Annotated in this window: 100 protein-coding genes and 1 tRNA gene (1 of these 101 only partly in view); 45 read left to right on the top strand and 56 right to left on the bottom strand. The window is 64.8% G+C overall.

Translation table 11 applies throughout. From position 1 onward, the window contains the following. The 8 genes from glnE to AC25MA_RS08030 all read left to right on the top strand — a co-directional run. Positions 1–2,115, top strand: the 3' portion of a protein-coding gene (gene glnE, locus AC25MA_RS08065) for a bifunctional [glutamate--ammonia ligase]-adenylyl-L-tyrosine phosphorylase/[glutamate--ammonia-ligase] adenylyltransferase (RefSeq protein WP_028689092.1). 819 nt of this gene lie to the left of the window's left edge; only the last 2,115 of its 2,934 coding nucleotides appear in the window; its start codon lies off the left edge, out of view; its stop codon occupies positions 2,113–2,115. Between the two features lie 141 nt (positions 2,116–2,256). Continuing rightward, positions 2,257–3,306: a lipopolysaccharide heptosyltransferase II gene (waaF, locus tag AC25MA_RS08060; RefSeq protein WP_028689091.1), complete on the top strand. Its 1,050-nt coding sequence runs from the start codon at positions 2,257–2,259 to the stop codon at positions 3,304–3,306. Beyond that, the gene (gene waaC / locus AC25MA_RS08055) at positions 3,307–4,365 is read left to right on the top strand and encodes a lipopolysaccharide heptosyltransferase I (protein ID WP_028689090.1); all 1,059 of its coding nucleotides are present in this window, start codon (positions 3,307–3,309) and stop codon (positions 4,363–4,365) included. Continuing rightward, positions 4,365–5,489, top strand: a complete 1,125-nt coding sequence (locus AC25MA_RS08050; protein WP_486971936.1) for a glycosyltransferase family 4 protein — start codon at positions 4,365–4,367, stop codon at positions 5,487–5,489. The genes waaC and AC25MA_RS08050 overlap by 1 nt, the downstream gene beginning before the upstream one ends. After that, the gene (rfaP, locus tag AC25MA_RS08045; RefSeq protein WP_050703461.1) at positions 5,486–6,292 is read left to right on the top strand and encodes a lipopolysaccharide core heptose(I) kinase RfaP; all 807 of its coding nucleotides are present in this window, start codon (positions 5,486–5,488) and stop codon (positions 6,290–6,292) included. The genes AC25MA_RS08050 and rfaP overlap by 4 nt, the downstream gene beginning before the upstream one ends. After that, positions 6,292–7,026, top strand: coding sequence for a lipopolysaccharide kinase InaA family protein (locus AC25MA_RS08040; RefSeq protein WP_486971935.1), 735 nt, complete (start codon positions 6,292–6,294; stop codon positions 7,024–7,026). The genes rfaP and AC25MA_RS08040 overlap by 1 nt, the downstream gene beginning before the upstream one ends. Continuing rightward, the gene (locus AC25MA_RS08035) at positions 7,023–7,775 is read left to right on the top strand and encodes a lipopolysaccharide kinase InaA family protein (RefSeq protein WP_069016548.1); all 753 of its coding nucleotides are present in this window, start codon (positions 7,023–7,025) and stop codon (positions 7,773–7,775) included. Before AC25MA_RS08040 ends, AC25MA_RS08035 begins: the two co-directional genes overlap by 4 nt. After that, positions 7,775–9,217 (top strand): lipopolysaccharide kinase InaA family protein, encoded by a 1,443-nt coding sequence (locus AC25MA_RS08030; RefSeq protein ID WP_486971934.1) that lies wholly within the window; start codon positions 7,775–7,777, stop codon positions 9,215–9,217. The genes AC25MA_RS08035 and AC25MA_RS08030 overlap by 1 nt, the downstream gene beginning before the upstream one ends. On the opposite strand, the gene AC25MA_RS08025 is transcribed toward AC25MA_RS08030, so the two are convergent. The 8 genes from AC25MA_RS08025 to AC25MA_RS07990 all read right to left on the bottom strand — a co-directional run bounded on the left by AC25MA_RS08025 (position 9,190) and on the right by AC25MA_RS07990 (position 20,262). Then, positions 9,190–11,976, bottom strand: a complete 2,787-nt coding sequence (locus AC25MA_RS08025; protein WP_069016550.1) for a dermonecrotic toxin domain-containing protein — start codon at positions 11,974–11,976, stop codon at positions 9,190–9,192. The two genes, AC25MA_RS08030 and AC25MA_RS08025, sit on opposite strands and share 28 nt — an antisense overlap. Positions 11,977–12,049: 73 nt before the next feature. After that, positions 12,050–12,226, bottom strand: a complete 177-nt coding sequence (locus AC25MA_RS08020; protein WP_139121049.1) for a DUF4175 domain-containing protein — start codon at positions 12,224–12,226, stop codon at positions 12,050–12,052. Further along, positions 12,223–13,335, bottom strand: coding sequence for a PepSY-associated TM helix domain-containing protein (locus AC25MA_RS08015; protein ID WP_207851484.1), 1,113 nt, complete (start codon positions 13,333–13,335; stop codon positions 12,223–12,225). The genes AC25MA_RS08020 and AC25MA_RS08015 overlap by 4 nt, the downstream gene beginning before the upstream one ends. A gap of 74 nt (positions 13,336–13,409) precedes the next feature. After that, positions 13,410–15,842: a TonB-dependent siderophore receptor gene (locus AC25MA_RS08010; protein ID WP_062362900.1), complete on the bottom strand. Its 2,433-nt coding sequence runs from the start codon at positions 15,840–15,842 to the stop codon at positions 13,410–13,412. 149 nt (positions 15,843–15,991) lie between these two features. Then, positions 15,992–16,936 (bottom strand): FecR domain-containing protein, encoded by a 945-nt coding sequence (locus AC25MA_RS08005; protein WP_486971933.1) that lies wholly within the window; start codon positions 16,934–16,936, stop codon positions 15,992–15,994. Then, positions 16,933–17,451 (bottom strand): RNA polymerase sigma factor, encoded by a 519-nt coding sequence (locus AC25MA_RS08000; RefSeq protein ID WP_028689080.1) that lies wholly within the window; start codon positions 17,449–17,451, stop codon positions 16,933–16,935. Before AC25MA_RS08000 ends, AC25MA_RS08005 begins: the two co-directional genes overlap by 4 nt. Positions 17,452–17,617: 166 nt before the next feature. Continuing rightward, a complete protein-coding gene (locus tag AC25MA_RS07995) occupies positions 17,618–18,328 on the bottom strand; it encodes a 3'-5' exonuclease (protein WP_279153167.1) in 711 nt (236 codons plus the stop codon). Beyond that, positions 18,325–20,262, bottom strand: coding sequence for a putative nucleotidyltransferase substrate binding domain-containing protein (locus AC25MA_RS07990; RefSeq protein ID WP_062362909.1), 1,938 nt, complete (start codon positions 20,260–20,262; stop codon positions 18,325–18,327). The genes AC25MA_RS07995 and AC25MA_RS07990 overlap by 4 nt, the downstream gene beginning before the upstream one ends. A gap of 225 nt (positions 20,263–20,487) precedes the next feature. Here AC25MA_RS07990 and AC25MA_RS07985 point away from each other — a divergent pair, with 225 nt between their 5' ends. Further along, a complete protein-coding gene (locus AC25MA_RS07985; RefSeq protein ID WP_028689077.1) occupies positions 20,488–20,937 on the top strand; it encodes a response regulator in 450 nt (149 codons plus the stop codon). Between the two features lie 78 nt (positions 20,938–21,015). Here the strand turns inward: AC25MA_RS07985 and AC25MA_RS07980 are convergent, their stop codons facing one another. Next, the gene (locus tag AC25MA_RS07980) at positions 21,016–23,193 is read right to left on the bottom strand and encodes a malate synthase G (RefSeq protein ID WP_486971932.1); all 2,178 of its coding nucleotides are present in this window, start codon (positions 23,191–23,193) and stop codon (positions 21,016–21,018) included. A gap of 460 nt (positions 23,194–23,653) precedes the next feature. Between AC25MA_RS07980 and AC25MA_RS07975 the strand changes: the two genes are divergently transcribed. Continuing rightward, on the top strand, positions 23,654–24,172 hold the full coding sequence (locus tag AC25MA_RS07975) for a glycine cleavage system transcriptional repressor (RefSeq protein WP_028689075.1): 519 nt from the start codon (positions 23,654–23,656) through the stop codon (positions 24,170–24,172). Between the two features lie 248 nt (positions 24,173–24,420). On the opposite strand, the gene rarD is transcribed toward AC25MA_RS07975, so the two are convergent. The 4 genes from rarD to AC25MA_RS07955 form a co-directional block, all read right to left on the bottom strand. Then, complete coding sequence (gene rarD / locus AC25MA_RS07970) at positions 24,421–25,308, bottom strand: EamA family transporter RarD (protein WP_028689074.1); 888 nt, start codon at positions 25,306–25,308, stop codon at positions 24,421–24,423. A gap of 64 nt (positions 25,309–25,372) precedes the next feature. After that, positions 25,373–26,347, bottom strand: coding sequence for a serine/threonine protein kinase (locus tag AC25MA_RS07965; RefSeq protein WP_028689073.1), 975 nt, complete (start codon positions 26,345–26,347; stop codon positions 25,373–25,375). Positions 26,348–26,427: 80 nt separating this feature from the next. Continuing rightward, positions 26,428–27,192 (bottom strand): TOBE domain-containing protein, encoded by a 765-nt coding sequence (locus AC25MA_RS07960; RefSeq protein ID WP_062362918.1) that lies wholly within the window; start codon positions 27,190–27,192, stop codon positions 26,428–26,430. Between the two features lie 57 nt (positions 27,193–27,249). Continuing rightward, a complete protein-coding gene (locus AC25MA_RS07955; protein WP_028689071.1) occupies positions 27,250–27,987 on the bottom strand; it encodes a ComFC family protein in 738 nt (245 codons plus the stop codon). 90 nt (positions 27,988–28,077) lie between these two features. On the opposite strand from AC25MA_RS07955, the gene bioB reads away from it, so the two are divergent. From bioB to AC25MA_RS07910, 9 genes are all read left to right on the top strand, one after another. Next, the gene (bioB, locus tag AC25MA_RS07950) at positions 28,078–29,136 is read left to right on the top strand and encodes a biotin synthase BioB (RefSeq protein ID WP_028689070.1); all 1,059 of its coding nucleotides are present in this window, start codon (positions 28,078–28,080) and stop codon (positions 29,134–29,136) included. A 2-nt stretch (positions 29,137–29,138) separates the two neighbouring features. Beyond that, positions 29,139–30,311: an 8-amino-7-oxononanoate synthase gene (gene bioF, locus AC25MA_RS07945; protein WP_207852260.1), complete on the top strand. Its 1,173-nt coding sequence runs from the start codon at positions 29,139–29,141 to the stop codon at positions 30,309–30,311. Beyond that, the gene (locus tag AC25MA_RS07940; RefSeq protein ID WP_028689068.1) at positions 30,304–31,035 is read left to right on the top strand and encodes an alpha/beta fold hydrolase; all 732 of its coding nucleotides are present in this window, start codon (positions 30,304–30,306) and stop codon (positions 31,033–31,035) included. Before bioF ends, AC25MA_RS07940 begins: the two co-directional genes overlap by 8 nt. Then, positions 31,028–31,852, top strand: a complete 825-nt coding sequence (gene bioC, locus AC25MA_RS07935; RefSeq protein ID WP_486971931.1) for a malonyl-ACP O-methyltransferase BioC — start codon at positions 31,028–31,030, stop codon at positions 31,850–31,852. Before AC25MA_RS07940 ends, bioC begins: the two co-directional genes overlap by 8 nt. A 1-nt stretch (position 31,853) precedes the next feature. After that, positions 31,854–32,534: a dethiobiotin synthase gene (gene bioD, locus AC25MA_RS07930; RefSeq protein WP_028689066.1), complete on the top strand. Its 681-nt coding sequence runs from the start codon at positions 31,854–31,856 to the stop codon at positions 32,532–32,534. 109 nt (positions 32,535–32,643) lie between these two features. Then, positions 32,644–32,940, top strand: coding sequence for a hypothetical protein (locus AC25MA_RS07925; protein ID WP_028689065.1), 297 nt, complete (start codon positions 32,644–32,646; stop codon positions 32,938–32,940). A 250-nt stretch (positions 32,941–33,190) separates the two neighbouring features. Beyond that, positions 33,191–34,996, top strand: a complete 1,806-nt coding sequence (locus AC25MA_RS07920) for a phenylacyl-CoA dehydrogenase (protein WP_028689064.1) — start codon at positions 33,191–33,193, stop codon at positions 34,994–34,996. Between the two features lie 378 nt (positions 34,997–35,374). Further along, a complete protein-coding gene (locus tag AC25MA_RS07915) occupies positions 35,375–36,658 on the top strand; it encodes a GGDEF domain-containing protein (protein ID WP_028689063.1) in 1,284 nt (427 codons plus the stop codon). Between the two features lie 135 nt (positions 36,659–36,793). Next, positions 36,794–38,572: an acyl-CoA dehydrogenase C-terminal domain-containing protein gene (locus AC25MA_RS07910; protein WP_486971930.1), complete on the top strand. Its 1,779-nt coding sequence runs from the start codon at positions 36,794–36,796 to the stop codon at positions 38,570–38,572. Between the two features lie 385 nt (positions 38,573–38,957). Here AC25MA_RS07910 and AC25MA_RS07905 read toward each other — a convergent pair whose 3' ends face one another. Beyond that, entirely contained in the window at positions 38,958–39,881 is a 924-nt protein-coding gene (locus AC25MA_RS07905; RefSeq protein ID WP_062362936.1) for a LysR family transcriptional regulator, read from the bottom strand. Positions 39,882–40,089: 208 nt separating this feature from the next. Here AC25MA_RS07905 and AC25MA_RS07900 point away from each other — a divergent pair, with 208 nt between their 5' ends. Together AC25MA_RS07900 and AC25MA_RS07895 are read left to right on the top strand one after the other, a co-directional pair. Continuing rightward, on the top strand, positions 40,090–41,367 hold the full coding sequence (locus tag AC25MA_RS07900) for an aspartate aminotransferase family protein (RefSeq protein ID WP_486971929.1): 1,278 nt from the start codon (positions 40,090–40,092) through the stop codon (positions 41,365–41,367). A gap of 157 nt (positions 41,368–41,524) precedes the next feature. After that, a complete protein-coding gene (locus AC25MA_RS07895) occupies positions 41,525–41,683 on the top strand; it encodes a YqaE/Pmp3 family membrane protein (protein ID WP_009681539.1) in 159 nt (52 codons plus the stop codon). 66 nt (positions 41,684–41,749) lie between these two features. On the opposite strand, the gene AC25MA_RS07890 is transcribed toward AC25MA_RS07895, so the two are convergent. The 9 genes from AC25MA_RS07890 to AC25MA_RS07850 form a co-directional block, all read right to left on the bottom strand. Next, on the bottom strand, positions 41,750–43,561 hold the full coding sequence (locus AC25MA_RS07890; protein ID WP_028689059.1) for a S9 family peptidase: 1,812 nt from the start codon (positions 43,559–43,561) through the stop codon (positions 41,750–41,752). Beyond that, positions 43,542–44,690, bottom strand: a complete 1,149-nt coding sequence (gene pqqE, locus AC25MA_RS07885; protein WP_028689058.1) for a pyrroloquinoline quinone biosynthesis protein PqqE — start codon at positions 44,688–44,690, stop codon at positions 43,542–43,544. Before pqqE ends, AC25MA_RS07890 begins: the two co-directional genes overlap by 20 nt. Further along, positions 44,662–44,937 (bottom strand): pyrroloquinoline quinone biosynthesis peptide chaperone PqqD, encoded by a 276-nt coding sequence (gene pqqD, locus AC25MA_RS07880; RefSeq protein ID WP_028689057.1) that lies wholly within the window; start codon positions 44,935–44,937, stop codon positions 44,662–44,664. Before pqqD ends, pqqE begins: the two co-directional genes overlap by 29 nt. Beyond that, entirely contained in the window at positions 44,934–45,671 is a 738-nt protein-coding gene (gene pqqC, locus AC25MA_RS07875; RefSeq protein ID WP_175406172.1) for a pyrroloquinoline-quinone synthase PqqC, read from the bottom strand. The genes pqqD and pqqC overlap by 4 nt, the downstream gene beginning before the upstream one ends. A 27-nt stretch (positions 45,672–45,698) precedes the next feature. Further along, positions 45,699–46,610 (bottom strand): pyrroloquinoline quinone biosynthesis protein PqqB, encoded by a 912-nt coding sequence (gene pqqB / locus AC25MA_RS07870; RefSeq protein ID WP_028689055.1) that lies wholly within the window; start codon positions 46,608–46,610, stop codon positions 45,699–45,701. A gap of 91 nt (positions 46,611–46,701) precedes the next feature. Then, positions 46,702–46,773 (bottom strand): pyrroloquinoline quinone precursor peptide PqqA, encoded by a 72-nt coding sequence (gene pqqA / locus AC25MA_RS07865; protein WP_003243383.1) that lies wholly within the window; start codon positions 46,771–46,773, stop codon positions 46,702–46,704. Between the two features lie 171 nt (positions 46,774–46,944). Next, positions 46,945–49,260, bottom strand: a complete 2,316-nt coding sequence (gene pqqF / locus AC25MA_RS07860) for a pyrroloquinoline quinone biosynthesis protein PqqF (protein ID WP_486971928.1) — start codon at positions 49,258–49,260, stop codon at positions 46,945–46,947. Between the two features lie 52 nt (positions 49,261–49,312). After that, entirely contained in the window at positions 49,313–50,095 is a 783-nt protein-coding gene (locus tag AC25MA_RS07855; RefSeq protein ID WP_062362948.1) for a carbon-nitrogen hydrolase family protein, read from the bottom strand. Positions 50,096–50,111: 16 nt separating this feature from the next. Next, positions 50,112–51,794, bottom strand: a complete 1,683-nt coding sequence (locus AC25MA_RS07850; protein ID WP_050703494.1) for a flavin monoamine oxidase family protein — start codon at positions 51,792–51,794, stop codon at positions 50,112–50,114. A 636-nt stretch (positions 51,795–52,430) separates the two neighbouring features. On the opposite strand from AC25MA_RS07850, the gene AC25MA_RS07845 reads away from it, so the two are divergent. Then, complete coding sequence (locus AC25MA_RS07845; protein ID WP_028689051.1) at positions 52,431–52,721, top strand: DUF3077 domain-containing protein; 291 nt, start codon at positions 52,431–52,433, stop codon at positions 52,719–52,721. Positions 52,722–52,736: 15 nt separating this feature from the next. Here the strand turns inward: AC25MA_RS07845 and AC25MA_RS07840 are convergent, their stop codons facing one another. From AC25MA_RS07840 to rpsU, 9 genes are all read right to left on the bottom strand, one after another. Next, positions 52,737–53,198 carry an Lrp/AsnC family transcriptional regulator gene (locus tag AC25MA_RS07840; RefSeq protein WP_028689050.1) on the bottom strand — a complete coding sequence of 154 codons (462 nt, stop codon included), beginning with the start codon at positions 53,196–53,198 and terminating at the stop codon, positions 52,737–52,739. A 127-nt stretch (positions 53,199–53,325) separates the two neighbouring features. After that, positions 53,326–53,958, bottom strand: coding sequence for a hypothetical protein (locus AC25MA_RS07835; protein ID WP_198742845.1), 633 nt, complete (start codon positions 53,956–53,958; stop codon positions 53,326–53,328). After that, positions 53,955–54,656, bottom strand: a complete 702-nt coding sequence (locus AC25MA_RS07830; RefSeq protein ID WP_028689048.1) for a hypothetical protein — start codon at positions 54,654–54,656, stop codon at positions 53,955–53,957. The genes AC25MA_RS07835 and AC25MA_RS07830 overlap by 4 nt, the downstream gene beginning before the upstream one ends. Positions 54,657–54,839: 183 nt before the next feature. Next, positions 54,840–55,214 (bottom strand): hypothetical protein, encoded by a 375-nt coding sequence (locus AC25MA_RS07825; protein ID WP_028689047.1) that lies wholly within the window; start codon positions 55,212–55,214, stop codon positions 54,840–54,842. Between the two features lie 226 nt (positions 55,215–55,440). Continuing rightward, positions 55,441–55,517 (bottom strand) — tRNA-Ile (locus AC25MA_RS07820). A 17-nt stretch (positions 55,518–55,534) separates the two neighbouring features. Then, entirely contained in the window at positions 55,535–59,278 is a 3,744-nt protein-coding gene (locus tag AC25MA_RS07815; RefSeq protein ID WP_486971927.1) for a bifunctional diguanylate cyclase/phosphodiesterase, read from the bottom strand. Between the two features lie 120 nt (positions 59,279–59,398). Further along, on the bottom strand, positions 59,399–61,249 hold the full coding sequence (gene rpoD / locus AC25MA_RS07810; protein WP_028689045.1) for an RNA polymerase sigma factor RpoD: 1,851 nt from the start codon (positions 61,247–61,249) through the stop codon (positions 59,399–59,401). Positions 61,250–61,316: 67 nt separating this feature from the next. Next, a complete protein-coding gene (gene dnaG, locus AC25MA_RS07805) occupies positions 61,317–63,305 on the bottom strand; it encodes a DNA primase (protein WP_028689044.1) in 1,989 nt (662 codons plus the stop codon). Positions 63,306–63,586: 281 nt separating this feature from the next. Then, a complete protein-coding gene (gene rpsU / locus AC25MA_RS07800) occupies positions 63,587–63,802 on the bottom strand; it encodes a 30S ribosomal protein S21 (RefSeq protein WP_003255575.1) in 216 nt (71 codons plus the stop codon). A 205-nt stretch (positions 63,803–64,007) separates the two neighbouring features. Here rpsU and tsaD point away from each other — a divergent pair, with 205 nt between their 5' ends. Continuing rightward, positions 64,008–65,033 (top strand): tRNA (adenosine(37)-N6)-threonylcarbamoyltransferase complex transferase subunit TsaD, encoded by a 1,026-nt coding sequence (tsaD, locus tag AC25MA_RS07795; RefSeq protein ID WP_486971926.1) that lies wholly within the window; start codon positions 64,008–64,010, stop codon positions 65,031–65,033. A gap of 24 nt (positions 65,034–65,057) precedes the next feature. On the opposite strand, the gene plsY is transcribed toward tsaD, so the two are convergent. After that, the gene (gene plsY, locus AC25MA_RS07790; protein WP_028689042.1) at positions 65,058–65,627 is read right to left on the bottom strand and encodes a glycerol-3-phosphate 1-O-acyltransferase PlsY; all 570 of its coding nucleotides are present in this window, start codon (positions 65,625–65,627) and stop codon (positions 65,058–65,060) included. A 74-nt stretch (positions 65,628–65,701) separates the two neighbouring features. Here plsY and folB point away from each other — a divergent pair, with 74 nt between their 5' ends. Both folB and folK read left to right on the top strand, forming a co-directional pair. Beyond that, positions 65,702–66,058, top strand: coding sequence for a dihydroneopterin aldolase (gene folB, locus AC25MA_RS07785; RefSeq protein WP_028689041.1), 357 nt, complete (start codon positions 65,702–65,704; stop codon positions 66,056–66,058). Continuing rightward, complete coding sequence (gene folK / locus AC25MA_RS07780) at positions 66,049–66,558, top strand: 2-amino-4-hydroxy-6-hydroxymethyldihydropteridine diphosphokinase (RefSeq protein ID WP_028689040.1); 510 nt, start codon at positions 66,049–66,051, stop codon at positions 66,556–66,558. The genes folB and folK overlap by 10 nt, the downstream gene beginning before the upstream one ends. Before the next feature lie 63 nt (positions 66,559–66,621). Here the strand turns inward: folK and AC25MA_RS07775 are convergent, their stop codons facing one another. The 11 genes from AC25MA_RS07775 to AC25MA_RS07725 form a co-directional block, all read right to left on the bottom strand. Further along, entirely contained in the window at positions 66,622–67,719 is a 1,098-nt protein-coding gene (locus AC25MA_RS07775; protein ID WP_241411518.1) for a tRNA nucleotidyltransferase/poly(A) polymerase-related protein, read from the bottom strand. 60 nt (positions 67,720–67,779) lie between these two features. Next, entirely contained in the window at positions 67,780–69,348 is a 1,569-nt protein-coding gene (locus AC25MA_RS07770) for a SpoVR family protein (protein ID WP_062362962.1), read from the bottom strand. Further along, complete coding sequence (locus AC25MA_RS07765; RefSeq protein WP_028689037.1) at positions 69,345–70,616, bottom strand: YeaH/YhbH family protein; 1,272 nt, start codon at positions 70,614–70,616, stop codon at positions 69,345–69,347. The genes AC25MA_RS07770 and AC25MA_RS07765 overlap by 4 nt, the downstream gene beginning before the upstream one ends. Before the next feature lie 119 nt (positions 70,617–70,735). Further along, a complete protein-coding gene (locus AC25MA_RS07760; protein WP_028689036.1) occupies positions 70,736–72,658 on the bottom strand; it encodes a PrkA family serine protein kinase in 1,923 nt (640 codons plus the stop codon). A 282-nt stretch (positions 72,659–72,940) separates the two neighbouring features. After that, complete coding sequence (glpE, locus tag AC25MA_RS07755; protein ID WP_028689035.1) at positions 72,941–73,270, bottom strand: thiosulfate sulfurtransferase GlpE; 330 nt, start codon at positions 73,268–73,270, stop codon at positions 72,941–72,943. Positions 73,271–73,283: 13 nt separating this feature from the next. Then, positions 73,284–74,141: a symmetrical bis(5'-nucleosyl)-tetraphosphatase gene (locus tag AC25MA_RS07750; RefSeq protein WP_486971925.1), complete on the bottom strand. Its 858-nt coding sequence runs from the start codon at positions 74,139–74,141 to the stop codon at positions 73,284–73,286. Next, a complete protein-coding gene (apaG, locus tag AC25MA_RS07745; RefSeq protein ID WP_028689033.1) occupies positions 74,141–74,521 on the bottom strand; it encodes a Co2+/Mg2+ efflux protein ApaG in 381 nt (126 codons plus the stop codon). The genes AC25MA_RS07750 and apaG overlap by 1 nt, the downstream gene beginning before the upstream one ends. A gap of 116 nt (positions 74,522–74,637) precedes the next feature. Further along, a complete protein-coding gene (gene rsmA / locus AC25MA_RS07740; protein WP_028689032.1) occupies positions 74,638–75,438 on the bottom strand; it encodes a 16S rRNA (adenine(1518)-N(6)/adenine(1519)-N(6))-dimethyltransferase RsmA in 801 nt (266 codons plus the stop codon). Next, a complete protein-coding gene (pdxA, locus tag AC25MA_RS07735) occupies positions 75,435–76,424 on the bottom strand; it encodes a 4-hydroxythreonine-4-phosphate dehydrogenase PdxA (RefSeq protein ID WP_486971924.1) in 990 nt (329 codons plus the stop codon). The genes rsmA and pdxA overlap by 4 nt, the downstream gene beginning before the upstream one ends. After that, positions 76,421–77,740, bottom strand: coding sequence for a peptidylprolyl isomerase (locus AC25MA_RS07730; RefSeq protein WP_028689030.1), 1,320 nt, complete (start codon positions 77,738–77,740; stop codon positions 76,421–76,423). Before AC25MA_RS07730 ends, pdxA begins: the two co-directional genes overlap by 4 nt. Then, positions 77,721–80,531 (bottom strand): LPS-assembly protein LptD, encoded by a 2,811-nt coding sequence (locus AC25MA_RS07725; protein WP_186594681.1) that lies wholly within the window; start codon positions 80,529–80,531, stop codon positions 77,721–77,723. The genes AC25MA_RS07730 and AC25MA_RS07725 overlap by 20 nt, the downstream gene beginning before the upstream one ends. Before the next feature lie 132 nt (positions 80,532–80,663). Here AC25MA_RS07725 and AC25MA_RS07720 point away from each other — a divergent pair, with 132 nt between their 5' ends. Genes AC25MA_RS07720 through AC25MA_RS07710 form a run of 3 tightly spaced genes read left to right on the top strand, consistent with a single transcriptional unit; the run spans position 80,664 to position 83,117 of the window. Next, complete coding sequence (locus tag AC25MA_RS07720; protein ID WP_486971923.1) at positions 80,664–81,683, top strand: aminoglycoside phosphotransferase family protein; 1,020 nt, start codon at positions 80,664–80,666, stop codon at positions 81,681–81,683. Continuing rightward, positions 81,680–82,351 (top strand): N-acetylmuramate alpha-1-phosphate uridylyltransferase MurU, encoded by a 672-nt coding sequence (murU, locus tag AC25MA_RS07715; RefSeq protein ID WP_486971922.1) that lies wholly within the window; start codon positions 81,680–81,682, stop codon positions 82,349–82,351. Before AC25MA_RS07720 ends, murU begins: the two co-directional genes overlap by 4 nt. A gap of 1 nt (position 82,352) precedes the next feature. Continuing rightward, entirely contained in the window at positions 82,353–83,117 is a 765-nt protein-coding gene (locus AC25MA_RS07710; RefSeq protein ID WP_028689026.1) for a TerB family tellurite resistance protein, read from the top strand. Between the two features lie 63 nt (positions 83,118–83,180). On the opposite strand, the gene AC25MA_RS07705 is transcribed toward AC25MA_RS07710, so the two are convergent. After that, positions 83,181–84,179: an alpha/beta hydrolase family protein gene (locus AC25MA_RS07705; RefSeq protein ID WP_279153232.1), complete on the bottom strand. Its 999-nt coding sequence runs from the start codon at positions 84,177–84,179 to the stop codon at positions 83,181–83,183. A 95-nt stretch (positions 84,180–84,274) separates the two neighbouring features. Here AC25MA_RS07705 and AC25MA_RS07700 point away from each other — a divergent pair, with 95 nt between their 5' ends. The 9 genes from AC25MA_RS07700 to trpE all read left to right on the top strand — a co-directional run bounded on the left by AC25MA_RS07700 (position 84,275) and on the right by trpE (position 95,204). Then, positions 84,275–86,662, top strand: coding sequence for a PAS domain-containing sensor histidine kinase (locus AC25MA_RS07700; RefSeq protein WP_280092410.1), 2,388 nt, complete (start codon positions 84,275–84,277; stop codon positions 86,660–86,662). A 9-nt stretch (positions 86,663–86,671) separates the two neighbouring features. Then, a complete protein-coding gene (locus AC25MA_RS07695; protein WP_175406173.1) occupies positions 86,672–87,304 on the top strand; it encodes a response regulator in 633 nt (210 codons plus the stop codon). Positions 87,305–87,608: 304 nt separating this feature from the next. Beyond that, positions 87,609–88,721 carry an ABC transporter ATP-binding protein gene (locus tag AC25MA_RS07690; protein WP_028689022.1) on the top strand — a complete coding sequence of 371 codons (1,113 nt, stop codon included), beginning with the start codon at positions 87,609–87,611 and terminating at the stop codon, positions 88,719–88,721. 40 nt (positions 88,722–88,761) lie between these two features. Beyond that, positions 88,762–89,796 carry an ABC transporter substrate-binding protein gene (locus AC25MA_RS07685; protein WP_028689021.1) on the top strand — a complete coding sequence of 345 codons (1,035 nt, stop codon included), beginning with the start codon at positions 88,762–88,764 and terminating at the stop codon, positions 89,794–89,796. A 164-nt stretch (positions 89,797–89,960) separates the two neighbouring features. Further along, complete coding sequence (locus AC25MA_RS07680; protein WP_182322223.1) at positions 89,961–91,208, top strand: ABC transporter permease; 1,248 nt, start codon at positions 89,961–89,963, stop codon at positions 91,206–91,208. Positions 91,209–91,219: 11 nt separating this feature from the next. Next, positions 91,220–92,047 carry an ABC transporter permease gene (locus AC25MA_RS07675; RefSeq protein WP_028689019.1) on the top strand — a complete coding sequence of 276 codons (828 nt, stop codon included), beginning with the start codon at positions 91,220–91,222 and terminating at the stop codon, positions 92,045–92,047. A gap of 118 nt (positions 92,048–92,165) precedes the next feature. Then, on the top strand, positions 92,166–92,840 hold the full coding sequence (gene rpe, locus AC25MA_RS07670; RefSeq protein WP_028689018.1) for a ribulose-phosphate 3-epimerase: 675 nt from the start codon (positions 92,166–92,168) through the stop codon (positions 92,838–92,840). Next, positions 92,837–93,655, top strand: a complete 819-nt coding sequence (locus AC25MA_RS07665; RefSeq protein ID WP_069016572.1) for a phosphoglycolate phosphatase — start codon at positions 92,837–92,839, stop codon at positions 93,653–93,655. The genes rpe and AC25MA_RS07665 overlap by 4 nt, the downstream gene beginning before the upstream one ends. Before the next feature lie 70 nt (positions 93,656–93,725). After that, complete coding sequence (gene trpE / locus AC25MA_RS07660; RefSeq protein ID WP_486971921.1) at positions 93,726–95,204, top strand: anthranilate synthase component I; 1,479 nt, start codon at positions 93,726–93,728, stop codon at positions 95,202–95,204. 32 nt (positions 95,205–95,236) lie between these two features. Here trpE and estP read toward each other — a convergent pair whose 3' ends face one another. Then, a complete protein-coding gene (gene estP / locus AC25MA_RS07655) occupies positions 95,237–97,141 on the bottom strand; it encodes an esterase EstP (RefSeq protein ID WP_486971920.1) in 1,905 nt (634 codons plus the stop codon). A 377-nt stretch (positions 97,142–97,518) separates the two neighbouring features. On the opposite strand from estP, the gene AC25MA_RS07650 reads away from it, so the two are divergent. The 4 genes from AC25MA_RS07650 (at position 97,519) to AC25MA_RS07635 (ending at position 100,833) form a co-directional block, all read left to right on the top strand. Further along, positions 97,519–98,112 (top strand): aminodeoxychorismate/anthranilate synthase component II, encoded by a 594-nt coding sequence (locus AC25MA_RS07650; RefSeq protein WP_186712698.1) that lies wholly within the window; start codon positions 97,519–97,521, stop codon positions 98,110–98,112. Between the two features lie 9 nt (positions 98,113–98,121). Beyond that, the gene (gene trpD, locus AC25MA_RS07645) at positions 98,122–99,171 is read left to right on the top strand and encodes an anthranilate phosphoribosyltransferase (RefSeq protein ID WP_028689013.1); all 1,050 of its coding nucleotides are present in this window, start codon (positions 98,122–98,124) and stop codon (positions 99,169–99,171) included. Beyond that, positions 99,168–100,001, top strand: a complete 834-nt coding sequence (trpC, locus tag AC25MA_RS07640) for an indole-3-glycerol phosphate synthase TrpC (RefSeq protein ID WP_050703531.1) — start codon at positions 99,168–99,170, stop codon at positions 99,999–100,001. Before trpD ends, trpC begins: the two co-directional genes overlap by 4 nt. Positions 100,002–100,128: 127 nt before the next feature. Next, entirely contained in the window at positions 100,129–100,833 is a 705-nt protein-coding gene (locus AC25MA_RS07635) for a lipoate--protein ligase family protein (RefSeq protein WP_069016574.1), read from the top strand. On the opposite strand, the gene crp is transcribed toward AC25MA_RS07635, so the two are convergent. Next, on the bottom strand, positions 100,830–101,474 hold the full coding sequence (gene crp, locus AC25MA_RS07630; protein WP_028689010.1) for a cAMP-activated global transcriptional regulator CRP: 645 nt from the start codon (positions 101,472–101,474) through the stop codon (positions 100,830–100,832). The two genes, AC25MA_RS07635 and crp, sit on opposite strands and share 4 nt — an antisense overlap. A 189-nt stretch (positions 101,475–101,663) precedes the next feature. Between crp and AC25MA_RS07625 the strand changes: the two genes are divergently transcribed. After that, complete coding sequence (locus AC25MA_RS07625; RefSeq protein WP_486971919.1) at positions 101,664–102,086, top strand: OsmC family protein; 423 nt, start codon at positions 101,664–101,666, stop codon at positions 102,084–102,086. A gap of 20 nt (positions 102,087–102,106) precedes the next feature. Here the strand turns inward: AC25MA_RS07625 and AC25MA_RS07620 are convergent, their stop codons facing one another. The 7 genes from AC25MA_RS07620 to hemJ form a co-directional block, all read right to left on the bottom strand. Beyond that, positions 102,107–102,532, bottom strand: a complete 426-nt coding sequence (locus AC25MA_RS07620; RefSeq protein ID WP_486971918.1) for a hypothetical protein — start codon at positions 102,530–102,532, stop codon at positions 102,107–102,109. A 2-nt stretch (positions 102,533–102,534) separates the two neighbouring features. Beyond that, the gene (locus tag AC25MA_RS07615) at positions 102,535–103,572 is read right to left on the bottom strand and encodes a DUF2157 domain-containing protein (RefSeq protein ID WP_486971917.1); all 1,038 of its coding nucleotides are present in this window, start codon (positions 103,570–103,572) and stop codon (positions 102,535–102,537) included. A 10-nt stretch (positions 103,573–103,582) separates the two neighbouring features. Then, positions 103,583–104,230 (bottom strand): 2-polyprenyl-3-methyl-6-methoxy-1,4-benzoquinone monooxygenase, encoded by a 648-nt coding sequence (coq7, locus tag AC25MA_RS07610; RefSeq protein WP_062363008.1) that lies wholly within the window; start codon positions 104,228–104,230, stop codon positions 103,583–103,585. A gap of 66 nt (positions 104,231–104,296) precedes the next feature. Continuing rightward, positions 104,297–104,635, bottom strand: a complete 339-nt coding sequence (locus AC25MA_RS07605; RefSeq protein ID WP_028689005.1) for a histidine triad nucleotide-binding protein — start codon at positions 104,633–104,635, stop codon at positions 104,297–104,299. A gap of 64 nt (positions 104,636–104,699) precedes the next feature. Next, on the bottom strand, positions 104,700–105,482 hold the full coding sequence (locus AC25MA_RS07600) for an SDR family NAD(P)-dependent oxidoreductase (protein ID WP_028689004.1): 783 nt from the start codon (positions 105,480–105,482) through the stop codon (positions 104,700–104,702). A gap of 51 nt (positions 105,483–105,533) precedes the next feature. Further along, complete coding sequence (locus AC25MA_RS07595; protein WP_028689003.1) at positions 105,534–106,490, bottom strand: NAD(P)H-dependent flavin oxidoreductase; 957 nt, start codon at positions 106,488–106,490, stop codon at positions 105,534–105,536. Positions 106,491–106,520: 30 nt separating this feature from the next. After that, complete coding sequence (gene hemJ / locus AC25MA_RS07590) at positions 106,521–106,946, bottom strand: protoporphyrinogen oxidase HemJ (protein WP_028689002.1); 426 nt, start codon at positions 106,944–106,946, stop codon at positions 106,521–106,523. A 140-nt stretch (positions 106,947–107,086) separates the two neighbouring features. Here hemJ and argC point away from each other — a divergent pair, with 140 nt between their 5' ends. Continuing rightward, entirely contained in the window at positions 107,087–108,121 is a 1,035-nt protein-coding gene (gene argC, locus AC25MA_RS07585) for an N-acetyl-gamma-glutamyl-phosphate reductase (RefSeq protein WP_028689001.1), read from the top strand. A 145-nt stretch (positions 108,122–108,266) separates the two neighbouring features. Continuing rightward, positions 108,267–108,617, top strand: coding sequence for an iron-sulfur cluster insertion protein ErpA (gene erpA / locus AC25MA_RS07580; RefSeq protein ID WP_028689000.1), 351 nt, complete (start codon positions 108,267–108,269; stop codon positions 108,615–108,617). A 60-nt stretch (positions 108,618–108,677) separates the two neighbouring features. On the opposite strand, the gene AC25MA_RS07575 is transcribed toward erpA, so the two are convergent. Continuing rightward, a complete protein-coding gene (locus AC25MA_RS07575; RefSeq protein ID WP_028688999.1) occupies positions 108,678–109,769 on the bottom strand; it encodes an anhydro-N-acetylmuramic acid kinase in 1,092 nt (363 codons plus the stop codon). 1 nt (position 109,770) lies between these two features. After that, positions 109,771–111,180 (bottom strand): peptidoglycan DD-metalloendopeptidase family protein, encoded by a 1,410-nt coding sequence (locus tag AC25MA_RS07570; RefSeq protein ID WP_028688998.1) that lies wholly within the window; start codon positions 111,178–111,180, stop codon positions 109,771–109,773. A 213-nt stretch (positions 111,181–111,393) separates the two neighbouring features. Here AC25MA_RS07570 and tyrS point away from each other — a divergent pair, with 213 nt between their 5' ends. Further along, complete coding sequence (gene tyrS, locus AC25MA_RS07565) at positions 111,394–112,593, top strand: tyrosine--tRNA ligase (protein WP_028688997.1); 1,200 nt, start codon at positions 111,394–111,396, stop codon at positions 112,591–112,593. The last annotated feature ends 360 nt before the right edge of the window (positions 112,594–112,953 follow it).

Below are 112,953 nucleotides of genomic sequence, written 5' to 3'. Positions count from 1 at the left end.
TACGCCATGATCAAGGCGCGAGTGGTCGCTGGCGATCAGGTGGCCGGCGCGCAGTTGCAGGAGATGCTGCGGCCGTTCGTCTACCGACGCTACCTGGACTTCTCCGCCATCGAGGCGCTGCGCACCATGAAGCAGCTGATCCAGCAGGAAGTGCGGCGCAAAGGCATGGCCGACAACATCAAGCTCGGTGCCGGTGGCATTCGCGAAGTGGAGTTCATCGCCCAGGCGTTCCAGCTGATTCACGGCGGTCGCGACCTGAGCCTGCAGCAGCGGCCGTTACTCAAGGTCCTGACCACCCTGGAAGGGCAGGGCTACCTGCCTACGGCCGTGGTCGCCGAGCTGCGCGACGGCTATGAATTCCTGCGCTACACCGAGCACGCGATCCAGGCCATCGCCGACCGCCAGACCCAGATGCTGCCGGACGACCCGACCGACCGCGCGCGCATCGCCTACATGCTCGGCTTCGCCGACTGGGACAGCTTCCACGGCCAATTGATGCACTGGCGTGGGCGTATCGACTGGCATTTCCGCCAGGTCATCGCCGACCCGGATGAAGATGAGGCCGAAGGCGAACTGGTGGTCGGCGGCGAGTGGTCGCCCCTGTGGGAGCAGGCCCAGGATGAAGACGCCGCCTCCCGCCAATTGGAGGAAGCGGGCTTCCGGCAGCCGGCCGAGGCCCTGCGCCGCCTGACCGCGTTGCGGGCCAGCCCGACCCTGCGCTCGATGCAGCGCATCGGTCGCGAGCGCCTGGACGCCTTCATTCCGCGGCTGCTGGCCCAGGCGGTCGAGCACGACAACCCCGACCTGGTGCTGGAGCGGGTGCTGCCATTGGTCGAGGCCGTGGCGCGGCGCTCGGCCTACCTGGTGCTGCTTACCGAAAACCCCGGCGCCCTGCGCCGCCTGCTGACCTTGTGCGCCGCCAGCCCGTGGATTGCCGAGCAGATGGCCCGCTACCCGCTGCTGCTCGACGAACTGCTCAATGAAGGCCGGTTGTTCAGCCCGCCGTTGGCGCCGGAGCTGGCCGCCGAGCTGCGCGAGCGCCTGACGCGCATTCCCGAGGATGACCTGGAACAGCAGATGGAGGCCCTGCGCCACTTCAAGCTGGCCCACAACCTGCGCGTGGCCGCCTCGGAAATCAGCGGCAACCTGCCCTTGATGAAGGTCAGCGACTACCTGACCTGGCTGGCCGAGGCGATTCTTGACCAGGTGTTGGCCCTGGCTTGGCGCCAGACCGTGGCGCGTCATGGTCAGCCCAAGCGCAGCGACGGCAGCCTGTGCGACCCGGGCTTCATCATCGTCGGCTACGGCAAGGTCGGCGGCCTGGAGTTGGGCCATGGTTCTGACCTGGACCTGGTGTTCATCCATGATGGCGACCCGAATGCCGAAACCGACGGCGCCAAGCCCATCGACAGCGCGCAGTTCTACACTCGCCTGGGCCAGCGCATCATCCACCTGCTGACCACCCAGACCAACTCCGGCCAGCTCTACGACGTGGACATGCGCCTGCGTCCCTCCGGCGCCTCGGGGCTGCTGGTCAGCTCGCTGGGCGCCTTCGAGCGCTACCAGCAGAACGAGGCCTGGACCTGGGAGCACCAGGCACTGGTGCGGGCCCGCGTATTGGTGGGTTGCAAGCAGGTGGCGACGGCCTTCGAGTCGGTGCGGGCGCAGGTCCTCGGCCAGCCACGCGACCTCGACAAGCTGCGCGTCGACGTCAGCGAGATGCGCGCCAAGATGCGCGACAACCTGGGCACCAAGCTCACTGCCGCCGGCACCGCGGGCAATGCCTTCGAGGCCGGTCAGCCGTTCGATATCAAGCAGGATGCCGGCGGTATCGTGGATATCGAATTTATGGTGCAATACGCCGCTTTGGCCTGGTCCCACGACCATCCGGCCATACTGCGCTGGACCGATAACATCCGTATCCTCGAAGAGCTGGAGCAGGCCGGGCTGATGCCCGCCGCCGACGCCGTGCTGCTGCGCGAGGTGTACAAGGCGTTCCGCTCGGCGTCGCACCGCCAGGCCCTGCAGAAGCAGGCAGGGGTGATCGATGCGGCGCAGTTTGTCGATGAGCGTCGTGAGGTAAGGCGGATCTGGAGTGAGCTGGGTCTGACTTGAGGTTGTTGGGGCCGCACAGCGGCCCCAAAGGTTCATGCCTCACCACCGGTGGTACACTGTCCGCCACATAGCCTGAATATAAAGAGGGGAGGCCAGGTTGTAGCGCAGCCTGCAGCCTCCCCGAATGTTTCTGGATAAAGCATGAGAATACTGATCATTGGCCCCAGCTGGGTCGGCGACATGGTGATGGCGCAGACCCTGTTCCAGTGCCTCAAACAGCAGCACCCCGACTGCGTGATCGACGTCCTGGCCCCTGAGTGGAGCCGACCGATCCTCGAACGCATGCCCGAGGTGCGCCAGGCCTTGAGCTTCCCGCTCGGCCACGGCGCGCTGGAGCTGGCTACGCGCCGGCGCATCGGCAAGTCGCTGGCAGGCCAGTACGACCAGGCGATCCTGCTGCCCAACTCGCTCAAGTCGGCGCTGGTGCCGTATTTCGCCGGTATCCCCAAGCGCACCGGCTGGCGCGGCGAGATGCGCTACCTGCTGCTCAACGACGTGCGCAAGCTGGACAAAGCCCGCTACCCGCTGATGATCGAGCGCTTCATGGCCCTGGCCTACGCGCCGGATGCCGAGTTGCCCAAGCCTTACCCGCGTCCGAGCCTGCAGATCGAAGCCGCGAGCCGCGAAGCGGCCCTGGCCAAGTTCGGCCTGGCGCTGGACCGCCCGGTGCTGGCGCTGTGCCCCGGCGCCGAATTCGGCGAGGCCAAGCGCTGGCCGGCCGAGCACTACGCCGAAGTGGCTGACGCGATGATTCGCCAGGGCTGGCAGGTGTGGCTGTTCGGCTCGAAGAACGATCATCCGGTGGGCGAGCAGATTCGCGACCGGTTGATCCCCGGGCTGCGCGAGGAATCCTGCAACCTGGCGGGGGAAACCTCCCTGGCCGAGGCCATCGACCTGATGTCCTGCGCCGATGCGGTGGTGTCCAACGATTCGGGCCTGATGCATGTGGCCGCCGCCCTCAACCGCCCGCTGGTGGCGGTGTACGGCTCGACCTCGCCGGGCTTCACTCCGCCGCTGGCCGACCAGGTGGAGGTGGTGCGCACCGGCATCGAGTGCAGCCCCTGCTTCGAACGCACCTGCCGCTTCGGCCACTACAACTGCCTGCGCCTGCTGGAGCCGGCCAAGGTGATCGCCGCGCTGCAGGGCCTGGGCGGGCCGAACCTGATCGATACCGTGGCCGAGGTCGACTGAGTGCGGGTACTGATCATCAAGACCTCGTCGCTGGGCGATGTCATCCACACCCTGCCGGCCCTCACCGACGCCGCCCACGCCATCCCAGGCATCCGTTTCGACTGGGTTGTGGAAGAAGGCTTCGCCGAGATCCCCAGCTGGCATCCGGCGGTCGACCGGGTGATCCCGGTGGCGATACGCCGCTGGCGCAAGAATCTCTGGCAGACGCTCAAGAGCGGCGAATGGAAGGCGTTCAAGCAACGCCTGCGCGAACACAAGTACGACCTGGTGATCGATGCCCAGGGCCTGGTCAAGTCGGCCTGGCTGACGCGCTATGTGAAAGCGCCGGTGGCCGGCCTGGACCGTTACTCGGCCCGCGAGGGCTGGGCCAGCCGCTTCTACGACCGGCGCCTGTCGGTCGCCGTCGGCCAGCACGCCGTGGAGCGCGTGCGCCAGCTGTTCGCCCTTGCCCTGGCCTACGACCTGCCGGAAGGGCTGGGCGACTACGGCCTGGACCTCAACCGCCTGCAACTGCCGCCGGCCGCGCCCTACGTGGTGTTCCTGCACGGCACCACCTGGGCCACCAAGCACTGGCCGGAGGCCTACTGGCGCGAGCTGGCCGAGCGCATGGGCCGGCGCAAGCTGCAGGTGATGCTGCCGTGGGGCAACCCGGCGGAAAAGGCCCGCGCCGAGCGCATTGCCCAAGGCTTGAACAACTGCCAGGTGCTCCCCAAGTTGAACCTGGCCGGCGTCGCCCGCGTGCTGGCGGCGGCCAAGGCCTGCGTGGCGGTGGACACCGGCCTCGGCCACCTGGCCGCCGCGCTGGATGTGCCGACCATCTCGCTGTTCGGCCCCACCAACCCTGGTCTGACTGGCGCCTACGGACGCGCCCAGATCCACCAGGCGAGCGACTTCCCCTGCGCCCCGTGCCTGCAGAAGAAGTGCACCTACAAACCGAGCGCCGAGGACCTGCGCCGGTTCGATCTCAAACGCGAGTGGCCGCTGTGCTTCACTCGCCTGAATCCCGAGCATGTGGCGGGCCGCTTGAGCGCGCTGCTGCTGGCTGAGGATGTTCGTTGATGCAACTGGCTTTTGTGCTCTACAAGTATTTCCCCTTTGGCGGACTGCAGCGCGACTTCATGCGCATCGCCCTCGAGTGCCAGAAGCGGGGTCACCAGATCCGCGTGTACACGCTGATCTGGGAAGGTGATATTCCGCCGGGCTTCGAGGTGCTGGTGGCGCCGGTCAAGGCGCTGTTCAACCACCGCCGCAACGAGAAGCTCAGCGCCTGGATGGAAGCCGACCTGGCCAAGCGTCCGGTCGATCGCCTGATCGGCTTCAACAAGATGCCCGGCCTGGACGTCTACTACGCCGCCGACGGCTGTTTCGAGGACAAGGCCCAGACCCTGCGCGGCGGCCTGTACCGCCGCTGGGGCCGTTACCGCCATTTCGCTGAATACGAGCGGGCGGTGTTCGCCAAGGATGCGCATACCGAGATCCTGATGATTTCCGAGGTGCAGCAGCCGCTATTCATCAAGCACTACGGCACCCCCGAGGCGCGCTTCCACCTGCTGCCGCCGGGTATCTCCCAGGACCGCCGCCGCCCGGCCGACGCCGCGACCATTCGCGCCGACTTCCGCCAGGAGTTCGGCCTGGCCGACGATGAATTGCTGCTGGTGCAGATCGGCTCGGGCTTCAAGACCAAGGGGGTGGACCGCAGCCTCAAGGCCCTGGCGGCGTTGCCGTCGGCCCTGCGCAAGCGTACCAAGCTGATGGTCATCGGCCAGGACGACCCCAAGCTGTTCCAGGTGCAAAGCGCGGCGCTCGGCCTGGGCGAGCAGGTGCAGTTCCTCAAGGGCCGCAGCGACATTCCGCGTTTTTTGCTCGGTGCCGACCTGCTGATCCACCCGGCCTACAACGAGAACACCGGGACCGTGCTGCTCGAAGCGCTGGTCGCCGGGTTGCCGGTGCTGGTGTCCAAGGTCTGTGGCTATGCCCATTACATCGCCGAGGCCGATAGCGGCCTGGTGCTGGACGAGCCGTTCGAGCAGGAGCAGTTGAACCGCTACCTGCAACGCATGCTCGAAGACGCCGAGGCCCGCGCGGCCTGGTCGGACCACGGTGTGGCCTTCGCCGAGACCGCCGACCTGTACAGCATGCCGCAGCATGCCGCCGATGTGATCCTCGGTCAGGAGACCGCATGAAGCTGATACTGGCCGAACCGTTCAAGCGCCTGTGGGCCGGGCGCGATCCCTTCGAGGCCGTCGAGGCCCTGCAGGGCGAGGTGTACCGCGAGCTGGAAGGCCGCCGCACCCTGCGCACCGAGGTCGATGGCGCGGGCTTCTTCGTCAAGATCCACCGCGGCATCGGCTGGGGCGAGATCTTCAAGAACCTGTTCAGCGCCAAGCTGCCGGTGCTCGGCGCCGGCCAGGAATGGCGGGCCATCCAGCGCCTGCATGAAGCCGGTGTGCCGACCATGACCGCGGTGGCCTACGGCGAGCGTGGCAGCAATCCGGCCACCCAGCACTCGTTCATCGTTACCGAAGAGCTGGCGCCCACTGTCAGCCTGGAAGACTTCAGCATCGACTGGGTCAAGCAGCCGCCAGCGCCGCGCCTGAAGCGCGCGCTGATCGCCGAAGTGGCGAAGATGACCGGCGGCATGCACCGCGCCGGGGTCAACCACCGCGACTGTTACATCTGCCACTTCCTGCTGCACACCGACCGCCCGGTGACGCCGGAAGACTTCAAACTGTCGGTGATCGACCTGCACCGCGCCCAGACCCGGGCGAAGATCACCCGTCGCTGGCGCGACAAGGACCTGGCCGCCCTGTATTTCTCGGCCCTGGACATCGGCCTGACCCGCCGCGACAAGCTGCGCTTCCTGCGCGGCTACTTCCAGCGCCCGTTGCGCCAGGTGCTCAAGGACGAAGCCGCGCTGCTCGCCTGGCTGGAGCGCAAGGCGCAGAAACTCTACGACCGCAAGCAACGTTACGGGGACGCACTCTGATGGCGAGCTGGAACCTGGCGCCCGAGTATGCGCACCTGGCGGCCGATTTCGGCAGTATCGACGCGGTGTTCGCCCTCCAGGGCGAGCGCCTGACCCGCGACCCGCTGAGCGAGGTCATCCGCATCGAGCGCGATGGCGTCAACTACTACGTCAAGCGCTACACCGGCGCCGGCAAGCACATGCGCCGCTACCTGGGCCGACCCAGGGTCAAGGCCGAATGGCAGAACCTCAAGCAGTTCGCCAAGTGGGGCATCCCCACCGCCGATGTGGTCGCCTGGGGGCTCGAGCGCCAGGGCCTGGCCTTTGGCCGCGGGGCGATGATCACCCGCGAGCTGCCGCGCACCGAAGACCTCTCGGCGTTGGCCGAACGCAATGATCCGCGCCTGCGCGACACCGCCTGGGTCGATCACGTCAGCCGCCAGCTGGCACGTCACACTCGGGTGATGCACGATCACCACTTCGCCCATAACGACCTTAAATGGCGCAACCTGCTGGTCGACGACCAGGGCACGCTATTCTTCATCGACTGCCCGACCGGCGATTTCTGGCGCGGCTTCATGCTGCGCCACCGGTTGATCAAGGACTTGGCGTGCCTGGACAAGGTGGCCAAGTACCACCTGTCGGCGACCCAGCGCCTGCGCTTCTACCTGCAGTACCGCGGACACGCGCGTCTGAACGCCCGTGACAAGAAGCGCATTCGCCAGGTGCTGGGCTTTTTCGAGGGAAGGGAATGACCGATTACCTGGCCAGTGCCGACCAGGCGCTGCTGCAACGCCACGGGCTGAGCGACTTCGAGGCGCTGTGGGCCCTGCAGCTGGATGCCGTGGACGAACCCAATACCGGCCGTGGCGGCTGGAGCAGCGTGTTCCGCCTGGAGCTCGAGGGCAAGGGTTTCTACCTCAAGCGCCAGAGCGACTACTTCACCCGCAGCCTGCAGCGGCCCTTTGGCGAGCCGACCTTCGCCCGGGAGTTTCGCAATATCAGCCGCTACCAGAAGCTCGAGATTCCCGCGCTGCAGGCGGTCTTCTATGGCGAGCGCAAGCAGGGTGGCGAGCACCGGGCGATCCTCATGACCCGGGCGCTGGACGAGTGGACCGACCTTGAGCAACTGCTCGGCCGCTGGGCGCAGATGGACGCGTCGCAGCGCCAGGCGATCCTCCAGGCCTGTGGACGGCTGGCCCGCACCCTGCACGCCGCCGGGCAGATGCACGGCTGCTTCTACCCCAAGCACATCTTCCTGCGTGAGCGCCGCGAGGGCTGGCAGGCCCAGCTGATCGACCTGGAAAAGACCCGTCCGTTGCTGTTTGGCATGCGTGACCGGGTCAAGGACCTCGAGCCGTTGCTGCGCCGCGCCCGGGCCTGGGACGAGGCCGATGTTCGCATGCTGCTGTCGGCTTATCTGGAGCAGCCGGCGGACAGCGCCCCGGTATCCACCTGGCTGCAACGCCTGACCCAACGCCGTCGTCACAAAGAGGCCCGCTGATGCGCCTGTCCGAATTGAAGGCGGCCGGGCGCAGCCCGAGCCTGCCGCTGACCGTCACCCTCGCCGACGCCGCGGGCAGCGCCGACCTGCAGTTGCTCAGCCTGTTGCGCGTGCTGCCGGGCCAGCGTTATGTCGGCGCGGGTATCTGGCGTGGCACCAAGGTGCTGGCCAAGTTGCTGGTCGGTGGCAATGCCGCCCGGCATTTCCAGCGTGAGCGCGATGGCGCCCAGCTGATGGCCGAGCAAGGCCTGACCACTCCACGCCTGCTGGCCGATGGCCTCAAGGAAGGCGAGGGCGGCTGGCTGTTGTTCGAATACCTCGACCATGCCGAAAGCCTGGGCGACGCCTGGGCCCGGGTGGAGCAACTGCCGATGCTGGCCGACGAGCAGCACCTGGTGCTGGGCGAGGCCCTCACCGCCGTGGCGCAGATGCACGCCAAGGGCCTGTGGCAGGAAGACCTGCACCTGGACAACTTGCTGCGCCAGGATGGCCAGCTGTACCTGATCGACGGCGCCGGCATCAAGGCCGAGACGCCCGGCCAGCAACTGTCGCGCCAGCGCGTGCTGGAGAACCTCGGGGTGTTCTTCGCCCAGTTGCCCAAGCGCCTGGAGCCGTTCATCGAGGAAGCGCTGGTGCACTACGTGCTGGCCAATGCCGAGCACGCGCTGCCGCTGGAAGCGCTGCACAAGCAGGTGGACAAGGTGCGCGCCTGGCGCCTGAAGGACTACCTGGACAAGGCCGGCCGCGAATGCACACTGTTCAGCGTCGAGCGCAACCTGTCCGGGCTGCGGGCGATTTGCCGCAACGAGCTCGAAGCGATGCGCCCGGTGCTGGAGCAGGCCGATGCGCTGATCGACCAGGGCCATCTGTACAAGACCGGTGGCGCGGCCAGCGTGGCGCGTATCGAGGTAGCCGGGCGCACGTTGGTGCTCAAGCGCTACAACATCAAGAACACCGCCCACTGGTTCAAGCGCTTCTGGCGCCCGAGCCGGGCTTGGCATTCGTGGATCGAAGGCCATCGCCTGACGTTTCTCGACATCGCCACGCCTCGCCCCCTGGCGGTGCTGGAGCAGCGGGTGATGGGGCTGCGCAGCACGGCCTACCTGGTGACCGAGTACGCCGATGGGCCGGACCTGATCGAATGCTTCGCACCCTACGTGGAAAGCGGCGAGGCGCCCGACGAGCAGGTCGAGGCCTTGATACGGGTGATGCAGCAGCTGATCCGCGAGCGTATCAGCCATGGCGACTTCAAGGGCCACAACCTGTTCTGGCAGGACGGCCAATGGTCGCTGATCGACCTCGACGCCATGTGCCAGCACGCCACCCAGCTCAGCTTCGCCCCGGCCTTCGCCCGGGACCGGGCGCGGCTGCTGCGCAACTGGCCGAGTGGCAGCGCGTTGCACCAGCGCCTCGATCAGTTGCTTCCAAGGCTTGGGGAGTAAACCGGGGGCAGCTCGAGCCATTCGCTGCTGCGTCCGGTCTGGCGCACGCGGATCTGCCATCGTCGCTCGTGCCAGCGCAGGATTGCCCAGGGGTTACCGCCGAGCTCGCGTTGGCCTGCGATTATCAAGTGATAGTGGTTGTCCAGCAGGTGCAGACGCAGTGGCAGCGCGTGACTGCCCAGCCGCAGGTACAGGCCGTTGCTGCCTTGGTACAACCCAAGCGCCTCGCCATGCTTGACACCAGCGGGGATTGAGCTGAGCCGGCAATTGTCGAGCAGCGCCTGCAGGTCTGGCAGGCCGTCATGCCACACTAACGGTGAGTCGACGACCCATTCGCCGTCCTTGCGTCGTTTCACTGGCACCTTGGTGTAGGCGTCCGGTTTGCGCGGATCGATCACCCGCCAGCGATAGCCATCGTACGAGACCTGGTAGGTGCGTTCTTCGCTGTTCTTTATGAAGTAGAACGTCAGCCCTGGGTAAGGCGAAGGTTGTTCATAGATGCCCTCTTTGTGAATGCCATCGACCCGGTAACGCAATGTGCTGGTATCTACAGGCTTGGCCAGTTCCAGGGGCAGTTTAAGCACGGGTGTCGGTGGCATGCCACGGATCGCCCGACGCACCACGGAAGACCCGTTTATGCTGTTGATGCCGTCGCTGGTGTGGGTAAAGGCCTCGACCATATGCTTGAGCACGCCGATGCGGTCTGCTTCACGGCAAGACTTCTCCAGGTCCAGCACCGAGAGCACTGCTCGCCCGAACGACAAGGCGGTGAGCGCGGGGTTGGGCAATACCAGGCTGAGCAGGTCGAGCGTGATCCACAGCACATGCAGGCTCATCTCTCCCAACAGTTCAAGCTTGGTGTTGGTGGCTGAATCCACTGCGCTGAGTGCGGCGCTCACTTCGGCCCGATAGCGGGCCTGCTGGAAATCCCCGACGATCCGAGGTGTGTTCACCCGCGCCGCCAGCCCGCCCTTGAGCAACCAGCGCTCGATCGCATCGCGGTCGGCCAGTGGCACGCGGTCCTTCACATACTCGCGCAGAGCGGGCTGGTCGCGCAGTGTCCTGAGCAGATGCCGGGCGTTGCGAAATTCCCGCCAGGATCTTCGGTCCGGCGCGTCGGGGGTGTACACAACTAAACGATGCACGCCAGGGGTATCGGGTGTCACCAGCAAAACGCCGTGGACCGTGTGGCTGTTTATCAACCACTGACGGACACTGCCGCTCGGGCGTTGTCTACTGTCCGGATGGTCGATTGCCGTTTTCGTCCATGTGTAACCACGCTCAAAAGGGTCCTCCAGAAAGTGGCCGGCATAGCGCGCCTTGGCCGCTTCGGCACGCATGCGCGCCCTGCTTATGGCGACAAAGCACGCTTGGCGCCACTGCCCGGCGGGTGAATCGAGCAGGTGCGTGCGCAGATACTGGCTGTAGCGTTCGCCCACGTTCAGGGTGCGTATTATGTGCTTGATCTGGCGCGGCGTGATCTGCGGCACTTGGCTGCCGTCTTTGCGGTGCACGCGTGCTGTGAGCCAATAGTCCACGTCGATCCAGCCGATGTTGAGCCTGGCCAACTGGTCGAGGCGGTAGGTCCGTGATACCAGTTCCACCGTGTCGCCCACTTGCCGGCGACTGGCTACGGGTACGTAGCCGGTGGTGAGCCCAGGATGCAGCATCGGTCCCTGTTGCCGGGCCAGCGTCACGCTGACGTAGATCTCAAGTGGATCGGTATCGAACTGGTATTGATGACGCATTGCAGCGCGCAGTTGCCCGCAGGTCCAGGCGTTCAAGTCATGCTCGTCGAGAAATTGCTCATGGTTCAGAATCCCTGGTGCGGCCGCCTGGTCGATGGCTATCACCAGCTCCTGCAGGGTCTGCATGATATGCGTCAGGCCTTGCGTAGACGCGTTCTTCAGCCAGGCGGGTGAGTTTCTTTCCAGCAACAGCCCATAGCGGGTTTGCAGGGCTGACCGGCTGTCGGCCCAGGGCAACAGGTCACCAGCCTCGGCGACGCGTGCGCGCAGGGTTGGCCAGTCGACCGGGCTTTGTAGCGCCGCATTCTCCCAGACCAGGACCAGACGGGCGTGTTGTCCGTCGATGAGGGATTGCGCCTGGGCCTGCACCAGGTCGTCGTTGAACCATTCATAGCGTAAGCGCTCTGCGTTACGGGCCAGGTCGCGATCTCTTTTGCTGGTGATATGCCGCAACAGTGCGCGGCTCTGCTGCGGGTCGTCGAGCCGCTCGCACAGCTCGGCATGCAATTGCCCCAGGTCTTCGAACGCTTCTATGCCATGCGACAGGCTGCACAATAGAGCGTGGTTGCTGGTTTGCCGGGGATCGGGCGTGCCCCCCTCGGGACCGCCTTCGACGATCACGAATACGCCGGGCAGGTATTTGCGCCAGTGGGGGGTGGCGATATCCAGCAGTGGGCGATAGACCTGCGGTCGTTGAGCCTCAGGCAGGTGTTGGCGTTGCCAGGGCAACGGCATCTGCACACACGTTTCGAGCAATTCGGCATGGTTCGAGCCGAGTGTGTGGTCATCTAGACGCAAGGTGACCTGGGCAAGCAATTGCTGGCGAAGCAATGCGACCAACCGAGTCTGGCGACTCTCTGCACCGCTGCCCGTTTCGAGCCAGTAGCCGGAAAGGCTGGCAAAAAAACGCTGGCGGGCGTTAAGCCAGCCCAGCGAGGCATCAGGGTAGGGTGGCGAGGCGAGCAGGGTACCCAGCTGTTGGTCGAAAGATTGGAAATGTTGCAGGCTCATGCAGTCCGCTCCGAGGTGATGAAGCGGTGAAGCTTGGCGTGCGTGGCGGCGACGGACGTGTTAGCCGATTACCTCATCTGCGCAGGAGAGCACGAAACCCCAGCAGCGCCGGTACGCCCAACCCCAGCCATGAAAGGACGTCCCAGGCGCCGTCGCCAAGCAAGGCTGCGAACAGCCCTGCCGCGCTCAGTGCCGCGATCACGCTTGGCCATGCGAAAATACGCCCGGTAGTCTGCGACTGGTGGCTCACGGTTTGGTCCTCTGTGGTTTGCGCTGCTTGCTCCACCAGAGATACAGGCCGCTGACGAGCACAATGATGGTCAGTGCATCGAGCAAGGCCCAGAGTATCTGCATTGGCCGGCCGCCGTAGTCACCGAAATGCAGGGGTTGGGACAGGCCCATTGCATCCATGTACCAAGGACGATCACCCACGGCCGTCACCTCGAGGGTGCGCGCGTCGATCAGGATCGGCGTGAACAGGTGCGAGGTCAGGTTCGTGGCGCCATTCATGAACACCGCATAGTGGTGCTCGCTGGAGAAGCGCGTGCCGGGGAAGGCGATGAAGTCAGGACGCATGCCGGGCGCGGCCTGTTCGGCGATCTTCAGCAACTGCGTGGCCGGGGCGCGTTCGGTGAGCGGCGGTGCGTCGCGGTAGGGCGCGACCATCGCCGCCAGGCTGTCGTTGCGCCAGGCGGCGATCACCAGGTCGGACAGGGCGCTGATCACCCCGGTGATGCCGACCACCAGGGCCCAGGTCAGGGTGACCACGCCGATCAGGTTATGCAGGTCCAGCCAGCGCAGGCGCCGCGACTTGTCGTGGCGGACCGTGGCGAAGCGCAGGCGGCGCATGAACGGCGCGTAGAGCACGGTGCCGGAGACGATGGCGAGAATGAACAGCACCCCCATGAACGCCAACAGCAGCTTGCCGGGCAACCCGGCGAACATATCCACGTGCAGGCGCAGCATCAGCATCATGAAGCCGCCGTTGGCCGCCGGCATGGCCACGGCCTCGCCGGTGCGCGCGTCGAGCATGAAGGTGTGCGAATCGTCGGGGTGGGTGCCGGCGGTGGCGGCCATGATCGCCACCACGCCGTTGGGCTCGTCCTCTTCGTAGCCGAAGTACTGCATCACCTCGCCGGGGCGGTGCTGTTCGGCCTTGAGCACCAGCTGCTGCAGGTCCAGGTGCGGGGTGCCTGCGGGCATCTCGCGCAGCTGCGGCGCGTCGCCCAGCAAGTGCTCCAGCTCATGGTGGAAGATCAGCGGCAGGCCGGTAAGGGCGAGCAGCAGCAGGAACAGCGTGCAGACCAGGCTGCTCCAGGTGTGGATCGCTGACCAGCGGCGGATGGTTTGGCTTTTCATCACGGTTCCTTACACGATCGCAGGTCAAGCCGCTCCCACGATCCGCAGGAACAGGCTTGACCCGTGATGGCCACTCAGAACTTGTAGGTGGCGCTGGCGACGACACTGCGTTGGTCGCCGTAGTAGCAGTAGTAGCCGTCGCAGGTGGACAGGTAGTCCTTGTTCAGCAGGTTGCTGGCGTTGATCGCCACCGAGGCGCCCTTGAGGCTGTTGTCCAGGCGGCCCAGGTCGTAGTGCACGGCGGCGTCGAACACTGTGTAGGCCTTGCTCTTGCCAAGCCAGGTGTTGGCTTCGTCACCGTAGCGGTTGCCGGTGTAGCGTGCGCCCAGGCCAATGCCGAAGCCGTCAAGCACACCGGTATGCCAGGTGTAGTCGGTCCACAGGGAGGCCTGCTGGTTGGGCATTTGTTGCAGGCGGTTGCCTTTGTACGGCCCTTTCTGGACTTCGGATTTGGCCAGGGTGTAGGCGGCGATCACTTTCAGGTTGTCTGTGACGTCGGAGACGGCTTCCAGCTCCAGGCCGTGGACTTTCACTTCGCCAGTCTGGCTGGTGACCGGTGTGCCACCGATGTTGTTGGTGACCTGGACGTTCTTCTGGGTCAGGTCGTACACCGCGGCAGAGAGCAGGGTGTTGGAGCCCGGTGGCTGGTACTTGATGCCCAGCTCCCATTGCTCGCCTTCGGTCGGCTTGAACGTCTTCTGCGGGTCCGCGTCTGCGCTGCTGGCCGGCTGGAAGGATTCTGCATAGGACAGGTAGGGCACCAGGCCGGAGTCGAAGACGTAGCTGATCGCCGCGTTGCCACTGAACTTGCTATCGCGCTGGGTGTTGGTGGCATCACCCTTGTTGAAGAACTTGGTGCCGGTGTGAACCCAGTCCTGTCGCCCGCCCAGGGTCAGGCGCCAGTTGTCGAGTGCCATCTGGTCCTGGATATAGAGACCGGTCTGCACCGTCTTCTGGTTGTAATCGTAATAGGCAGAGGAGCGAGCGGGGCGGGTGATCGGCAGGCCATGGGCCGGGTTGTTGACGTCGATCGGCGGTAAGTCGAAACCATAGATCGCCAGGTAGTCGTGATTGGTGCGCTGGTGATCCAGGCCAATCAACACGGTATGGCTGACGGAACCGGTGGCGAAGTCGGCCTGGAAGTTGTTGTCGACCGCGAACTGGCCGATATTTTCCTCGGTGTTGGTGGACATGCGATTGGCAATGCCATCATCGGTGACCGGGGGAAAGTCTTTGTTGTAGCTGCTGACCGTGATTGTCTGGAACGAAAGCTCCGACTTGGTGTAACGCAGATTCTGGCGGAACTGCCAGACATCGTTGAAACGATGCTCGAAGGCATAGCCCAGCGCGTAATAGGTGCGGTCGTAGTAGTCGTAATCCGGGTCACCCAGGTTCTTGTGGCGGGAGACCTTGCCGAACGGCATGTCGATCTTGGTGCCTTGAATCGGGTAGAACTGGCTGGTGGCACCGGTATCGTCGCGGGTGAACTGGCTGAGGAAAGTCAGCGAGGTGTCTTCGTCGATGTTCCATGTCAGGCTCGGGGCGATGTTGTAGCGCTTGTTGTCGATATGGTCGATCTGCGTGCCGCTGTCGCGTACCACGCCGCTGAGGCCATAGAGGAACTGGCCCTGCTCGTCGAGCTTGCCGGTGCTGGCGAAGTTGATCTGGCGGTGGTTGTCGCTGCCGTACTGCAGTTGAATCTCGTGGCTGCTCTCGGTCTGGGGGCGGCGGCTGACCATGTCGAGCAAACCGCCGGGCGGGGTCTGGCCATACACGGATGAGGCTGGGCCCCGCAGCAGCGCAAGGCGGTCGAGGTTCCAGGTTTCAGCTTTCGGGTTGGCATACACGCCGCGGGGCAGGGGCAGGCCGTCGAGGAACTGGGTCGGTTCGAAGCCGCGCACGCGCATCCAGTCATAGCGGGTGTCGCTGCCGAAACTGGCCGAGACGATGCCCGGCATGTACTTCACCGCGTCATCCAGGCTTTGCACGCCGCGGTCGCTCATCTGCTGGCGGGTGGCGACGGAAATGGAGCGTGGGACCTCGACCAGCGCTGTGTCGGTCTTAGTGCCGGCGGCGGTGCGCTTGGCGGTGTAGCCTTCCACCGGGCCCCAGGCGCTCTCGAAGCTGCTGCTGGCGTTGATGTTGGTCTCCGGCAGCGCCAGGCTGCCTTCGTTCACTGCCACCAGGCTGTAGCTGCCGGCGCTGCTCTGCTGCAGCTGCAGGCCGGTACCGCGCAGCGCGGCCTGCAGGGCACCGACAGCGTCGTACTGGCCACTGACGGGTGCCGAATTGCGTCCGCTGACCAGTGCCGGATCCAGCGCCAGGGCGATCCCGGCCTGGCTGGCGATCTGGTTCAGGGTGCTGGCCAGCGGCGCGCTGGGCAGGTCGTAGGCACGCGGGGCGGCCTGTTCGGCGGCGAACAGGGTGGTGCTGACCAACGGGGCGGCCAGGCCGATGGCCAGGGCCATCAGGCTGGGGCGAAGCAAAGCATCAACGGCACGGGACATGCAGCGGCTCCTCGACGAAATAGTGCTGACTGCTTCCTTGCCGAGCGAGATTGGGAAAGTGACAGGGGGCTTTGAAAAAATTTCGACTGATTTGCAGAAGCCTTTGGAAGCCGGCAAGCCGGCTTCCACAAAGGGCAGTGTGGCTGAAGCTATTTGGCGCTAACGGTGACCCACCACGGCGTACGCCGCTCGATCTTCACCGGCAGCGCCGGTTGCAGCGAGGCGAGGGCCAGGTCGGTGTCGGTCAGCGGGAAGCTGCCGCTCACGCGCAGGTCGGCGACTTCGTCGCTGACACCCAGGTGGCCGCTGCGGTACTGTCCGAGCGCTGCCACCAGGTCGGCCAGGCGCACGTTGTCCACCACCAGCATGCCGCGGGTCCAGGCATCGCTGCCGACCGCCACGGAGCCGACCCGGCCCAGGCCGTCTGCGTTCATCAGCACCTGCTGGCCTTCGCGCAGCACCTGCTCGTCGCCACTGTTCTGCGGCTTGGCGGCCACCGAGGCCTGCAGTACCTCCAGGCGCGTGCCGGCCTCCTCGCGCTTGACCAGGAAGCGCGTGCCCAGCGGGCGCAGGCGGCCATCCTCGGTGCGCACCAGCAGCGGACGGCTGTCCTTGTGGCCGGTCTCCACCGAGATCTCGCCGCGGTGCAGCACGATCAGCCGCTGCTCGCCCCGGAAGTCGATATCCACCGCGCTGCGGCTGTTCAAGCTCAGCAAGGTGCCGTCCTCCAGGCGCAGGGTGCGCATCTCGCCGGTGCCGGTGCGCTGGTCGGCCAGCCAGTAGGTCGGCGACAGGGTCGGCGCTGCGGCCCAGGCAAGTAGCCCGCCGAGCAGCAGCATGCCGGCCAGGCCGCCAAGGCGCTGGCGCAACCCGGCCCTTGATTGCAGCAGGGTGTGGCGTACCGGGCCGGCGGCGGCGTTGACGCGCCGGTCGAGCATGCCCAGTTGCAGCCAGGCGCGGGCGTGCTCCTCGTTGGCGGCGTGCCAGCGCATGAATTCGTTGCGTTCGTCCGGGGTACCGCTACCTTCGTCCAGGCACAGCTTCCAGGCGATGGCCGTTTCCAGCACCTGGCTGGAGACCGGGGCGTGGTTCATGTCGGTTCTCCGTAGAGGGCGACATAGCACTGGCGCAGGCCTTGGGCGAGGTACTGGCGCACGCGGGACACCGACACCCCGAGGCGCTCGGCGATTTCGGCGTGGCCCAGGCCGTCCAGGCGGCTGTACAGGAAGGCCGCGCGGGCCTTGCTCGACAGCTTGCCCAACAGGCGGTCGATAGCCTTGAGATCCTCGAGGATCAGGTGCTGTTGCTCGGGCGACGGGTGTTCGGCCTCGGGCAGCAGGGCCAGCTCCGCAAGGTAGGCCTGCTCGAGGGCGGCGCGGCGGAAGTGGTCGAACAACAGGCCCTTGGCCACGGCGACCAGGAAGGCGCGGGGTTCGCGGGGGGCGTCCAGGCGCTCGCGACCGAGCAGGCGCACGAAGGTGTCCTGGCTCAGGTCTTCGGCGCGCTGACGGCAGGTGGTGCTGCGCTGCAACCAGGCCAACAGCCAGGTGCGATGGTCGCGATACAGCGCTCCGACCAGCTCGGCATGTGGACTGTGCGCAGGCGTCAAGAAGCGATCCCCGAGGAAGAATGCGTTAACTAACGATAATTATTCGCGATTGTGGCAGAGGCGGGGGTGATGGCGCAATTGACGCTTATCGGATTGCCGGCAGCAATCGCAAACGTTTTGCGGTTCTCTTCAGGTGATGTGCAATTCCTGTAGGAGCGTGCATGGATCAGAGGCCGTGATGGTGCGCCTTGCGCCGCCGCCACTGGCGCACCCGCTGCTCTAGCTGCAACGGGCTGTCCAGTTGCTGGCGCCGGGCCTGGCTGAACAGGATCAGCGCCAGCTCCGCGGTCACCTGGGCATCGGCGCTGGCATGGTGGCGGGCCTGGACTTCAAGGCCGAAGCGGGCGATCCAGTCGTCCAGCCCGGCTTCACGCAACACGGTGTCGGGGTTGAGCATCGGCGCCAGCTCCGCCACATCGAGGAACGGATGCTGCAGGCGCAGGCCCAGGCTGTCCTTCAGCGCCCGGGCCAGCATGCGCTGGTCGAACGGGGCGTGGAACGCCAGCACCGGGCTGTCGCCAATGAAGTCCATCAGGTCGAGCAGCGCCTCGGCCGGGTCGCAGCCGGCGGCCAGGGCGCTGGGGCCCAGGCCGTGGATCAGCACGCTGGCGTTGGTCTTTTGCGCGGGCCGGTGCAGGGTGCGCTCGAACGGGCGACCCAGGGCGATGGCGCCGTCCTCGATGGCCACCGCGCCGATCGACAGCACCTGGTCGCGATTGAGGTTCAGGCCGCTGGTCTCCAGGTCCAGCACCACCCAGCGCTGTTCACGCAACGAGCAAACGCCCAGTGGCGCCGGCCCTGGCAGCAGGGCCAGACGACGACGCAGCGGGGCGGTGAGTTCGGGGGCGGCGGGGCGCCACCAGGTGAACAGGTTCACAGCTGGTACCGCAGCGCCAGGCTGCTTTGCAGGCGCTGGGCCTGGCGCAGCGACTCGCGCAGGATGCGCCGGTCCAGGTGGTTGAGGCTGTCCGGGTCGAGCCGGTTGGAGTAGGGCTGGTTCTCTCGGGTCTGGCGCTGGTGCTGCTGCATGCGGGTCTGCTGGATGAAGTGGTAGGCCTCTTCATAGGCGGCGCCGTCAAGCGGGTCGATGATGCCCTTGGCGATCAGCTGGCGCAGGCGCTCCAGGGTGTTGCAGGCGCTGATGCCATGGGCCAGGGCCAGCAGCCTGGCGCCATCGACGAACGGGGTCAGGCCTTGCACCTTGAGGTCGAGGGTGGCGGCCTTGTCGTCCCCCTGACGGGTCAGCACGAACTCGCGCAGGCGCCCGACCGGTGGTCGTTGGCGCAGGGCATTGTCGGCCATCATGCGCTGGAAGATGCGATTGTCGGCGACCTGCTCCAGCAGGCCCTGGCGCAGCTGTTCGCAGCCTTGCTCGTCGCCCCAGACCACGCGCAGGTCGAAGTAGATGCTCGAGCCCAGCAGGTTCTCGGGGCTCGCCTCGCGCACGAAACCGGCGAAGCGCCGTGTCCACTCGCTGCGCGAGAGGCACAGCTCGGGGTTGCCGGCCATCACATTGCCCTTGCACAGGGTGAATCCACACTGGGCCAGGTTGTGGTTTATCTGCTGGGCCAGCGGCAGCAGCCGGGCACGGATGGCCTCGGCCTCGGCGGCGTCGCGGGCCTCGAAGAGAATGCCGTTGTCCTGGTCGGTGTGCAGCGTCTGCTCGCGGCGGCCTTCGCTGCCGAAGCACAGCCAGCTGAATGGCACGCCCGGGTCGCCGCGCTCGGCGATGACCAGTTCGATCACCCGGCACACGGTATGGTCATTGAGCAGGGTGATGATCTGGGTGATCTGGGTCGAGGACGCGCCGTGGGCGAGCATGCGCTCGACCAGCTGGCCGATCTCGCCGCGCAGCGACACCAGGCTGTCCAGGCGTGGCGCATGGCGGATGGTGCGCGCCAGGTGCACCAGGTCGACACGCTGCAGGGAGAACAGATCGCGTTCGGAGATCACCCCGCACAGGCGCTGGTTGTCCACTAGGCAGACGTGGGCGATGTGCCGCTCGGTCATGGCCATGGCGGCATCGAAGGCGCTGGCCTGGGGGCTTAGGTGGAACGGGCGGGCGGTCATGTAGCGTTCGATCGGCGCGGTCAGCTCGGCACTGGCGTCGGCCACCACCTGGCGCAGGTCGCGCAGGGTGAAGATGCCGATGGGATGGCGCTGGTCGTCGACGATGACGATGCTGCCGACCTGCTGCTCGTGCATCAGCCCCACGGCCTCGCGCAGCGGTGTGTCCGGCGCGCACACCACCGGGTGGCGCAGCGCCAGTTCGCCCAGCGGGGTGTTCAGCGAATACTGGGTGCCCAGGGTTTCCACGGCGCGCTGGCGCACCTGCTGGTTGACCTGGTCGAGCAGGCTGCTGACCCCGCGCAGGGCGAAGTCGCGGAACACCTCGGACATGGAGAACACGCGGATGAACGCGGCCTTGTCCAGTTGCAGGCAGAAGGTGTCCTCGCCGGCCAGGTGCTCGGTGCGGGTGGCCCGCTCGCCGAGCAACGCCGCCAGCGGGAAGCATTCGCCGCTGGCGATCTCGAAGGTGGTTTCGGTGCCCGGCTTGGTGACATGGTGGCGCTCGCCGACTACGCGGCCCTGTTTGACGATGTAGAAGTGCTCGACCGGACCGTCGGCAGGCTTGATGATGCTTTCGCCGGCCGCGTGGAAACGCAGCTGGCACTGCTCCACCAGGTAGGCCAGGTGGTTGTGTTCCATCTGGTTGAACGGCGGGAAACGCTGCAGGAATTGCAGGGTGCCCTGGATGTTTTGCAGCACTGCTGTTCTGCCCGCCTGGCTGTAGGCGTCCTTTTTGCTCATGGAACCGACCGCGATAAGTATGTCTGCATATGTAGCGCAGACCTTGTTGTTCTAGGGCTCCATGGTCGGACGACGGCTCTGCGGTGCCCATTGGACGTAAGTCTATAAGGCGCGACGGACTTTTCGCTGCTTGTCCCGGGTGTCAAATAGCCGACGAAAGGCAGTTTGCATGCGGGGGTTTTGCGGTCTGAACTTGAATAACGGGGTTTTTTTGACGAGACGACCATGGCAGAGCATGACGACATCCTGAGCGACGCCGAGCGAGAGGCGTTGGCCGTGGTGAGTGCACCCGTCGCGCCCAGGCCCGTGGTACTGGTGGTGGACGACAACCCGGTGAACAGCGAAGCGCTGAGCCTGTACCTGAAGAGCCGGGGTATCGCCTGCATGACGGCCGACGGTGCGCAGGAGGCGATGTTGAAGCTGCACTATGAGCCGCGTATCGCCCTGATGATCACCGACCTGCGCATGGAGCCCAAGGACGGCCTGGAGCTGATCCGCCAGGTTCGCGAATCGGAACGGGCGGCGCTGTCGATCATCGTGGTGTCGGGCGACACCGATGTGAAAGAGGCGGTGGACGTGATGCACCTGGGGGTGGTGGATTTCCTGCTCAAGCCCGTGGACCTGGGGAAGCTCCTGGAGCTGGTGCGACGTGAGTTGAGAATGGATCAGGGCTGAAAACGATCGCGGGGCCAGCCCGCTCCCACGCTGGACTGGCGTGGGAGCGGGCTGGTCCTGCGATGCGTTGCAGGTGGCTTACACCCCGTTACGCGCCTTGAACTCGCGACGACGACGGTGCAGCACCGGCTCGGTGTAGCCGTTCGGCTGCTTGGCGCCTTCGACCACCAGCTCCACGGCGGCCTGGAACGCGATGTTGTCATCGAAGTTCGGCGCCATCGGGCGGTACAGGGCGTCCCCCGCGTTCTGCTTGTCGACCACTGCGGCCATGCGCTTGAGGCTTTCCAGCACCTGCTCCTGGGTGACCACGCCATGGCGCAGCCAGTTGGCCAGCAGCTGGGCCGAGATACGCAGGGTGGCGCGGTCTTCCATCAAACCGACATCGTTGATGTCCGGCACCTTCGAGCAACCCACGCCCTGGTCGATCCAGCGCACCACGTAGCCGAGAATGCCCTGGGCATTGTTGTCCAGCTCGTTGCGGATCTCGTCGGCCGACCAGTGGGTGTCAGTGGCCAGCGGGATGGTCAGGATGTCGTCGACCGAAGCCGGAGTGCGCGAAGCCAGCTCGCGCTGACGCGCTTGCACATCGACCTTGTGGTAGTGCAGGGCGTGCAGGGTGGCGGCGGTCGGCGACGGTACCCAGGCGGTGTTGGCGCCGGCCAGCGGGTGGGCGATCTTCTGCTCGAGCATGGCGGCCATCAGGTCGGGCATGGCCCACATGCCCTTGCCAATCTGCGCGCGGCCCTGCAGGCCAGTGGCCAGGCCCACGTCGACGTTGTTGTTCTCGTAGGCGCCGATCCACTTCTCGTTCTTCATGGCGCCCTTGCGCACCACGGCGCCGGCTTCCATGGAGGTGTGGATCTCGTCACCGGTGCGGTCGAGGAAGCCGGTGTTGATGAACACCACACGTTCGGCGGCAGCCTTGATGCAGGACTTGAGGTTGACCGTGGTGCGGCGCTCCTCGTCCATGATGCCGACCTTGACGGTGTTGCGCGGCATGCCCAGCAGGTCTTCGACGCGGCTGAAGATCTCGGCGGCGAAGGCCACTTCTTCCGGGCCGTGCATCTTCGGCTTGACGATGTACACGCTGCCGCTGCGGGTGTTCTTGCGGCTGGTGTTGCCGTTGAGGTTGTGCAGGGCGATCAGGTTGGTGAACAGGCCATCCTGGATGCCTTCGGGGATTTCGTTGCCCTGGGCGTCGAGGATCGCCGGGTTGGTCATCAGGTGACCGACGTTGCGCACGAACAGCAGCGAGCGTCCGTGCAAGGTGACGCTGCCACCATTGGGGGCGGCGTACTCGCGGTCCGGGTTCATGGTGCGGGTGAAGGTCTTGCCACCCTTGCTGACGTTTTCGGCCAGGTCGCCTTTCATCAGGCCCAGCCAGTTGCGGTAGACGATGACTTTGTCATCGGCGTCGACTGCGGCGACCGAGTCCTCGCAGTCCATGATGGTGGTCAGCGCCGATTCCATCAGGATGTCCTTCACGCCGGCGGCGTCGGTGCTGCCGACCGGGGTGCTGGCATCGACCTGGATTTCGAAGTGCAGGCCGTTGTGTTTGAGCAACACGGCGGTCGGTGCCTTGGCGTCGCCATGGAAGCCGATCAGCTGGGCGTCGTCGCGCAGGCCGCTGTTGCTGCCGCCCTTGAGGGCCACAACAAGCTTGCCGCCTTCGATGCGGTAGCCGGTGGAGTCGACGTGGGAGCCGGCGGCCAGTGGCGCGGCTTCGTCGAGGAAGGCACGGGCGAAGGCGATGACCTTGTCGCCGCGCAGCTTGTTGTAACCCTGGCCTTTCTCGGCGCCGCCCTCGTCGCTGATGACGTCGGTGCCGTAGAGGGCATCGTACAGCGAACCCCAGCGAGCATTGGCGGCGTTCAGGGCGAAGCGGGCGTTCATCACCGGCACCACCAGTTGCGGGCCTGCCATGACGGCGATTTCTTCATCGACGTTCTGGGTGGTGGCCTGGAAGTCCTCGGCCTGTGGCAGCAGGTAGCCGATTTCCCCGAGGAACGCCTTGTACGCCACGGCATCGTGGGCCTGGCCCTTGCGGGCCTGGTGCCAGGCGTCGATCTTCGCTTGCAGCTCGTCGCGCTTGGCGAGCAGGGCTTTGTTCTTGGGAGCGAGGTCGTTGATGATCTTCTCGGCACCGGCCCAGAACTGCTCGGCGTTGATGCCGGTCCCCGGAATGGCTTCGTTGTTGACGAAGTCGAACAGGACCTTGGCGACCTGAAGGCCACCGACTTGAACGTATCCAGTCATTGCTTGCCTCACCTCTGCTCAGCTATTTCGCTTTCGCTCTTCTGTATTAAGCCTGTAGCGCTTCTCTAAACACGGCACCAGTGCGTGCCCACGTGCTCCGGGGGCGGCTGGGTGCGGCTCGCCAGACGGGCCGGCGGGCGGTTGGCGTATTTTCACAGGCGCCTTGGCAGACATCGAAACGACGTTTTGTAGTCCGCGTCGACGCATACTACATGAAGCAGCAGGCAGGTGAACATCAGACTAAAAGCGTCGCTCTGCGACCGGTTGGTCGCATGGGGTCACGCTGGGAGACGACATGTTCGCAAAAAACAGGTGGATTGTTCCAGATAAATCTTGAAACAGTACACGATTGATTGCCATGACTGTCCTGCGGCAGGTTGCCGCGCCTTGCCTATACTGATTCGATCCCCGTATTCCGGTCGCCTGGGGCGGCCTTCGCAGACGAATGAAGGAGTGGCCCGTGGACCATCTCGTACTCACCGTGATCGCCCCGGACAAGGCCGGGCAGGTCGAGCGTATCGCCCAGTGCATCGCCGATCATAATGGCAACTGGCTGGAAAGCCGCATGTCGCGCATGGCTGGGCAGTTCGCCGGGATCCTGCGGGTGGCGGTGCCGGCGGAGAACTATGCCGAACTGGTCGAGTCGCTGCAGAAACTGGGTGACCACGGCATCCGTGTACTCATTGCCGAAAGCGGGATCGAGCCGTCCTGCACCTGGAAACCGATCGCCATGGAGCTGGTGGGCAACGACCGGCCGGGTATCGTCCGTGATATCACCCGCTTGCTGGCCGAGCAAGGGGTGAACGTCGAGCGCCTGAGTACCGAGGTCCGGCCGGCGCCGATGAGCAGCGAGCCGCTGTTTCATGCCGATGCATTGCTGGCGTTGCCGTTGACCTTGTCGCTGGAGGATCTGCAGGCGCGGCTGGAGAGCCTGGCGGATGATCTGATGGTGGAGTTGCGGTTGCGGCCGGAGGAGTGATTCGAGATCGCCGGGGCGCGAAGCGGCCCTGAGGTGGTTATCCCGATTTTGCGGGGAAGCCCCTGTGGATAAGCTGGGGGCGCTACGCTGGAGGCCAGTTACAGCAAGGCCTGGCGAGATTTGAGCAAAAAACGTCCACTATTCAGTGGCTTGTGCACAAACGGCGGGGACGAGGGTGTGGATAACCTTTGGAGCGCTTGCTGCAGGCCACGTTATCCGTGGCTTGCAGCAATATGATCATTTTTTGATCAGGCGCGCTTGCGCAAACTCAGCCAGGCATCGACGCTGTAGACAGCCAGCCCCGCCCAGATAAAGGCGAACGCCATCAATGTGCTCGACGACAGGTGTTCGTCGAACAGCAGTACCGCCTGCAGCAGCACCAGGGTCGGTGCCAGGTACTGCAGGAAGCCCAGTGTTGTGTAGGGTAGGTGGCGTGCGGCGGCGTTGAAACATACCAGCGGCACCAGTGTCACCGGGCCGGCGGCGATCAGCCACAGCGCTTCGCTGCTGCCGAAGAACTCAGGGCTGGCGCTGCTGGCCGTCGGGTGCAGCAGCAACCAGCCGATGGCAATGGGCACCAGCATCCAGGTTTCGACCACCAGCCCTGGCAGCGCCGCCACTGGTGCCTGCTTGCGGATCAAGCCATAGAAGCCAAACGACAGCGCCAGGGCCAGCGACACCCAGGGCAGGCTGCCCACCTGCCACACCTGTTGGGCGACGCCCAAGGCTGCCAAGGCGACCGCCAGCCATTGCAGGCGGCGCAGGCGCTCGCCGAGCAGCAGCATGCCCAGCAGCACGTTGATCAGCGGGTTGATGTAGTAGCCCAGGCTGGCCTCGAGCATGCGCCCGTTGTTCACCGCCCACACGTAGGTCAGCCAGTTGCCGGCGATCAGCGTGCCGCTGAGGGCGAGGATCGCCAGGCGCCGCGGGTTGTCGCGCAGTTCGCGCCACCAGCCGGGGTGCTTCCACACCAGCAGCAGGAGCGAGCCGAACAGGGCCGACCAGAGCACGCGGTGGACGATGATTTCCACCGCCGGAACGCTCTGGATCGCTTTGAAGTACAGGGGGAACAGGCCCCAGATGATGTAGGCGCCAAGGCCCAGGAGGTACCCGCGGCGCGGGTTGGCGGCGTGCATGCAGAATCCTTGCTTAGGTAGCTAAATAAAGCGACGCCTATTGTAGACAGAGCGCGGCGTTGACCTAGAACAATTTCAACGGTTGTTCATCGAGCGCGGCGATCTGTTCGCGCAGGGCGAGGATCTGGTCGCCCCAGTAGCGCGGCTGGCCGAACCAGGGGAAGCTCGGCGGGAACGCCGGATCGTCCCAGCGCCGCGCCAGCCAGGCGCTGTAGTGCAACTGGCGCAGGGCGCGCAGAGGCTCGATCAGGGCCAGCTCACGCGGGTCGAAGTCGTGGAATTCGTTGTAGCCGTCGATCAGTTCGGCCAGCTGGCCGAGCCGCTCTTCGCGGCTGCCGGCGAGCATCATCCACAGGTCCTGGACGGCCGGGCCCATGCGGCAGTCGTCGAGGTCGACCACGTGGTAGACGTCGTCACGGTGCATCAGGTTGCCGGGGTGCAGGTCGCCGTGCAGGCGGATTGTCTGGTACGAGGTGCGGGCGTAGATGTCCTCGACCCGCTTGAGCAGGTCGCGGGCCACCGATTCATAAGCCGGCAGCAGCTCGCGGGGCACGAACTCGCCGTCGAGCAGGGTCTTGAGCGAGGCGTGGCCAAAGTTGTCCACAGCCAGCGCTTCGCGGTGCTCGAAGGGTTTGCTCGCGCCTACCGCGTGCAGGCGCCCGAGCAACTGCCCGAGGCGATAGAGCTGGTCGAGGTTGCCCGGCTCCGGGGCATGGCCGCCACGGCGTGGGAATAGGGTAAAGCGGAATCCCTGGTGTTCGAACAGGGAGCGCCCATCGTGCAGCAACGGCGCCACCACCGGCACTTCGCACTCGGCCAGCTCACGGGTGAAGGCGTGTTCCTCGAGGATCGCCGCGTCGCTCCAGCGCCCAGGGCGATAGAACTTGGCGATCAGCGGCTGCGCGTCCTCGATGCCCACCTGGTAGACGCGATTCTCGTAGCTGTTGAGCGCCAGCACCCGTGCGTCGCTGAGAAAGCCGAGGCTTTCCACGGCGTCCAGTACGAGGTCGGGGGTGAGGGTGTCGAAGGGATGGGACATGAAAGGCTCCGGTCGCGGGGACTGCGGCCTGCATGTTACCCCAAACCCCGGGCCAAGCCGGCCTGGGCTTCGCGGCCAGGTTAGACCGGCACTCCCAGCAACACGAACGACGGATGAAACTGTACCCGCAGGGCGCTTCCTGGCTGGACCTGCCGTTGCGCCAGCCAGGCTGCCTCGGCGATGGCGCACAAGGTCTGGCCATTGCCCAGCGCCAGGCGCACTTCACCCGGCCCATCCTCTTCGATGAGTACCTCCTCGACCTTGGCCTTCAGGCAGTTGCTCCCTGGCTCCGGCGTCTCAGCCGCGTCCAGCAACCGTACCCAGCCGGCCTTGAGCAGCGCCACCACCGTCCCCCCCAACGCCAGCTCCAGCCGCTCGGTGCTGCCCCGGGTGATCAAGGCCTCGATCTCCAGCCCGCCGCCCAGGTCCAGGCTGATGCGATCATGCCGGCCTTCGCGGCGCAGCCCGCTGATCCGCCCCTGCAGCTGGTTGCGCGCACTGGTACGAAGCATCAGGCGGCCGAGCAGGTCGAGGTCGCTGCTGTCCTCGGCGGACTCGAGAATCTCCGCCTGCAGGGCCTGCAGGCGCTGGTACAGGCACAGCACCCGCTCGCCTTCTGCGGACAGCCGTGCGCCACCGCCGCCGCGGCCGCCGGTGCTGCGCTCCACCAGGGGCTGCGCCGCCAGGTTGTTGAGTTCGTCGATGGCGTCCCAGGCGGCCTTGTAGCTGATGCCCGCAGCCTTGGCGGCGCGGGTGATCGAGCCTTGTTCGGCGACATGCTGCAACAGGGCGATGCGCTGTGGGCGGCGGACGATGTGCTGGGTGAGCAGGGCAGGCAGGGACATGGGCGGGCATCGGGTGTGGTGTAGGTCCCGCGACGTTGCCGCCGTCACCGGGGCAAGTCAAGCCTGGCCCGGCCTGGGCGTGCGCGCCAGGCAGTAGATGTCGACCCGCCGGGCGCCGGCCTGGCGCAGCAGGCGGGCGATGGCCTGTGCGGTCGCCCCGGTGGTCAGTACGTCATCGACCAGTGCCAGGTGCAGGCCGTCGAGCTCGCAGCCGGGAGCAAGGGCAAAGGCCTGGCGCAGGTTGCGGTGCCGGGCCCGGGCGCCAAGGGCCTGCTGCGCCGGGGTATCGCGCACACGCTGGAGCAGGCGCTCGTCACAGGGCAGGCGCAGTTGCCCGGCGAGCCAGCGGGCGAGCATCGCCGCCTGGTTGAAGCCGCGCTGGCGCAGTCGACGCTTGGCCAGCGGCACGGGCAACAGACGGTCCGGCCGTGGCAGGCCTTCGTTGTAGCGGTGCGTCAGGCTGTGGCCGAGCAATTGTGCCAACAGCCGCCCCAGCGGCCACTGGCTGCTGTGCTTGAAACGGCTGACCAGGGTGTCGATGGGAAAACCGTAATGCCAGGGCGCGATTACCCGGCTGAATGCCGGTGGGCGACGGCGGCAACCACCGCAGAGAAGGCCATCCATGGCCAGGGGCAGCGCGCAACGGCGGCACTGCTCATCCAGCCAGGGCAGTGCCTGCTCGCAGGCAATGCACAAAGGATAGAGCTGCTCGCTAGGCTCGTCGCAGAGCAAACAGAATTGATCGGTATTTGTACAGATGTAAACCAGCATGTTCTTGATTGGTTGACAGTTCATGGAGCCTTCCGTGACTATGCGAGCTATCCGTGATGCGCTGGAGGGTTTTCCTGTCCCGGCGTCAGTCAGACCATAGATAAGGAAACGCCAATGAGCGCCAGCGCAATTGCAACCACACGTCACGACTGGTCCCTGGCCGAGGTCAAGGCCCTGTTCCTGCAGCCGTTCAACGACCTGCTGTTCCAGGCCCAGACCGTCCACCGCGCGCACTTCGACCCCAATCGCGTGCAGGTTTCCACGCTGCTGTCGATCAAGACCGGCGCCTGCCCGGAAGATTGCAAATATTGTCCGCAGTCCGGTCACTACAACACCGGGCTGGAAAAACAGAAGCTGATGGAAGTGCAGAAAGTGCTGGAGGAGGCCGCCCGGGCCAAGGCCATCGGCTCGACCCGCTTCTGCATGGGCGCGGCGTGGAAGCACCCGTCGGCCAAGGACATGCCCTACGTGCTGGAGATGGTCAAAGGGGTCAAGGCCATGGGCCTGGAAACGTGCATGACCCTCGGCAAGCTCGACCAGGAGCAGACCCAGGCCCTGGCCCAGGCGGGCCTTGACTACTACAACCACAATCTCGATACCTCGCCGGAGTTCTACGCCAGCATCATCACCACCCGCACCTACAGCGAGCGCCTGCAGACTCTGGCCTACGTGCGCGATGCCGGCATGAAGATCTGCTCCGGCGGCATCCTCGGCATGGGCGAGTCGCTGGACGACCGCGCAGGCCTCTTGATCCAGCTGGCCAACCTGCCCGAGCACCCGGAGTCGGTGCCAATCAACATGCTGGTCAAGGTCGCCGGCACGCCGCTGGCCGATGAAGAGGACGTCGATCCGTTCGATTTCATCCGCATGCTGGCTGTGGCCCGGATCCTCATGCCCAAGTCCCATGTGCGCCTGTCGGCCGGTCGCGAGCAGATGAACGAGCAGATGCAGGCCCTGGCGTTCATGGCCGGCGCCAACTCGATCTTCTACGGCGAGAAACTGCTGACCACCGGCAACCCGCAGGCCGACAAGGACATGCAGCTGTTCGCCCGCCTCGGTATCCAGCCGGAAGCTCGTGAAGAACACGCCGACGAAGTGCACCAGGCCGCCATCGAGCAGGCGCTGGTCGAGCAGCGCAGCAGCGAGTTGTTCTACGACGCAGCCTCGGCCTGAGCATGGCCTTCGATCTTGCCGCGCGGCTGGCCGAACGGCGTGCCGCCGACCTGTACCGCCAGCGACCACTGCTTGAAAGCCCGCAGGGGCCGCAGGTGGTGGTCGACGGCCAGCCGCTGCTGGCCTTCTGCAGTAACGACTACCTGGGCCTGGCCAATCACCCCGAGGTGATCAAGGCCTGGCGCGACGGCGCCGATCGCTGGGGTGTCGGCGGCGGTGCCTCGCACCTGGTGATCGGCCACAGCACCCCGCACCACGAGGTGGAGGAGGCGCTGGCCGAACTGACGGGCCGGCCGCGTGCGCTGCTGTTCTCCACCGGCTACATGGCCAACCTCGGCGCGATCACCGCGCTGGTCGGGCAGGGCGACACGGTGCTGCAGGACCGCCTCAACCACGCCTCCCTGCTCGACGGCGGGCTGCTCAGCGGCGCCCGCTTCAGCCGCTATCTACACAACGACCCGGCCAGCCTGGCCAGCCGCCTGGACAAAGCGACCGGCAATACCCTGGTGGTCACCGACGGTGTATTCAGCATGGACGGCGATTGCGCCGACCTGCAGGCCCTGGCCAAGGTGGCCCGCGAGCGTGGTGCCTGGTTGATGGTCGACGATGCCCATGGCCTGGGGACCCTTGGCGCCAAGGGTGGTGGCCTGGTCGAGCATTGCGGCCTCGGCGTCGAGGACGTGCCGGTGTTGATCGGCACGCTGGGTAAGGCCTGTGGTACTTCCGGTGCTTTTGTCGCCGGCAGCGAGGAGCTGATCGAGGCGCTGGTGCAGTTCGCCCGGCCCTACATCTACACCACCAGCCAGCCACCGGCGCTGGCTTGCGCCACGCTCAAGGCCCTGGACTTGCTACGCCGCGAACACTGGCGGCGCGAGCACCTGGCGGCGCTGATCCGGCAGTTCCGCACGGGTGCCGAGCAGATCGGCCTGACCCTGATGGACAGCCACACCGCAATCCAGCCGATCCTGATCGGCGATGCGGGGAGGGCGCTGGCATTGTCCCGCCTGCTGCGCGAGCGCGGGTTGCTGGTCACGGCGATTCGCCCGCCCACCGTGCCCGCCGGCAGTGCCCGCCTGCGGGTGACCCTGAGCGCCGCCCACAGTGAGGCGCAGGTGCAGCTATTGTTGAATGCATTGGCCGAGTGTTATCCACAACTGGAGTCCGCCGATGCGTAACCGACTGATCCTCCTGCCCGGCTGGGGCCTGGGCACCGCTTCACTGGAGCCGCTGGCCGCCAGCCTGCGCGCCCAGGATCCACGCCTGCAGGTCGAGTTGATGGCGCTGCCGGAACTGGCTCACAGCGATGTCCAGGCCTGGGTCGACCATCTGGACCGCAGGCTGCCGACCGACGTCTGGTTGGGCGGCTGGTCGCTAGGTGGCATGCTCGCCAGCGCCCTGGCGCACAAACGGGGCGACCACTGCTGCGGCTTGCTCACCCTGGCCAGCAACCCCAGCTTCGTGGCCCGGCCGGACTGGCCGCACGGCATGCCCGCCGACACTTTCGGCACCTTCCTCGACGGCTGCCGCAGCCATACCCATGTCACCCTCAAGCGCTTCCGCACCCTGTGCAGCGAGGGCGCGCAGCAACCGCGCACCCTGCTGCGGCAGCTGGGCGTGGGCGTGCCCGACACCGATCCGCTGTACCTGGCAACCGGCCTGGAAGTGCTGGCCAGCCTCGATACCCGCACCGCCCTGGAGCAATACGGCGGCCCGCAGCTGCACCTGTTCGCTGGCAGTGACGCGCTGGTGCCGGTGGAAGCGGCCAAGGCCCTGAGCGACCTGCTGCCCGACGTGGAAGTCGGCCTGGTCGAAGACAGTTCCCACGCTTTCCTGCTGGAGTATCCCCAGGAGCTGGCGGCGGGCATCAAGAGTTTCCTGCATGAGAGTGGTGATGACTGACCTTTCCCAGCCCCCCCTGCCCGGCACCCTGCCGGACAAGCGTCAGGTGGCGGCTTCGTTTTCCCGCGCCGCGGCCAGCTACGACAGCGTCGCGGCCTTGCAGCGCGCGGTGGGCATGGCACTGCTGGAAAAGCTGCCCAGCAACCTTGCGCCTGCGCGCTGGCTGGACATGGGCAGCGGCACCGGCCACTTCAGCCGGGTGCTGGCCGAGCGCTTCGCGCAATCGAGTGGCGTGGCGGTGGATATCGCCGAAGGCATGCTGCGCCATGCCCGCGAGCAGGGCGGCGCCCGGCATCATGTGGCGGGGGACGCCGAGCACCTGCCGTTGCGCGATGGTTGCGTTGACCTTTTGTTCAGCAGCCTGGCGGTGCAGTGGTGCGGTCAGTTCGCCAGCGTGCTGGGCGAGGCGCGGCGGGTGCTGCGCCCCGGCGGCGTGCTGGCCTTCAGCAGCCTGTGCGTGGGCACGCTGGATGAATTGCGCGCCAGCTGGCAGGCCGTGGATGGCATGGTGCACGTCAATCGCTTCCGGCGTTTCGAGGATTACCAGCGCCTGTGCGGTGACAGCGGACTGGAGCTGATCGACCTGGAGCGGCGTCCCCACGTGCTGCATTATCCCGATGTGCGCAGCCTGACCCATGAGCTCAAGGCGCTGGGTGCGCACAACCTCAACCCAGGGCGTCCGTCGGGGCTCACCGGTCGGGCGCGGATGCAGGGCCTGTTGCAGGCCTACGAACAGTACCGCCAGGTGCAAGGCCTGCCGGCCACCTACCAAGTGATCTACGGCGTCTTGCGCAAGCCGTCGGACGGAGAGCAGTGACATGAGCCAGGCCTATTTCATTGCCGGCACCGACACCGATGTCGGCAAGACCACCATCGCCGCAGGTTTGCTGCATGCGGCGCGGCAACTGGGATTGAGCACCCTGGCGGCCAAGCCGGTGGCGTCCGGGTGCGTGGTGACGGCCAAGGGGCTGCGTAACAGCGACGCCCTGGCGCTGATCGACGAAAGTTCGGTCAAACTGCCCTATGAAGCGGTCAATCCCTTCGCCTTCGAACCGGCCATCGCTCCACATGTGGCAGCCCGCGAGGCCGGAGTGGCGCTGAGCGTGCCGGCGTTGCGCGATGCCATGCAGCAGGTACTGGCGCAGCACGCCGATTTCACCTTGATCGAAGGCGCCGGTGGCTGGCGCGTGCCGCTGTCCGACCATGCCAACCTGTCGGACCTGGCCATCGCCCTGAAGCTGCCGGTGATCCTGGTGGTGGGGGTGCGACTTGGGTGCATCAATCACGCCTTGCTCAGTGCCGAGGCCATTGCCCGGGACGGCCTGCAACTGGCGGGATGGGTGGCGAACATCGTCGATCCGCGAACATCGCGCCTGGAAGAAAACCTATCCAGCCTGGCCGAGCGCCTGCCCGCGCCCTGCCTGGGGCGGGTGCCCTGGTTGAAGCAGGCTGGTGCGGACGCGGTGGCTGCGCATTTGCAGCTGGACCTGCTGGATTAGGCCTTTGCCTATTAGCTGGCACTAGGCTATTAGGGATTTAAACGGGCCTTTTTCCCGCTGTGCTGCTTTAATAAGGCCTGTTCCTCATCCAGCGTCATGGAGTCCTGACATGGAAATCAATGCGAGCTCCGCCTTCTACGCGGGCCTGGGTGCCATCCAGAACGGCCAGAACCGTGTCGACCAGGCTGCCCAGCAGATCGCCAGCGGCGCTGTCGAGCGTGGCGCCAGCGGGCAGTCCACCGAATACCAGGCCGAGCGCCTGCGCGGTGTCGACCGCAGCCAGCAGCTGGATCTGGCCACCAGCACCGTGCAACTGGCCTTGGGCAAGCACGAAGTCGAACTCGGTGCCAAAGTCGCCAAGGCTTCCGATGAAATGCTCGGTCGGTTCATCGACACCTACGTCTGACCCGCTGAATTACTTTTGCTTACATCGCGGGGCAAGCCCGCTTCCATCCGTGGGAGCGGGCTTGCCCCGCGATGCGTTTGAGGGCGGTTGGCGTAAATGGCATATTCGGCGGCACAAATGCCGTCGCTAGCCCACCTTGACAGCGAGGCCACCTAAACGTAAGTTTCAAACAACTGTTTGACCGAAAGCCGCCAAGAGCTGGTCGGTATCCGCGGTCTCCCCACCGAACTCATCACAGAGGTTCATCGCAATGCCTGATTACAAAGCCCCCTTGCGTGATATCCGCTTCGTCCGCGACGAGCTGCTCGGCTATGAGGCGCACTATCAGAGCCTGCCGGGCTGCCAGGACGCCACGCCTGACATGGTCGACGCGATCCTGGAGGAAGGCGCGAAGTTCTGTGAAGAGGTGCTGGCCCCGCTGAACCGCGTCGGCGACCTCGAGGGCTGCACCTGGAGCGAGTCGGGCGTGAAGACCCCGACCGGCTTCAAGGAAGCCTACCAGCAGTTCGTCGAGGGCGGCTGGCCGAGCCTGGCCCACGATGTCGAGCACGGCGGCCAGGGCCTGCCCGAGTCGCTGGGCTTGGCCCTGAGCGAAATGGTCGGTGAGTCGAACTGGTCGTGGGGCATGTACCCGGGCCTGTCCCATGGCGCGATGAACACCATCTCCGCCCACGGCACCCCCGAGCAGCAGCATACCTACCTGACCAAGCTGGTGTCCGGCGAGTGGACCGGCACCATGTGCTTGACCGAGCCGCACTGCGGCACCGACCTGGGGATGCTGCGCACCAAGGCCGAACCTCAGGCCGACGGCAGTTACAAGGTTTCCGGCACCAAGATCTTCATCTCGGCCGGTGAGCACGACATGGCCGACAACATCGTCCACATCGTCCTGGCCCGCCTGCCCGACGCCCCGGCTGGCACCAAGGGCATCTCGCTGTTCATCGTGCCGAAGTTCCTGCCCAACGCCGAAGGCGGTGCGGGCGAGCGCAACGGCGTGAGCTGCGGCTCCCTCGAGCACAAGATGGGCATCCACGGCAACGCCACCTGCGTGATGAACTTCGACGGCGCCACTGGCTACCTGATCGGCCCGGCCAACAAAGGCCTGAACTGCATGTTCACCTTCATGAACACCGCTCGCCTGGGTACCGCGCTGCAAGGCCTGGCCCACGCCGAGGTGGCGTTCCAGGGCGGCCTGAAGTACGCCCGTGACCGCCTGCAGATGCGCTCGCTGACCGGCCCGAAAGCGCCGGACAAGGCCGCTGACCCGATCATCGTCCACCCGGATGTGCGTCGCATGCTGCTGACCATGAAGGCCTTTGCCGAAGGCAACCGCGCGATGGTGTACTTCACCGCCAAGCAGGTGGACATCGTCAAGTACAGCCAGGACGAGGAGGAGCGCAAGAAGGCCGACGCCCTGCTGGCCTTCCTGACCCCGATTGCCAAGGCATTCATGACCGAAGTCGGCTTCGAGGCCGCCAACCACGGCGTACAGATCTACGGCGGTCACGGCTTCATCGCCGAGTGGGGCATGGAGCAGAACGTGCGCGATAGCCGTATCTCCATGCTGTACGAAGGCACCACCGGCATCCAGGCCCTCGACCTGCTCGGCCGTAAAGTGCTGATGACCCAGGGCGAGGCACTCAAGGGCTTCACCAAGATCGTCCACAAGTTCTGCCAGGGTCAGGAAGGCAATGCAGCCACCAAGGAGTTCGTCGAGCCGCTGGCTGCGATCAACAAGGAGTGGGGCGAGCTGACCATGAAGATCGGCATGGCCGCGATGAAGGACCGCGAGGAAGTGGGTGCCGCTTCGGTGGACTACCTGATGTACTCGGGCTACGCGTGCCTGGCCTACTTCTGGGCCGACATCGCCCGCCTGGCTGCCGAGAAACTGGCGGCCGGTACCAGCGAAGAGGCGTTCTACACCGCCAAGCTGCAGACTGCGCGCTTCTACTTCCAGCGCATCCTGCCGCGTACCCGCAGCCACGTCGCGGCGATTCTCTCCGGCGCCGACAACCTGATGGCGATGAAGGAAGAAGACTTCGGTCTGTCCATCTAAGCCAGTTGGTTGTACGAAAAACCGCCTGCCCTCACCGGCAGGCGGTTTTTTTTCGCCTGGATTTCAGCTGCGACTTACGCGGTCGTCTGTGGGAGCGGCCTTGCGTCGCGAAAGGGCTGCAGAGCAGCCCCAGGATTCCAGCGTTGATGCAAAGATCGCCGGGGCTGCTTTGCAGCCCTTTCGCGACGCAAGGCCGCTCCCACAGGGAACGCGTAAACAGGAAAAATCCTACCGGGTGTCGCATCCCGTAACGAGAAAGTCTCAAGCTTGGCCCCTGATCTGCCGTTAAAGCGGGCATCTGTATTCATCTATTCATGTGCACTGCCGATGAAGTAGGGGCACAATGCCATTATTGATCTGCCGGGTCGGAGATTACCCTTGTTTCGTCTATCCGCTGTACGCGCGAGCCACTTCCTGCCTTCGCTGATTCTGTTGCTGGCAGGGCTTGCGGCAGCCTATGTGAGGGACCTCAGCGTCTTCTTCACATCGCTGTTCAACGTTCTACCCACCTTGGTGCTGTTGCTGGGTGGCGCCTACTGCGCCGTGTACCGCCGCCAGCGCGAGCTGTTCCTGATGGTCACGGTGTATATCGCCTATTTCCTGCTCGATACCCAGACCGATTTCTACCGCGACAACGGCCGGGTCCGCGAGGATGCGGCGGTGATCTTCCACCTGGTGTGCCTGCTGCTGCCGGCGCTGTTCGGCCTGTACGGGGCGTGGCAGGAACGCACCCACCTGGCCCAGGACCTGCTGGCGCGCTTCGCCGTGCTGTTCGCCGTGAGCAGCGTGGCGGTGGCGCTGGAGCAGAGTTTTCCCGAGGCGCTGCTGGGCTGGCTGGCCGAGATCCGCTGGCCCGCGCTGCATGGCCAGTGGATGAGCCTGATCCAGCTGGCCTACCCCTTGTTCCTGGCGGTGTTCATCCTGCTGGTGGTGCAGTACCTGCGCGAGCCAAGGCCGTTGCATGCCGCGCAGATCATCGGCCTGATCGGCATCTTCTGGATGCTGCCCAAGACCTTCATCCTGCCGTTCACCCTGAACATCATGTGCAGCCAGGTGATGCTGATGATCGCCGCTGCGGTGTCCCACGAGGCCTACCAGATGGCCTTCCGCGACGAGCTGACCGGCCTGCCCGGGCGGCGGGCCCTCAACGAGCGCATGCAGCGCCTGGGGCGCAACTATGTGATCGCCATGACCGATGTCGACCATTTCAAGAAATTCAACGACACCCACGGCCACGACGTCGGTGACCAGGTATTGCGCCTGGTCGCCAGCCGCCTGTCCAAGGTGACCGGCGGCGGGCGCGCCTACCGTTACGGCGGCGAGGAGTTCGCCCTGGTGTTCGCCGGCAAGACCGCCGAAGAGTGCCTGCCGCACCTGGAGGCGGTGCGCGAGATGATCGCCAACTACGCCATCCAGCTGCGCGACCAGAACAGCCGGCCGCAGGATGATTCCACCGGGCGCCAGCGCCGTGGCGCAGGGGCCAACACCACGGTGTCGGTGACCATCAGCATCGGCGTCGCCGAGCGCCAGGTCGAGCACCGCAATCCCGACGAAGTGCTCAAGTCTGCCGACCAGGCGTTGTACAGCGCCAAGGGCGCGGGGCGTAACTGCGTCATGACCTTCGGCCAGCAATCGAGGCGCGGCGCCGTGCGCATGGCGTGAGTTGTTGTGTGACTATGTAAGACTATTCGGTCGCATGATGACCCTATGTCTCGTAAAAGTTGTTCGGTTACACTGCGGTCATCCCAGTGCCGCGGCCCCGACGGGCCGCCCCGCCCCCGATAGCGAGAGGTTGTCATGGCTGAATATAAAGCGCCCCTGCGCGATATGCGCTTCGTCCTCAATGAAGTCTTCGACGTGGCCACGCTCTGGTCGCAACTGCCCGGCCTGGCCGAGGCGGTCGATGCGGACACGGCCATGGCCGTGCTGGAGGAGGCCGGCAAGGTCACCGGCAAGACCATCGCGCCGCTGAGCCGCGCCGCCGACGAAGAGGGTTGCCACTGGGACAACGGTTCGGTGCGTACCCCGGCGGGCTTCATCGAGGCCTACCAGACTTATGCCGAAGGGGGTTGGGTCGGCGTTGGCGGTGATCCGCTCTTCGGTGGCATGGGCATGCCCAAGGTCGTCTCGGCGCAGGTCGAGGAGATGGTCAACGCCTCGAGCCTGGCCTTCGGCCTGTACCCGATGCTGACCGCCGGCGCCTGCCTGTCGATCAACGCCCACGCCAGTGAAGCGCTCAAGGAACAGTACCTGCCGAACATGTACGCCGGCGTCTGGGCCGGTTCCATGTGCCTCACCGAGCCCCACGCCGGTACCGACCTGGGCATCATCCGCACCAAGGCCGAGCCTCAGGCCGACGGCAGCTACAAGATCAGCGGCACGAAGATCTTCATCACCGGCGGCGAGCACGACCTCACCGAGAACATCATCCACCTGGTGCTGGCCAAGCTGCCGGACGCCCCGGCAGGTCCGAAGGGCATCTCGCTGTTCCTGGTGCCCAAGTTCCTGGTCAATGAGGATGGCAGCCTCGGCGCGCGCAACCCGGCCACTTGCGGCTCGATCGAGCACAAGATGGGCATCCAGGGCTCGGCCACCTGCGTGATGAACTTCGACGAGGCGGTCGGCTACATCGTCGGTGAGCCGAACAAGGGCCTGGCGGCCATGTTCACCATGATGAACTACGAGCGCCTGGGTGTCGGTATCCAGGGCCTGGCTTCGGCCGAGCGCTCCTACCAGAACGCCGTGGAGTACGCCCGCGACCGTCTGCAGAGCCGTGCTCCGACCGGGCCACAGGCCAAGGACAAGGTGGCCGACCCGATCATCGTCCACCCGGACGTGCGCCGCATGCTGCTGACCATGAAGGCGCTGACCGAAGGCGGTCGCGCGTTCTCCACCTATGTGGCGATGCAGCTCGACAGCGCCAAGTACAGTGAAGACGCCGCGGTCCGCAAGCGCAGCGAGGAGCTGGTGGCGCTGCTGACCCCGGTGGCCAAGGCCTTCCTCACCGACCTGGGCCTGGAGTGCACCGTGCATGGCCAGCAGGTCTTCGGCGGCCATGGCTACATCCGCGAATGGGGCCAGGAGCAACTGGTGCGCGATGTGCGCATCACCCAGATCTACGAAGGCACCAACGGTATCCAGGCGCTGGACCTGGTCGGCCGCAAGGTGGTGGCCAGCGGCGGCGCCTACTACACGCTGTTCGCCGACGAGATCCGCCAGTTCATCGCCACCGCCGGCGGCGAGCTGGGTGAATTCACCAAGCCGCTGGCGGCATCCCTTGACCAGCTCGACGAGCTGACCGCCTGGGTGCTGGACCAGGCCAAGGGCAACCCCAACGAAATCGGCGCGGCCTCGGTCGAGTACCTGCACGCGTTCGGCTACGTCGCCTACGCCTACATGTGGGCATTGATGGCGCGGGCGGCCAAGGCCGGTGACGGGGATGCCGACTTCTACGGTGCCAAGTTGGGCACGGCGCGGTTCTACTTCGCACGCCTGCTGCCACGGGTTCACTCGCTGGTGGCATCGGTGAAGGCGGGGAGCGAGTCGCTCTATCTGCTGGACGCCGCGCAGTTCTAACCATTGCGGGGCTGCATAGCAGTCCGTTGCGGCTCAAGGCCGCTCTTGCAGGGGGATGCAATCCTTCTGCAGGGGCGGCCTTTTGCTTTGTCAGGGTGGTGTGTTTGTGCAAGGACTGCTTTTGTAAGCTTTGGCTTACACGACGTGGTGACGTTTCGCCTCTTTCCTAAGATTGGATCCACGGTTACTCTTTCTTACATGGACGTAGCGCAGGACGCGCAATGGACAGAGCAGGACGCCTTACACGGAAGTAGCGCAGGAAGCGCGAAAAGATAGAACAGGGACACGAAGGATTTCCTGCCAGGACGGCGGGTTGATAGGGATGTCGAAGGGAAACAGTCTGGAAAACCCCGCTTAGGCGGGGTTTTCTTTGTGCGCGTATTTTTCAGCCGAGCACATCCAGTGGCGAGGCACCCAGCTGACGTGGGTCGGCTTCCTCTTCCAGCAAGGTCCGCAGCAGCTCCACCGAAGCCTGCTGGCGCTGGGCATCGCGGAACACCAGGCCGACCTTGAGCGGCACCCGCGGCTCGCTCAGGGGCTTCCACAGCAGTTCCTGGTCGTCCTGCGCGGCATCCTTGGCTCGGCCCGGCAGGATGGTCGCCAGCGCCGTGTGCGCCAGGCTGTCGAGGATCCCCGCCATGTTGTTCATCTCGGCCTGCACCTGGGGCCTGCGACCCTGACTGGCCAGCTGCGCCTTCCAGATCTGGCGGATCTGGAACTCCTCGCCGAGCATCAGCATCGGCAGCTCCGCCGCCTGGCGGATAGAGACCTTCTTGAAGTCTTTCAGCGGGTGGGTCCTGGGGATCACCAGCTGAAGCTCATCCTCGTACAGCAGCAAACCATGCAGCCCCGGCTGGCGCGGCGGCAGGTAGCTGATGCCGATGTCCAGGCTGCCATTGAGCAGGCGCCGCTCGATCTCCGACCCTGACAGTTCATAGATCTGCACCACCAGATGCGGCTGGGCCTTGCGCACCCTTTCCAGCAACTGAGGCACCAGGCTTGGCCGCACGGTCTGCAGCACGCCGATGGCCAGGGTGCGCAGCGACTGGCCCTTGAAGTTGCCCATGGCTTCGTGGGCCCGTTGCAGACCGTCGAGCAGGGGCACGGCGTGGTTGTACAGGGTGTGGGCGGCCAGCGTGGGCAGCAGGCGCTTGTTGCTGCGTTCGAACAGGCTCAGGTCGAGGCTATGTTCCAGCTGGCGGATCTGCTGCGACAGTGCTGGCTGCGACAGTGACAGACGTTCGGCGGCGCGGCCCACATGGCCCTCTTCGTAGACCGCGACGAAGTAACGCAGTTGTCGGAAATCCATAAGTGATACTTATCGAAAAAGCTGGAAAAACGAAATGGCCGCAAATTGGCCGTAAGCCTAGTCTATCGCCGTATTCCAACGGGTTACAGCGGTCTTCAAGGCGATTGTTACCCCGAATGAAAAACACTTTTGATAGGCAAGGCAAAATATCCAATTCCGGCGCCAGACCGGAACCTTGACCGCCCACCCGTGATTGGCCGGAGCCCCGATGAACCTGTTCAACCTGCGCCGCTCGGCGCCCGCCGTCGCCGAGCCCAAGCGTGCTCCGGTGATCGAGCCGGCCGGCGCGCAGCTCTCCCGCGAGCGGCTGATGCCCAGCACCGAGCGTGCGCCGCAGGTGTTCGTGCGTGGCCAGGGTTCCTGGTTGTGGGACAGCGAGGGGCACGCCTACCTGGACTTCACCCAGGGTTGCGCGGTCAACAGCCTGGGGCACAGCCCGAGCGTGCTGGTCAAGGCGCTGGGCAACCAGGCCCAGGCGCTGATCAACCCCGGTGCGGGCTATCACAGCCGCGGTCTGCTGAGCCTGGTCGAGCTACTATGCCAGCGCACTGGCAGTGACCAGGCCTACCTGCTCAACAGCGGTGCCGAAGCCTGCGAGGGCGCGATCAAGCTGGCGCGCAAGTGGGGCCAGCTACACCGCAACGGCGCCTATCACATCATCACCGCCAGCCAGGGTTGCCATGGGCGCACCCTTGGGGCGTTGTCGGCTTCCGATCCGCTGCCGTGCAACCGCTGCGAGCCCGGCTTGCCGGGCTTCAGCAAAGTGCCGTTCAACGACTTGGCGGCGCTGCACGCGGCGGTCGACTCGCGCACCGTGGCGATCATGCTCGAGCCGATCCAGGGCGAAGCCGGCGTGATCCCGGCCACCCGTGATTACCTCCAGGGTGTCGAGCGCCTATGCCGTGAGCTTGGCATTCTGCTGATTCTCGATGAAGTGCAGACCGGTGTAGGACGCTGCGGCACCCTATTGGCAGAAGAATCCTACGGAGTGCGGGCCGACATCATCACTCTCGGCAAGGGCCTGGGCGGTGGCGTGCCGCTGGCGGCGCTACTGGCTCGTGGCCGTGCCTGCTGCGCCGAACCGGGCGAGCTGGAGGGCAGCCACCATGGCAACGCGCTGATGAGCGCTGCAGGGCTGGCCGTGTTGCAGACCGTGCTGGAGGCGGGCTTCTTCGAGCAGGTGCTGGACAGTGGCCGGCACCTGCGCGATGGCCTGAGCCGCCTGGCGGGTCGCTACGGCCAGGGCGAAGTGCGTGGCCAGGGGCTGCTGTGGGGTCTGCAACTGCGTGAAGACAGCGCGGCGCAGCTGGTCGAGGCCGCGCTGCAGGAGGGCTTGCTGCTCAATGCGCCGCAGGCCGACGTGGTGCGGTTCTCGCCGGCGCTGACCGTGAGCAGGGGCAATATCGACGAGATGCTCCTGCGCCTGGCCCGGGCGTTCGCCCGCCTGCATGCCCAGCAGCACAACCGCCGCGAAGTGCCGGCCTGACCGATTGCTCCGGCATACAGAATTTCAACGAACCGTCTGGCGTTCCTGCGCATCGCCCCTGGCCTGAAATACATGGCCCGGGGCGTTTTTTTTGCTTGGTGGAACCTCTGCGAGGCACGGCTAGTCTGTGTTGATACACCCTCAAGGAGCGCAGCACATGGACTTCATCCGCATCATCATCGCCATCATCCTGCCGCCGCTGGGCGTGTTCCTCCAGGTGGGGTTCGGCGGGGCGTTCTGGCTGAATATCCTGCTGACCTTGCTGGGCTATATCCCCGGGATCGTGCATGCGGTGTACATCATCGCCAAGCGCTGAGATCAAAGACCGCTCTGCAAGCCCGCTCCCACGCCGTTCCGGTTGAAGCCTGGAACGACGTTTGCCCTACCGGCCAAGCAACCGGCAGTAGAACCTCCACTCTTCCTCGAGCGCATGCGCCAGGTTCGCCGCCTGGCGCAAGCCATGCCGCTCGCCCGCGTAAAAATGCCCCTCTGCCTCGATACCATTGGCCTTGAGCGCCTCAAGCATGCTGCGGGTCTGCTCCGGCACCACTACCGCGTCCAGCTCACCCTGGAAGAAGATCACCGGTACCTTGATCCGCCCGGCGTGCAGCAGCGGCGTGCGCTGGCGATAACGCTCGGCATCGCGCCGGGGGTCGCCGATCAGCCAGTCCAGGTAGTCGCCTTCGAATTTGTGGGTGGCCCGCCCCAGCGCTTCGGGGTCGCTGACGCCGTACAGGCTGGCGCCGCCGCGGAAGACGTCCCGGAAGGCCAAGGCGCACAGGGTGGTGTAACCGCCGGCGCTACCGCCACGAATGAAGGCTTGGTCAGGGTCGATCAGGCCCTGGCCGGCAAGGTGGGCGACTGCCGCGCAGGCATCTTCCACATCACTCGCTCCCCAGTTCAGGTGCAGTGCCTGGCGGTAGGTGCGACCATAGCCGCTGCTGCCCCGGTAGTTGAGGTCGGCGACGGCAAAGCCGCGCTGGGTCCAGTACTGGATGCGCGGGTCGAGCACCGGGTAGCAGGCCGAAGTCGGACCGCCGTGAATGAACACTACCAGCGGCGATGGCCCGCCCGTGCCTTGCATGGCGGGGTAGAAGAATCCGTGGGCGGTGCCTTCGCCACTGGCGTAACGAATCGGTTGTGGAAGACTGATGTCCTCGGCGGGCAGCACCTCGGCGCCACCTGCCAGCACTTGGACTTCATGGCTGCGCCGGTCGATGGCGATTACCGCCGGTGGGCTGATCGGCGAAGCGGCTACGGCATAGAGCTGTCCGTCATCCAGCGCCAGGCCACGGAAACGCGTGTACGCACTGGCATAACGCTCCACCTCGCCATCGGCGCGGCGCAGCCCCAGTTGGCCGAAACCGTCCTCGAACCAGCTGGCCAGGTAGCTGGACGGGCCAAGGGCCAGCCAGGTGCTGGCGCCCAGTTGCCAGGGGGCGGCGGCATGATCGGCGGGCGCGGCGGGCAGGCGTTGCCAGTGTCCGTCGAGTTCGCCCCAGGGCTGCCAGAAACCGTCGCGGTCGGACAGGCAGTACAGGCGGCCTTGCCCATCGAAGCGCGGCTGTTGCAGCGATTCGTCCTGCCCGGCGATGCAGCATGCCGGGCCCCAGGCGCCAGAAGGTTCGCGTTCCCGGCACATCAGGCGGGTGACGGTCCAAGGTTGGGCAGGTCGGTTCCATTCGATCCAGGCCAGTCGGCAGCCGTCGGGGCTCAGCGTGGGTGAGGCGTAGAAGTCGGCCCCTTCGGCCAGGATTTGCCGATGCTGCGTCGAGAGACCCACCAGGCGATGCACAACCTGTTCGCCATGCTGCTCTTCGACGGCCAGCACCTGACCGGCCTGCCACTGCACGTCGCCATAGCGGCAGTCGTCGGCGTGGGTGAGCGGGCGCGGTGGGCTGCCATCCAGGGCCTGCAGGTAGACCTGCTGGTCCTTTTCGTTGACGAACACCAGCCCGTCGTCGCCCAGGCAGAAGCTGCCGCCACCGTACTCATAGACCCGGCTGCGCACACTGAACCCGTCCGGGGTCAGGCAGCGGGCCTGCTGATCGCGCCAGTGCCAGACCCGGCAGGCGCCATCGGCGGGGCGGAACTCGTTCCAGAACACCCCTTGCGCGCCGACCTTGAGCTCGGCGAAATCGGTGCCAGCGGCCACCGCCTGGGCGGCGCTGAACTCAGCCACGGGCGATGACATGGGAATTGCGCTCGTTGCGGAAGGTCATCTGTTCGATCTCCAGCGTTGCGTGTTCGGCCTCCTCGCGGGCCTTGAGGATGATGCCATGGTCCGGCGACTTGCCGCACACCGGGTCCGCCTTGCTGGCATCGCCGGTGAGCATGAAGGCCTGGCAACGGCAGCCACCGAAGTCCTTCTCCTTCTCGTCACACGAGCGGCACGGTTCGGGCATCCAGTCATAGCCGCGGAAACGGTTGAAACCGAACGAGTCGTACCAGATATGCCGCAGGTCGTGGTCGCGCACATTGGGGAACTGCACCGGTAGCTGGCGTGCGCCATGGCACGGCAGCGCGGTGCCATCCGGCGTGATGGTCAGGAACAGGCTGCCCCAGCCGTTCATGCAGGCCTTGGGGCGCTCTTCGTAGTAGTCCGGGGTGACGAAGATCAGCTTGCACGGCTTGCCTTCGGCCTTGAGCTTGTCCCGGTACTCGTTGGTGATGCGCTCGGCCCGCTCCAGCTGGGCGCGGGTCGGCAGCAGGCCCAGGCGGTTGAGGTGCGCCCAGCCGTAGAACTGGCAGGTAGCCAGTTCGACGAAGTCGGCCTCCAGGGCCAGGCACAGCTCGATGATGCGGTCGATCTTGTCGATATTGTGCCGGTGGGTGACGAAGTTGAGCACCATCGGATAGCCATGGGCCTTCACTGCCCGGGCCATCTCCAGCTTTTGCGCGAAGGCTTTCTTGGAGCCGGCCAGCAGGTTGTTCACCTGCTCGTCGCTGGCCTGGAAGCTGATCTGGATATGGTCCAGCCCGGCCTGCTTGAACGCGGCGATCTTCTGCTCGGTCAGGCCGATGCCGGAGGTGATCAGGTTGGTGTAGTAGCCCAGGCGACGGGCTTCGCCGATCAGCTCGGTGAGGTCCTGGCGCACCAGCGGCTCGCCACCGGAGAAGCCGATTTGCGCGGCGCCCATCTCGCGGGCTTCGGCCATCACCTTGAACCACTGCTCGGTGCTCAGCTCCTTGCCCTGCTCGGCGAAGTCCAGCGGGTTGGAACAGTACGGGCACTGCAGCGGGCAGCGGTAGGTGAGTTCGGCCAGCAGCCACAGCGGCAGTCCTACCGGTACTTCAGGCGAGGGTGATCCAGTGTTCGGCACGGGCCACCTCCATGAATTGCTCGATGTCGTCGGCGACTTCGGGCACACCGGGGAACTGCCGCTCGAGTTCGGCGATGATCAAAGCGACACTGCGCTGGCCATCAATGAGCCCGCCGATCAGCCCGGCGCTGTCGTTGAGCTTGATCATCCCCTCGGGGTACAGCAGCACATGGCCCTTCTGCGCCGGCTCGTACTGGAAACGGTAGCCGGGGCGCCAGGCAGGCACCTGTTGACGGTCGAAACTCATAGGGCGATCCCCTTGTGCCAGACCCGCTCACTTGTGACGCTGTGATACGGCGGGCGGTTCAGTTCATAGGCCATGCTCATGGCGTCGAGCATGCTCCACAGGATATCCAGCTTGAACTGCAGGATCTCGAGCATGCGTTCCTGCCCCTCGCGGGTGGTGTAGTGCTGCAGGGTGATCGCCAGGCCGTGCTCCACATCGCGCCGGGCCTGGCCCAGGCGGGTGCGGAAGTACTGGTAGCCGGTCGGGTCGATCCACGGATAGTGCTGCGGCCAGCTGTCCAGGCGCGACTGGTGGATCTGCGGGGCGAACAGTTCGGTCAGCGAGCTGCTGGCGGCTTCCTGCCAGCTGGCGCGGCGGGCGAAGTTGACGTAGGCGTCGACCGCGAAGCGCACGCCGGGCAGCACCAGCTCCTGGCTGCGCAGTTGGTCGGGATCCAGGCCCACGGCCTGGCCGAGGCGCAGCCAGGCTTCGATGCCGCCGTCCTCGCCGGGCGCGCCATCGTGGTCGAGCAGGCGCTGGATCCACTCGCGGCGCACTTCGCGGTCCGGGCAGTTGGCCAGGATCGCGGCATCCTTCATCGGAATGTTGACCTGGTAGTAGAAGCGGTTGGCCACCCAGCCCTGGATCTGCTCGCGGGTGGCGCGGCCTTCATACATCGCCACATGGTAGGGGTGATGGATGTGGTAGTAGGCGCCCTTGGCGCGCAGGGCCTGCTCGAACTCGGCAGGGGACATCGGCGTTGCGTCGCTCACAGGGCCTCCTTACAACTCGATGTTCATGCCATCGAAGGCGACTTCCACGCCCCGGCGCTGCACTTCGGCGCGTTCCGGCGAGTCTTCGTCGAGGATCGGGTTGGTGTTGTTGATGTGGATAAGCACCTTGCGCTGGCGCGGGAAGCCATCCAGCACTTCAAGCATGCCGCCTGCGCCGTTCTGCGCCAGGTGGCCCATCTCGCGGCCGGTGCGGGTGCCGACGCCGCGGCGCTGCATTTCATCATCCTCCCACAGGGTGCCGTCGACTAGCAGGCAGTCGGCGCCGTGCATCATCTCCAGCAACTTGGCGTCGACCTGGCCCAGGCCCGGTGCGTAGAACAGCTTGCCGCCGGTGCGGGTGTCTTCCACCAGCAGCCCGAGGTTATCGCCCGGGTGCGGATCGAAACGGTGCGGGGAATAAGGCGGCGCGGCGCTGCGCAGCGGGAAGGGGGTGAAGCGCAGGTTCGGGCAGGCGTCGATGACGAAGCTGCCTTCGAGCTCGATGCGGTTCCACACCAGGCCGCCGTTCCAGTGGCTGAGCATGTTGAACAGCGGAAAACCGGTGGTCAGGTCCTGGTGGACCATGTCGGTGCACCACACCTGGTGCGGGCAGCCCTCGCGCAGGCTGAGCAGGCCGGTGGTGTGGTCGATCTGGCTGTCGAGCAGGACGATGGCGTCGATACCGGTGTCGCGCAGGGCGCGGGCCGGCTGCATCGGCGCGAACGCCTGGAGCTGGGCGCGGATGTCCGGCGAGGCATTGCACAGGATCCAGTGCTCGCCGTCGTCGGACAGGGCGATGGACGACTGGGTGCGCGCGGTGGCGCGCAGGGTACCGTCACGGTAGCCCTTGCAATTGACGCAGTTGCAGTTCCACTGGGGGAACCCGCCACCGGCGGCGGAACCGAGGATCTGGATGTACATGGGTACTCTCTAGCCGGAAAGGTTAGCCCGAAAGCCATATCGGAAAAACACAAACGCCCCGGCGGGCCGGGGCGTCTAACTGCGCAGCCGTTTAACGGTTGGCGAAGTACATGGTCACTTCGAAGCCGATACGCAGGTCAGTGTATGCAGGTTTGGTCCACATGGGCTTGCTCCTTCCGGATGGGGTTTGGGGTGGTCGGCTCATTATTGGGTACTCCCCGCAGAGAGAGGTTCCATTGGCCGAGATTGCGCTATCTTACAAGAAAAATTTGTACCGAAAGGTTAATTCTTCGAAAAGCGCCATTGCATTTGCGGTAACAATCCCGCCGTTTTTTCATAGCCATTCGGCGTCCGGGGCACTGGCATTGGCCAGGCACAACCAACCGTGCCTGGCATCGAGCAACTGCTGGAGCAACGCATCCAGCTGGCCTTGTTCGACATTGAGGATAGACCTTCGCATGCGCGACAGGTCGGCATTGTGTGTCGCGATATGTGCCTGCCAGGCCCATTGCGTGACATCGGCGTTGGTCATCGCTGTCTCGTCGAACTGATCGGCCAGCTGCGCTCGCGCCGCTGGGGCCAGCGCGACGCCCTCGCGCAGCAGGTCCAGCAGATGGCCCAGGATCTGTGCGTGGCTGGCGTGCGGCGATTGCACGCCGAACAGCAGTCCGCCGTAGCCTTCGATCTGACGAAAGGCGCTGAACACGGCGTAACCCAGCTGCAGCTCGACGCGCAGACGCTGATAGACCGGGCCTTGCAGCACGTGGGCGAGCAGTCGACCGGCGGCCTGCAGATCAGCCGGCAGCGGGAAGAACAGCAACAGCGCGGGCTCGCTGCCCGAAGTCGGGATCTGCCGCCAGTGGCGTCCGAGGATCGGGCGCGCTGGCGAGGGGGCGATCGGTTGTCCCATGAGGCCTTGCAGTGCCGTGCCCAAGGCGCCCTGTTGGGCGGGGGCGAACCCTTGCGCCAAACCCTGCCAGCGGGCTTGCTGCCAGAGTGCGTCGAGCCGCGGCTGGTCCAGGGTGCAAGCTGGCTGCGGTTGCTCTTCACCCATCAGTAAAGCGTCCGGCAGTGCCTTCAGCAGCGCACGGATCGGTATCAGCGGCGCTTCGGCTGCCGCTGGCGAGTACCAATGCTCCTGGGCTGGCGTGCGCAGCAAGGTCAGGGCCTCGTGCGTGGCATTGATCACGGCCAGCGGGTACCCCGCGAGGCGCAACTGCCAGTAATCGCCAATGGCCTCGAAGCCCAGTCGCAACGCTGCCTGGTCGGCACGCTCGCGCAGGGGTTGCAGACTATGTTGCAGAACGACCTGCATGCGCTGACGCAGCGGCGAAGGAATGTGCCAACGCAGGTCGAGGCTCGCAAACTGACGAGAGGGCGGCAGGCAGCCACCGAGACCAAGTCCTGCTGGCAACGGCGTGTCGATCATGGGAAGTTCGGTTGCCAGCAGCGCTTCAACTGGGGGCAAATGCCAGTTTCCGGCATTCGAGGAAGGCAGGTCCCACAGCAGTGCAGCAAAGGCTTCCACGCCTTGTGTCCCCAGCCCTGCGAAAGGCCGGCCGGCACTGTCGCGCTGGGCCAGTTCCATTGCGCTGGCGGCCTGTTCGTGGCGTTGCTGCAGGCGTGCGAAGCGGTCGTTCAGCGGCTTGTGGTCCTGTTGGCGCAGAAAACCCAGCCAGCCGTGCAGCAGCTCCCGAGTCTCGGTCAGGCAGGCCTGGTCCGACAGTTCCAGCTGGACATGCCAGAGCAACTGCCCGGCATGGGCGTGGAGTTGTTGCGCCTTGCAGCCCTGCAGCCAGCCGCGCTGGCGCAAGGCATCCAGCCAACCGCCGGGTCGGCTGTCGGTGAGCTGGGCCAGCAGCAGCTCGAGCGCCTGCTCTGCGCCATCCGGCAGTCCATCATGGGCGAACAGCAGGTCGTGGCGCTTGCCCCATGCGCCTGGTGGGTGCAATGGCGCGTCGAGCAAGGCGGGTGGCCGTTGCCGGGCGACGCTTTCGCCCTTGGCGAACAGACCACCGAACTGCCTGCCCAGGTGCGCCAGCTCATCCAGCGGCTGCGGGCCGGCCAAGCTCAGGGTGAGTTGCCCGCCCTGGTAGAAGTCGTGGTGGAACTGCCTCAGCCCTTGCTGGAAGGCCTGGCTTTCCAGCGGCAGGCTGTACCGGTTGCCGGCGTGGAAGCCGGTGAGCGGATGGCGCGCCGACACCGACTGCAACAAGGCGAACTTACGCTGGGCCTCGGGGTTGCGCGACCAGGCGATGAACTCGGCATGGATCACCTCGCGCTCGCGGCGCTGGCGTTCGATGGCGAAGTCCGGCTCGGCGAGCATCTGGCACAGACGCTCCAGCCCACCGGCCAACGCTGTGGGGGGCACGTCGAAGAAGAAGTCGGTGGTGCGTTCGCGGGTACTGGCGTTGACTTGGCCACCCAGGCCTTGGACGTAGCGCATCAGGCCGTCGTCCAGCGGAAAACGCCTGTTGCCGAGGAAGAACAGGTGTTCGAGAAAGTGCGCCAGGCCCGGCCAGCGCGCGGGTGCGTCATGGCTGCCGGCATGCACCCGCAACGCCGTCGCCGCACGCTTGAGGCGTGGCGCGTGGCGCAGGGTCAGGTGCAGGCCGTTGGCGAGGGTGAGGTGGCGAATGGCGTCGGACATGACGCCATGCTAGCGTGCAATGCCGAGGTTGTCTGTTCTGGCCCTGTCGCTGTTAATGCAGATCCCGACGCAGGTCCGCCAGGTAGGGAAACGCCTCCCGACCTCTCAATACCCGCTCGCGTTGCAGATCCGCCAGCAACAGCCCCTCTTCGTCCCCGGCCATCGCCAGCACATCACCATCCGGCCCGACGATGCTGCTCTGCCCGCAGTATTGGATCTCGCCTTCGCTGCCGCAGTAGTTGGCGTATACCAGATAACACTGGTTCTCCTGCGCCCGCGAGCGCACGGTCACCTGGCAGACGAAGTCGTAAGGCGCCATGTTCGCCGTCGGCACCAGGATCAGCTCGGCGCCGTTCAGCGCCAGGCGTCGGGCGTTCTCCGGAAATTCGATGTCGTAGCAGATCAGCAGCCCGACCTTCCAGCCGTCCAGCTCGACCACCGGAAAGTGATCGTCGCCCGGGCTGAACATCGAGCGGTCCAGCTCGCCGAACAGGTGGGTCTTGCGGTAGTTGCACAGGCTGCGGCCATGGGCGTCGATCAGTTGCACGCTGTTGTGGATCGACCCGTCCTCGGCCCGTTCCGGATAGCCGTAGACGATGGCGATCCGGTGCGCCTGGGCGATCTCGACGACACTCATGGCCGAGGGGCCGTCCTCGGCCTCGGCCAGGCGTTCCACCTGGTCCAGGCCGATGTTGTAGCCGCTGAGGAACATTTCCGGGCACACCAGCAACTGCGCACCTTGGGCGGCAGCCTGCTGGGCCTGGTGCTGCAGGCGCTCGAGATTGCCGGGCACGTCCAACGGCTTGGGCGTGCCCTGGAACAGGGCGATGCGCATGGCGCTACTCCTTCGCTCAGTCGGCCAGGGCGATCGGGCCGATCTCGTGGAACACATCGCCCGGGCCGGGGTTGTCCGGGTGGGTCTGGCCACCGAAGTGGTTCATGATACCCCACACGGCATTGAGCGAAGTCTGCACAGCGCCTTCCACCCAGGCCGGGGTCCACGACACGTCGTCACCGGCGATGAAGATGCCGCGCTGTTCGGCGGGCATATCCTGTTGCATGAAGTGCGCGTACATGCGCTGGTTGTAGCGGTAGTGGCCCGGCAGCGCGCCCTTGAAGGCGCCGAGGAAGTGCGGGTCGGCCTCCCACGAGATGGTGATCGGGTCGCCGATGATATGCCCGGCGATATCGGTCTTGGGGTAGATCTTCTTCAGCGCGTCGAGGGCCAGCTGCACGCGCTTTTCGGTCGGGTGCGGCAGCATCTTCAGGGCGTCGCTCATCCACGCGTATGACAGGCAGATCACCCCAGGCTTGTCGTCGCCGTTGTCGAACAGGTAGGTGCCACGGGTCAGGCGGTCGGTGAGGGTCATGCTCATCAGGTCGCGGCCAGTTTCCGGGTCCTTGTCCTTCCAGAACGGCCGGTCGACCATGACGAAGGTCTTCGACGACTGCATATAGCGGGTGCGGTCCAGGGCCATCCACATCTTTTGCGAGAACAGCGACTCCTCGCAGTCGATCTGGGTGGTCAGCAGCCAGCTCTGGCAGGTGGTGAGCACCGCCGCGTAGTGGCGCACGTCGCCGTAGTTGTCGGTGACCGCCAGGCGCCCGTCGCTGGCCCGGGCGATGCGCTTGACCCCGGTGCGTGGCGCGCCGCCGTGCAGGCCGCTGAGGCTGGTGCCGGCCGGCCAGTGGGCGCAACGTTCCGGCACATGGCGCCAGATGCCCTGCGGCACCTGCTCGACGCCGCCGACCACCAGGTGCTGGTGATCGTCGCAGTTGGTCATCACCACGCGGAAGATTTCCAGCATCGAGTTGGGGAAGTCCGAGTCCCAGCCGCCGGTGCCGAAGCCGACCTGGCCGAACACCTCGCGGTGCTGGAAGCTCAGCTTGGCGAACGAGCGCGAGGTGGCGACGAAGTCATAGAAGGTGCGGTCGTCCCACAGCGGCACCAGCTTGTTCCACAGGTCCTTGAGACGCGGCACGTCGCGGTCGCGGATGGCCTGCTGGATATCGCCGAACTGCGCGCCGCTCTCCAGGGCGTCGGCCCAGGCGTCGGCCACTTCGTGGAACAGCTGCGGCAGGTCGGCGGATTTTTCGGCGTAGTAGGTCTGGCCTTCCAGGTCGATCACCGTGCTGCCCGAAGCCGGGGTCAGCGGGTTGGGGAAGGGCTTGGTCTCAAGGCCAAGCTTGTCGACGTAGTGGTAGAACGCGGTGGACGACACCGGGAAGCGCATGCCGCCCAGTTCGGCGACGATGCCGTCGGTGCCGTTGAACGCCTGCGAGCGGAGCCGGCCACCCAGCTTGGAGGCCTCGTACACCACGGGCTTGAGGCCCAGCTTCATCAGCTCGTAGGCCGCCACCAGCCCGGCGATGCCACCACCGACGATCGCCACCTCTTCGCCATGGCGCTCCTTGGGGATGCTGCCCAGGCCGGCCGGGTGCTCCAGCCAGTCGTCGAAGGCGAACGGGAAGTCGGGGCCGAAGATGGTGATGGGTTTCTTGCCGTCGGCGGGGTGGCGGTTTTTCTTGTTCATGTAATGACCTTGCCAGGGGCTGCGCAGGGGGCGGAGCCTGAGTATAGAGAATGCCTGGTGGCCATTTTATGAAGTGGGGTGCTCGTTATTAAGGTGCAGATTGGCGTCGTTATGTGATTTGTTTCGTCATAGTGTTCTATTTTTTGCAGAAAATGACGATTTTAACCCGGTATCTGCTGCTCTCTTTGTGGGGGCGGGCTTGACCCGCGATCACCGGCGAAGTCGGTGCCATACACCGCATCGCGGGGCAAGCCCGCTCCCAAGCCGGTGATGCTTGCAACTTTGTTTCCTGCGCGCCCCCTATAGCGACCGCGTCTTTCTGACGAGAATCAGCTTGGTCCTACAGAGACAAGTAATAACAGGAAGTATCCTACGAGCCATGTAGCCTCGGTCTGGCAGTTTGGGAGCACCCTTGGCGGTTAACTTCAGCCGGTCACCGCCTATTCGGTGATCGGGCGTGAGAACCCGGCGATCAAATTGGAGGCATGCTGTCATGGCAGCTGTGCGCGGGCAGGTTCTGCCTGGCCGGAATGTAGCCTCCAACTTCGCCGGTTCTCACCCCGCGCATGGCTGCCACCCATTCCCGTGAGAAGGTTGCGTGGCGGCCTTCTTGAGCCGGTAATGGAGGCAATACCCATGAAGAAGATCGTCCCCGACCCACCCCTCGCCCTGAACCCAACCACCGAGCAGTCCTTCTGCTCCTGCCAGTCCAGTCATCCCCCCATCTTCACCGTCCGCCCCGGCGTCGATGCCGCCGACGCCCTGGTCCACGCCAGCATGCTGGCCCGGGCCATCCAGGAAATCGCCGACGACTACGCACAGCACCATGCCCCCGAGGCGGGGCGGGCGATGATCTGGTCGATCCTGCATTCGGCGGAAACGGTGCGCGCGCTGTTGGAAGGGCTGCTCGACGCGATGGAGGCTTGATGGTTGGGGCCGTGGTCAGCCCGGCTGGCCGCGGTCTACCTTGCTGCTGAGGATGATCGACGTGGTGGTCTTCTCCACCCCATCCAGGCTGCCGATCTGGTCGAGCAACTGGTCCAGTTGCTCTGGCGAATCACTGTTCAGCCACGCCACATAGTCGAACTCGCCACTCACCGCGCACAGTTGCTGTACCTGGCCCATGGCGCCCAGGCGGCGCACGATGTCCTTGCCCGAGCGCGGCTGCGCCTTGATCCCCACGTACGCCTGCAGTCCGCCGCCCAGCAGGCGCTGGCCCAGGCGCACGCCATAGCCGGTGATGACCTTGCTCTTCTCCAGCCGCGCCAGGCGCGAGTTCACGGTGGTGCGGGCGATGCCCAGCTGGCGGGCGAGGGTGGCGACGCTTTCGCGGGCGTTGATTTGCAACAGGGCGATCAACTGGCGGTCGATTTCGTCGAGGGTGATGGCGCGGGCGTCTGGCATGGCGAGTCTCGGCAGTGGGCCCGCTAGACTAGCCAGCACCGGCCGCGCAGGGCAAGACACTAGATGGCAGTGCGGATTTGAATTGCCCAGTTGGCCGCGCTTTCTACAGGGTGGCCCGTTGCTCGGATCAAGAGTGTACCGGGTGGAGCGTGATTTCTGCGTCCAGTTTCTGGCTGGCCTCCAGGCACCAGCGGTGCAGCGCTGAGTCGATCGCTACTTTGTCCGCTAGTTGCGCCAGGGGAACTGCTTTGGCGAAGCAGCGATAGCCTGGCTTGTCCTTGTCGTTGACCTCTCCATCAGCTGGGTAGCTGATAGCCGACCAGACGTTCCAGTACCAGTTGCCCGGTGCTGGCACATCACAGATGACTACCGAAATCAGCAGCTCGCTCTCTGTTGCGACGACCGGCGTGTCACTGAACTGGCCAGTGTATTTGTTGTACCCCGTATCGCTGCGCACCCACGCTCCGAACATCAGGTCACCCTTGAGGTGGGTATGTGGTTTATCGGCCTGATTCTGCGGGCAGCGTAACCAGATCACCGAAAGGTCATAGAACGGCAGGTAACGCAGGCCACTGGCCGTGCGATTTTCAAGGCCGGCCACGCTTTGTGGCAGCGAGTGGACGTACGCTTGGTGATAGTCCTTGGCGCCCAGACGGTCGCGGATATAGCCCAGCAACTCGAACATCCGTTGTTGATAATCGGCGAGCAATCTATAGGCGCGACGCACGTCGAGCAGTGCGTTGTTCAGAGGATCGGTCATGCAAGGCTCCATGCCGCGAAAGCACCAGGTGGCGTTTCAATGTGAACCGGTCGCAAGGCGTCGAGCCATTGCACCGGATGGGTTTTAAGGTTGTGCCAGGCATAGCACCGTGAAAGATCGTCGAGCAAACGCTGGCCGCCTGTGGATCCTTCTGCCAGCTCGTTTTCCACCACCTGGAACAACTGCTGCCAACTGCGGCAAACCAGATTGAATGTTTTCTGGGGCTGGCCATTCAGTTCATTGTGCAGTGCATCGAGCAACAGCTGACATGTCTGTGTAGACGTATCCTCAAGCCCTCCCAGCGTCAGCAGGATGCTGGCTGCTTCCAACTGGCCGCCGTGCCAGCCGGCTCTGAGCTCGCGTGCCAACTGCTCGGGCTCCTGCTGGCGGCAGTGATCGTAGCGCTTGGCCTCAATTACAAGGGTGCGCTTACCGTCGCTCATAACCACGTCGGGCTCTACGCGTTTAGCCTCGGGTAGGTACCAGGAGGGCCAGAAGGCAATGCTTTCCAGTGGGCCGAACGGCTCACCAAGCAACGCTTCGAAGATGGCGCAGAACTGTACGTCAGGCAGGTAGGCCAAGCGTTCGAAGAGCGTGGACGTCAACACATCCTCGGCGCCTTCGCTACGTTCGATTGCAAGCGCCTGATCGAGTAGGCCGGTGCCCCGTTTCTTGCCGGCTAGTACGGCGTTGAGCATGACGGTTCCTTCGTCTGGGTCGATGTGTTGGCAGGCCTCATTGCGAGATGCCGTGATGGCGGCGTCATCTTAGCAAGGACTATCGCGTAGTGCTTGTGTCCATTTGTCATTCTCGCAAACATGACAAAGCCGCGCCAATGCGCGGTTTTGTCATGTTTGCGAGAATGTAAAGGTCGTCGATGGTCACCGCGCAGCGCTGGTCTGCGCCGTGGTCGCACAAGGCGACTTCAGGCCGACAGTCATGCTCTCGACGTTGTCGAGCATCTGGTTGCCCTGGTTGACCTTCTGGGCGTTCTCCGCCAACTGCATGCGCTGGTCATAGGTGGCCGAGGTGCCATTCATGCTGTGCTTGGTTTCCAGCACCGAGTTGGCGATGCTCAGCAGGCTGCGGCCGGTGGAAATCAGGTTGTCGGTAGCGCTGGGCGTGCAGGGCGCATTGCCGCCGGCCATCTGGCTGGGCTGCTGGCCCTGGTTGTAGGAACCCGGCGCCACGCAACCGGCAAGTGTTACCAGCATGGGTGCAATGAGCAGGGCTCCAAGCGTTCCTTGGATATTCATGTGTCGTTCCCTCGATCACTGGGCTCCGACTCGGTGCCGAAGCGATGGAGGGATTCTAGAAACGTGGCATCGGCGGCGAAATAGAACGGGTGTGCTAAAGGCATTTTGCCGCTGCCACCGGTGCCTGCCTTGCCATGGGAGAAGTACGAAATTTGCGCCTGCACAAGCGGGCAAGTTGCAGGACGTCATGCAAAAAAACCGCGCAACTGCGCGGCTTTTTCATTTCTGGTGGGCCCACACGGACTCGAACCGTGGACCAAAGGATTATGAGTCCTCTGCTCTAACCGACTGAGCTATAGGCCCTCAGCAGGAGCGCTGGATTATAACGAGGGTTTCGATAGGGTGCCATCCGAAAGATCCGTTTGTGCTATGCGAAGAAAGGTCGCCGCGAACTCGTCCGGCGGCAGCGGCAGGCTGACGATGTAGCCCTGGATCTGTTCGCAGCCTTCGGCGGCCAGGAAGCGCTGCTGCGCCTGGTTTTCCACGCCCTCGGCAATGATCGTCAGCTGCATGCTGCGGCCCAGGGCGATGATGGCGCGGGCGATGGCGGCGTCGTGGGGATCGTCGGGCAGGCCGCGGATGAACGACTGGTCGATCTTGAGGATGTCCAGCGGCAGGCGCTTGAGGTAGCTGAGTGACGAGTAGCCGGTGCCGAAGTCGTCGATGGCCAGCTGAACGCCCAGCAGCTTGAGCTGGTGCAGCACACTCAGCGCTTCCTCGGCCTGGCTCATGATGAAGTTCTCGGTGATCTCCAACTGCAGGTCGCCGGCCTTGAGCTGGTAGCTGCGCAGCAGCTGTTCGATGCGCCGGGCCAGGTTGGGCTGGCGCAACTGGGCGCCGGCCAGGTTGATCGAGAGCGGGCCGAAGGCGTGGTAGGCCTTCTTCCAGGCGTGCATCTGCCGGCAGGCCTGCTCCAGCACCCAGTCGCCGAGCTGCAGGATGGTGCCGTTCTCCTCGGCCAAGTGGATGAACTGCTCGGGCGGCACTTCGCCGAAAGTGGGATGGGACCAGCGGACCAGCGCCTCGGCGCCGACCAGGCTCTGGGTCTTGAGGCTGAACTTGGGCTGGTAGCACAGGCTCAGCTCGTTGCGCTCGATGGCGCGGCGCAGCTCGTGTTCCAGGGCAATGCGTTCGCTGGCCTGGGTGGTGAGCTCGCGGGTGTAGGCCTCGACGCGGTTGCGACCCTTGGCCTTGGAACGGTACATCGCGGCGTCGGCGTTGCGGATCAGGCTGGCGACATCGGTGCCGTCCTGCGGGTACAGGCTTATGCCGATGCTGGCGCTGGTGAAGAATTCGTGCTCGCCGGCCTGGAATGGTGCATGGAAGCCGGCCAGCAGCTTGTTGGCGATGGCGCTGGCATCGCTGGGTTTGTGCAGGCCGGGCAGGAGGATGATGAACTCGTCGCCGCCGAGGCGGGCCACGGTGTCCACGTCGCGCACCTGCTCCTTGAGGCGCTGGGCGATGCCCTTGAGCAGCAGGTCGCCCACCGGGTGGCCGAGGCTGTCGTTGATGTGCTTGAAGCGGTCGAGGTCGAGGAACAGCACCGCGCCCTGGCGGTTGGACACCTGGGCGCAGGTCAGCGCGCCCTGCAGGCGGCTTTCGAACAGGGCGCGGTTGGGCAGGCCGGTGAGCGGGTCGTGGTGGGCTTGGTAGTCAAGTTTGGCCTGGGCGTGCTTGAGGCTGGAGATATCGGCGAACACGGCGACGAAGTGGGTAATCTTGCGCTCCTGGTTGCGCACGGCGCTGATGGTCAGCCAGCCGGGGTACAGCTCGCCGTTCTTGCGCTTGTTGAAGATCTCGCCCTGCCAGTGACCCTCGGCGGTCAGCTGGTGCCACATGGCGGCGTAGAAGGCACTGTCGTGCTGGCCGGAGGCGAGCAGTCGCGGGGTCTGGCCGAGGGCCTCGATCTCGCTGTAGCCGGTGATCTCGCTGAAGGCGCGGTTGACCGCGCTGATGCGCTGGTCGGTGTCGGTGATCAGCACCCCCTCGGCGGTGTTCTCGAACACCGTGGCGGCCAGCTGCAGCTTTTCCTGCATCAGGTGGCGCTCGGTGATGTCGCGGGCGATGGTCAGCATGCAGTCGACGCCGCCGATCGGCAGTGGCCGGGCGGACAGCTCGCAGAGACGGATCTGCCCGTCGCTGCGACGGATATGGCAGCTGAAATCGCGCACGAATCCGTCGCGCTGCAGTTGGTCGACCAGGCGCTGGCGCTCGTTGAGGTCGACCCAGATGCCCAGGTCCAGCGAGGTCTGGTCGACCGTGGTGCTGATGTCGTAGCCGGTCAGGCGGCAGAAGCCTTCGTTGACCTCCAGCAGCAGGCCGTCGCTCTGGCGCGACAGCAGCAGGCCGTCGGGGGAGGCGTGGAAGGCCTTGGCGAACTTCTCTTCGGAGGTCTGCAACTGTTGCTGGGTTTCCTTGAGCTGGCTGATGTCGCGGATCGCCACCACCAGTGCCGGCATACTGTCCAGTTCGAAGGTTTCGGCCGAGGTCAAGCCGGTGAACAGTTCGCCGTTGCTGCGGCGGAAGGTCATTTCCAGGTTGCGAATGCCGCCCCGGTGCAGGCGTTCGAGCAGCGCCGGGCCGATGCCGGCCACGCCCCACAGGCCGAGCTCGGTGGCGGTGCGACCGATCACCTGGCTGGGGCTCAGACCGATCAGCTCCTCGAAGGCTTCATTGACCTCCAGCAGGCAGCCATCGCTGTGCCGGGCTATGACCAGGATGTCCGGACACTGCTGGAACACCGAGGCGAACTTCTGCTCTGACAGGCGCAGGGCATCCTCGGTGTGCTTGGTTTCGCTGATATCGATCATCAGTCCGCGCATCAGCGGCTTGTGGCCGTGCTCGATCATGCTGACGATATTGCGTACCCACAGGGTGTGGCCGTCGGCGCGGATCACCCGGTAGTCGAGGCTGTGGTCGCGCCCGGCTGCCGTTTCGCTGTCGCAGTAGGCCTGCGCCCAAAGGGCGTCCTCCGGGTGCAGGATGCTGCGCCAGAAGCCGGGCTTGAGCCATTGCGCCGTGGGGTAGCCGAGCAGGTCTTCGGCATGGGGCGAGACATAGCTGTAGCTGAAGTCGTTGGCGTCGGCTTCCCAGGCCACCGCCGACAGGCTCTCGACCAGGCCGCGATAGTGGTACTCGCTGCTGCGTAGTTCCTGCTCCAGGGCTATGCGCCGGGAAATCTCCGAGCTCAGGCGCCGGTTGATGCGGATCACCACCGCCAGTATGGCCATCAGCACCAGCACCGCCGGCAGGCCATAGAGCAGGACATCGTGCCAGAAGGTCCGCTGATCGACGACGTTGCCCACCCAACGTTGCTGGATACGGCTGACTTCACTGCTGCTCATGTCGGCCATCACCTTGTCGAGGATGCCGACCAGCACCTTCTGCTGCCGGGGCACGGCCATGGCCAGCTGGTAGCGGTACGGTGTCTCGCCGCTGACATACAGGCCGTCCAGCTTGAGCTGGCGCAGGCTCCAGATGCTCGAGGCAAGGTCGCCGACCACCGCGTCCACTTCGTCGGTGGCCAGGGCCTGCAGGGTCGAACTGACATTGGGCATGGCCACCAGGTTGAGGTCGGGGTGGTGGGTGCGCAGCAGCTCGTGGGGGGCGTAGTTTTCCACCACGGCGATCTTCAGGCCGTAGAGGTCCTTGAGGTTGCGTGGTTGCGCGCCGCCGGAGTGGGCGAGGATGACGATCGGGAAGTCCAGGTAGGGGCGGGTGAAGGCCAGGTAGTTCTGGCGCTCCGGAGTGGACATGATCCCGGGGAGCAGGTCGAGGCGATTGCTGCGCGCCTGTTCGAGCACTTCTGTCCAGCTGCTGGGCTCGATCGGCTTGAGGGTGACCCCCAGACGTTCCTGGATCACGGCGATGTAATCGGCGGCCAATCCCTGGTAGCGACCTTCCTGGTCGCGGAATTCGAACGGCGGCCATGAAGCATCGACGCCCAGGCGCAGCTCGGGGTGGGCGCTGAGCCAGGCTTGTTCCTCGTCGGTCAGGGTCAGGGCGCCGGCCGTTGTGTTCCAGGTGAGCAGGAGCAGCAACAGGAAGGCCGGCATCATGGGCATAGCGGCCTCTCGATCAGGGGGTCTGATTCGAGTGTAGACGGGCATTCCACCCGCTGGGTAGACAGTGGCAACGACCTTCTGTCACATAAGAAAAACCCCGGCCTGGGCCGGGGTTCGTCTTTACTCGTCGAGGAAGGAGCGCAGATGCTCGCTTCGCGTCGGGTGGCGCAGCTTGCGCAGCGCCTTGGCTTCGATCTGACGGATCCGCTCGCGTGTCACGTCGAACTGCTTGCCTACCTCTTCGAGGGTGTGGTCGGTGTTCATGTCGATGCCGAAACGCATGCGCAGCACCTTGGCTTCACGTGCGGTCAGGCCCGAGAGTACGTCACGGGTCGCTTCCTTGAGGCTTTCGACCGTGGCCACGTCGATCGGGGACTGCATGGTCGAGTCCTCGATGAAGTCGCCCAGGTGCGAATCTTCGTCGTCACCGATCGGGGTTTCCATGGAGATCGGCTCCTTGGCGATCTTCAGGACCTTGCGGATCTTGTCCTCAGGCATCTCCATGCGTTCGCCTAGCTCTTCCGGGGTCGGTTCGCGACCCATTTCCTGCAGCATTTGCCGGGAAATGCGGTTGAGCTTGTTGATCGTCTCGATCATGTGCACCGGGATACGGATGGTGCGCGCCTGGTCGGCGATCGAGCGGGTGATCGCCTGGCGGATCCACCAGGTCGCATAGGTCGAGAACTTGTAGCCGCGACGGTATTCGAACTTGTCCACCGCCTTCATCAGGCCGATGTTGCCTTCCTGAATCAGGTCGAGGAACTGCAGGCCGCGGTTGGTGTACTTCTTGGCGATCGAGATCACCAGACGCAGGTTCGCCTCGACCATTTCCTTCTTGGCGCGGCGGGCCTTGGCTTCGCCGATGGACATGCGACGGTTGATGTCCTTGATCTCGGCGACGGTCAGGCCGGTCTCGGTCTCGAGGTCGATCAGTTTTTGCTGGCAGGCGACGATGGCGGCGTCTTTCTCACCCAGGGCGGCGGCCCACTTGGTGTTGCGCTTGGCCAGGTCACCGGACCAGGTCTGGTCGGTCTCGTTGCTCGGGAACAGGCGCAGGAAGTCGGCGCGCGGCATGCGGGCATCACGCACGCACAGCTGCATGATGGCGCGTTCCTGCTGGCGCAGACGGTCCAGGGCGCTGCGTACACGCTCGACCAGTGCGTCGAACTGCTTCGGCACCAGCTTGATCGGCATGAACAGGTCGGCAAGGGCCTGCATGGCGCCGATGCTGTCCTTGTGGCTACGACCGTGCTTTTTCAGCACCTTGAGGGTGTCGATCAGCTGATCCTTGACCGCACCGAAACGCTGCGCGGCAACGACCGGATCCGGACCGCTTTCGGCCTCTTCCTCGTCATCGCCGTCGGCGTTTTCTTCGTCTTCTTCGTCTTCCTCTTCCTTCGCGGCAGCGGCCTTGGCACCTGGAATCGGCACTTCTTCGGTCGGCGCGGCGATGTTGTCATCAGGGTCGATGTAACCGCTGAGAACGTCAGACAGACGGCCACCTTCGCTGGTGACGCGATCATATTCGCCGAGGATGTAGTCGACGGTGCCCGGGAAGTGAGCAATGGCGCCCATGACTTCACGGATGCCTTCCTCGATACGCTTGGCGATTTCGATCTCGCCTTCGCGGGTCAGCAGTTCGACGGTACCCATCTCGCGCATGTACATGCGCACCGGGTCGGTCGTGCGGCCGATATCGGTCTCAACTGCCGCCAACGCGGCTGCGGCTTCTTCGGCTGCGGCTTCGTCGGTGTCGGCTTCCGCCAACAACAGGGCATCCGCATCCGGAGCACTCTCGAATACGTTGATCCCCATGTCGTTGATCATGCGGATGATGTCTTCCACCTGTTCCGGATCTGAAATATCCTCAGGCAGGTGGTCGTTGACCTCCGCGTAAGTCAGGTAGCCCTGCTCACGACCGCGGGTGATCAACTCTTTGATACGAGATTGCTGTTGCGCTTTTCCGGACATAACACCCTATCCACTGAAGGTCTTGGCGGGCAAAAAACAAGCCGAGGATTATACCCGAACCTGGACCTCACGCGCCAGATGAGGTCGGGTTTTGTGCTGGAACATTGCGTCTGAGCAGTTCGCGAAGCTTGGCGGTTTCTTCCCCGTCCAACTCGATTTGACGCGATTTTCTGATCAAATGTTCCAAGATGCGCTCGCGCTGGCGAGCTGACAAACTAGTTATAGTGTCGAAAAACTGTTGTTCAAGGTTGTCGGCATCGATCAACCATTCCTTTTCCGCCAGGGCGCGCAGCAGGCGGCCCTGCTCGGTGCCGTGCCAGCGTGCGATCAGCTGCATTGAGCTTAGCTTAGGATTTTTCTGTGCGGCCTCGATCAGCGCCACCAGCAGCTGGCTGTACATCTGCTCTTCGTCGGCGAAGTGGCTGGCGTCCTCGACCTTGCCGGCCAGCAGCGGGTGGTGCAGCAAGGTGCGCAGGGCCGAGAGTGTCGGCGGTTCGACCGGCGCTGGCACCCGTGGCGGGGCTTCGCCGCGCTGGCCGTCGCGCTGCCAGGGCTTGCCGCCTTTCTTGTCCCATGGCTTGCCGTCCCACTGTTTCTTGCTACCGCCTTTGTTTGGCGTCCAGGGACGTTGCTCCTGCTGCTGCGGCGTATAGTCGGGCGGGTAGTGCATGTCGCCATGGTCAGGCGTGTAGCTGGCCATGGCGTCGTAATCGTAGCCGGGGTCGTAGTCCGGCACGCTTGGCGTTGGCGCGCTCTGCGCCAGCTGCTCCATCTGCTGCGGGTCAAGCCCGGTGATGTCCTTCAGGCGGTTGCGCATCAATTGGCGCAGGTTGGCGCCCGGCACTTTCTCGATCAGCGGCGCGGCCAGTGTGACCATGTGCGCCTTGCCTTCCAGCGAGCGCGGGTCGGCTTCGTTGCTCAACTGCTCGAAGAAGTAGTCGGCCAAAGGCTGGGCGTGCTGGTTGATGCGGGCCTGGAAGGCGTCGGTGCCTTCGGCGCGCACCAGGCTGTCCGGATCTTCACCCTCGGGCAGGAACAGGAAGCGCGCGCGGCGGCCGTCTTGCAGGCTCGACAGGGTCGCCTCCAGGGCGCGCCAGGCGGCCTTGCGGCCGGCCTGGTCGCCGTCGAAGCAGAACAGCACGCTGGGCACCACGCGGAACAGGCGCTTGAGGTGCTCCTCGCTGGTGGAGGTGCCGAGGGTGGCCACCGCGTTGCGCAGGCCTTGTTGGGCCAGGGCGATGACGTCCATGTAGCCCTCGACCACGATGATCTCGTCGAGGTTGCGGTTGTGCTTGCGCGCCTCGTACAGGCCATACAGCTCCTGGCCCTTGTGGAATACCGGGGTTTCCGGGGAGTTCAGGTACTTGGGCTTGTCGTCGCCCAGTACCCGGCCGCCGAAGGCGATGACCCGGCCACGGCTGTCGCGGATCGGGAACATCACCCGATCACGGAAACGGTCGTAGCGCTTGCCGCTCTCGGCGTTCTCGATCAACAGGCCTGCGTCGATCATCACCTTTTGCTGCAACGCGTCGGCGCCCAGGTGCTTGAGCAGGTTGTCCCAGCCCGGCGGGGCGAAGCCCAGGCCAAAGTCGCGGGCGATCTCGCCGGACAGGCCGCGGCCCTTGAGGTAGTCCACCGCTGCCTTGCGAGTGGCATGGCCGCGCAGGGCCTGGCGATAGAACTCGCTGGCTGCTTCCAGCAGCGGGTACAGCGGTGAATCGGTTGGCTGGCGCGGCTTCTGTCCGCGGCGGCCCTCTTCCCGGGGTACCTCCATGCCGGCCGCGCGGGCCAGCTCCTCGACCGCCTGGGGGAAGTCCAGGTTGTCGTGGTCCATGATGAAGCCCAGCGCGTTGCCGCCGGCGCCGCAGCCGAAGCAGTAGTAGAACTGCTTGTCGGGGCTGACGGTGAAGGAGGGGCTCTTTTCCTTGTGGAACGGGCAGCAGGCGGACAGGTTCTTGCCGGTCTTCTTCAGCTGGACGCGCGAACTCACCACATCGACGATGTCGGTGCGGTTGAGAAGGTCATCGATGAAGCTCTGGGGAATCAGCCCGGCCATGGCAGTCTCGTCATCTGGCAACTGGCAAGTCTAAACGCTTGTGCGCGGGTTTGGCGTGGGGTATCTCGCAGGAAGAGGAGTGTGCTCGTCACCAGCCCATGAAGGGCTCGTCAGAAAGGACGTGCACGCCTGGTCGAGGACCAGTTCTGACGCGTTGATGCGGGTTGCCCATGGCTTTTGCCGGGGCGCCCAAGGCGCATGGCCAAGGGTTTGAAGCGACCGCTGCCATCAGCCCGGCACGAGGCCGGGCATGGCAGAAGCTTTGCGTAGAACGGCTGTACTTAGTACAGACGAACGGCGCGGCGCTGTTCGCGCTGAACCTTCTTGGCGTGACGCTTTACAGCGGCAGCGGCTTTGCGCTTGCGCTCGGCGGTCGGCTTCTCGTAAAACTCGCGGCTACGAACTTCAGCCAGTACACCGGCTTTTTCGCAGGAGCGCTTGAAACGACGCAGAGCTACGTCGAAGGGTTCGTTCTCTTTAACTTTGACGGCTGGCATCCAGGGCTACCTTAATTCATTACCGGGGTAGACGTGCTCCTGGCAAAACATAAGGTGTGCTGGAGAACGTCGGTTTTCAAGGGTTGCGGATGTTAACCCTTAGCTGGCCGGAATGCAAAGCCTCTGATCGAAAACCGCTGGTCGGCACCGGACACGGGGACTATCATGCGCGCCTTCGAATTCAGCCTCAACAAGGCACGGACCCATGCTAGTACTGGGATTGGAAACATCCTGCGACGAAACTGGCGTCGCATTATACGACAGTGAGCGCGGCCTGCTGGCCGACGCGCTGTTCAGCCAGATCGACCTGCACCGCGTCTATGGCGGCGTGGTGCCCGAGCTCGCCTCGCGCGACCACGTCAAGCGCATGCTGCCGCTGATTCGCCAGGTGCTGCAGGAAGCCGACTGCGTCGCCACCGAGATCGACGCCATCGCCTACACCGCAGGTCCCGGCCTGGTCGGCGCGCTGCTGGTGGGCGCCTCCTGCGCCCAGGCGCTGGCCTTTGCCTGGGATGTTCCGGCGATCGGTGTGCACCATATGGAAGGCCACCTGCTGGCGCCGATGCTCGAGGAGCAGCCGCCGGAATTTCCGTTCGTCGCTTTGTTGGTGTCCGGTGGCCACACCCAGCTGGTGCGCGTCGATGGCATCGGCCAGTACGAGCTGTTGGGCGAGAGCCTGGACGACGCCGCTGGCGAAGCCTTCGACAAGACCGCCAAGCTGATCGGCCTCAATTATCCGGGCGGCCCCGAGATCGCCCGCCTGGCCGAGCAAGGCACGCCCGGGCGCTTCGTGTTCCCGCGGCCGATGTGCGATCGGCCGGGCCTGCAGTTCAGCTTCAGCGGCCTCAAGACCTTCGCCCTGAACACCTGGCAGCAATGCCGCGACGCCGGGGACGACAACGAGCAAACCCGTTGCGACGTGTCGCTGGCGTTCCAGCAGGCGGTGGTGGAGACTCTGACCATCAAGTGCAAGCGTGCGCTCAAGCAGACTGGCCTCAAACGCCTGGTCATCGCCGGTGGCGTGAGCGCCAACAAGGCCTTGCGCGTTTCGCTGGAAGAAATGCTGGCCAGCATCAAGGGCAACGTCTATTACGCCCGTCCACGGTTCTGTACCGACAACGGCGCGATGATCGCCTATGCCGGTTGCCAGCGCCTGTTGGCCGGGCAGCGGCAGGACCTGGCCATCAGCGTGCAGGCGCGCTGGCCGATGGAGCAGTTGCCGGCGGTGTGAAAGGTGCCGGCTTGTGCGGGCGTCTCAGAAATGGCGCTCGCGCCCGGCGAACAGGTCGCGCAGGTTGCTGCGGTGGCGCCAGACGATCAGGATCGTCAGTACCGTCATCGGCAGCAGCGCTTCGGGTTCGCGCCAGGCCAGCAGCGGCAGCGTCAATGGCGTGGCGATCAACGCCGCCAGCGAGCTGGTGCGGGTGAGGTAGAAGGTCAGCAGCCAGGCGCCGATGGCCAGCAGCGCGGCGGGAAAGTACAACGCCATGAGCATGCCGGCGGCAGTGGCCACGCCCTTGCCGCCCTGGAAACGGAAGTACACCGGGAACAGGTGGCCGAGCACCGCGCAGATGCCGACCCAGGCCTGCTCCTGCTGGTCGAGCCCGGCCAGGCGGGCCAGCAGTACTGGCAACATGCCCTTGCACAGGTCGCCGAGCAGCGTCAGGATCGCCAGTTTGCGGCCGGCCAGGCGTAGCATGTTGGTCGCGCCGGCATTGCCCGAGCCGCTGGAGCGCGGGTCGGGGCTGCCGCTGAGGCGGCTCAGGACGATGGCGAAGGACAGAGAGCCGAGCAGGTAGGCAAGCAGCGCCAGTGACCAAAACATGCTAACTATTCCGGGCGAGGACGCCCTGATTCTAACGGCGCCCGTCGCCCTTGTCGTGCTGTGGAGAGAAGTGCTTGGACAGAGTGTTCATCGAAGGCCTGGAAGTCGATACCGTCATCGGTGCCTATGACTGGGAGCGGGATATTCGCCAATGCCTGCGCCTTGACCTGAGTTTCGCCTGGGACAACCGCCCGGCGGCGGCCGGTGACGACCTGTCGCTGGCCCTGGACTACGCCAGTGTCTCGGCGCGCGTCCAGGCCTTCGCCGAGCAGGCGCGCTTCGAACTGGTGGAGACCTTTGCCGAGCGTCTGGTGGCCGTACTGATGGAAGAGTTCAAGATCCCGTGGGTGCGGCTGAAACTGACCAAACCGGGTGCGGTGCCTGCGGCCCGGGGCGGCGTTGGCGTGGAGATCGAGCGCGGATGTCTCTGAGTACCGTATATCTCGGGCTGGGTAGCAACATCGACCGCGAGCGGCACCTGTGCGCCGGGCTCGATGCCCTGGCTGCGATACTCATCGACATGCGTTGCTCGCCGGCGTTCGAAAGCCAGGCAGTGGGTATCAAGAGCGGGCCATTCATCAACTTCGTGGTGACCGGCAAGACCGACCTGCCGCTGCTGGAGCTGGACCGCCGGCTGAAGTTCATCGAAGCGGAAAATGGCCGCTACGCACCCGACCGCAAGGGCCTTCCGCTGGATATCGACGTGCTGCTGTACGACGATCTGCATGGCACCTTCAACGGCTTGGTGCTGCCGCGGGCGGAGATCCTGAAGAACGCGTTCGTGCTGTGGCCCTTGTCTTTGCTGGCGCCCCAACGGGTGCACCCTGGGGTCGGCAAGCCCATGGCGCAGTTGTGGGAAGAGGCGAGCATCGATCAGGTACTGGCGCCGGTGCCGTTCGAGTGGCGTGGGCTGCAGCTCACGCAGGTCTGAGCCGCACTTGCGATCGCGGAGCAAGCCCTCTTCCACCAATCGGACTTGCTCCCTGCGATGGGCTCACTGCTGCGTGTAGGCCTTCAGCGCCTCAAGCCTTTGCGCCTTCAGCGCCTCCCCCAAGGCTTGGCCGGTCAGCCCCTGTTGCACAAGCGGCTTCACATCCACGGCCCGAGCCGCCGCAGCTGCATCGCGCAGATACCTGCCTTGTGGATAACTCGAGTCCACTGCCGCCATTTCACACGCGGCAATGAAGTCGTCGAAACGCTGCGGCCGACGATACACATCAAACTTCTGCAGCATTTCCAGCAGGCTTGTCGGCTCAAGTGCCAGAGCTTGATCGGCCTGTTCGGCGAACTCCCCCACCAGTATCGCCAGTTCCTGGCATTCGCGTGGGACCTTGAAGCGCTGGTTGAGTGCTTTGATCGCCGTTGATTCCAATCCGCGCAGCAGGCAAGCCCAACGCACAGGCAGGGATTGCTGGTGCCTGGCCGCCTGGTGCAGTGCAGTCAGTGTATCGGTGCCGTGCTCCAGCTCTGGCATAAGCTCTTTCAGTGCGCCGCAACTGCGCAGCACCTCGACGAACACCTGTGGCTCGTTTTCCATCAATGCCCGTTCGATCTCCTTCCAGCTGCGTTCGGCAGTAAGCGCCTGCAGTTCGCCCGACTCGGCGATCTGCCGCATGAGGGCAAGGGTTTCGTCGGCCACCTCGAAACCCAGAGGTGCATAGCGCGCCGCAAAGCGCGCAACACGCAACACTCGCAGTGGATCTTCTGCGAATGCTGGGGAAACATGGCGAAGGATTCGGTTATCCAGGTCTGCCTTGCCGTGGTAGGGGTCGTACAGCTGGCCGTGTTCGTCCTCGGCCATGGCGTTGATGGTCAGGTCGCGGCGAATCAGGTCTTCTTCGAGGGTGACGTCGGGGCTTGCGTGGAAGGTGAAACCGCCATAACCGCGCCCGCTCTTGCGCTCGGTGCGGGCCAGGGCGTACTCCTCACCGGACCTGGGGTGAAGAAAAACCGGAAAATCCGCGCCCACCGGGCGGTAGCCCAGGGCCTGCATCTGTTCGACGCTGGCGCCAACCACCAGCCAGTCGACGTCGCTGACCGGACGGCCGAGCAGGCGGTCACGCACAGCGCCGCCAACCTTGTAGATCTGCATGTGAAACCTCCATTTCTGCCGATAGGATACCCTGTCGGCAGAAATGGAAGTGTGTGATGGCTAGAGGTGGTGTACCACGGCCAGGTCCATGCGTCCGTAGTCGCCGGCCTCGCTGTGCTCGCTGCGCGGTGGCATGTGGTGGGTCTTCATCACCTGATCGCCCTGCACGGTCTCCAGGTGAATGTCGAAGCCCCACAGGCGGTGCAGGTGCTTGAGCACCTCCTCGGTGGAGTCGCCCAGGGGTTTGCGGTTGTGCTGCTGGTGGCGCAAGGTCAGCGAGCGGTCGCCACGCCGGTCGATGCTCCAGATCTGCACGTTGGGCTCGCGGTTGCCCAGGTTGTACTGCGCGGCCAGCTGCTCGCGGATGGTGCGGTAGCCGTCCTCGTCATGGATCGCCGGCACCAGCAGGTCGTCGCGCTGGTCGTCGTCGAGGATGCTGAACAGCTTGAGGTCACGCATCACCTTGGGTGACAGGTACTGCAGGATGAAGCTCTCATCCTTGAAGCTGCTCATGGCGAACTTGATCGTCGACAGCCAGTCGCTGCCGGCGATGTCCGGGAACCAGCGGCGATCCTCCTCGGTAGGGTGCTCGCACATGCGGCGGATGTCGGTGTACATGGCAAAGCCCAGAGCATAGGGGTTGATACCGCTGTAATACGGGCTGTCGAAGCCTGGCTGGAACACCACGCTGGTGTGCGACTGCAGAAACTCCATCATGAAGCCTTCGGTGATCAGCCCCTCGTCGTAGAGGTCGTTCATCAGGGTGTAGTGCCAGAAGGTCGCCCAGCCTTCGTTCATCACCTGGGTTTGGCGCTGCGGGTAGAAATACTGGGCGATCTTGCGCACGATGCGCACCACTTCGCGCTGCCAGGGCTCCAGCAGCGGGGCGTGCTTTTCGATGAAGTAGAGGATGTTCTCCTGGGGTTCTGCCGGGAAGCGCGCGTCGTCTTTCTCGCCGCCCTTTTCGGCGCCCTTGGGGATGGTGCGCCAGAGGTCGTTGATCTGCCGTTGCAGGTGCTCTTCGCGCTCCTTCTGCCGGCGGCGTTCTTCCTCGGCGGAAATGGGGTAGGGGCGCTTGTAGCGGTCCACGCCGTAGTTCATCAGGGCATGGCAGGAGTCGATCAGGTCCTCGACGGCATCGATGCCGTGGCGCTCCTCGCATTGGGCGATGTACTGCTTGGCGAACACCAGGTAATCGATGATCGAGCTGGCGTCGGTCCAGGTGCGGAACAGGTAGTTGCCCTTGAAGAAGCTGTTGTGGCCGTAGCAGGCGTGGGCGATCACCAGTGCCTGCATGCACATGGTGTTCTCTTCCATCAGGTAGGCGATGCACGGATCGGAGTTGATCACGATCTCGTAGGCCAAGCCCATCTGGCCACGGCTGTAGGACTTCTCGGTACTGAGGAACTGCTTGCCGTAGGACCAGTGGTGATAGCCCAGCGGCATGCCCACCGAGGCGTAGGCGTCCATCATCTGCTCGGCGGTGATCACTTCGATCTGGTTGGGGTAGGTGTCCAGGGCGTAGCGGGCGGCCAGGCGACTGATCTCGCGGTCGTAGGTCTGGATCAGCTCGAACGTCCATTCGGAACCGGTGGAAATGGGCTGGCGTCTCTGCTCTCTGGCGGTCATGTGGCTAACCTGCGCTGGAAGAGTTCACGGAAGACCGGGTAGATGTCGCCGGCCGATACCAACTGCTGCTGGGCGAAGGTGTCGGGGAACGCCTCGCCGATGCGCTCGTATTCGTACCACAGCGCCTGGTGTTCGCGTGGGGTGATCTCGACGTAAGTGTAGTACTGCACGTGCTGCATGATCTGATTGGCGAGAATGTCGCGGCAGATCGGCGAGTCGTCGTTCCAGTTGTCGCCGTCCGAGGCCTGGGCGGCGTAGATATTCCAGTCACTGGCCGGGTAACGCTCGGCCATGATTTCCTGCATCAGCTTGAGCGCGCTGGAGACGATGGTGCCGCCGGTCTCGCGGGAATAGAAGAACTCTTCCTCGTCCACTTCGCGGGCGCTGGTGTGATGGCGGATGAACACGACCTCGATGCGGTCGTAGTTCCGCTTGAGGAACAGGTACAGCAGGATGAAGAAGCGCTTGGCGATGTCCTTGGTGGCCTGGGTCATGGAGCCGGACACGTCCATCAGGCAGAACATCACCGCCTTGGAGCTGGGGTTGGGCTGCTTGACCAGCAGGTTGTACTTCAGGTCGAAGGTGTCGAGAAACGGCAGGCGGTTGATGCGCGCCTTTAGGCGTTCGATCTCGCTCTCGGTGTCCTGGATGTCGGTGAAGTTGTCCGGTTCCTCGACCTTGAGCCGCTCCAGTTCCTTCTGCGCCTCGCGCAACAGGGCACGGCTGCTGCCGGTCAGGGCGATGCGCCGGGCATGGGCAGAGCGCAGGGTGCGCACGATGTTGATGCGCGACGGGTTGCCCTCGTTGGCAATGCCTGCGCGCACGGTCTTGAAGGTGTCGGCCCCGGTCAGGTGGCGCTTGACCAGGTTGGGCAGCTCCAGGTCCTCGAACATGAATTCGAGGAATTCTTCCTGGGTGATCTGGAACACGAAGTCGTCCATGCCCTCGCCGGAGTTGCCCGCCTTGCCGCGGCCACCGCCACCGCCGCCACCTTGTGGCCGGGCGATGTGTTCGCCGGCGGTGAATTCCTTGTTGCCGGGGTGGACGATGGTCTGCTTGCCGCCGCGACCGTGGTGCAGCACGGGTTCATCGATGTCGCGACCCGGGATGCTGATCTGTTCGCCATGCTCCATGTCCATGATGGAGCGGCGACTCACGGCCTCTTCGACGGCCTTCTTGATGTGTTCACGGTAACGCCGCAGGAAGCGCTGGCGGTTGACCGTGCTCTTGTTCTTGCCGTTCAGGCGTCGGTCGATTACGTAGCTCATGGTCCCTCCGGTAGCTGGGAACAGCTGCACGCTTCAAGCTACGAGCTGCACGTAAAAGCAGCCGCCGCCGCCCGGGCTGGCAAGGCCAGCCTCGGACGCACGGCGTGTAGCGTGTCGCTTTATTGCGATTTCCTGACCCGCAGGTACCATTCCGACAGCAGTCGAACCTGCTTGTCGGTGTAGCCACGCTCCACCATCCGGGTGACGAAGTCGTTGTGCTTCTGTTGATCCTCCTTGCTGGCCTTGGCGTTGAAACTGATGACCGGCAGCAGGTCCTCTGTGTTGGAGAACATCTTCTTCTCGATCACCACCCGCAGCTTCTCGTAGCTGAGCCAGCTGGGGTTCTTGCCGTTGTTGTTGGCCCGGGCGCGCAGCACGAAGTTGACGATCTCGTTGCGGAAGTCCTTCGGATTGCTGATGCCGGCTGGCTTCTCGATCTTCTCCAGCTCCTCGTTGAGGGCGATGCGGTTGAGGATCTCGCCGGTTTCCGGGTCGCGGTATTCCTGGTCCTGGATCCAGAAGTCGGCGTACAGCACATAGCGGTCGAAGATGTTCTGGCCGTATTCGCTGTAGGACTCCAGGTAGGCGGTCTGGATCTCCTTGCCGATGAACTCGATGTAGCGCGGTGCCAGGTATTCCTTCAGGTAGCGCAGGTAGCGCTCGCGCACCTCGGCCGGGAACTGTTCCTGCTCGATCTGCTGCTCCAGCACATACAGCAGGTGCACCGGGTTGGCCGCCACCTCGTGAGGGTCGAAGTTGAACACCTTGGAGAGGATCTTGAAGGCGAAGCGGGTCGACAGGCCGTTCATGCCCTCGTCGACGCCCGCGGCGTCGCGGTACTCCTGGATCGACTTGGCTTTCGGGTCGGTGTCCTTGAGGTTCTCGCCGTCGTACACGCGCATCTTCGAGTAGATGTTGGAGTTCTCGGGCTCTTTCAGGCGCGAGAGCACGGTGAACTGGGCCAGCATCTTCAAAGTGTCAGGCGCGCAATGGGCCTTGGCCAGGGAGCTGTTGACCAGCAGCTTGTCGTAGATCTTGATCTCGTCACTGACGCGCAGGCAGTACGGCACCTTGACGATGTAGATCCGGTCGATGAAGGCCTCGTTGTTCTTGTTGTTGCGGAAGGTATGCCACTCCGATTCGTTGGAGTGGGCCAGCAGGATCCCGGAGTAGGGGATCGCGCCCAACCCCTCGGTGCTGTTGTAGTTGCCTTCCTGGGTCGCGGTGAGCAACGGGTGCAGGACCTTGATCGGCGCCTTGAACATCTCGACGAATTCCATCAGGCCCTGGTTGGCCCGGCACAGCGCGCCCGAATAGCTGTAGGCGTCGGCGTCGTTCTGCGGGAATTCCTCGAGCTTGCGGATATCCACCTTGCCCACCAGGGCCGAAATGTCCTGGTTGTTCTCGTCGCCCGGCTCGGTCTTGGCGATGGCGATCTGGTTGAGGATGGACGGGTAGAGCTTGACCACCCTGAACTTGCTGATGTCGCCGCCGAATTCCTGCAGGCGCTTGGTGGCCCAGGGCGACATGATGGTGTTGAGGTAGCGGCGCGAGATGCCGTATTCCTCTTCGAGGATCTGGCCGTCCTCGGCGGCGTTGAACAGGCCCAGGGGCGATTCGAACACCGGCGAGCCCTTGATGGCGTAGAACGGCACCTTCTCCATCAGCTGCTTGAGTTTCTCGGCCAGCGACGATTTACCGCCGCCCACCGGGCCCAGCAGGTAGAGGATCTGTTTCTTCTCTTCCAGGCCTTGGGCGGCGTGGCGGAAGTAGGAGACGATCTGGTCGATGCACTCTTCCATGCCATGGAAGTCGGCAAAGGCCGGATAACGACGGATCACCTTGTTGGAGAAGATCCGCGACAGCCTGGAGTTGCTTGAGGTGTCGATCAGCTCTGGTTCGCCGATGGCCAGCAACAGCCGCTCGGCCGCCGAGGCATAGGCACTGCGATCCTCTTTGCACAGCTCGAGGTACTCCTGCAGCGAAAGTTCTTCCTGGCGGGTGGACTCGAAACGTTGTTGGAAGTGGCTAAAAATGCTCATGACGTCACCTCGCTCGATACGTGGAGACGACGCCGGATCAGTCAGCTGATGCTGGCATGCAACCGGGCTCGCCGATTGCTGTATACCCCCCAGAACACCTTGGAACGCTACCGATGACCCGCACGCCGGTGTACCGGCTCTCCCCTTTTTTGGATGGCCTGGGCTTAAGGATAGTTGGTTATACGCAAGGTCAAGGGCAGGGAGCCGAGAAGACGCCTGCGACCGTTCGTCAGGTCGGGCGCAAGCCCGCGCCGAGCGCGGGCTGGAGGAAAAATGAAAAAATTATTCGGCGCTGCCCTGGGCGGTTTCCGCCGGGTAGGTGTTGCGCCACAGCTCGAAGCCACCATCGATGCTGTAGACGTTGGAGAAGCCCTGGCCGACCAGGTAGGCGGCGGCGCTCTGGCTGGAATTGCCGTGGTAGCAGACAACCAGTGTAGGCGCGTCCAGGTCGGCGTTGCGGATGAAATCGGCAACCGAGTGATTATCCAGATGAGTGGCGCCGGCGATGTGCCCGGCGGCAAAGGCCTGCGGGTCGCGAATGTCGACCACGACCGCGCCTTGCGCACGCAATTCGAGGGCTTGCTCGGGGGTAATGCGCTTGAATTCGCTCATGGGTGCGGTTCCTTCAGGGATGTTCATTGAGTGGCGCCGGCGGGCGTGGGGTGCCCTCGCGGGTGCAGTCGCAGCGGTGGAGTTCACCACTGTCGACATTGTACAGGGTCATCGCGCCGCCCCAGACGCAGCCGGTGTCCAGGGCGATCACGCCGGGCACGTCGACACGGCCTTCGAGGGCGGCCCAGTGGCCGAAGAGAATCTTCACATGGCGCGAGCGACGGTCCGGGTGGGAAAACCACGGCTTATAGCCCTTGGGGGCGCTGTCGGCGCCCTCCTTGGTCTTGAGGTCGAGCTTGCCGGCGGCGGTGCAGAAGCGCATGCGGGTGAAGTAGTTGGTGATCACCCGCAGGCGTTCGACGCCGGCCAGGTCCTTGCTCCACTTGTTCGGCTCGTTGCCGTACATGCCGTCCAGGTACAGCTTCAGGCGGCTGTCGTCGCGCAGCACTTCCTCGACCTCGGCCGCCAGCTCCAGCGCTTTGCCCAGGGTCCATTGCGGCGGGATGCCAGCATGGACCATGGCGATGCCACGGACTTCGTCGTAGTGCAGCAGCTTCTGTTGGCGCAGCCAGTCCAAGAGCTGGTCGGCGTCCGGGGCTTCGATGATCTCGCGCAGGGTGTCGCTTTTCTTAAGCCGCTCGACGTTGTGCCCGGCCGCCAGCAGGTGCAGGTCGTGATTGCCCAGCACGCAGACCAGCGCCTGGCGGATCGAATAGAGGTAGCGCAGGGTTTCGAGGGACTCGGGGCCGCGGTTGACCAGGTCGCCCACCAGCCAAAGACGGTCGACCGACGGGTTGAAGCGCACGCGTTCGAGCAGGCACTTGAGCGGTTGTAGGCAGCCTTGCAGGTCGCCGACGGCATAGGTGGCCATCAGTGCAGGGCCCCAGGCACGGCAAGGCGGAATGGGGCAATTGTGGCGTCGAAGCGCTTGCCGTCTTCGGCGAACATCTGGTAGCTGCCCTGCATGGTGCCGACGCGGGTGCTGATGACCGCGCCGCTGCTGTAGGTGTGGCTTTGGCCGGGCTCGATCAGCGGCTGCTGGCCAATCACGCCGGCGCCACGCACTTCCTCGACTTCGCCGTCACCGTTGGTGATCAGCCAGTGGCGGGACATCAGCTTGGCGGTGACCGTGCCGTTGTTCTGTACGGTGATGGTGTAGGCGAAGGCGAAACGGCTGCTTTCGGGGTCGGATTGTTCTTTGAGGTAGCGGGTCACGACGCTGACGTCGATCTGATAGCGGGGGTCGGACATGCAAAGGCCTTGGGCGAACTGACGCAATAACGCAGTCTAGGCCATTGGCGGGGGTGGTGGCCAGTTATCACTGACCGCGGGGCAAGCCCGCTCCCACGCAGAGAGCGGGCGCGTGGTCAGCCCTGCTGTTCGGCCAGCTTGTCGGCCAGGCGCACGAAGGCGGCCAGGTCCAGCTGTTCGGGGCGCAGGCTGCCGTCGACGCCGGCGGCTTCGATGGCCGCGCTGTCGAGCAGGCCTTTCAGGGTGTTGCGCAGGGTCTTGCGGCGCTGGTTGAACGCCTCGCGTACTACCTGTTCCAGCAGCCGTGCATCCTTGGCCGGGTGTGGCAGCACTGCGTGCGGCACCAGGCGGACGATGGCCGAGTCCACCTTCGGCGGCGGATTGAAGGCGCCAGGGCCAACGTTGAACAGGTGCTCGACCCGGCAGTGGTACTGCACCATGATCGACAAACGGCCCCAGTCACCGCCACCCGGGCCTGCAGCCATGCGCTCGACCACTTCCTTTTGCAGCATGAAGTGCATGTCGCGGATCAGCCCGGCATGGCTGAGCAGGTGGAAGATCAGCGGGGTGGAGATGTTGTAGGGCAGGTTGCCGACCACCTTGAGGCTGCGCTCAGGCACGCCCAGCTGGTTGAAGTCGAACTTCAGGGCATCGCCCTGGTGCAGGCGGAAGTTGTCGCGCCCGGCGAACTTGTGTTGCAGGATCGGCACCAGGTCTTTGTCCAGCTCCACCACGTCCAGCTGTGCGCCGCTACCCAGCAGGCCCTCGGTCAGGGCGCCCTGGCCGGGGCCGATCTCCAGCAGGTGTTCGCCGGCCTTGGCGTTGATCGCCCGCAGGATGCGATCGATGATTCCGGCGTCGTGCAGGAAGTTCTGGCCGAAGCGCTTGCGCGCCCGGTGTTGATAGTGCTCGGTCATGGTCGGTTCTCGGCCATCTGGTAGGCGGTTTCCAATGCGACGCGCAGGCTGCCGGTGTCGATCCGGCCGGTGCCGGCCAGGTCCAGGGCGGTGCCGTGGTCGACCGAGGTACGGATGATCGGCAGGCCCAGCGTCACGTTGACCGCGGCGCCAAAGCCCTTGTACTTGAGTACGGGCAGGCCTTGGTCGTGGTACATCGCCAGCACCGCGTCGCAGTGCTCCAGATATTTGGGGGTAAACAGGGTATCGGCCGGCAGCGGACCGTGCAGGTCCATGCCTTCGGCGCGCAGGCGCTGCAGCACCGGCTCGATGATATCGATTTCTTCGCGGCCCAGGTGGCCGCCTTCTCCGGCATGCGGATTGAGCCCGCAGATCAGGATGCGTGGGTTGGCGATGCCGAACTTGTCGCGCATGTCCGCATGCAGGATGCGGGTGACGCGCTCCAGGCGTTCGCCAGTGATGGCGTCGGCGATATCGCGCAGGGGCAGGTGGGTGGTCACCAGGGCTACGCGCAATCCTCGGGTGGCCAGCATCATCACCACTTGCGCGGTCTGGGTGAGGTCGGCGAGGAACTCGGTGTGCCCGGAAAAGGCGATCCCGCTCTCGTTGATTACACCCTTGTGCACAGGGGCGGTGATCATCCCGGCGAACTGCCCGTCGAGGCAGCCCTGGCCGGCCCGGGTCAGTGTCTCCAGGACGAACGCGGCGTTGGCCTTGTCCAGCTGCCCGGCCAGCACCGGGTTGGCCAGTGGCGTGTCCCAGACGTACAGGCTGCCGGCGGGGGCTGGCAGGCTGGGGAAACTGTCCGGGGTGACGGGTAGCAGGCTGACGGCCAGCCCCAGCTGCGCGGCCCGCTCGGCGAGCAGGTCACGGCTGGTGATGGCGATCAGGGGGTGGGGCTGGGCCTCGGCGGCGAGCAGCAGGCACAGGTCGGGACCTATGCCGGCCGGCTCGCCGGGCGTGACGGCGAAGCGCTGGGGCTTCACTGGGCGGCCTGGTCAGCGCCAGGCAGCTTGATTTCAACGTAGGCTTCGTCGCGGATCTGGCGCAGCCAGTTCTGCAGCTCTTCGTCGTACTTGCGGTTGCGCAGGACGTTCATGGCCTGCTGCTCGCGCGCCTGCTCGGTGCTGTCGGTTGCGCGGCGGCCCAGCACTTCCAGCACATGCCAGCCGTATTGGGTCTTGAACGGCTTGGTCACCACGCCTTGCTGGGCGTTGGCCATCTGCTCGCGGAACTCCGGCACCAGGCTGTTCGGGTCGACCCAGTTGAGGTCGCCGCCGTTGAGCGCGGAGCCCGGGTCTTCCGAGAAGCTCTTCGCCAGTTCGGCGAAGTCTTCACCGTTTTGGATCCGGTCGTACAGACGCTCGGCCAATTGCTCGGTGGCGGCTTCGCTGCGGATCTCGCTCGGCTTGATCAGGATGTGGCGCACATGCACTTCGTCGCGCAGGATGCTCTCGCTGCCGCCACGCTTCTCCTCGAGTTTGAGGATGATGAAGCCGTTGGGGATGCGGATCGGCTGGGTAATGTCACCAATGGCCATGCTGCTGAGCATCTTGGCAAAGTCAGGTGGCAGCTGGCCGGCCTTGCGCCAGCCCATCTCGCCGCCTTCCAGGGCGTTCTCGCTGGCGGAGCGCTCAATGGCCATCTGACCGAAGTCCTTGCCCTGCCGGAGTTGCTGGTAGACATCGCCGACCTGGCGGGCGGCGGCCTGGATGGCTTCCGAGTTGGCGCCTTCCGGGGTCGGGATAAGGATGTTGGCCAGGCGGTACTCTTCCGACATCTGCATCTTGCCCAGGTCCGAGTTGAGGAAGTTCTTCACTTCCTGCTCGGACACCTGGATACGCTCGGCCACGCGACGTTGACGTACGCGGCTGATGACCATCTCGCGCTTGATCTGCTCGCGGGCATCGTCGTACGACAGGCCATCGTGGGCCAGGGCGGCGCGGAACTGCTCCAGCGACATGCCATTGCGCTGGGCAATGGTGGCGACGGCCTGGTTCAGCTCCTCGTCGGTGATGCGGATGCCCGAGCGCTCGCCGATCTGCAGTTGCAGGTTTTCGACGATCAGGCGCTCCAGCACCTGCTGTTGCAGGGCGGCGGCAGGTGGCACACCGCCGCCACGCTTGGCGATGGTCTGCTGCACTTCGCGCACGCGCTGGTCCAGCTGGCTCTGCATGACCACGTCGTTGTCGACGGTGGCCACGATGCGGTCGATGGGCTGTACCGCGGCATGCACCGCGCCACTCAGCATTGCGGCGCCCAGCATCAGCGGGCGCAGACGATCAATAAGCTTGCTCTTCACGTGTACGGTAACCTTGAATGCCTTGGTCCAGGAACGATTCGACCTTGTTGCCGACTACACCACCGAGCCCTTTGAGCACGATCTGCAGGAAGATGCCGTGGTCGCCCTTCTCGTTGTTCGGGACGGCTTGGCTGAAGTCGTCGTAGTCGATCCAGTAGCGGTTGATCAGACGCAGTTTCCAGCAGCAGTTGTCATATTCGAAACCACCCATCGCTTCAAGGGTGCGGTTGCGGTTGTAGTCATGCTGCCAGCGACCGATCACGCTCCACTGCGGCACGATCGGCCAGATGACCGAGAAATCGTGCTGCTGGATCTTGTAGTAATCCTTGATGTAGTTCGGATCGCCAGGGGTGCCATAGTCACCACCGCCGACTTTCCAGAGGCCAGTCGCCGAATCGTAGGTGATCAGGTCGTTGCGATAGCGATAGCCAAGGTTGACGACCTTGTTCGGATTGTCTTCAGGCTGGTAGTGGAACATAGCGCTGCCCGAGCGGGTGCTGTGGCTGTCCGGATCCCAGTTGAAGTCCGAGTTGAAACGCCAGTCGCGGTTGAAGGCGTACTCGTATTCCAGTGCGTACGGCGAGACATCTGATTTGCTGTCCGCGCGGGTGCGATAGTCGATGCCAGGAAGTTGGACCTTGCGATCCTTGAAGTAGAACGCCTGGCCGATGCTGAAACGCTGGCGCTGGAAGCCATTGTCCTCGATCCAGCGGTTGGTCACGCCCAGCGACAGCTTGTTCTCGTCGCCGATGCGGTCGGTGCCACTGAAGCGGTTGTCGCGGAACAGCGAGGAATAGTTGAACGTGTTCTCGCCCGTGTCGAACAGTGGAATGTCTTTCTGGTCCTTGTACGGAACATAGAGGTAGAACAGCCGCGGTTCGAGGGTCTGGCGGTAGTTCGTACCGAACAGCTGGGTATTGCGGTCGAAGTAGAGGCCACTGTCGACACTGAAGATCGGAATGTCGCGGTTCAACGAGCTGCTGTAGCTGCCGTAGGCGGGGTTCGCTGACTGCGCGATAGCCTGAGCCTTGCCTTGGCTATCCAGGTCCAGGTCGTAGTTGGTGTAGACGTACTTCAACTTCGGCGTGACGAAGCCATAGCTGGCTTGCATCGGCAGGCTGATCGCCGGGGCGAAGTTGAGGCGGGTGCCGTTGGCGCGAGCGATACCGGAAACGTTGTCGTCCAGGCGACGGCCAGGAATACCACCTGCGGAAGTGTCCGGATTGCCGTCCTTGTCCCTTACGAAATCGTTCTTCAGGTCACGGTCGAAGCGCACGGCCTCGGTCTCGTAGCTCAGATCGAAGCCGCCCGGATGGAACGGCAGCATGCCATTGAAGGTGACCTGCGGAAGCTTGTCGTACGGGGTGATCTGCGAGATGGTCGCCATCTCGTAGGCATGCACATTCAGGCCTGCGGTATAGCTGTCGCCCCGGTAGGTCAGTGTGCCGCGTTGGTTCAGGATGTCCCGGCTCTGTACGCCGATCTGGTCGGTTTCCAGGTCCTGGAAGTAGAACGGATCGCTGATGTCGGTGTAATCCACCTCGGTCATCAGGCGCTCGTCCAGGCCGCCCTTGTGCTGCCAGTTGACCATCCAGCGATCTTTCTTGTAATCGGTCTGCTTCTCGCGGTCGTCGTCCTGATCGCTCAGGAAACCACCGCCGAACTGGCCTTCGCTGGACTTGGTCAGGTAGCGGAACTCGCCTTCCATCAGCATGCCGCGCTTGGCCATGTAGCGCGGGTACAACGTGGCGTCGTAGTTAGGCGCCAAGTTGAAGTAGTACGGGGTGACCAGCATGAAGCCGGTGTCGCTGCTGGAGCTGAACGATGGCGGCAGGAAGCCGGACTGGCGACGGTCGTCGATCGGGAAGTAGATGTACGGCGTGTAGAACACCGGGAAATCCTTGACCCGCAGCGTCACGTTGGTCGCGGTGCCGAAGCCGGTGGCCGGATTCAGGGTGATGTTGTTGCCCTTGAGCTGCCACGCGTTGCTGCCCGGCTCACAGGTGGTATAGGTACCGTCCTTGAGGCGGATGATGGCGTTCTCGGCGCGCTTGGCGTACAGCGCGTTGCCGCGGATGTGCGACTTGTGCATCACGTATTCGGCGTTGTCGACCCGGGCTTCGCCGGTGTCGAGCTGGATCTGCGCCTCGTCACCGACCACCAGCGAGCCGTTGTCGCGGATCTTGACGTTGCCCTTGAGCTCGCCCCGGTTCTCGGCCTGATACAGGTTGGCCTCATCGGCCTCGGCCTGCATGCTGCCCTGGCGCATGACCACGTCACCGGCGAGGGTGGCGATCTGCTGCTCCTGCTGGTACTTGGAGACCTTGGCGTTGATGTAGGTGGGCGACTCGTCCTTGGGCGTGGAGTCGTTCATGCCCGGGCGGGTCGGCTCGATGTAGGCGCCGCCGCAGTACGGGCCGGTCTCGGCCAGCTGCGCAGCGGTGAGCTTCTCGCGCGGGACCCAGTCCAGGTGGCTGTAGTCTTCGCTGCGCGACTTCAGGCCGCGGCCCTTGGCCTCGGTGACCAGCATCGGCTTCTCGGCCTCGGTCGCGGCGACTTCGCCAGGCGCTTCGGCGCCCGAGCTGGCAGCGGCTGCGCCCGGATGAACCGGGCGCGGAGGCAGGTTGGCGGCGGTCTTGGGCTTGCAGTCCCAGCCACCGGCGGCGGACACTTGGCAGTCGAACTGCTCGGCCGCCACCACGTACGACGTGGCCAGGGGTTGCAGGGCCAGCAGACCGCCAGTCACCAACAACGGAAACTTCCTACGAAACGCGGGGGATTTCAATGCCATCTTATTAGTCCGGGCTTCCTGCGTGCCATCTGCCCGCGTGTGGGGGCCGCACGCCTCTCGATGGTCTGAAAAAGATGCTGGATAATAAAGCATGACCCGCTTGACGGCTAGGGCCGTCGGAGAACCCTCGTAATGCCCGATCACGATGTACGCCTGCAACAACTGACCGCCTGGCTCACCGGGCAACTGGAGAGCCTGTTCCGTAGCAACGCCTGGGGCGAAGTGCCCACCGGCAGCCTGACCGCCGCCAGCAGCGATGCGAGTTTCCGCCGTTACTTCCGCTGGGAGGGCGCCGGCCACAGCTTCGTGATCATGGATGCGCCGCCGCCGCAGGAAAATTGCCGCCCGTTCGTCGATATCGACCACCTGCTGGCCACGGCGGGCGTGAACGTGCCGGTCATTCATGCACAGGACCTGGAACGTGGCTTCCTGCTGCTGGGCGATCTGGGCCGCCAGACATACCTGGACATCATTGATTCGGACAACGCCGACGCACTGTTCGCCGATGCCATCGATGCGCTGCTGGCGTTCCAGCGCCTGCCGATGGACGCGCCACTGCCCAGCTACGATGATGCCCTGCTGCGCCGCGAGGTGGAGCTGTTCCCCGAGTGGTACGTGGGCCGTGAGCTCGGCCTGACTTTCAGCGAAGCGCAGCAGGCCACCTGGCAACGGGTCAGCCAGGTGCTGATCGACAGCGCCCTGGCCCAGCCAAAGGTGCTGGTGCACCGCGACTACATGCCGCGCAACCTGATGCACAGCGCCCCCAACCCGGGCGTGCTGGATTTCCAGGATGCCGTCTACGGCCCGGTGACCTACGACATCACCTGCCTGTTCAAGGATGCCTTCCTCAGCTGGCCGCAGCCGCGCGTGGAGGGCTGGCTGCGTGGCTATTGGGAAAAGGCCCGCGCCGCCGGTATCCCGGTGCAGTCCGAGTTTGAAGCATTCCACCGCGCCAGCGACCTGATGGGCGTGCAGCGCCACCTCAAGGTCATCGGTATCTTTGCCCGTATCTGCCACCGTGACGGCAAGTCGCGCTATCTCACCGACGTGCCACGCTTCTTCGCCTATATAGATGAAGTGATCGCTCGTCGCCCCGAACTGGCCGAGCTGGGGCAACTGATTGCCGAGCTCAAGGGCGAGGCGCGTTCATGAAGGCAATGATCCTGGCGGCAGGCAAGGGCGAGCGCATGCGCCCGCTGACCCTGCATACGCCCAAGCCGCTGGTGCCCGCCGCCGGCAAGCCGCTGATCGAGTATCACCTCGAGGCGCTGGCCCGCGCCGGTATTCGTGAAGTGGTCATCAACCATGCCTGGCTCGGCCAGCAGATCGAGGACCATCTGGGCGATGGCAGCCGCTTCGGCCTGCGCATTCGCTACTCGGCGGAGGGCGAGCCACTGGAAACCGGTGGCGGGATCTTCAAGGCGTTGCCCCTGCTGGGGGATGCGCCGTTCCTGTTGGTCAACGGTGATGTCTGGACCGACTACGACTTCACTGGCCTGAATGCTCCCCTGCAAGGGCTGGCACACCTGGTACTGGTGGACAATCCCGGTCATCACGGACGTGGCGACTTCCGACTGGCGGATGGCCAGGTGAGCGATGGTGACGACGCCCCGGGAACGCTGACCTTCAGCGGTATCTCGGTGTTGGACCCGGTGCTGTTCGAAGGCTGCCAGCCCGGCGCGTTCAAGCTGGCCCCGTTGCTGCGCAAGGCCATGGCCGAAGGTCGAGTGAGTGGTGAGCACTACCGTGGCCACTGGATCGATGTCGGCACCCTCGAGCGCCTGGCTGATGTCGAGCGCCTGATCGGCGAGCGTGCCTGACATGTGGTGGCCGAGCACAGTGATTGGTGCCGGTGCCGGTTTCGCCGTGGCCAGCATTCCGGGTGCGTTGCTGGGGGCGTTGCTGGGACAGGCCATGGATCGGCGTCTGCGACTGCAGGGCTGGGAGGATGTGCGCGAGCGTCTGGGCGGTCGCCCGGCGCTGCGTGACGAGGAGCTGCTGTTCGTCCTACTCGGGCGCCTGGCCAAGAGCGATGGCCGGGTGGTCGAGGGGCATATCCAGCAGGCGCGTCAGGAAATGTCGCGTCTGGACCTGGCAGAGCCTGCGCGGATGCGGGCGATTGCCGCGTTCAACCGCGGCAAGTCGGGCAAGGGGCGGCTGGGGCACTACCTGCGCCGGATCAAGCTGCAGCCTCATGGCCCCGAGGGTACCTTGCGTGCCTGCTGGCGGATGGTCTGGGCCGATGGCAAGGCAGGTCGCCAGGAGCGTGACCTGTTGCTGGGCTGGGGGCAGCAGTTGGGCCTCAGTCGCAACCAGGTGCAGGCCATGTCGCTGGAATATGAACCGCGCAAATCGGCGATCGAAGGCGGTGCCATGACCTATGCGGCGGCATTGAGGCTGCTGGGGGTGGAGCCGGACACCGAGGCGGACAAGGTCAAGCAGGCCTATCGACGTTTGCTCAGCCGGCATCACCCGGACAAGTTGGTGGGCAGCGGTGCCAGTGAGGCCAAGGTGCGCGAGGCGACCGAGCATACCCGCGAGTTGCATCAGGCCTATGCCATGATTCGCAAGCGGCGCGGGCTTTAGGTTTGCCATCGTGGGGCAGGCCCGCTCCCAGATTGTTGGAGTTGGCTTGTCCCTCGATACGCCTCACTCTTCCTTGGGCTTCAGCCAGCCGCGCACCCGGCGCAACAATTGCTCCTGCTCGGCGACCTTGTTGCCCGGAACGACCATCAGCGACAGCTGCCGGTACTGGCTGTTTTTCTCGCGCTTGCTGGCTTGCAGGCGCTGTTGGGCGGCCAGGCGATCCTGGGTTCGGGTTGTGTAGTACAGATCCGCCGTCGGCACCTTCAAAGTCGGCGTCACGCTCAGCAGGTCGTGCTCCACCCTTGCCGGCGTCTGTGCGGCGACCATCACCAGCTTCTGTACCTGGGGCGGCTGTTTCTCGCTGAGGTAGCGTGCGGCCCAGTACGCGCCACTGCCGTTGCCCAGCAGCACGATGCTGCGCGCTTTCTGCTGCTGGGCATAGGCCACGGCGGCGTCGAGGCGTGCGAAGATGCGTTGGGCATCCTCCTCGCTGGTGTGCTCGTCGGCCTCGACCGCGTCGGTGCTGTCGGCCGCGTCCGCCTCGGGCGCAGTGGCCTGGGCGACATTGGCGTTGGCATCGGCTGGCGTGTCCTTGGCCGGGGCCGACTCGCCTTCTTCCTTTTTCGGTTCGATCACCGGCTTGGCTTCGACACGGGCCTGCGGGCGTTCTGCCAGCAGGTCGGGCAGGCTCACGCTCAGGGTGCTCCATCCGACATCGGGGAAGCCACGGCGCAGCGGGCCGACGGTGGTTGGCCAGTCGGCGCTTTCGCCGGCACCGGGCACAATGATCAGCGCGCCTTGCGGATCGCTGTCGTTGGCCGGCTTCCACAGCGCCAAGAAGTTCTCGCCATTGGCCTGCAAGGTCTGTTGCTCGGCCTTGGGCACCTGGCGCTCCAGGGCCAGGGCATCGTCCTGGCTACGTTCGAGCAGCGGTGGACGGGGAGCAGGGGTGGCCGCCTCTGTGGCGGCCTGCGGTGCTTCGGCGTCGGCGGCCTGAGCGCCGAGCGGCAGGAGCGAAGCCAGGCAGAACATTGCCAGCGTCGTGCGATAAAGTGTGAACATCGATCAATCCAAGGCCAGAATCATACCGGCAGCCTAATGGTATTTGCCCGCGACGGCCACGCCAGGCGGCCGTCATTGCCAAGACGAGCGTAGAGATGAAGCGAGTGTGTTGCCTGTGGGTTATCGGCTGGTTGTGTCTACCCTTGATCGCCCTGGCAAAGCCGCAGGCGCCGCCACCTGTGGTGCTGGAGCCGGCCCAGCAGCAGTGGCTGGATGAGCACCGCGGCCTGCGCGTCGGCCTGGTGCTGCAGGCCCCCTATGCCCAGTTCGACCGCCGTCTGCAGCAATTCTACGGGGCCAACGTCGAACTGGTCGGTGCCCTGTCCCAGGCATTACGGCTGGATCTGACCTGGCGCGGCTTCCCGGACCAGGCCGCGCTGGAGCACGCGTTGCAGGCGGGCGAGATCGATTTCGCCCCGGGCCTGACCCAGACCCCCGCCAGCCTGCGGCTGTGGCTGTTCAGTGACCCTTATATGCGTGTGCCGCAACTGGTGGTCGGGATGCGCAGTGGCGCGGTGGCCGTGGATCTGGAGAAGCTGACCGCCAACGAGCGGGTGGCTGTGCGCATGCCAGGAGCCCTTGCGGACTACCTGCGGAGCAATTACGGCAATCTCAACCTGCAGGGCGTACCCAATGAGCGGGAGGCGCTGCAGCTGGTGCTGGGCGGGCAGGCCAGCTTCGCCGTGCTGGATGAAGCGCAGCTGAGCCGGCTTTCCCGCGAAGGCGAGTTTGCAGACCTGGCGGTGGTGGGCGATATCGGCTTGCCGCAGTTGCTGCGGGTCGGCTCGCGACGCGACTGGCCCGTGCTCGCCGATATCCTCGAACGCGCCTTGCAGGCGCTGCCGGCCAAGACCTTGGAGCAAATGCACCAGCGCTGGCTGCAGCCCAAGTACCCGCGTTTTTCCGAATCGGCCGGCTTCTGGCAGAACCTAGCCCTGCTGTTCGGCCTGCTGCTGCTGTGTGCCCTGGCCACCCTGTTCTGGCAGCGTCGCCAGCAGCGCGGCCTGGAGCGGGGCTTGCTGGCGGCCCGGGAGAGTCTGGTGGAGCGTCAGGTGCGCGAGGAGGCCTTGCGCCTGAGCCAGTTCTCCATCGACCAGAGCACGGTGGGCATCCTCTGGGTCAACTGGGACAGCCATGTGCGCTACGCCAACCATGCCGCCGAGCGTATGCTGGGCTTCGCCGAGGGGGCGTTGCTGGAGCGGCCGCTGGTCGATATCGAGCCGAATCTGAAGATGGATCGCTGGCTGGAGCTGTGGAAGCGCGCCCGCACCGGGGGCGACAGTGAGCAGCAGTTCGAAAGCCAGTGCCGGCGCGCCGATGGCAGTCTGTTTCCGGTCGAGTTGTCGCTGTCGTTCCTGCGTTTTCGCGATGCGGAGTACCTGGTGGTGTTCCTCGCCGATGTCACTGAGCGCCGGCGCGACCTGGCCGCGTTGCGCGAAAGCGAGGCAAGGCTCAAGGGTATTGCCGGCAATGTGCCGGGGCTGGTGTTCCGCCTGGAGCGTGACCCGGCCGAGGGCGACCCGGAGTTCCCCTACATCAGCGAAGGCAGCGAGGCGTTGGTCGGTTATACCCCAGCGGCGATCCAGCACCCGCAGATGGGGCTGCGCAACCTGGTCCATCCCGAGGACCGCGCCGACTATCACCGGGTCCAGGACCTGGCCCTGGCCAGCGACCGGGATTGGTCGTGGCAGGGCCGTATCCTCACTCGCCAGGGTGAGCAGCGCTGGGCCGACATCAAGGCGACCACGCGGCGCCTGGCCGATGGGCGCATGGTGTGGGATGGTGTGGTCTGGGACATCACCCAAGGCAAGCAGGCCGAGCTGGCCCTGGCCGCCTCCCAGGAGCAACTGCGTGAGTTGTCGGCGCACCTGGAAAGCGTGCGCGAGGAGGAAAAGGCCCGCATCGCCCGTGAGGTGCATGACGAACTCGGGCAGATGCTCACGGTGCTCAAGCTCGAGGTGTCGATGTGCGAGCTGGCCTACGCCGAGCTGGATGCCGGGCTGCATGAGCGCCTGGCTAGCATGAAACGTCTGATCGCCCAACTGTTCCAGGTGGTGCGTGACGTCGCCACTGCGTTGCGCCCGCCGATTCTCGATGCCGGAATCGCCTCGGCCATCGAGTGGCAGGCACGGCGTTTCGAGGCCCGCACGCAGATCCCCTGCCTGGTCGAGGTCCCGGAGCAACTACCGCCCTTGAGCGATGCCAAGGCCATCGGCCTGTTCCGCATCCTCCAGGAAGCGCTGACCAACGTCATGCGCCATGCCCGGGCGCACACCGTGCAGATCGCCCTGGTCGAGGAGGGCGGGCAGTTGCGCATGACGGTCATCGACGATGGCGTGGGGTTCGCCGTCGATGCGGCTCGGCCGACTTCGTTCGGCCTGGTGGGAGTGCGTGAGCGCGTGCTGATGCTGGGCGGCGACATGACCCTGGAAAGCGAGCCCGGCGAAGGCACCAGCCTGAGCGTGGCGATTCCTTTGGCGTAGGAGAGAACGATCGTGATTCGAGTGCTGGTGGCGGAAGACCACACCATCGTCCGTGAGGGCATCAAGCAGTTGATTGGCCTGGCCAAGGACATGCAGGTCGCCGGCGAGGCGGGCAATGGCGAGCAGTTGCTGGAGACTTTGCGCCATACCCCTTGCGAAGTGGTGCTGCTGGATATCTCCATGCCAGGGGTGAACGGCCTGGAGGCCATCCCGCGGATCCTGGCATTGAACAACCCGCCGGCGATCCTGATGCTGTCGATGCACGACGAGGCGCAGATGGCCGCGCGCGCGCTGAAGGCCGGGGCGGCGGGCTACGCCACCAAGGACAGCGACCCGGCGCTGCTGCTCACCGCGATTCGCCGGGTTGCCGGGGGCGGGCGCTATATCGACCCGAGCCTGGCCGACCGCATGGTCTTCGAGGTGGGGCTGACCGAAACCCGGCCGTTGCACACGCTGCTGTCCGAGCGCGAGTTCTCGGTGTTCGAGCGCCTGGCCCAGGGCGCCAACGTCAACGACATCGCCCAGCAGCTGGCGCTGTCGAACAAGACCATCAGCACCCACAAGGCGCGTTTGATGCAGAAGCTCAAGGTCAACTCGTTGGCGGAGTTGGTGAAGTATGCGATGGAGCACAAGCTGGTCTGATTGCGACATGCCCGGTTTTTTAGGTGCGGCCTTGCCGAGGCGTCGGACTGGCCGGAAAAGGCCGCAGAGCAGCCCCAGCAGTATGGGCTCTAAGTTGAAGCCCGGGGCTGCCTCGCGGCCCATTCGCGGCACAAGGCCGCTCCAAGGGAATGTGTCTGTCCTGAAAGCGCCATCCTTGTAGGGCAATCCCTACAGCAAGTCCTCCATCCGGATGATGGCAATCTCTCAGCCCCCCCGATTTGCGGGCGCTTGCGCCTCTTCTACGCTGTGCCCACGCAGTCATTCCAACAAGAAGGTGCAGGGCATGAGCGAGGCGAATTCGAACGAGACGCTGGTCAGCTTCCGAGGTGTGCAGAAGAGCTACGACGGCGAATCGCTGATCGTCAAGGACCTCAACCTGGACATCCGCAAGGGCGAGTTCCTGACCCTGCTCGGCCCGTCCGGCTCGGGCAAGACCACCAGCCTGATGATGCTGGCCGGCTTCGAGACCCCCACCGCCGGAGAGATCCAACTGGCCGGGCGCTCGATCAACAACGTGCCGCCGCACAAGCGCGACATCGGCATGGTGTTCCAGAACTACGCGCTGTTCCCGCACATGACCGTGGCCGAGAACCTGGCCTTTCCGCTGAGCGTGCGCAACCTGAGCAAGACCGACATCAGCGAGCGGGTCAAGCGCGTGCTCGGCATGGTCCAGCTCGACGCCTTCGCCAAGCGCTACCCGGGCCAGCTCTCCGGCGGCCAGCAGCAGCGCGTGGCCCTGGCCCGCGCCCTGGTGTTCGAGCCGCAGCTGGTGCTGATGGACGAACCGCTCGGCGCCCTGGACAAGCAACTGCGCGAACACATGCAGATGGAGATCAAGCATATCCACCAGCGCCTGGGCGTGACCGTGGTCTACGTGACCCACGACCAGGGCGAGGCGCTGACCATGTCCGACCGGGTGGCAGTGTTCCACCAGGGCGAGATCCAGCAGATCGCCGACCCGCGCACTCTCTACGAAGAACCGCGCAACACCTTCGTCGCCAACTTCATCGGCGAGAACAACCGCCTCAGCGGCACGTTGCTGGCCAGTGACGGCAATCGTTGCCAGGTGCAGCTGGCCCGGGGCGAGCGGGTCGAGGCGCTGGCGGTGAACGTCGGCCAGGCCGGCGAGCCGGTGACCTTGTCGATCCGCCCGGAGCGCGTGCGCCTGAACGGCCACAGTGAAAGCTGCGTGAACCGCTTCTCTGGCCGGGTGGCTGAGTTCATCTACCTGGGCGACCACGTGCGGGTGCGCCTGGAGGTTTGCGGCAAGGCCGATTTCTTCGTCAAGCAGCCGATCGCCGAGCTCGATCCGGCCCTGGCCGTGGGCGATGTGGTACCGCTGGGCTGGGCGGTGGAGCACGCCCGCGCGCTCGACCCGATTGCCGAAGCCCATTGATGGTTTGCTTCACCAACCCTGAACTGTGGAGAGAATAATAATGCGCAAGCAGTTGAAACTGACCGCCCTGGCCCTTGGCCTGTTCGCAGCCGGGCAGGCCCTGGCCGCGGACCTGACGGTGGTGTCGTTCGGTGGCGCCAACAAGGCGGCCCAGGTCAAGGCGTTCTACGAGCCATGGGAAAAGGCTGGCAAGGGCAAGATCGTCGCCGGGGAGTACAACGGCGAGATGGCCAAGGTGAAGGCCATGGTCGACACCAAGAGCGTGTCGTGGAACCTGGTGGAGGTGGAGTCGCCGGAGCTGGCGCGCGGTTGCGACGAGGGCATGTTCGAGGAGCTCGATCCGGCCCTTTTCGGCAAGGAGAGCGATTACGTGAAAGGCGCCATCCAGCCGTGCGGCGTGGGCTTCTTCGTTTGGTCCACGGTCCTGGCCTACAACGCCGACAAGCTCAAGACCGCGCCCACCAGTTGGGCAGACTTCTGGGACACGAAGAAATTCCCGGGCAAGCGCGGCCTGCGCAAGGGCGCCAAGTACACCCTTGAGTTCGCCCTGATGGCCGACGGCGTCGCGCCGAAAGAGGTGTACAAGGTGCTCGGCACCAAGGAAGGCCAGGACCGCGCCTTCAAGAAGCTCGACGAACTCAAGCCGAGCATCCAGTGGTGGGAAGCCGGCGCCCAGCCGCCGCAGTACCTGGCCTCGGGTGACGTGGTCATGAGCTCGGCCTACAACGGTCGTATTGCCGCGGTGCAGAAAGAAAGCAACCTCAAGGTCGTGTGGAACGGCGGCATCTACGACTTCGACGCCTGGGCCATCCCGAAAGGCGCCAAGGATGTGGAAGAGGCGAAGAAATTCATCGCCTACACCGTCCAGCCCGAGCAGCAGAAGACTTACTCCGAGAATATTGCCTACGGCCCGGCCAATTCCAAGGCCGTCCCGCTGCTGGCCGATGCGGTGAAGAAGGACATGCCGACCACGCCTGAGAACATCGCCAACCAGGTGCAGATCGACGTGGCCTTCTGGGCCGACAACAGTGAACAGCTGGAGCAACGCTTCAACGCCTGGGCGGCGAAGAAGTAACCCTGTAGGAGCGGCCTTGTGTCGCGACGGGGCGCGTAGCGGCCCCGGGATCTCGGCATCATGCATGCCCGCCGGGGCTGCTTCGCAGCCCATCGCGACGCAAGGCCGCTCCTCCAGGGTCCGCGCCAACCCAGTCCCCACCCCTGTTTCCCCCGGAGTTCGCCATGGCCATTGCAGTGCCCCTCAACGAAGGCGCGGGTAAAAGCCTCAAGCAGCGCCTCAAGCATGCCGAGCGGGTCAACCGCTGGAAGGCCCAGGCGTTGATCGCGCCGCTGGCGCTGTTCCTCCTGCTGGTGTTCCTGGTGCCGATCGCGGCGCTGCTGTACAAGAGCGTCGGCAACCCCGAAGTGGTCGCCGGCCTGCCGCGCACCGTCGAGGCGGTGGCGCAATGGGACGGCAAGAGCCTGCCCGGCGAGGAGGTCTACAAGGCCCTGAGCCAGGACCTGGCCGAGTCGCGCAAGAACCAGACCTTGGGTGACCTCTCCAAGCGCCTGAACATGGAGCTGGCCGGCTACCGCAGCCTGCTGGCCAAGACCGCGCGGGCGCTGCCGTTCAAGGACGAGCCCGCGTCCTATAAAGATGCCCTGCAAGCGCTGGACGAGCGTTGGGGCGACCCGGCCTACTGGCAGGCGATCCGCCGCAACACCAGCACGGTCACCTCCTTCTACCTGCTGGCCTCGGTCGATCATCGCATCGACGACCTTGGCGAACTGGCCAAGGCCACGCCTGACCAGGCCATCTACCTGGATATCTTTGCCCGCACCCTGTGGATGGGCGTGGTGATCACCGCCATTTGCCTGGTGCTGGCCTATCCCTTGGCGTACTTGCTGGCCAACCTGCCGACCCGGCAAAGCAACCTGCTGATGATCCTGGTGTTGCTGCCGTTCTGGACCTCGATCCTGGTGCGGGTGGCAGCGTGGATCGTATTGCTGCAGTCGGGTGGGCTGATCAACAGCGCGCTGATGGCCATCGGCATCATCGACCAACCGCTGGAACTGGTGTTCAACCGGACCGGCGTGTACATCTCGATGGTGCACATCCTGCTGCCGTTCATGATTCTGCCGTTGTACAGCGTGATGAAGGGCATCTCGCCCAGCTACATGCGGGCGGCGATTTCCCTGGGTTGCCATCCCTTCGCCAGTTTCTGGCGGGTGTACTTCCCGCAGACCTATGCCGGTGTCGGTGCCGGTTGCCTGCTGGTGTTCATCCTGGCCATCGGCTACTACATCACCCCGGCGCTGCTGGGCAGCCCGAACGACCAGATGGTCAGCTACTTCGTCGCCTTCTACACCAACACCAGCATCAACTGGGGCATGGCCACCGCCTTGGGCGGGCTGTTGCTGCTGGCGACCGTGCTGCTGTACCTGATCTATAGCTGGCTGGTCGGCGCCAGCCGTCTGCGCCTTAGCTGAGGAGCCTTGTCATGCTGAGCCCCTACATGTCGCCCGTGGAACGGGTGTGGTTCTACAGCCTGCGCATCCTGTGCGGTCTGATCCTGTTGTTCCTGGTACTGCCGGTGCTGGTGATCATCCCGCTGTCGTTCAACAGCGGGAGCTTCCTGGTGTATCCACTGCAAGGTTTTTCGCTGCACTGGTACCAGGACTTCTTCGCCTCCGCCGAATGGATGCGCGCCCTGAAGAACAGCATCATCGTGGCTCCGGCGGCCACGGTGCTGGCCATGGTGTTCGGCACCCTGGCGGCGATCGGCCTGACTCGGGGCGACTTCCCCGGCAAGTCGCTGGTGATGGCGCTGGTGATCTCGCCGATGGTGGTACCGGTGGTGATCATCGGCGTGGCCAGCTACCTGTTCTTCGCCCCATTGGGCATGGGCAACAGCTTCACCTCGCTGATCCTGGTGCACGCGGTGCTGGGCGTGCCGTTCGTGATCATCACCGTGTCGGCGACGCTGCAGGGTTTCAACTACAACCTGGTGCGCGCGGCAGCTAGCCTGGGGGCCTCGCCATTGCTGGCCTTCCGTCGGGTGACCTTGCCGCTGATCGCCCCTGGGGTGATCTCCGGGGCGTTGTTCGCCTTCGCCACGTCGTTCGATGAGGTGGTGGTGACCCTGTTCCTCGCAGGGCCCGAGCAGGCAACCCTGCCACGGCAGATGTTCAGCGGCATACGCGAGAACCTGAGCCCGACCATCGCGGCGGCGGCCACCTTGCTGATCGCCTTCTCGGTGATCCTGCTGCTGACCCTGGAGTGGTTGCGCGGGCGCAGCGAGAAGCTCAGAACCCAGCAGCCAGCCTGACTGCCGCGAAAAGGGGCGCTTGGCGCCCCCTGTCGGGCGCCTGTTGATACCGATCAGCCCTCATCGGCTTCCCTGAGTTACAATGCGCGCCACCGTGATTCTGCCCAACAGGTGCGCCATGCAGCCCTACGCTATTGCCCCCTCCATTCTGTCCGCCGATTTCGCCCGCCTGGGCGAGGACGTCGACAAGGTCCTGGCCGCCGGGGCCGACATCGTCCACTTCGATGTCATGGACAACCACTACGTGCCCAACCTGACCATCGGCCCGATGGTCTGCAGCGCCCTGCGCAAGTACGGCGTGACCGCGCCGATTGACGTGCACCTGATGGTCAGTCCGGTCGACCGCATCATCGGCGACTTCATTGAAGCTGGCGCCACCTACATCACCTTCCACCCGGAAGCCAGCCAGCACATCGACCGCTCGCTGCAACTGATCCGCGACGGCGGCTGCAAGGCTGGCCTGGTGTTCAACCCGGCCACCGGCCTGGATGCGCTGAAGTACGTGATGGACAAGGTCGACATGGTCCTGCTGATGAGCGTCAACCCTGGCTTCGGCGGGCAGAAGTTCATTCCCGGCACCCTCGACAAGCTGCGCGAGGCCCGCGCCCTGATCGATGCCAGCGGCCGCGACATCCGCCTGGAGATCGACGGTGGCGTCAACGTAGGCAACATCCGCGAGATCACCGCCGCCGGCGCTGACACCTTCGTGGCCGGTTCGGCGATCTTCAACGCCCCGGACTACAAGGAAGTCATCGACAAGATGCGTGCCGAAATGGCGCTGGCACGCGCATGAGCGGCTTCGAGCAGCTGTTCCCGGGGACACTGCCCAGGCTGGTGATGTTCGATCTGGATGGCACCCTGATCGATTCGGTACCCGACCTGGCCGCAGCCGTCGACCGCACGCTGCTCGAACTCGGGCGACCGCCCGCAGGCCTGGAGGCGGTGCGCCACTGGGTCGGCAATGGTGCCCAGGTGCTGGTACGCCGGGCCCTGGCCGGCGATATCGATCACGCCGCGGTGGACGACGAGCTGGCCGAGCGCGCGCTGGCGCTGTTCATGGAGGCCTATGCCGACAACCATGACCTCACCGTGGTCTACCCCGGCGTGCGCGACACCCTGCGCTGGCTGCGCAAGCAGGGCGTGGAGATGGCGCTGATCACCAACAAACCCGAACGCTTCGTCGCCCCCTTGCTCGACCAGATGAAGATCGGTCGCTACTTCCGCTGGATCATCGGCGGCGACACCCTGGCGCAGAAGAAGCCCGACCCGGCGGCGCTGCTGTTCGTCATGAAGATGGCCGGCGTCAGTGCCGAACAATCGCTGTTCGTCGGCGATTCGCGCAGCGACGTGCTGGCCGCCAAGGCCGCCGGCGTCCAGTGTGTCGGCCTAAGCTACGGCTACAACCATGGCCGGCCGATCGACGACGAGTCGCCCAGCCTGGTCATCGACGACCTGCGCCTGCTGCTGCCCGGTTGCTTAGTCACCGACACTGGGATAACGTTGGCGGACCTTCAAGCCCCGCAAAGCAGAGACAACAACGTGGTGGTTACCGGCAAATTCTGGATGAAAGTCATCAAGGCCCTGGCCCGCTGGCGCTGGCGCGCCTGACTTCTGCCCACCGGCGCCTGCCGGTACATCCGTTTGCCCGCCCCCATTGCTGCTTGCCCCGAGGCTACACATGACCCGCGAAGAATTCCTGCGCCTGGCCGCTGCCGGCTACAACCGCATTCCCCTGGCCTGCGAAACCCTGGCCGACTTCGACACCCCGCTGTCGATCTACCTGAAGCTGGCCGACCAACCCAACTCCTACCTGCTCGAGTCCGTGCAGGGCGGTGAGAAGTGGGGCCGCTATTCGATGATCGGCCTGCCGTCGCGCACCGTGCTGCGCGTGCACGGTTACCACGTCAGCATCCTGCAGGATGGCGTCGAGGTGGAAAGCCATGACGTCGAGGATCCGCTGGCCTTCGTCGAGGCGTTCAAGGATCGCTACAGGGTCGCCGACATTCCTGGATTGCCACGTTTCAACGGCGGCCTGGTGGGCTATTTCGGCTACGACTGCGTGCGTTATGTGGAAAAACGCCTGGGCGCCAGCCCCAATCCGGATCCGCTGGGGGTGCCGGATATCCTGTTGATGGTCTCCGATGCCGTGGTGGTCTTCGACAACCTGGCGGGCAAGATGCACGCCATCGTGCTGGTCGACCCGGCCGAGGCGCAGGCCTTCGAGCAAGGGCAGGCCCGCCTGCAGGGGCTTATGGACACCCTGCGCCAACCGATCACCCCGCGCCGCGGCCTGGACCTGAGCGGGCCGATGGCCGCCGAGCCGGCATTCCGCTCCAGCTACACACAAACCGACTACGAAAATGCCGTGGGACGCATCAAGGAGTACATCCTGGCCGGCGACTGCATGCAGGTGGTGCCGTCCCAGCGCATGTCCATCGACTTCAAGGCCGCGCCCATCGACTTGTACCGGGCGCTGCGCTGCTTCAACCCGACGCCGTACATGTACTTCTTCAACTTCGGCGACTTCCACGTGGTCGGCAGCTCGCCAGAAGTGCTGGTGCGGGTCGAGGACAACCTGGTCACCGTGCGGCCGATCGCCGGCACCCGCCCGCGCGGGGCCACCGAAGAAGCCGACAGGGCGCTGGAAGACGACCTGCTGTCGGACGACAAGGAAATCGCCGAGCACCTGATGCTCATCGACTTGGGCCGCAACGACGTGGGCCGTGTGTCGGCCACCGGCAGCGTGCGCCTGACCGAGAAAATGGTAATCGAGCGTTACTCGAACGTCATGCATATCGTGTCCAACGTCACCGGCCAGCTGGATGAGGGGCTGACGGCCATGGACGCGCTGCGGGCGATCCTGCCGGCCGGTACCCTTTCCGGCGCGCCGAAGATCCGTGCCATGGAGATCATCGACGAGCTGGAGCCGGTCAAGCGCGGCGTCTACGGTGGCGCGGTGGGCTACTTTGCCTGGAACGGCAACATGGACACCGCCATCGCCATCCGTACCGCGGTGATCAAGGACGGCGAACTGCATGTGCAGGCCGGTGGTGGCATCGTCGCCGACTCGGTGCCGGCGCTGGAGTGGGAAGAAACCATCAACAAGCGCCGGGCAATGTTCCGCGCAGTGGCGCTGGCCGAGCAGACCTCCAAGTAAATGGATCGGGGCCGCAACGCGGCCCCGACAACTCAGAAGTCCAGGCTCAACGCCACGCTCACGCCCTGCTGGCGCAACTCATCACTCTTGCGCCAGTTGTAGTTCCCCCTCAGGTTCACCCCCGGCACCAGCTCATGGGTCAGCCCCAGGCTGGCGCGGGTCAGGTTGCTGTGCGGCGTATAGCCGGTCAAGGTGAAGTCGTTCGCCGGCAGGCTGGTCAGGTGCATGCGCAAGTCCTGCTGGTCGTCTTCGAACTCGTGCTCGCGGGCCACCTCGGCAAACAGCCTGGTCGTCGGCAGGAGCTGCACGCTCCCCAGCAGGCCGGCCCCCAGCCGGCGTGACGTGCGCTCCTGATCGTCGAAACCGAGCGCCGTGGAGCGGCCGCTCTTCTCGTCATACCCATCGACCTTGACCCGCGCATAGTCGGCGCTGATGAACGGCGCCAGTTGCCAGCGGCTGCTCTCGGCCGCCAGGTTGTAGCCCACCCGGCCGGTGACGGCCCAGGCCTCGCCATCGCTGTCGCCTTTCTCGCTGCGCTCACCAACGCCCAGGGCGAAGGTGCGCTTGAGGTCGCGATAGTCCAGGTGCCCGGCGGTCAGTGCCGTGTCGGCCCACCAGCGATCCTGACGGAACTGGGCGAAGGCGCTGGCCAGGTAGCTGTCGAGCTTGTAGTCGGAATCTTCCTGGCCGGCCTCGAGCTTTTGCCGGTACACGCCCGCCGCCAGCCCCACGCGCCAGGCGTCATCCAGCCGATAGCTGCCGCCGAGGGTCAGGTTGTAGCCGCGTCCGTCGCCACTGGCGGCGCTGCGCTGGCTGCCGAAGTCCAGGTCCTGGCCACCGGTGGCGACGAACGCCTGCCATTGACCGACCGCCTGCCAGGGCGTCTGCCACTGTTTGCGCAGCTCATCCTGGTGGGCGCGTACGCTGGCGTGGGCGATTTCCGGCAGCAGTGTCAGCTCCCAGGGCGCGGCGACGATCGAATAGGCATAGTCGGCAATCAGTTGCTGGCCGGCGATGGTCGGGTGCACCGAATCGTTGAACAGCAGTCGGGTCGGGTCCGGCGTCGTGCCGTTCGCCCCGTAGACCGGGTTGCCCACGCAGCCGTCGCCGCTGTAGCAGGTGCCGACCAGGTTCTGGTCGGCGGCCAGGCCGAACTGGGCGGGACTGGTCAGGGCCTCCCGCAGCAGTGCCGGGACATTCAGCGGGATGATCTCGGCGTCGATCTGTCCGAGCCGGTTGACCAGCGACTGGTTGAACACGCCGGACAGTTGCGACAGCGGCCCTTGCTGGGGCGTGCCGCTGAAGTTCGGCGTTTGCCCCAGGTCCGGCAGCAGCCAGACCATGATGTAGCGCGCGCCGCCCTGTTGCAGCGCCTGCGCGCTGGCCGCCAGACGGGCACCGGCAGCGGCCGCGTCGGCGGGGCTGTTGACCAGGCCCTGGAGGAAGTCGTTGCCGCCACCGGTCAGGTAGTACAGGGCATTGGGATCGGCCCGCAGGCCGTTGGCCAGGTAGCCGTCACGCTCGCGCAGCACCGTGCCCGCGCCGAGACGACCGGGTGGGATGACGGCTTGCGAGGTGTCGGTGATCGAGTCGAGGATCTGCTGCGTGGTGTAGCCGCCCACGGCCCAGTTGTTGCCATCCGGCGTGCCTTGGAGCTGGTTGGTCAGCGACGTCGAAGGGCCCAGGCTGGTACCGGAGAAGCCCAGCTTGCCACCCAGGATCATTGGCGATACCGGCGCGTAGTTGCCATTGGCATCGCGGTTGGTGAAACGCATGCCTGGCGTGCCGCCGGTCAGGTCGGGGAACTGCCCGGCGTCGCTGAGGCTGTCACCGAAGACGATGAGCGACGCGTAGGGGGAGGGCGCGGCCAAGGTGGCCTGGCTGCAGGCGAGGGCGAGCATGCCGAGGGTGGCGTGCAGGAAGGGGGTCTTGCGCATGCATGAATATCCTTTTCGTTGTTTTTATGAAGGCAAGCCGCATGACCATAGCAAATCGCCGGTCTTTGCCCAGCAGGGCAATGGTTTCCCGGTGTTTAGGGGGCATATTGCACCCGCCGCCCCGGTAGGTTACTGTCCCGGAACGTATGAACGAGACCTACCCTGTGTTGATCGTCAGCAAACTCTTGATGCGCGTTATCAAGGCCGTCGCCCGTTGGCGTTGGCGCGCCTGACTTTTTCTCCTGCCGGTTCGCCCGGCCCGTCCCCGTTTGCCTTCCCCACTTGTTCCGTCAACCGCCCCGTGCGGGCTCGGCCGCATTCATAAGCGGCAGCGGAAGGCTCGAATCAAAAGTCAGTATTCAAGAGGTTCGTTGCAGATGTTACTGATGATCGACAACTACGACTCCTTCACCTACAACGTCGTGCAGTACCTTGGCGAGCTGGGTGCGGAGGTCAAGGTCATTCGCAATGACGAAATGACCATCGCCCAGATCGAAGCCCTTAACCCCGAGCGCATCGTCGTCTCCCCGGGGCCGTGCACGCCGAGCGAAGCCGGGGTCTCCATCGAGGCCATCCTGCACTTCGCCGGCAAGCTGCCGATCCTGGGCGTCTGCCTGGGCCACCAGTCCATCGGCCAGGCCTTCGGCGGTGACGTGGTGCGCGCCCGCCAGGTGATGCATGGCAAGACCAGCCCGGTGCTGCACCGCGACCTGGGCGTGTTCGCCGGCCTGAACAACCCGCTCACCGTGACCCGCTACCACTCGCTGGTGGTCAAGCGTGAAACCCTGCCCGACTGCCTGGAAGTGACCGCCTGGACCGCCCACGAAGATGGCGCTGTCGACGAAATCATGGGCCTGCGTCATAAAACCCTGAACGTCGAAGGGGTACAGTTCCACCCCGAATCTATCCTCACCGAGCAGGGCCACGAGCTGTTCGCCAATTTCCTCAAGCAGACCGGCGGACGCCGTTAAGGACCGATCATGGATATCAAGACCGCTTTGAGCCGTATCGTCGGCCACCTGGATTTGTCCACCGAGGAAATGCGCGACGTCATGCGCCAGATCATGACTGGCCAGTGCACTGAGGCGCAGATCGGCGCTTTCCTCATGGGCATGCGCATGAAGAGCGAGAGCATCGACGAAATCGTCGGTGCGGTGTCGGTGATGCGTGAGCTGGCCGACAAGGTCGAGCTGAAGACCCTCGACGGCGTGGTCGACATCGTCGGCACCGGTGGCGATGGCGCCAACATCTTCAACGTGTCGACTGCTTCGGCCTTTGTCCTGGCCGCGGCCGGCTGCACCGTGGCCAAGCATGGCAACCGTGCCGTCTCCGGCAAGAGCGGCAGCGCCGACCTGCTGGAAGCCGCCGGTATCTACCTGAACCTGACCCCGGTGCAGGTCGCCCGCTGCATCGACAGCCTCGGCATCGGCTTCATGTTCGCCCAGACCCATCACAGTGCAATGAAGCACGCCGCCGGCCCTCGTCGCGACCTGGGGCTGCGTACCCTGTTCAACATGCTCGGCCCGCTTACGAATCCGGCCGGCGTGAAACACCAGGTGGTCGGGGTCTTCACCCAGGCCCTGTGCCGCCCGTTGGCCGAGGTGCTGCAGCGCCTGGGCAGCAAGCATGTGCTGGTGGTGCATTCGAAGGACGGCCTGGACGAGTTCAGCCTGGCCGCGCCGACCTTCGTCGCCGAACTGAAGAATGACCAGATCACCGAATACTGGGTCGAGCCCGAAGACCTCGGCATGAAGAGCCAGAGCTTGCATGGCCTGGCAGTCGAGGGGCCGCAGGCTTCGCTGGAACTGATCCGTGACGCCCTGGGCCGACGCAAGACCGAGAACGGCCAGAAGGCCGCCGAGATGATCGTGCTCAACGCCGGCGCGGCGCTGTATGCCGCCGACCACGCGATGACCCTGGCCCAGGGTGTCGAACTGGCCCACGATGTGCTGCACACCGGGTTGGCCTGGGAAAAACTGCAGGAGCTGGGCGCCTTTACCGCGGTATTCAAGGTGGAGAACGAAGCATGAGCGTACCAACCGTGCTGGAAAGGATCATCGCCCGCAAATTCCAGGAAGTGGCCGAGCGCAGCGCGCGGGTCAGCCTGGGTGAGCTCGAACGCCTGGCCAAGGCGGCCGATGCGCCCCGCGGCTTTGCCAGGGCACTGATCGAGCAGGCTGCGCGCAAGCAGCCGGCGGTAATCGCCGAAATCAAGAAGGCCTCGCCAAGCAAGGGCGTGATTCGCGAAAACTTCGTGCCGGCGGAGATTGCCGTCAGCTATGAGAAGGGTGGGGCGACCTGTCTGTCGGTGCTGACCGACGTGGACTACTTCCAGGGTGCCGACGTCTACCTGCAGCAGGCGCGTGCCGCCGTTTCGCTGCCGGTGATCCGCAAGGACTTCATGGTCGATCCGTACCAGATCGTCGAAGCCCGTGCGCTGGGCGCCGACTGCGTGCTGCTGATCGTCTCGGCGCTGGACGACGTGAAGATGGCCGAACTGGCCGCCACCGCCAAGGACGTCGGTCTCGACGTGCTGGTCGAAGTGCATGACGGCGATGAGCTGGAGCGTGCGTTGAAGACCCTCGATACACCGTTGGTCGGGGTCAACAATCGCAACCTGCATACCTTCGAAGTCAGCCTGGAGACTACCCTCGACTTGCTGCCGCGCATCCCCCGCGATCGCCTGGCCATCACCGAGAGCGGCATCCTCAACCGTGCCGATGTCGAGCTGATGGAAATCAACGAGGTGTATTCGTTCCTGGTCGGCGAGGCGTTCATGCGCGCCGAGCAGCCAGGGTTGGAGCTGCAGCGGCTGTTCTTCCCCGAACAGGTGAAGAAGACCGTTCAGCAACTGGACTGATCGAACAGAGAGCCGGCATCGTTTGCCGGCTTTTTTGTATTCGAGGGTTTCATCGCGAGACAGTCCCAACGTGGGAGCGGGCTTGCCCCGCGATGAGGCCGGTGAACATCACATCAAAGGTAGATCAATGACCGATCAACCCCTGGCCCTCACCGTCGAACAAGGCCTGCATGCCGAACAGGACCTGCTGGCCGCCGTCTGCCGCGGCGAGCGCGAATGTGGCGTGCTGTTCTGGCGTCCGACCGACCATGCCCTGGTCATGCCCCGGCGCATGAGCCGCCTGGACAACTTCGAGGCCGCCTGCGCCGAGCTGGCCATCGCTGGCTGGCCGGTGCTGCTGCGCGAAACCGGTGGCGAACCGGTGCCGCAATCCCATGCGACCGTCAACGTGGCGCTGGTCTACGTGGCCCCGCGCAGCGAGGGCGACCAGGGCCGCATCGAGAATGCCTACGAGCGTCTGTGCCTGCCGCTGTGCGATGTCCTTCGCGAATGGGGCGGTGTCGCCTCGGTGGGGGAGATTGACGGCGCCTTCTGCGATGGCCGCTACAACGTCAACCTCAATGGTCGCAAGCTGGTCGGCACCGCCCAGCGCTGGCGCCAGGGGCTGGGGGGCAAGCGCCCGGTGGTGTTGGTGCATGGCGCGCTGTTGCTGGACAACGAACGCGAATCGATGGTCGCGGCGGTCAACCGCTTTAATGAGTGCTGCGATCTGGATCAGCGTTGCCGCGCCGACAGCCATATCGCCTTGCACGAGGTGGCGCCTGCGGCTCCTTGGTTCGAGCGTCTGAGCCGGGCCTATGAGCAAGTACTGGCGGAACTGCCACAGGACTAACGGGTGCCGTAGACCACCATGGTCTTGCCCTTGACCTGCACCAGGCTGCGCTCCTCGAGGTCCTTTAGGACGCGGCCGACCATCTCCCGTGAACAACCGACGATACGACCGATCTCCTGACGGGTGATCTTGATCTGCATGCCGTCGGGGTGGGTCATGGCGTCGGGCTGCTTGCACAGGTCGAGCAGGCAGCGGGCGACCCGGCCGGTGACATCGAAGAACGCCAGGTCGCCAACCTTGCGGGTGGTGTTGCGCAGGCGCTGGGCCATCTGGCTGCCCAGGGCATAGAGTATTTCCGGCTCCAGGCGTACCAGTTCACGGAATTTGTCGTAGCCGATCTCGGCCACTTCGCACTCGGTCTTGGCGCGCACCCAGGCGCTGCGCTGATGTTCCTGGCCGGCGGGCTCGAACAGCCCCAGCTCGCCGAAGAAATCACCGCTGTTGAGGTAGGCGATGATCATCTCGTGACCGTCGTCGTCCTCGATCAGGATGGTCACCGAGCCCTTGATGATGAACGACAAGGTATCGGCCCGGTCGCCGGCACAGATGATATTGCTCTTGGCGGCGTAGCGACGGCGTTGGCAGTGGGCCAGCAGCTTGTCGATGTTCTTGATCTTGGGTGGCAGGGCTGAGGAGACCATCACGAAATCCTGTTCGATGCGACGCATTGGCTTTTTATAGAGGTGCCTGGCAGCACGCGCCAGTCATTTGGCGCCAGCTTATCAGACACTTCAACTTGAATCGGCACAAAAGCGACGCGGCTTGAGCTTTTCCGACAGCCTCGCAAGGTCTAAGCTGACACCCTTTTACGAAATCGGGAGTCCGGATAGATGAAGGCACGCATCCAGTGGGCCGGTGAAGCGATGTTCCTCGGCGAGTCGGGGAGCGGCCATGTCGTGGTCATGGATGGCCCACCTGAAGCCGGAGGCCGCAACCTGGGCGTGCGCCCGATGGAGATGCTCCTGCTCGGCCTGGGTGGCTGCAGCAGTTTCGACGTGGTCAGCATCCTCAAGAAATCGCGCCAGGCCGTGGAAAGCTGCGAGACCTTCCTGGAGGCGGAACGCGCCAGTGAAGACCCGAAGGTATTCACCAAGATCCACCTCAACTTCGTGGTCAAGGGCCGCGGGTTGAAGGAGGCGCAGGTCAAGCGTGCGGTCGAGTTGTCGGCGGAGAAGTACTGCTCGGCCTCGATCATGCTGGATCGCGCGGGCGTCGAGATCACGCACGGTTACGAGATCGTCGAACTCGGTTGATCGAAAGCAGCGCCTGCCAGTCAGGCGCTATGCTTGTGCAGGCGTTCGATACCTAGCAACAACGCGAGCCCTGGGATCAGCGCCAGCACCAGCCAGGGCGTATTCACCCCGAGCAGGATGAGGATCTCGTTGCTGCTCCAGGTGGTGCCGAAGTGTTCGGCGAACACCTGGCACTGCAGCCACGCAGCCAAAGTGCCAGCGAGCATGAACGTGCCGACCAGCAGTTGGCGGCTGGCCAAGAACACGCTGAGCAGCAGGAACAGCAGCTGCGCGGGCAGTGTGCCGAGCATCAGCTCGCCGGTGCTATTGCTGTCAGGGTCGGTGAGTGTCGGCAGTTCAAGGCTGAACGTGCTTTGCCCGATACTGGCGACCATCAGGCAAACGAACAGATAGGCGACCGGGATCAGGCCAAGGCCCTGCAGCAGCCGGGCGAGCGATCGTCCCATGCTCAGCGACGCAAGGCCGGCAGCAGTTGCACCAGGCATTCGGGTAGCTGTGCCCGAAGCTGCTCGCTCAATGCCTCACGTCGCTTCTGGTAAAGCACGCCGAGACCAATCACGCCGAGGCCGATCAAGGTCAGTATGACCGGGAACAACAGGGAATCGGCGAACACTTCGTAGGACAGATACCCCAGGTAGGCCGCCACCCCCATCGCCCCGAACACCATGAACACGGGACGACGCAGCAGGACGGCCAGGCCCATCAGCCCCAGGTTGATCAGGCAGTACAGCGCCTTGCCCCACTCGCTGCCGCTGTCCATCAGTGTCAGCCCGCCCCAGAATGCCGCCAGGCCGGCGAGATAGCCCCAGAAGGCGTAGTCCCGGCGGGTGCGTCCGTCGATCATCAGGAATACCAGCAGCAGGCCCAGGCCGAACCACAGCGAGACCGTGCGCCGTTGCTCCCAGCTGAACAGGTCGCCATGGAACCACTCGCTCAGGTCCATGGACATGAACCACAGGGCCACCGCGATTGGCATGACGATGAAAGGGAAGGGAATCAGGCGAAGCATCAGCAGCCCGGCCAGTACCGTCGCCGCCTCCATTGCCAACCAGCCACCCTGCACGTAGGTGTAGTACTGGTGGTAGTCGCCCTGGGCGTCGTCCAGCGGCCACCAGCCTGCCAGGCGCTCGATGGCGAACACCGCCAGCGGCACGATGCTGACCGCCACGGCGGCCAGCACGCCGGCCGCGACAGGCTGGTTGCGTCGCTGCAGCGACAGGGCGAACAGGGTGATCCCGCCGATGTAGAGCAGGGCGATGGCCAGCAGTGCACCGTCGCCGATACGCATCCAGGCTTCGGTGAGCAGCCAGCCCATGGCGCCCATGATCAGCAGGGCGCCGAGGTAAAAGGCAACGTGGGCCAGCTGAAAGCTGGCACGGCTTTCCGGCTGCTGGCGCAGGAAGGCCAGCAAGGCCTGGTCCTGCCCCGGCTGCAGCACGCCGGCGTTCACGGCGCGTGCCAGGTCCCTGGCGTCGTAACGTTCCATGGTGCGCGTCTCAGACTCGGTAGGTGCTCTTGGTCATGACCTTGGCCAGCAGGCTCATGCCGAAGCGCACGGGGGCCGGGAAACGGTAGCCGCCGGCTTCCAGCGCGGACTCGGCGTGGTGCTCCTCGTCGACGCGCATCTGTTCGAGGATGGCGCGGGACTTGCCGTCGTGCTCGGGGATCTGCTCCAGGTGTTCGTCCAGGTGCTTGCAGACCTGATGCTCGGTGGCGGCGACGAAGCCCAGGCTGACCTTGTCGCTGACCAGCCCGGCGAGGGCGCCGATGCCGAACGACAGGCCGTAGAACACCGGGTTGAGCACGCTGGGGTGGCTGTTGAGCTGGCGAATGCGCTGCTCGCACCAGGCCAGGTGGTCGATTTCTTCTTCCGCCGCATGCTCCATGGCCTTGCGAACCTGGGGCAGCTTGGCGGTCAGGGCCTGGCCCTGGTACAGCGCCTGGGCGCAGACTTCGCCGGTGTGGTTGATGCGCATCAGGCCGGCGATATGGCGGGTCTGTTGTTCATCGAGTTCGGCGTCCGGCTGGACGATCGCCGGGGAAGGGCGGGCGGGTTGGCCGCTGAAGGGCAGCAAGGTGCGCATGGCGGTATCGGCCTGCAGCAACAAGCGGTCGAGCGGCGAGTAGTGACGTTCGGTAGCCATCGGGCACCTCCGCTGAAGTGATGCCCGACAGTCTACCTCAATACCCCTGGGCAGGCTTGCCTTGGATCAGCCCGGCGGCCAGTGCATCTGGCGCTGGCCAAGCACGTGCATGTGGATGTGGTAGACGGTCTGGCCGCCCTGCTCGTTGCAGTTCATCACCACGCGGAAGCCCTCTTCGCAGCCGAGTTCCCGGGCCAGGCGCTGGGCGGTGAACAGGATGTGGCCGGCCAGGCCCTTATCTTCTTCGGTCAGGTCGTTGAGCGTACGGATGGGCTTTTTCGGAATGACCAGAAAATGCACTGGCGCTTGGGGGGCGATATCGTGGAAGGCCAGAACCTGGTCGTCCTCGTAGATGATCTTTGCCGGAATCTCCCGGTTGATGATCTTGGTGAAGATAGTCTCCACAGCACTTGCTCCATGGTGAGTGTCCGGGATGAGTGTACTGAGCCCCGCACCGCTCGCCCAGTGGCTATTCCATGCCGATCGGGCAATAGCGGCGATGGATCAGCCCAGCCAGCTTGCGCGTCAGCCAGCGCGGCAGCAGGCGCGGGACGAAGGCCAGCCAGCGGTTGCGCCGGCCGGGCAGGATCAGCGCGCGGTTGCGGTCCAGGGCGCGGACGGTGTCCAGGGCGATCTCCTCGGGGCTCAGGCAGCGGCTGTTGCCGTCGAGCCGTGGGATGCGGCGCCTGGCCGAGCGCACCGGCCCCGGGCACAGCACCGAGACCTTGATCCCGGTGCGCCCCAGTTCCTCGCGCAGGGCCTCGGAAAAACTCAGCACATAGGCCTTGCTCGCCGCGTAGGCGGCCATCCACGGGCCCGGTGCGACTCCGGCCAGCCCCGCGACGTTGAGGATCTGCCCGCCGCCCTGGATCGCCATCAGGTTGCCGATGGCGTGGCACAGGCGGCTCAGGGCGAGGATATTGACCTCCAACAGGTCCTGCTCATCGGCCCATTCATGGGCCAGGAACGGCCCGTAGGTTCGCTGCCCCGCACAATTCACCAGCAGGTCGATGCGCCGCTCGCCTTCCTCCAGCTCGAGGACGAAGCCCGACAGGCGCAGAGGCTGGCTGAGATCGCAGGCACGGAACAGCACTTCCACGCCAAAGCGTTGGGTGAGCTCGATGGCCACCGGCTCCAGCGTCTCGCGCTGGCGCGCCACCAGGATCAGGTTGCGCCCGCGCCGTGCCAGGGCTTCCGCCAGGGCCAGGCCCAGGCCGCTGGAAGCTCCGGTGATCATGGCGTAACGGGTCATGCAAGGCTCCTGGGGTGTAAGGGGCGCCTAGTGTACAGCCTGGCCAATTTGCTACAAGGCGTTGCTGCGCAGCTGCTGGCTGCGCGCCAGGGCGGCCCGGTATTCGTCCTGCAGGCGTCCGATCAGCTCGCCGACGCTGGGCAGGTCGTGGATCTCGCCGACACCCTGGCCGGCCGACCAGACTGTCTTCCAGGCCTTGGCCTCGTCATCCAGGGGCTTGAGCTTGCCGGCGTCATGGCCGCTCTTCAGCGCCGCCAGGTCGTAGCCGGCCTGCTCCAGGCTCTGGCGCAGGAAGCTGGCGGGGATGCCGGACACCGCCGGGGTATGCACGATATCGGCGGCCCCGGCGCCCAGGATCATCTGCTTGTAGGCGTCCTGGGCCTGGCTCTCGTGGGTGGCGATGAAGCGGGTGCCCATGTAGCCGAGGTCGGCCCCTAGCAATTGCGCGGCCAGCAGTTCATGGCCATGGTTCAGGCAGCCGGCCAGCAGCAGGGTCTTGTCGAAGAACTGGCGGATCTCCGCGACCAGGGCGAACGGACTCCAGGTCCCTGCATGGCCGCCGGCACCCGCCGCCACGGCGATCAGCCCGTCGACACCGGCCTCGGCGGCCTTCTCGGCGTGACGACGGGTGGTCACGTCATGGAACACCAGGCCACCATAGCTGTGCACTGCATCGACCACCTCCTTCACCGCGCCGAGGCTGGTGATGACGATGGGCACCCGATGTTCCACGCACAGGGCCAGATCGGCCTGCAGGCGCGGATTGGTCGGGTGCACGATCAAATTGACCGCGTAGGGTGCGGGCGCCTGCAGCTTGGCCAGCCCGGCCTCGATCTCATCCAGCCAGGCCTTGAACCCTGCGCTGTCACGCTGGTTCAGGGCCGGGAAGCTGCCCACCACGCCATTGGCGCAGCAGGCGAGCACCAGCCGGGGATTGGAGATCAGGAACATAGGCGCCGCCACCAGGGGCAAGCGCAAACAGTGTTCGAGCGAGGCGGGCAGGGACATGGCGAAACTCCTGTAGGCGGGTTGATATCGTCAGAACGGCTTGACCACCACGAGAATTACGACGCCCAGCAACATCAGCACCGGTGCTTCGTTGAACCAGCGGTAGTACACATGGCTGCGGGTGTTGGTGCCGGCGGCGAAGCGTTTGCGCTGGGCGCCGCACATGTGATGGTAGACAGTGAGCAGGGCCACCAGGGTGAGCTTGGCATGCAGCCAGCCCTGGCTCAGCCAGCCGGGATTCAAGTACAGCATCCAGCCGCCGAACACGTAGGTGGCGATCATCGCCGGGTTCATGATGCCCCGGTACAGCTTGCGCTCCATGGTGATGAAGCGCTCGAGGCTGATGCTGTCCTGACTCTGGGCGTGATAGACGAACAGGCGTGGCAGGTAGAACAGGCCGGCGAACCAGCAGACCACACTGACGATATGCAGCGCCTTGATCCATAGATAGAGCATGGGGAGTTCCTTCAGGTTTTCACGGTCGTCAGATAGTAGAGGCCAAGGGCCCGAAGGGTCATCCCAAGAGTTGTTACAGGCGCCCTTGGCCCCTATTATCGTGCGCTTTCCAGTGGTCTCGTTGATAAGGGGCAAGCGTCATGATCAAGGTCGGTATCGTCGGCGGCACGGGTTACACCGGTGTCGAACTGCTGCGTCTGCTAGCGCAGCACCCACAGGCCGAAGTGGCGGTCATCACTTCGCGATCCGAGGCGGGCGTGGCGGTTGCCGACATGTACCCGAACCTGCGCGGCCACTACGACGGCCTGGCGTTCAGCGTGCCGGACAGCAAGGCCCTGGCGGCCTGCGACGTGGTGTTCTTCGCCACGCCCCACGGCGTTGCCCACGCCCTGGCCGGCGAGCTGCTGGCGGCCGGCACCAAGGTCATCGACCTTTCCGCCGACTTCCGCCTGCAGGACGCCGCCGAATGGGGCAAGTGGTACGGCCAGCCCCATGGCGCCCCTGAGCTTCTCAAGGACGCCGTCTACGGCCTGCCCGAGGTGAACCGCGAGAAGATCCGCCAGGCGCGCCTGATCGCCGTGCCGGGTTGCTACCCGACCGCCACCCAGCTGGGCTTGCTGCCGCTGCTGGAAGCCGGTCTGGCCGACCCGTCGCGGCTGATCGCCGACTGCAAGTCGGGCGTCAGTGGAGCCGGTCGTGGCGCCGCTGTAGGTTCGCTGTTCTGCGAGGCCGGGGAGAGCATGAAGGCCTACGCGGTCAAGGGCCACCGTCACCTTCCGGAGATCAGCCAGGGCCTGCGCCAGGCGGCAGGCAAGGACATTGGCCTGACCTTCGTGCCGCACCTGACCCCGATGATCCGCGGCATCCATGCCACCCTGTACGCGACGGTCGCCGATACCTCGGTCGACCTGCAGGCACTGTTCGAGAAACGCTACGCCAATGAACCGTTCGTCGACGTGATGCCGGCCGGCAGCCATCCGGAAACCCGCAGCGTGCGCGGTGCCAACGTCTGCCGCATCGCCGTGCACCGGCCTCAGGGCGGTGACCTGGTGGTGGTGCTGTCGGTAATCGACAATCTGGTCAAGGGCGCGTCGGGCCAGGCAGTGCAGAACCTCAACATCCTGTTCGGGCTCGACGAGCGCATGGGCCTGTCCCACGCCGGCCTGCTGCCGTAAGCGGCCAGTCGTTGCATGGGCCCGCCTCGCGCGGGCCTTTTTCATGGGGGCGACTAAAGCCGCACAATTCTTGACCGATTTTCTCGGACAAGCGGATAATACGTGCCATCGAGTTTTATGGCGGCACTGCGCCGGGAGAATCAACATGAGTGTCGAAACCTTCACCCCCACGGCTTTGGAATTCACCCCCGGGGCTGCGCACAAGGTCAAGACCTTGGTCAGCGAAGAGGGCAACGACCGGCTGAAGCTGCGTGTGTTCGTGACGGGCGGCGGCTGCTCGGGCTTCCAGTACGGCTTCACCTTCGATGAGGAGGTGGCCGATGACGACACCATCGTCGAGCGTGAAGGTGTCGCCCTGGTCGTCGATCCGATGAGCTTCCAGTACCTGGCCGGTGCCGAAGTCGACTACCAGGAAGGCCTGGAAGGTTCGCGCTTCGTGATCAAGAACCCGAACGCCACCACCACCTGCGGTTGCGGTTCGTCGTTCTCGATCTGATCTGGACCCTGCTGTGAAAACGCCGCGCAATTGCGCGGCGTTTTGCATTCTGCCGGTTGTTCAGGCGGGGTAGATCGCGCCGAGGATGCGCAGGCCGCGGGCGGCGGTCACGCTGGGACGATTGGCCGGGATATTCTCCAGGCAGCAATGGGCCAGCCAGGCGAAGGCCATGGCCTCGACCCAGTCGGGGTCCACACCATGTGCGGCGGTGCTGGCGACCTCGGCAGCCGGCAGCAGGGTTGCCAGGCGCGCCATCAAGGCACCGTTGCGCGCGCCCCCGCCGCAGACCAGCAGGGCCTCGGTGTCGTCCTGGGCCTGGCGCAGCGAGTCGATGATGCTGCGCGCCGTCAGCTCCAGCAGGGTGGCCTGGACATCTTCGTCACGGTACGCCGGCAGGCGCGCCAAATGGGCGTCCAGCCAGGGCAGGTTGAATACCTCGCGCCCGGTGCTCTTCGGGCCGCTGCCGGCGAAGAACGGGTCGCTCAGCAGGGCGCTCAGCAGGTCCTGGCGGACGCTACCGCTGGCCGCCCAGGCACCGTCGGCATCGAACGCTTGACCCTGCTTGCGTTCGATCCAGGCATCCAGCAGCACATTGCCCGGGCCGCAGTCGAAGCCATGTACCGGCTGGTCGTGCTCGATCAGGCTCAGGTTGCTGAAGCCCCCCACGTTGAGGATCGCCAGGCGCTGGCCGAGATGGCTGAACAGGGCTTCGTGAAACGCTGGCACCAACGGTGCGCCCTGGCCACCCGCCGCCACGTCGCGGCGCCGGAAGTCACCCACCACGCAGATGCCAGTGAGCTCGGCCAGCAGGGCCGGGTTGCCGATCTGCACGGTAAAACCACGGGCCGGCTCATGGCGAACCGTCTGGCCGTGGCTGCCGATGGCGCGAATGGCGTCGGGGGCCAGGCCCTCGGCGGCCAGCAGGTGATTGATGCCTTGGGCCGCCAGGGTGGCCCAGCGGTTTTCCGCCAGGGCCGCGCGGGCGATCTCGTCGGGGCCGCTGGCGCAGAGGCCGAGCAGGTCCTGGCGCAGGTCGACGGGCATGGGGATGTAATGGGTGGCGAGCAGCCGCAGCTGCTCGTCTTGTTCGATCAGGGCGATGTCCAGGCCATCAAGGCTGGTGCCGGACATCACCCCCAGGTAGAGCGCCATGTCAGCGCTTGTTGGCGGCGAGCAGGGTGGCCTTTTCCTGATCCATGCGGGCGATCAGGGGCTGGCTCTGCTGGTTGAAGCGTTGGCGCTCGGCCTTGGCGATCGGGTCGGCCATCGGCACCTTCTGGCTCAGCGGGTCGACGTGGACACCGTTGACCTGGAACTCGTAGTGCAGGTGTGGGCCGGTCGACAGGCCGGTGGTGCCGATGTAGCCGATGATCTGTCCCTGCTTGACGCTGGAGCCGGTCTTGATGCCCTTGGCGAAACCCTGCATGTGGCCGTAGAGCGTCTTGTAGGAATTGCCGTGGGCGATGATCACGGTGTTGCCGTAGCCGCCGCGGCGGCCGGCCAGCTCGATGCGACCGTCGCCGGCGGCCTTGATCGGCGTGCCGCGCGGTGCGGCGTAGTCGACGCCCTTGTGCGCACGGATCTTGTTGAGAATCGGGTGCTTGCGCCCTGCCGAGAAGCGCGAGCTGATGCGAGCAAAGTCCACCGGGGTGCGGATGAACGCCTTGCGCAGGCTGTTGCCGTCGGCGGTGTAGTAGTTGGTGTTGCCTTGCTTGTTGGTGTAGCGCACGGCGGTGTAGGTCTTGCCGCGGTTGGTGAAGCGGGCGGAGAGGATATTGCCGGTACCGACCACCTTGCCGTCCATCATCTTCTGCTCGTAGACCACGTCGAATTCGTCGCCAGGACGGATGTCCTGGGCGAAGTCGATGTCGTAGCCGAGGATGCGCGCCATGTCCATGGTCATGCTGTGGGACAGGCCAGCGCGCTGGGCGGAGGCGGACAACGAGCTCTTGATCACGCCATGGGCGTAGGCGGTGCGGACCACCGGCTTGCTGATCTCGCGCTCGAAGGCGAAGCCCTTGTCGGTCTTGTTCAGGCGGATGGTCTCGAGATTGCTGACCTTGCTGTGCAGGCTGGTCAGCTGTCCATCCTTGTCCAGTTCGAACTGCAGCACCTGGCCGTGCTTGAGCTGGCTGAACTGCTTGGCCTGCTTGCTGCTCGCCAGCACGTCGTGCACGACGTTGGCCGGCAGGCCGACCTTGTTGAACAGGGTCGAAAGCGTATCGCCGCGGCTGACCACCACTTCACGGTGGCCTGGCGTCTTCTCTTCTGGTTTGGAGGCAGGGGCCGGTTCCGCCTTGGCGGTCTCGGGCTCGGCGCCGTCGATCTGGGCGAATGGCGAGTCGCTGCTCTGCCCGGCCTCTACGAGGGGGGTGCTGCGGGATTCGTCCTTGAGCTGTTCTGCCGGGCTCTCGAGCTCCAGGCTGAGGGTGGTTTTCTTGGCTTCCACTTCGCTGGAAGGGAAGACCAGCAAGGCCAGGCTGAGGAGGGCGGCAATGCCGCTGGCGGCCAACAGATGGCTTTTCGGATAAAGCGGGGGCGCTTTAGGCGTTTCGTTGGTCATAGATAAGGTGACTTTGAAAAAGGTGAAATGGAAAAGATGAATGACATGATGAAGATGAAATAACTGTATAAAATATAACCAAATCCATTCTCACGCAAGGGCGCGTAGACGTTGCGGTGCGCCGTTCGGGTCACAATCCTTTGCGAAACTTGTATTTGATGGCCGATCTTGTATGGTTGGCTCCCCTTGAATCCTAGCGTTGCGGGTCTGTCTATGAAGTCGGTTGAAGAGCAGCTGGCGCTTATCAAGCGCGGTGCGGAAGAGGTACTGGTCGAATCGGAACTGGTGGAGAAGCTCAAGCGCGGCCAGCCGCTGCGCATCAAGGCGGGCTTCGATCCAACCGCGCCCGACCTGCACCTGGGGCACACGGTGCTGATCAACAAGCTGCGCCAGTTCCAGGAGCTGGGGCATCAGGTCATCTTCCTGATCGGCGACTTCACCGGCATGATCGGTGATCCGAGCGGCAAGAGTGCCACCCGTCCGCCGCTGACCCGCGAGCAGGTGCTGGACAACGCCGAGACCTACAAGCAGCAGGTGTTCAAGATCCTCGATCCGGCCAAGACCGAGGTGGCGTTCAACTCCACCTGGATGGACAAGCTCACGCCTGCCGACTTCATTCGCCTGGCCTCGCAGTACACCGTGGCGCGCATGCTCGAGCGCGACGACTTCGACAAGCGCTACACCACCAACCAGCCGATCGCGATCCATGAGTTCCTCTATCCGCTGGTGCAGGGTTACGACTCCGTCGCCTTGCAGGCCGATGTCGAGCTAGGTGGCACCGACCAGAAGTTCAACCTGCTGATGGGGCGCGAGCTGCAACGCGCCTACGGTCAGGAGGCGCAGAACATCGTCACCATGCCGCTGCTCGAAGGGCTGGATGGCGTTAAGAAGATGTCCAAGTCGCTGGGCAATTATGTCGGTATCCAGGAAGCACCCGGGGTGATGTACAGCAAGCTTGTGTCGATTCCTGATACCTTGATGTGGCGTTACTTCGAGCTGTTGAGCTTCCGTTCGATGGAAGAGATCGATCAGTTCAGAGCGGATGTAGAAAATGGCGCCAACCCGCGCGACATCAAGATCAAGCTGGCCGAGGAGATCGTTGCCCGCTTTCATGGTGAAGAGGCTGCGGCCAATGCGCACCGTGCCGCGGGCAATCGCATGAAGGAAGGCGAGTTGCCGGAGGACCTGCCGGAGATCGAAGTGGTCGCCGCTGAAGATCTGCCGATCGCCGCCGTGCTGAACCGGGCTGGCCTGGTGAAGAACTCGGCGCAGGCGCGGGATTTGCTCGGCGCTGGTGCGGTCAAGGTAGATGGCGCGGTGGTCGATCGTGATTTCATGTTCGTGATTGGTGCGACCCATGTGTGCCAGGCGGGCAAAAAGGCGTTTGCCCGGGTCAGCCTCAAGGCTGAGTGATGGCGCGGTGGTGTAGCTATATAGAAGCGGGGAGGCCGGTAGGCCTCCCCGCTTTTGTTTTGGGGCTGCTTATATAGGTACCAGGGCTTCTGAGGCGATCTTTTTGATTTTTATGAAATTAACGGTTGACGGGCTTTCAGATCCCCTTATAATGCGCCCCACTTCCAGCGACATCGGAACGAAAAACTCCTTGAATATCAATGAGTTGATTGTTGAAGAGGGTGGCGGAGGTGCTTCGGTCTAACGATCGGCAGCGGTGGAAAAGGCAGTTGACAGCAGGTTGCAACGCTGTATGATTCGCCTCCCGCTACGAGAGATCGCAGCGAGTCAAGTGTTTGAAGTGAAACGAGTTCTTCGTTA

Source organism: Pseudomonas sp. P65(2024) (assembly GCF_057480955.1).
This window is presented reverse-complemented; position numbering and strand designations above follow the sequence as displayed.

Excerpts from the sequence above, each read along its gene's own strand:
- AC25MA_RS07830 (WP_028689048.1), bottom strand. The coding sequence starts at position 54,656 with ATGCTCAACGCCGTACTAGCCGGCAAGAAACGGGGCACCGGCCTACTC.
- AC25MA_RS07760 (WP_028689036.1), bottom strand. The coding sequence starts at position 72,658 with ATGAGCATTTTTAGCCACTTCCAACAACGTTTCGAGTCCACCCGCCAG.
- AC25MA_RS07600 (WP_028689004.1), bottom strand. The coding sequence starts at position 105,482 with ATGACCCGTTACGCCATGATCACCGGAGCTTCCAGCGGCCTGGGCCTG.
- murU (WP_486971922.1), top strand. The coding sequence starts at position 81,680 with ATGAAGGCAATGATCCTGGCGGCAGGCAAGGGCGAGCGCATGCGCCCG.
- estP (WP_486971920.1), bottom strand. The coding sequence starts at position 97,141 with ATGCGCAAGACCCCCTTCCTGCACGCCACCCTCGGCATGCTCGCCCTC.
- AC25MA_RS07750 (WP_486971925.1), bottom strand. The coding sequence starts at position 74,141 with ATGGCCACCTATGCCGTCGGCGACCTGCAAGGCTGCCTACAACCGCTC.
- trpE (WP_486971921.1), top strand. The coding sequence starts at position 93,726 with ATGACCCGCGAAGAATTCCTGCGCCTGGCCGCTGCCGGCTACAACCGC.
- bioF (WP_207852260.1), top strand. The coding sequence starts at position 29,139 with ATGGCCTTCGATCTTGCCGCGCGGCTGGCCGAACGGCGTGCCGCCGAC.
- AC25MA_RS07620 (WP_486971918.1), bottom strand. The coding sequence starts at position 102,532 with ATGGGACGATCGCTCGCCCGGCTGCTGCAGGGCCTTGGCCTGATCCCG.
- AC25MA_RS07925 (WP_028689065.1), top strand. The coding sequence starts at position 32,644 with ATGGAAATCAATGCGAGCTCCGCCTTCTACGCGGGCCTGGGTGCCATC.
- bioD (WP_028689066.1), top strand. The coding sequence starts at position 31,854 with ATGAGCCAGGCCTATTTCATTGCCGGCACCGACACCGATGTCGGCAAG.
- argC (WP_028689001.1), top strand. The coding sequence starts at position 107,087 with ATGATCAAGGTCGGTATCGTCGGCGGCACGGGTTACACCGGTGTCGAA.
- AC25MA_RS07965 (WP_028689073.1), bottom strand. The coding sequence starts at position 26,347 with ATGTCCCATCCCTTCGACACCCTCACCCCCGACCTCGTACTGGACGCC.
- pqqD (WP_028689057.1), bottom strand. The coding sequence starts at position 44,937 with ATGAGTTTCGACCGTCAACAGGTGCCTGCCTGGCGCCCCGGCTACCGT.
- hemJ (WP_028689002.1), bottom strand. The coding sequence starts at position 106,946 with ATGCTCTATCTATGGATCAAGGCGCTGCATATCGTCAGTGTGGTCTGC.
- AC25MA_RS08015 (WP_207851484.1), bottom strand. The coding sequence starts at position 13,335 with ATGAAAAGCCAAACCATCCGCCGCTGGTCAGCGATCCACACCTGGAGC.
- AC25MA_RS08035 (WP_069016548.1), top strand. The coding sequence starts at position 7,023 with ATGACCGATTACCTGGCCAGTGCCGACCAGGCGCTGCTGCAACGCCAC.
- AC25MA_RS07665 (WP_069016572.1), top strand. The coding sequence starts at position 92,837 with ATGAGCGGCTTCGAGCAGCTGTTCCCGGGGACACTGCCCAGGCTGGTG.
- AC25MA_RS07910 (WP_486971930.1), top strand. The coding sequence starts at position 36,794 with ATGGCTGAATATAAAGCGCCCCTGCGCGATATGCGCTTCGTCCTCAAT.
- AC25MA_RS07905 (WP_062362936.1), bottom strand. The coding sequence starts at position 39,881 with ATGGATTTCCGACAACTGCGTTACTTCGTCGCGGTCTACGAAGAGGGC.
- rsmA (WP_028689032.1), bottom strand. The coding sequence starts at position 75,438 with ATGACCGAGCACTATCAACACCGGGCGCGCAAGCGCTTCGGCCAGAAC.
- AC25MA_RS07705 (WP_279153232.1), bottom strand. The coding sequence starts at position 84,179 with ATGTTCACACTTTATCGCACGACGCTGGCAATGTTCTGCCTGGCTTCG.
- apaG (WP_028689033.1), bottom strand. The coding sequence starts at position 74,521 with ATGTCCGACCCCCGCTATCAGATCGACGTCAGCGTCGTGACCCGCTAC.
- rpsU (WP_003255575.1), bottom strand. The coding sequence starts at position 63,802 with ATGCCAGCCGTCAAAGTTAAAGAGAACGAACCCTTCGACGTAGCTCTG.
- AC25MA_RS08005 (WP_486971933.1), bottom strand. The coding sequence starts at position 16,936 with ATGAACCACGCCCCGGTCTCCAGCCAGGTGCTGGAAACGGCCATCGCC.
- AC25MA_RS08050 (WP_486971936.1), top strand. The coding sequence starts at position 4,365 with ATGCAACTGGCTTTTGTGCTCTACAAGTATTTCCCCTTTGGCGGACTG.
- erpA (WP_028689000.1), top strand. The coding sequence starts at position 108,267 with ATGAGTGTCGAAACCTTCACCCCCACGGCTTTGGAATTCACCCCCGGG.
- AC25MA_RS07650 (WP_186712698.1), top strand. The coding sequence starts at position 97,519 with ATGTTACTGATGATCGACAACTACGACTCCTTCACCTACAACGTCGTG.
- trpC (WP_050703531.1), top strand. The coding sequence starts at position 99,168 with ATGAGCGTACCAACCGTGCTGGAAAGGATCATCGCCCGCAAATTCCAG.
- glpE (WP_028689035.1), bottom strand. The coding sequence starts at position 73,270 with ATGAGCGAATTCAAGCGCATTACCCCCGAGCAAGCCCTCGAATTGCGT.
- AC25MA_RS07595 (WP_028689003.1), bottom strand. The coding sequence starts at position 106,490 with ATGTCCCTGCCCGCCTCGCTCGAACACTGTTTGCGCTTGCCCCTGGTG.
- AC25MA_RS07700 (WP_280092410.1), top strand. The coding sequence starts at position 84,275 with ATGAAGCGAGTGTGTTGCCTGTGGGTTATCGGCTGGTTGTGTCTACCC.
- AC25MA_RS08030 (WP_486971934.1), top strand. The coding sequence starts at position 7,775 with ATGCGCCTGTCCGAATTGAAGGCGGCCGGGCGCAGCCCGAGCCTGCCG.
- AC25MA_RS07685 (WP_028689021.1), top strand. The coding sequence starts at position 88,762 with ATGCGCAAGCAGTTGAAACTGACCGCCCTGGCCCTTGGCCTGTTCGCA.
- AC25MA_RS07850 (WP_050703494.1), bottom strand. The coding sequence starts at position 51,794 with ATGAACAAGAAAAACCGCCACCCCGCCGACGGCAAGAAACCCATCACC.
- coq7 (WP_062363008.1), bottom strand. The coding sequence starts at position 104,230 with ATGGCTACCGAACGTCACTACTCGCCGCTCGACCGCTTGTTGCTGCAG.
- rfaP (WP_050703461.1), top strand. The coding sequence starts at position 5,486 with ATGAAGCTGATACTGGCCGAACCGTTCAAGCGCCTGTGGGCCGGGCGC.
- AC25MA_RS07675 (WP_028689019.1), top strand. The coding sequence starts at position 91,220 with ATGCTGAGCCCCTACATGTCGCCCGTGGAACGGGTGTGGTTCTACAGC.
- bioC (WP_486971931.1), top strand. The coding sequence starts at position 31,028 with ATGACTGACCTTTCCCAGCCCCCCCTGCCCGGCACCCTGCCGGACAAG.
- AC25MA_RS07720 (WP_486971923.1), top strand. The coding sequence starts at position 80,664 with ATGCCCGATCACGATGTACGCCTGCAACAACTGACCGCCTGGCTCACC.
- crp (WP_028689010.1), bottom strand. The coding sequence starts at position 101,474 with ATGGTCTCCTCAGCCCTGCCACCCAAGATCAAGAACATCGACAAGCTG.
- AC25MA_RS08040 (WP_486971935.1), top strand. The coding sequence starts at position 6,292 with ATGGCGAGCTGGAACCTGGCGCCCGAGTATGCGCACCTGGCGGCCGAT.
- AC25MA_RS07955 (WP_028689071.1), bottom strand. The coding sequence starts at position 27,987 with ATGAACTGTCAACCAATCAAGAACATGCTGGTTTACATCTGTACAAAT.
- AC25MA_RS07985 (WP_028689077.1), top strand. The coding sequence starts at position 20,488 with ATGGCAGAGCATGACGACATCCTGAGCGACGCCGAGCGAGAGGCGTTG.
- AC25MA_RS08010 (WP_062362900.1), bottom strand. The coding sequence starts at position 15,842 with ATGTCCCGTGCCGTTGATGCTTTGCTTCGCCCCAGCCTGATGGCCCTG.
- AC25MA_RS07960 (WP_062362918.1), bottom strand. The coding sequence starts at position 27,192 with ATGTCCCTGCCTGCCCTGCTCACCCAGCACATCGTCCGCCGCCCACAG.
- AC25MA_RS07615 (WP_486971917.1), bottom strand. The coding sequence starts at position 103,572 with ATGGAACGTTACGACGCCAGGGACCTGGCACGCGCCGTGAACGCCGGC.
- AC25MA_RS07825 (WP_028689047.1), bottom strand. The coding sequence starts at position 55,214 with ATGAATATCCAAGGAACGCTTGGAGCCCTGCTCATTGCACCCATGCTG.
- AC25MA_RS07895 (WP_009681539.1), top strand. The coding sequence starts at position 41,525 with ATGGACTTCATCCGCATCATCATCGCCATCATCCTGCCGCCGCTGGGC.
- rarD (WP_028689074.1), bottom strand. The coding sequence starts at position 25,308 with ATGCACGCCGCCAACCCGCGCCGCGGGTACCTCCTGGGCCTTGGCGCC.
- AC25MA_RS07725 (WP_186594681.1), bottom strand. The coding sequence starts at position 80,531 with ATGGCATTGAAATCCCCCGCGTTTCGTAGGAAGTTTCCGTTGTTGGTG.
- plsY (WP_028689042.1), bottom strand. The coding sequence starts at position 65,627 with ATGTTTTGGTCACTGGCGCTGCTTGCCTACCTGCTCGGCTCTCTGTCC.
- AC25MA_RS07890 (WP_028689059.1), bottom strand. The coding sequence starts at position 43,561 with ATGTCATCGCCCGTGGCTGAGTTCAGCGCCGCCCAGGCGGTGGCCGCT.
- folK (WP_028689040.1), top strand. The coding sequence starts at position 66,049 with ATGTCTCTGAGTACCGTATATCTCGGGCTGGGTAGCAACATCGACCGC.
- AC25MA_RS07690 (WP_028689022.1), top strand. The coding sequence starts at position 87,609 with ATGAGCGAGGCGAATTCGAACGAGACGCTGGTCAGCTTCCGAGGTGTG.
- pqqF (WP_486971928.1), bottom strand. The coding sequence starts at position 49,260 with ATGTCCGACGCCATTCGCCACCTCACCCTCGCCAACGGCCTGCACCTG.
- AC25MA_RS07840 (WP_028689050.1), bottom strand. The coding sequence starts at position 53,198 with ATGCCAGACGCCCGCGCCATCACCCTCGACGAAATCGACCGCCAGTTG.
- AC25MA_RS07770 (WP_062362962.1), bottom strand. The coding sequence starts at position 69,348 with ATGACCGCCAGAGAGCAGAGACGCCAGCCCATTTCCACCGGTTCCGAA.
- AC25MA_RS07635 (WP_069016574.1), top strand. The coding sequence starts at position 100,129 with ATGACCGATCAACCCCTGGCCCTCACCGTCGAACAAGGCCTGCATGCC.
- AC25MA_RS07625 (WP_486971919.1), top strand. The coding sequence starts at position 101,664 with ATGAAGGCACGCATCCAGTGGGCCGGTGAAGCGATGTTCCTCGGCGAG.
- tyrS (WP_028688997.1), top strand. The coding sequence starts at position 111,394 with ATGAAGTCGGTTGAAGAGCAGCTGGCGCTTATCAAGCGCGGTGCGGAA.
- pqqB (WP_028689055.1), bottom strand. The coding sequence starts at position 46,610 with ATGTACATCCAGATCCTCGGTTCCGCCGCCGGTGGCGGGTTCCCCCAG.
- rpe (WP_028689018.1), top strand. The coding sequence starts at position 92,166 with ATGCAGCCCTACGCTATTGCCCCCTCCATTCTGTCCGCCGATTTCGCC.
- AC25MA_RS07775 (WP_241411518.1), bottom strand. The coding sequence starts at position 67,719 with ATGCAGATCTACAAGGTTGGCGGCGCTGTGCGTGACCGCCTGCTCGGC.
- bioB (WP_028689070.1), top strand. The coding sequence starts at position 28,078 with ATGAGCGCCAGCGCAATTGCAACCACACGTCACGACTGGTCCCTGGCC.
- AC25MA_RS07815 (WP_486971927.1), bottom strand. The coding sequence starts at position 59,278 with ATGCCCATGATGCCGGCCTTCCTGTTGCTGCTCCTGCTCACCTGGAAC.
- AC25MA_RS07570 (WP_028688998.1), bottom strand. The coding sequence starts at position 111,180 with ATGACCAACGAAACGCCTAAAGCGCCCCCGCTTTATCCGAAAAGCCAT.
- AC25MA_RS08025 (WP_069016550.1), bottom strand. The coding sequence starts at position 11,976 with ATGAGCCTGCAACATTTCCAATCTTTCGACCAACAGCTGGGTACCCTG.
- AC25MA_RS07855 (WP_062362948.1), bottom strand. The coding sequence starts at position 50,095 with ATGCGCATCGCCCTGTTCCAGGGCACGCCCAAGCCGTTGGACGTGCCC.
- AC25MA_RS07980 (WP_486971932.1), bottom strand. The coding sequence starts at position 23,193 with ATGACTGGATACGTTCAAGTCGGTGGCCTTCAGGTCGCCAAGGTCCTG.
- AC25MA_RS07710 (WP_028689026.1), top strand. The coding sequence starts at position 82,353 with ATGTGGTGGCCGAGCACAGTGATTGGTGCCGGTGCCGGTTTCGCCGTG.
- AC25MA_RS07990 (WP_062362909.1), bottom strand. The coding sequence starts at position 20,262 with ATGAGCAAAAAGGACGCCTACAGCCAGGCGGGCAGAACAGCAGTGCTG.
- AC25MA_RS07765 (WP_028689037.1), bottom strand. The coding sequence starts at position 70,616 with ATGAGCTACGTAATCGACCGACGCCTGAACGGCAAGAACAAGAGCACG.
- dnaG (WP_028689044.1), bottom strand. The coding sequence starts at position 63,305 with ATGGCCGGGCTGATTCCCCAGAGCTTCATCGATGACCTTCTCAACCGC.
- AC25MA_RS07900 (WP_486971929.1), top strand. The coding sequence starts at position 40,090 with ATGAACCTGTTCAACCTGCGCCGCTCGGCGCCCGCCGTCGCCGAGCCC.
- AC25MA_RS07940 (WP_028689068.1), top strand. The coding sequence starts at position 30,304 with ATGCGTAACCGACTGATCCTCCTGCCCGGCTGGGGCCTGGGCACCGCT.
- AC25MA_RS07845 (WP_028689051.1), top strand. The coding sequence starts at position 52,431 with ATGAAGAAGATCGTCCCCGACCCACCCCTCGCCCTGAACCCAACCACC.
- tsaD (WP_486971926.1), top strand. The coding sequence starts at position 64,008 with ATGCTAGTACTGGGATTGGAAACATCCTGCGACGAAACTGGCGTCGCA.
- waaF (WP_028689091.1), top strand. The coding sequence starts at position 2,257 with ATGAGAATACTGATCATTGGCCCCAGCTGGGTCGGCGACATGGTGATG.
- AC25MA_RS07680 (WP_182322223.1), top strand. The coding sequence starts at position 89,961 with ATGGCCATTGCAGTGCCCCTCAACGAAGGCGCGGGTAAAAGCCTCAAG.
- pqqC (WP_175406172.1), bottom strand. The coding sequence starts at position 45,671 with ATGTCCCCTGCCGAGTTCGAGCAGGCCCTGCGCGCCAAGGGCGCCTAC.
- trpD (WP_028689013.1), top strand. The coding sequence starts at position 98,122 with ATGGATATCAAGACCGCTTTGAGCCGTATCGTCGGCCACCTGGATTTG.
- rpoD (WP_028689045.1), bottom strand. The coding sequence starts at position 61,249 with ATGTCCGGAAAAGCGCAACAGCAATCTCGTATCAAAGAGTTGATCACC.
- AC25MA_RS07920 (WP_028689064.1), top strand. The coding sequence starts at position 33,191 with ATGCCTGATTACAAAGCCCCCTTGCGTGATATCCGCTTCGTCCGCGAC.
- AC25MA_RS07575 (WP_028688999.1), bottom strand. The coding sequence starts at position 109,769 with ATGGCGCTCTACCTGGGGGTGATGTCCGGCACCAGCCTTGATGGCCTG.
- AC25MA_RS07835 (WP_198742845.1), bottom strand. The coding sequence starts at position 53,958 with ATGACCGATCCTCTGAACAACGCACTGCTCGACGTGCGTCGCGCCTAT.